At 71.2% G+C, this 111,945-nt stretch carries 109 protein-coding genes, 1 pseudogene and 1 riboswitch (2 of these 111 running past the window's edge); of the genes and pseudogenes, 53 read left to right on the top strand and 57 right to left on the bottom strand.

Annotation, left to right across the window (positions count from 1 at the left end):
* Positions 1–736 carry the 3' portion of a wax ester/triacylglycerol synthase domain-containing protein gene (locus ACZ7NC_RS02965; RefSeq protein ID WP_471484363.1) on the top strand. Its footprint begins 509 nt before the window's first position, so only the last 736 of its 1,245 coding nucleotides appear in the window; the start codon falls outside the window, past its left edge; it ends in the stop codon at positions 734–736.
* A 67-nt stretch (positions 737–803) separates the two neighbouring features.
* Here the strand turns inward: ACZ7NC_RS02965 and ACZ7NC_RS02960 are convergent, their stop codons facing one another.
* From ACZ7NC_RS02960 to ACZ7NC_RS02935, 6 genes are all read right to left on the bottom strand, one after another.
* Entirely contained in the window at positions 804–1,694 is an 891-nt protein-coding gene (locus ACZ7NC_RS02960) for an SAM-dependent methyltransferase (RefSeq protein WP_471484362.1), read from the bottom strand.
* Positions 1,695–1,720: 26 nt separating this feature from the next.
* Entirely contained in the window at positions 1,721–3,286 is a 1,566-nt protein-coding gene (locus tag ACZ7NC_RS02955; protein WP_471484361.1) for an ABC1 kinase family protein, read from the bottom strand.
* A 160-nt stretch (positions 3,287–3,446) separates the two neighbouring features.
* On the bottom strand, positions 3,447–4,043 hold the full coding sequence (locus tag ACZ7NC_RS02950; protein WP_471484360.1) for a hypothetical protein: 597 nt from the start codon (positions 4,041–4,043) through the stop codon (positions 3,447–3,449).
* Between the two features lie 22 nt (positions 4,044–4,065).
* Positions 4,066–4,515 (bottom strand): RNA polymerase sigma factor, encoded by a 450-nt coding sequence (locus ACZ7NC_RS02945; RefSeq protein WP_471484359.1) that lies wholly within the window; start codon positions 4,513–4,515, stop codon positions 4,066–4,068.
* A gap of 233 nt (positions 4,516–4,748) precedes the next feature.
* Positions 4,749–6,509 carry an NAD(P)/FAD-dependent oxidoreductase gene (locus ACZ7NC_RS02940; RefSeq protein ID WP_471484358.1) on the bottom strand — a complete coding sequence of 587 codons (1,761 nt, stop codon included), beginning with the start codon at positions 6,507–6,509 and terminating at the stop codon, positions 4,749–4,751.
* 55 nt (positions 6,510–6,564) lie between these two features.
* Complete coding sequence (locus ACZ7NC_RS02935; protein WP_471484356.1) at positions 6,565–7,197, bottom strand: HD domain-containing protein; 633 nt, start codon at positions 7,195–7,197, stop codon at positions 6,565–6,567.
* Between the two features lie 220 nt (positions 7,198–7,417).
* On the opposite strand from ACZ7NC_RS02935, the gene ACZ7NC_RS02930 reads away from it, so the two are divergent.
* The 3 genes from ACZ7NC_RS02930 to ACZ7NC_RS02920 all read left to right on the top strand — a co-directional run bounded on the left by ACZ7NC_RS02930 (position 7,418) and on the right by ACZ7NC_RS02920 (position 10,391).
* Positions 7,418–8,833, top strand: coding sequence for a cation:proton antiporter domain-containing protein (locus tag ACZ7NC_RS02930; RefSeq protein ID WP_471484355.1), 1,416 nt, complete (start codon positions 7,418–7,420; stop codon positions 8,831–8,833).
* A 105-nt stretch (positions 8,834–8,938) separates the two neighbouring features.
* Positions 8,939–9,475, top strand: a complete 537-nt coding sequence (locus tag ACZ7NC_RS02925) for an SRPBCC family protein (protein WP_471484485.1) — start codon at positions 8,939–8,941, stop codon at positions 9,473–9,475.
* A gap of 46 nt (positions 9,476–9,521) precedes the next feature.
* On the top strand, positions 9,522–10,391 hold the full coding sequence (locus ACZ7NC_RS02920) for an alpha/beta fold hydrolase (protein ID WP_471484353.1): 870 nt from the start codon (positions 9,522–9,524) through the stop codon (positions 10,389–10,391).
* 13 nt (positions 10,392–10,404) lie between these two features.
* Here the strand turns inward: ACZ7NC_RS02920 and ACZ7NC_RS02915 are convergent, their stop codons facing one another.
* Entirely contained in the window at positions 10,405–11,235 is an 831-nt protein-coding gene (locus ACZ7NC_RS02915) for an alpha/beta fold hydrolase (protein WP_471484352.1), read from the bottom strand.
* A 145-nt stretch (positions 11,236–11,380) separates the two neighbouring features.
* Here ACZ7NC_RS02915 and ACZ7NC_RS02910 point away from each other — a divergent pair, with 145 nt between their 5' ends.
* Positions 11,381–12,265, top strand: a complete 885-nt coding sequence (locus ACZ7NC_RS02910; RefSeq protein ID WP_471484351.1) for an RNA polymerase sigma-70 factor — start codon at positions 11,381–11,383, stop codon at positions 12,263–12,265.
* A 248-nt stretch (positions 12,266–12,513) separates the two neighbouring features.
* Positions 12,514–13,275, top strand: a complete 762-nt coding sequence (locus ACZ7NC_RS02905) for a GntR family transcriptional regulator (protein WP_471484350.1) — start codon at positions 12,514–12,516, stop codon at positions 13,273–13,275.
* A gap of 110 nt (positions 13,276–13,385) precedes the next feature.
* Here the strand turns inward: ACZ7NC_RS02905 and ACZ7NC_RS02900 are convergent, their stop codons facing one another.
* Together ACZ7NC_RS02900 and ACZ7NC_RS02895 are read right to left on the bottom strand one after the other, a co-directional pair.
* Positions 13,386–14,543: an ROK family transcriptional regulator gene (locus ACZ7NC_RS02900; protein WP_471484348.1), complete on the bottom strand. Its 1,158-nt coding sequence runs from the start codon at positions 14,541–14,543 to the stop codon at positions 13,386–13,388.
* 143 nt (positions 14,544–14,686) lie between these two features.
* A pseudogene (locus ACZ7NC_RS02895) lies at positions 14,687–14,836 on the bottom strand (response regulator transcription factor); the annotation flags it as partial.
* Positions 14,837–15,223: 387 nt separating this feature from the next.
* Here ACZ7NC_RS02895 and ACZ7NC_RS02890 point away from each other — a divergent pair.
* Positions 15,224–15,637 (top strand): hypothetical protein, encoded by a 414-nt coding sequence (locus tag ACZ7NC_RS02890; RefSeq protein WP_471484347.1) that lies wholly within the window; start codon positions 15,224–15,226, stop codon positions 15,635–15,637.
* Positions 15,638–15,641: 4 nt separating this feature from the next.
* Here the strand turns inward: ACZ7NC_RS02890 and mug are convergent, their stop codons facing one another.
* Together mug and purB are read right to left on the bottom strand one after the other, a co-directional pair.
* Positions 15,642–16,190 carry a G/U mismatch-specific DNA glycosylase gene (gene mug, locus ACZ7NC_RS02885; protein ID WP_471484345.1) on the bottom strand — a complete coding sequence of 183 codons (549 nt, stop codon included), beginning with the start codon at positions 16,188–16,190 and terminating at the stop codon, positions 15,642–15,644.
* A gap of 13 nt (positions 16,191–16,203) precedes the next feature.
* Complete coding sequence (gene purB / locus ACZ7NC_RS02880; protein ID WP_471484344.1) at positions 16,204–17,646, bottom strand: adenylosuccinate lyase; 1,443 nt, start codon at positions 17,644–17,646, stop codon at positions 16,204–16,206.
* A gap of 396 nt (positions 17,647–18,042) precedes the next feature.
* Here purB and ACZ7NC_RS02875 point away from each other — a divergent pair, with 396 nt between their 5' ends.
* A complete protein-coding gene (locus ACZ7NC_RS02875; protein ID WP_471484343.1) occupies positions 18,043–18,681 on the top strand; it encodes an LPXTG cell wall anchor domain-containing protein in 639 nt (212 codons plus the stop codon).
* A gap of 106 nt (positions 18,682–18,787) precedes the next feature.
* Here ACZ7NC_RS02875 and ACZ7NC_RS02870 read toward each other — a convergent pair whose 3' ends face one another.
* From ACZ7NC_RS02870 to ACZ7NC_RS02855, 4 genes are all read right to left on the bottom strand, one after another.
* Positions 18,788–19,570, bottom strand: coding sequence for an SGNH/GDSL hydrolase family protein (locus ACZ7NC_RS02870; RefSeq protein ID WP_471484342.1), 783 nt, complete (start codon positions 19,568–19,570; stop codon positions 18,788–18,790).
* Between the two features lie 61 nt (positions 19,571–19,631).
* The gene (locus tag ACZ7NC_RS02865; protein ID WP_471484340.1) at positions 19,632–20,645 is read right to left on the bottom strand and encodes a hemolysin family protein; all 1,014 of its coding nucleotides are present in this window, start codon (positions 20,643–20,645) and stop codon (positions 19,632–19,634) included.
* Entirely contained in the window at positions 20,642–21,982 is a 1,341-nt protein-coding gene (locus ACZ7NC_RS02860) for a hemolysin family protein (RefSeq protein WP_471484338.1), read from the bottom strand. The genes ACZ7NC_RS02865 and ACZ7NC_RS02860 overlap by 4 nt, the downstream gene beginning before the upstream one ends.
* Before the next feature lie 247 nt (positions 21,983–22,229).
* On the bottom strand, positions 22,230–22,649 hold the full coding sequence (locus ACZ7NC_RS02855; RefSeq protein WP_471484336.1) for a GNAT family N-acetyltransferase: 420 nt from the start codon (positions 22,647–22,649) through the stop codon (positions 22,230–22,232).
* A gap of 208 nt (positions 22,650–22,857) precedes the next feature.
* Between ACZ7NC_RS02855 and ACZ7NC_RS02850 the strand changes: the two genes are divergently transcribed.
* A complete protein-coding gene (locus tag ACZ7NC_RS02850) occupies positions 22,858–23,259 on the top strand; it encodes an NAD(P)H-binding protein (RefSeq protein WP_471484334.1) in 402 nt (133 codons plus the stop codon).
* The gene (locus tag ACZ7NC_RS02845; protein ID WP_471484333.1) at positions 23,256–23,558 is read left to right on the top strand and encodes a hypothetical protein; all 303 of its coding nucleotides are present in this window, start codon (positions 23,256–23,258) and stop codon (positions 23,556–23,558) included. The genes ACZ7NC_RS02850 and ACZ7NC_RS02845 overlap by 4 nt, the downstream gene beginning before the upstream one ends.
* A 7-nt stretch (positions 23,559–23,565) precedes the next feature.
* Here ACZ7NC_RS02845 and ACZ7NC_RS02840 read toward each other — a convergent pair whose 3' ends face one another.
* On the bottom strand, positions 23,566–24,720 hold the full coding sequence (locus ACZ7NC_RS02840; protein WP_471484332.1) for a helix-turn-helix transcriptional regulator: 1,155 nt from the start codon (positions 24,718–24,720) through the stop codon (positions 23,566–23,568).
* Between the two features lie 215 nt (positions 24,721–24,935).
* Between ACZ7NC_RS02840 and ACZ7NC_RS02835 the strand changes: the two genes are divergently transcribed.
* The 12 genes from ACZ7NC_RS02835 to ACZ7NC_RS02780 all read left to right on the top strand — a co-directional run bounded on the left by ACZ7NC_RS02835 (position 24,936) and on the right by ACZ7NC_RS02780 (position 38,138).
* Positions 24,936–25,943: a methyltransferase gene (locus ACZ7NC_RS02835; RefSeq protein WP_471484330.1), complete on the top strand. Its 1,008-nt coding sequence runs from the start codon at positions 24,936–24,938 to the stop codon at positions 25,941–25,943.
* Positions 25,944–26,205: 262 nt separating this feature from the next.
* Positions 26,206–27,411 carry a beta-1,3-glucanase family protein gene (locus ACZ7NC_RS02830; protein ID WP_471484329.1) on the top strand — a complete coding sequence of 402 codons (1,206 nt, stop codon included), beginning with the start codon at positions 26,206–26,208 and terminating at the stop codon, positions 27,409–27,411.
* 83 nt (positions 27,412–27,494) lie between these two features.
* Positions 27,495–27,911: a cysteine/serine endopeptidase inhibitor gene (locus ACZ7NC_RS02825; RefSeq protein WP_471484327.1), complete on the top strand. Its 417-nt coding sequence runs from the start codon at positions 27,495–27,497 to the stop codon at positions 27,909–27,911.
* 86 nt (positions 27,912–27,997) lie between these two features.
* Positions 27,998–28,732 carry a chitinase gene (locus ACZ7NC_RS02820; protein WP_471484484.1) on the top strand — a complete coding sequence of 245 codons (735 nt, stop codon included), beginning with the start codon at positions 27,998–28,000 and terminating at the stop codon, positions 28,730–28,732.
* Positions 28,733–28,858: 126 nt separating this feature from the next.
* Positions 28,859–29,884, top strand: coding sequence for a trypsin-like serine peptidase (locus ACZ7NC_RS02815; protein WP_471484326.1), 1,026 nt, complete (start codon positions 28,859–28,861; stop codon positions 29,882–29,884).
* A gap of 55 nt (positions 29,885–29,939) precedes the next feature.
* The gene (locus tag ACZ7NC_RS02810; RefSeq protein ID WP_471484325.1) at positions 29,940–31,442 is read left to right on the top strand and encodes a sulfatase family protein; all 1,503 of its coding nucleotides are present in this window, start codon (positions 29,940–29,942) and stop codon (positions 31,440–31,442) included.
* A gap of 162 nt (positions 31,443–31,604) precedes the next feature.
* Positions 31,605–33,092: a sensor histidine kinase gene (locus tag ACZ7NC_RS02805; protein WP_471484323.1), complete on the top strand. Its 1,488-nt coding sequence runs from the start codon at positions 31,605–31,607 to the stop codon at positions 33,090–33,092.
* A 144-nt stretch (positions 33,093–33,236) separates the two neighbouring features.
* On the top strand, positions 33,237–34,148 hold the full coding sequence (locus ACZ7NC_RS02800) for a helix-turn-helix domain-containing protein (protein WP_471484322.1): 912 nt from the start codon (positions 33,237–33,239) through the stop codon (positions 34,146–34,148).
* 187 nt (positions 34,149–34,335) lie between these two features.
* Positions 34,336–35,034 carry a response regulator transcription factor gene (locus ACZ7NC_RS02795; RefSeq protein WP_471484320.1) on the top strand — a complete coding sequence of 233 codons (699 nt, stop codon included), beginning with the start codon at positions 34,336–34,338 and terminating at the stop codon, positions 35,032–35,034.
* Between the two features lie 88 nt (positions 35,035–35,122).
* Positions 35,123–36,376, top strand: coding sequence for an ROK family transcriptional regulator (locus ACZ7NC_RS02790; RefSeq protein ID WP_471484319.1), 1,254 nt, complete (start codon positions 35,123–35,125; stop codon positions 36,374–36,376).
* Between the two features lie 200 nt (positions 36,377–36,576).
* Complete coding sequence (locus ACZ7NC_RS02785; protein ID WP_471484317.1) at positions 36,577–37,407, top strand: glycoside hydrolase family protein; 831 nt, start codon at positions 36,577–36,579, stop codon at positions 37,405–37,407.
* A gap of 71 nt (positions 37,408–37,478) precedes the next feature.
* Positions 37,479–38,138 (top strand): hypothetical protein, encoded by a 660-nt coding sequence (locus tag ACZ7NC_RS02780; RefSeq protein WP_471484316.1) that lies wholly within the window; start codon positions 37,479–37,481, stop codon positions 38,136–38,138.
* Positions 38,139–38,262: 124 nt separating this feature from the next.
* On the opposite strand, the gene ACZ7NC_RS02775 is transcribed toward ACZ7NC_RS02780, so the two are convergent.
* From ACZ7NC_RS02775 to ACZ7NC_RS02765, 3 genes are read right to left on the bottom strand one after another with little or no spacing between them, the layout of a single operon-like run.
* Positions 38,263–39,168: an LLM class F420-dependent oxidoreductase gene (locus tag ACZ7NC_RS02775; RefSeq protein WP_471484315.1), complete on the bottom strand. Its 906-nt coding sequence runs from the start codon at positions 39,166–39,168 to the stop codon at positions 38,263–38,265.
* 46 nt (positions 39,169–39,214) lie between these two features.
* Positions 39,215–41,788 carry an ABC transporter permease gene (locus ACZ7NC_RS02770; protein WP_471484314.1) on the bottom strand — a complete coding sequence of 858 codons (2,574 nt, stop codon included), beginning with the start codon at positions 41,786–41,788 and terminating at the stop codon, positions 39,215–39,217.
* A 4-nt stretch (positions 41,789–41,792) separates the two neighbouring features.
* On the bottom strand, positions 41,793–42,641 hold the full coding sequence (locus ACZ7NC_RS02765) for an ABC transporter ATP-binding protein (protein WP_471484313.1): 849 nt from the start codon (positions 42,639–42,641) through the stop codon (positions 41,793–41,795).
* A gap of 210 nt (positions 42,642–42,851) precedes the next feature.
* Between ACZ7NC_RS02765 and ACZ7NC_RS02760 the strand changes: the two genes are divergently transcribed.
* On the top strand, positions 42,852–43,091 hold the full coding sequence (locus ACZ7NC_RS02760) for a toxin-antitoxin system HicB family antitoxin (RefSeq protein WP_471484311.1): 240 nt from the start codon (positions 42,852–42,854) through the stop codon (positions 43,089–43,091).
* A gap of 4 nt (positions 43,092–43,095) precedes the next feature.
* Entirely contained in the window at positions 43,096–43,470 is a 375-nt protein-coding gene (locus ACZ7NC_RS02755; RefSeq protein WP_471484483.1) for a fic family toxin-antitoxin system, toxin component, read from the top strand.
* Positions 43,471–43,746: 276 nt separating this feature from the next.
* Here ACZ7NC_RS02755 and ACZ7NC_RS02750 read toward each other — a convergent pair whose 3' ends face one another.
* Entirely contained in the window at positions 43,747–44,481 is a 735-nt protein-coding gene (locus ACZ7NC_RS02750; protein ID WP_471484310.1) for a class I SAM-dependent methyltransferase, read from the bottom strand.
* Positions 44,482–44,577: 96 nt separating this feature from the next.
* Entirely contained in the window at positions 44,578–45,264 is a 687-nt protein-coding gene (locus ACZ7NC_RS02745; protein WP_471484308.1) for an esterase/lipase family protein, read from the bottom strand.
* A gap of 115 nt (positions 45,265–45,379) precedes the next feature.
* Between ACZ7NC_RS02745 and ACZ7NC_RS02740 the strand changes: the two genes are divergently transcribed.
* On the top strand, positions 45,380–47,776 hold the full coding sequence (locus ACZ7NC_RS02740) for a helix-turn-helix transcriptional regulator (RefSeq protein WP_471484307.1): 2,397 nt from the start codon (positions 45,380–45,382) through the stop codon (positions 47,774–47,776).
* A 42-nt stretch (positions 47,777–47,818) separates the two neighbouring features.
* Here ACZ7NC_RS02740 and ACZ7NC_RS02735 read toward each other — a convergent pair whose 3' ends face one another.
* From ACZ7NC_RS02735 to ACZ7NC_RS02715, 5 genes are all read right to left on the bottom strand, one after another.
* Positions 47,819–48,109 (bottom strand): hypothetical protein, encoded by a 291-nt coding sequence (locus tag ACZ7NC_RS02735; protein ID WP_471484305.1) that lies wholly within the window; start codon positions 48,107–48,109, stop codon positions 47,819–47,821.
* Positions 48,110–48,323: 214 nt separating this feature from the next.
* Positions 48,324–49,862, bottom strand: a complete 1,539-nt coding sequence (locus ACZ7NC_RS02730; RefSeq protein ID WP_471484303.1) for an ABC transporter ATP-binding protein — start codon at positions 49,860–49,862, stop codon at positions 48,324–48,326.
* Positions 49,859–50,707 carry an ABC transporter permease gene (locus tag ACZ7NC_RS02725; protein WP_471484301.1) on the bottom strand — a complete coding sequence of 283 codons (849 nt, stop codon included), beginning with the start codon at positions 50,705–50,707 and terminating at the stop codon, positions 49,859–49,861. The genes ACZ7NC_RS02730 and ACZ7NC_RS02725 overlap by 4 nt, the downstream gene beginning before the upstream one ends.
* On the bottom strand, positions 50,704–51,708 hold the full coding sequence (locus tag ACZ7NC_RS02720) for an ABC transporter permease (RefSeq protein ID WP_471484299.1): 1,005 nt from the start codon (positions 51,706–51,708) through the stop codon (positions 50,704–50,706). Before ACZ7NC_RS02720 ends, ACZ7NC_RS02725 begins: the two co-directional genes overlap by 4 nt.
* The gene (locus ACZ7NC_RS02715; protein ID WP_471484297.1) at positions 51,693–53,240 is read right to left on the bottom strand and encodes an ABC transporter substrate-binding protein; all 1,548 of its coding nucleotides are present in this window, start codon (positions 53,238–53,240) and stop codon (positions 51,693–51,695) included. Before ACZ7NC_RS02715 ends, ACZ7NC_RS02720 begins: the two co-directional genes overlap by 16 nt.
* A gap of 321 nt (positions 53,241–53,561) precedes the next feature.
* Here ACZ7NC_RS02715 and ACZ7NC_RS02710 point away from each other — a divergent pair, with 321 nt between their 5' ends.
* The 5 genes from ACZ7NC_RS02710 to ACZ7NC_RS02690 are packed head-to-tail and all read left to right on the top strand — an operon-like array spanning position 53,562 to position 59,436.
* Entirely contained in the window at positions 53,562–54,554 is a 993-nt protein-coding gene (locus tag ACZ7NC_RS02710) for a TauD/TfdA family dioxygenase (protein WP_471484295.1), read from the top strand.
* Positions 54,555–54,591: 37 nt separating this feature from the next.
* On the top strand, positions 54,592–55,623 hold the full coding sequence (locus tag ACZ7NC_RS02705; protein WP_471484293.1) for an ornithine cyclodeaminase family protein: 1,032 nt from the start codon (positions 54,592–54,594) through the stop codon (positions 55,621–55,623).
* Complete coding sequence (locus ACZ7NC_RS02700) at positions 55,614–56,957, top strand: type III PLP-dependent enzyme domain-containing protein (RefSeq protein ID WP_471484291.1); 1,344 nt, start codon at positions 55,614–55,616, stop codon at positions 56,955–56,957. The genes ACZ7NC_RS02705 and ACZ7NC_RS02700 overlap by 10 nt, the downstream gene beginning before the upstream one ends.
* A 41-nt stretch (positions 56,958–56,998) precedes the next feature.
* Positions 56,999–58,027 (top strand): cysteine synthase family protein, encoded by a 1,029-nt coding sequence (locus ACZ7NC_RS02695; protein WP_471484290.1) that lies wholly within the window; start codon positions 56,999–57,001, stop codon positions 58,025–58,027.
* 5 nt (positions 58,028–58,032) lie between these two features.
* Entirely contained in the window at positions 58,033–59,436 is a 1,404-nt protein-coding gene (locus tag ACZ7NC_RS02690; protein ID WP_471484289.1) for an MATE family efflux transporter, read from the top strand.
* A 149-nt stretch (positions 59,437–59,585) separates the two neighbouring features.
* Here the strand turns inward: ACZ7NC_RS02690 and bioD are convergent, their stop codons facing one another.
* From bioD to bioB, 3 genes are read right to left on the bottom strand one after another with little or no spacing between them, the layout of a single operon-like run.
* Positions 59,586–60,302: a dethiobiotin synthase gene (gene bioD / locus ACZ7NC_RS02685; protein WP_471484287.1), complete on the bottom strand. Its 717-nt coding sequence runs from the start codon at positions 60,300–60,302 to the stop codon at positions 59,586–59,588.
* Between the two features lies 1 nt (position 60,303).
* Positions 60,304–61,584, bottom strand: a complete 1,281-nt coding sequence (locus tag ACZ7NC_RS02680; RefSeq protein ID WP_471484285.1) for an adenosylmethionine--8-amino-7-oxononanoate transaminase — start codon at positions 61,582–61,584, stop codon at positions 60,304–60,306.
* The gene (gene bioB, locus ACZ7NC_RS02675; RefSeq protein WP_471484284.1) at positions 61,577–62,800 is read right to left on the bottom strand and encodes a biotin synthase BioB; all 1,224 of its coding nucleotides are present in this window, start codon (positions 62,798–62,800) and stop codon (positions 61,577–61,579) included. The genes ACZ7NC_RS02680 and bioB overlap by 8 nt, the downstream gene beginning before the upstream one ends.
* Before the next feature lie 173 nt (positions 62,801–62,973).
* Between bioB and ACZ7NC_RS02670 the strand changes: the two genes are divergently transcribed.
* Positions 62,974–64,101 carry an 8-amino-7-oxononanoate synthase gene (locus tag ACZ7NC_RS02670; RefSeq protein ID WP_471484283.1) on the top strand — a complete coding sequence of 376 codons (1,128 nt, stop codon included), beginning with the start codon at positions 62,974–62,976 and terminating at the stop codon, positions 64,099–64,101.
* Positions 64,102–64,172: 71 nt separating this feature from the next.
* On the opposite strand, the gene ACZ7NC_RS02665 is transcribed toward ACZ7NC_RS02670, so the two are convergent.
* Together ACZ7NC_RS02665 and ACZ7NC_RS02660 are read right to left on the bottom strand one after the other, a co-directional pair.
* Positions 64,173–64,400, bottom strand: coding sequence for a DUF397 domain-containing protein (locus ACZ7NC_RS02665; protein ID WP_471484282.1), 228 nt, complete (start codon positions 64,398–64,400; stop codon positions 64,173–64,175).
* A gap of 9 nt (positions 64,401–64,409) precedes the next feature.
* Positions 64,410–65,279: a helix-turn-helix domain-containing protein gene (locus tag ACZ7NC_RS02660; RefSeq protein ID WP_471484281.1), complete on the bottom strand. Its 870-nt coding sequence runs from the start codon at positions 65,277–65,279 to the stop codon at positions 64,410–64,412.
* Positions 65,280–65,492: 213 nt separating this feature from the next.
* On the opposite strand from ACZ7NC_RS02660, the gene ACZ7NC_RS02655 reads away from it, so the two are divergent.
* Positions 65,493–65,951, top strand: coding sequence for an ATP-binding protein (locus tag ACZ7NC_RS02655; protein WP_471484280.1), 459 nt, complete (start codon positions 65,493–65,495; stop codon positions 65,949–65,951).
* A gap of 4 nt (positions 65,952–65,955) precedes the next feature.
* On the opposite strand, the gene ACZ7NC_RS02650 is transcribed toward ACZ7NC_RS02655, so the two are convergent.
* Positions 65,956–66,882, bottom strand: a complete 927-nt coding sequence (locus ACZ7NC_RS02650; RefSeq protein ID WP_471484278.1) for a LysR family transcriptional regulator — start codon at positions 66,880–66,882, stop codon at positions 65,956–65,958.
* A 130-nt stretch (positions 66,883–67,012) separates the two neighbouring features.
* Between ACZ7NC_RS02650 and ACZ7NC_RS02645 the strand changes: the two genes are divergently transcribed.
* Positions 67,013–67,627, top strand: a complete 615-nt coding sequence (locus ACZ7NC_RS02645) for a LysE family translocator (protein WP_471484276.1) — start codon at positions 67,013–67,015, stop codon at positions 67,625–67,627.
* Between the two features lie 53 nt (positions 67,628–67,680).
* Here ACZ7NC_RS02645 and ACZ7NC_RS02640 read toward each other — a convergent pair whose 3' ends face one another.
* From ACZ7NC_RS02640 to ACZ7NC_RS02630, 3 genes are all read right to left on the bottom strand, one after another.
* Positions 67,681–68,154, bottom strand: coding sequence for a C40 family peptidase (locus ACZ7NC_RS02640; protein WP_471484275.1), 474 nt, complete (start codon positions 68,152–68,154; stop codon positions 67,681–67,683).
* Positions 68,155–68,157: 3 nt separating this feature from the next.
* A riboswitch (cyclic di-AMP (ydaO/yuaA leader) is annotated at positions 68,158–68,290 on the bottom strand.
* Positions 68,291–68,709: 419 nt separating this feature from the next.
* A complete protein-coding gene (locus tag ACZ7NC_RS02635; RefSeq protein ID WP_471484274.1) occupies positions 68,710–69,018 on the bottom strand; it encodes a hypothetical protein in 309 nt (102 codons plus the stop codon).
* Positions 69,019–69,025: 7 nt separating this feature from the next.
* Positions 69,026–69,661 (bottom strand): ATP-dependent Clp protease proteolytic subunit, encoded by a 636-nt coding sequence (locus ACZ7NC_RS02630; protein WP_471484273.1) that lies wholly within the window; start codon positions 69,659–69,661, stop codon positions 69,026–69,028.
* A 68-nt stretch (positions 69,662–69,729) separates the two neighbouring features.
* Between ACZ7NC_RS02630 and ACZ7NC_RS02625 the strand changes: the two genes are divergently transcribed.
* Positions 69,730–70,017, top strand: coding sequence for a type II toxin-antitoxin system Phd/YefM family antitoxin (locus ACZ7NC_RS02625; RefSeq protein ID WP_471484271.1), 288 nt, complete (start codon positions 69,730–69,732; stop codon positions 70,015–70,017).
* Positions 70,018–70,258: 241 nt separating this feature from the next.
* Here ACZ7NC_RS02625 and ACZ7NC_RS02620 read toward each other — a convergent pair whose 3' ends face one another.
* Positions 70,259–71,275: an ABC transporter permease gene (locus tag ACZ7NC_RS02620; protein WP_471484269.1), complete on the bottom strand. Its 1,017-nt coding sequence runs from the start codon at positions 71,273–71,275 to the stop codon at positions 70,259–70,261.
* A 119-nt stretch (positions 71,276–71,394) separates the two neighbouring features.
* Between ACZ7NC_RS02620 and ACZ7NC_RS02615 the strand changes: the two genes are divergently transcribed.
* The 7 genes from ACZ7NC_RS02615 (at position 71,395) to ACZ7NC_RS02585 (ending at position 76,757) form a co-directional block, all read left to right on the top strand.
* Positions 71,395–72,042: a TetR/AcrR family transcriptional regulator gene (locus tag ACZ7NC_RS02615; RefSeq protein ID WP_471484268.1), complete on the top strand. Its 648-nt coding sequence runs from the start codon at positions 71,395–71,397 to the stop codon at positions 72,040–72,042.
* A 113-nt stretch (positions 72,043–72,155) separates the two neighbouring features.
* Positions 72,156–72,458, top strand: coding sequence for an urease subunit gamma (locus tag ACZ7NC_RS02610; protein ID WP_471484267.1), 303 nt, complete (start codon positions 72,156–72,158; stop codon positions 72,456–72,458).
* Positions 72,459–72,469: 11 nt separating this feature from the next.
* On the top strand, positions 72,470–72,781 hold the full coding sequence (locus ACZ7NC_RS02605) for an urease subunit beta (protein WP_471484265.1): 312 nt from the start codon (positions 72,470–72,472) through the stop codon (positions 72,779–72,781).
* Positions 72,774–74,495, top strand: coding sequence for an urease subunit alpha (locus ACZ7NC_RS02600; RefSeq protein ID WP_471484264.1), 1,722 nt, complete (start codon positions 72,774–72,776; stop codon positions 74,493–74,495). Before ACZ7NC_RS02605 ends, ACZ7NC_RS02600 begins: the two co-directional genes overlap by 8 nt.
* Before the next feature lie 27 nt (positions 74,496–74,522).
* A complete protein-coding gene (locus ACZ7NC_RS02595; RefSeq protein ID WP_471484263.1) occupies positions 74,523–75,209 on the top strand; it encodes an urease accessory protein UreF in 687 nt (228 codons plus the stop codon).
* A 109-nt stretch (positions 75,210–75,318) separates the two neighbouring features.
* Positions 75,319–75,996 carry an urease accessory protein UreG gene (gene ureG, locus ACZ7NC_RS02590; RefSeq protein ID WP_471484262.1) on the top strand — a complete coding sequence of 226 codons (678 nt, stop codon included), beginning with the start codon at positions 75,319–75,321 and terminating at the stop codon, positions 75,994–75,996.
* A complete protein-coding gene (locus ACZ7NC_RS02585) occupies positions 75,984–76,757 on the top strand; it encodes an urease accessory protein UreD (protein ID WP_471484260.1) in 774 nt (257 codons plus the stop codon). The genes ureG and ACZ7NC_RS02585 overlap by 13 nt, the downstream gene beginning before the upstream one ends.
* Positions 76,758–76,790: 33 nt before the next feature.
* Here ACZ7NC_RS02585 and ACZ7NC_RS02580 read toward each other — a convergent pair whose 3' ends face one another.
* The 6 genes from ACZ7NC_RS02580 to ACZ7NC_RS02555 all read right to left on the bottom strand — a co-directional run bounded on the left by ACZ7NC_RS02580 (position 76,791) and on the right by ACZ7NC_RS02555 (position 85,578).
* Positions 76,791–77,522 carry a lysophospholipid acyltransferase family protein gene (locus ACZ7NC_RS02580; protein ID WP_471484259.1) on the bottom strand — a complete coding sequence of 244 codons (732 nt, stop codon included), beginning with the start codon at positions 77,520–77,522 and terminating at the stop codon, positions 76,791–76,793.
* A 324-nt stretch (positions 77,523–77,846) separates the two neighbouring features.
* Entirely contained in the window at positions 77,847–79,079 is a 1,233-nt protein-coding gene (locus ACZ7NC_RS02575; protein ID WP_471484258.1) for a PP2C family protein-serine/threonine phosphatase, read from the bottom strand.
* Positions 79,080–79,166: 87 nt separating this feature from the next.
* Positions 79,167–81,626 carry a SpoIIE family protein phosphatase gene (locus tag ACZ7NC_RS02570; protein WP_471484256.1) on the bottom strand — a complete coding sequence of 820 codons (2,460 nt, stop codon included), beginning with the start codon at positions 81,624–81,626 and terminating at the stop codon, positions 79,167–79,169.
* Between the two features lie 1,276 nt (positions 81,627–82,902).
* A complete protein-coding gene (gene rocD, locus ACZ7NC_RS02565; protein WP_471484254.1) occupies positions 82,903–84,120 on the bottom strand; it encodes an ornithine--oxo-acid transaminase in 1,218 nt (405 codons plus the stop codon).
* Positions 84,117–84,929, bottom strand: coding sequence for a dimethylargininase (gene ddaH / locus ACZ7NC_RS02560; protein WP_471484252.1), 813 nt, complete (start codon positions 84,927–84,929; stop codon positions 84,117–84,119). Before ddaH ends, rocD begins: the two co-directional genes overlap by 4 nt.
* A gap of 142 nt (positions 84,930–85,071) precedes the next feature.
* The gene (locus ACZ7NC_RS02555; protein ID WP_471484251.1) at positions 85,072–85,578 is read right to left on the bottom strand and encodes an Lrp/AsnC family transcriptional regulator; all 507 of its coding nucleotides are present in this window, start codon (positions 85,576–85,578) and stop codon (positions 85,072–85,074) included.
* An 88-nt stretch (positions 85,579–85,666) separates the two neighbouring features.
* Between ACZ7NC_RS02555 and ACZ7NC_RS02550 the strand changes: the two genes are divergently transcribed.
* The 4 genes from ACZ7NC_RS02550 to ACZ7NC_RS02535 are packed head-to-tail and all read left to right on the top strand — an operon-like array spanning position 85,667 to position 89,714.
* A complete protein-coding gene (locus tag ACZ7NC_RS02550; protein ID WP_471484249.1) occupies positions 85,667–86,416 on the top strand; it encodes a LytR/AlgR family response regulator transcription factor in 750 nt (249 codons plus the stop codon).
* Positions 86,417–86,418: 2 nt separating this feature from the next.
* Entirely contained in the window at positions 86,419–86,778 is a 360-nt protein-coding gene (locus tag ACZ7NC_RS02545) for a hypothetical protein (RefSeq protein WP_471484248.1), read from the top strand.
* 21 nt (positions 86,779–86,799) lie between these two features.
* The gene (locus tag ACZ7NC_RS02540; protein ID WP_471484246.1) at positions 86,800–88,512 is read left to right on the top strand and encodes a sodium/solute symporter; all 1,713 of its coding nucleotides are present in this window, start codon (positions 86,800–86,802) and stop codon (positions 88,510–88,512) included.
* The gene (locus tag ACZ7NC_RS02535) at positions 88,509–89,714 is read left to right on the top strand and encodes a sensor histidine kinase (RefSeq protein WP_471484244.1); all 1,206 of its coding nucleotides are present in this window, start codon (positions 88,509–88,511) and stop codon (positions 89,712–89,714) included. The genes ACZ7NC_RS02540 and ACZ7NC_RS02535 overlap by 4 nt, the downstream gene beginning before the upstream one ends.
* Before the next feature lie 3 nt (positions 89,715–89,717).
* Here ACZ7NC_RS02535 and ACZ7NC_RS02530 read toward each other — a convergent pair whose 3' ends face one another.
* The 7 genes from ACZ7NC_RS02530 to ACZ7NC_RS02500 form a co-directional block, all read right to left on the bottom strand.
* A complete protein-coding gene (locus tag ACZ7NC_RS02530; protein ID WP_190072240.1) occupies positions 89,718–89,888 on the bottom strand; it encodes a hypothetical protein in 171 nt (56 codons plus the stop codon).
* A 12-nt stretch (positions 89,889–89,900) separates the two neighbouring features.
* On the bottom strand, positions 89,901–91,844 hold the full coding sequence (locus tag ACZ7NC_RS02525) for a serine/threonine-protein kinase (RefSeq protein ID WP_471484243.1): 1,944 nt from the start codon (positions 91,842–91,844) through the stop codon (positions 89,901–89,903).
* Between the two features lie 43 nt (positions 91,845–91,887).
* Positions 91,888–93,258, bottom strand: a complete 1,371-nt coding sequence (locus ACZ7NC_RS02520; protein ID WP_471484241.1) for a DUF6777 domain-containing protein — start codon at positions 93,256–93,258, stop codon at positions 91,888–91,890.
* Positions 93,259–93,388: 130 nt separating this feature from the next.
* Complete coding sequence (locus tag ACZ7NC_RS02515; RefSeq protein WP_471484239.1) at positions 93,389–94,339, bottom strand: cytochrome c oxidase assembly protein; 951 nt, start codon at positions 94,337–94,339, stop codon at positions 93,389–93,391.
* Between the two features lie 101 nt (positions 94,340–94,440).
* Positions 94,441–95,466, bottom strand: a complete 1,026-nt coding sequence (locus ACZ7NC_RS02510; protein WP_471484237.1) for a 6-phosphofructokinase — start codon at positions 95,464–95,466, stop codon at positions 94,441–94,443.
* Positions 95,467–95,633: 167 nt separating this feature from the next.
* Positions 95,634–96,362 (bottom strand): type 1 glutamine amidotransferase, encoded by a 729-nt coding sequence (locus ACZ7NC_RS02505; RefSeq protein ID WP_471484236.1) that lies wholly within the window; start codon positions 96,360–96,362, stop codon positions 95,634–95,636.
* A 23-nt stretch (positions 96,363–96,385) separates the two neighbouring features.
* Positions 96,386–97,624: a DUF1727 domain-containing protein gene (locus ACZ7NC_RS02500; protein ID WP_471484234.1), complete on the bottom strand. Its 1,239-nt coding sequence runs from the start codon at positions 97,622–97,624 to the stop codon at positions 96,386–96,388.
* Positions 97,625–97,736: 112 nt separating this feature from the next.
* Here ACZ7NC_RS02500 and def point away from each other — a divergent pair, with 112 nt between their 5' ends.
* On the top strand, positions 97,737–98,291 hold the full coding sequence (gene def / locus ACZ7NC_RS02495) for a peptide deformylase (protein WP_471484233.1): 555 nt from the start codon (positions 97,737–97,739) through the stop codon (positions 98,289–98,291).
* A 7-nt stretch (positions 98,292–98,298) separates the two neighbouring features.
* Here the strand turns inward: def and ACZ7NC_RS02490 are convergent, their stop codons facing one another.
* The gene (locus ACZ7NC_RS02490) at positions 98,299–98,943 is read right to left on the bottom strand and encodes a TetR/AcrR family transcriptional regulator (protein WP_471484232.1); all 645 of its coding nucleotides are present in this window, start codon (positions 98,941–98,943) and stop codon (positions 98,299–98,301) included.
* Positions 98,944–99,113: 170 nt separating this feature from the next.
* Here ACZ7NC_RS02490 and ACZ7NC_RS02485 point away from each other — a divergent pair, with 170 nt between their 5' ends.
* Positions 99,114–100,340 carry an acyl-CoA dehydrogenase family protein gene (locus ACZ7NC_RS02485; protein WP_471484230.1) on the top strand — a complete coding sequence of 409 codons (1,227 nt, stop codon included), beginning with the start codon at positions 99,114–99,116 and terminating at the stop codon, positions 100,338–100,340.
* A 92-nt stretch (positions 100,341–100,432) separates the two neighbouring features.
* Here ACZ7NC_RS02485 and ACZ7NC_RS02480 read toward each other — a convergent pair whose 3' ends face one another.
* The 5 genes from ACZ7NC_RS02480 to ACZ7NC_RS02460 form a co-directional block, all read right to left on the bottom strand.
* Positions 100,433–100,669, bottom strand: coding sequence for a DUF6213 family protein (locus ACZ7NC_RS02480; protein WP_471484229.1), 237 nt, complete (start codon positions 100,667–100,669; stop codon positions 100,433–100,435).
* A gap of 25 nt (positions 100,670–100,694) precedes the next feature.
* Positions 100,695–102,089: an NADP-dependent succinic semialdehyde dehydrogenase gene (locus ACZ7NC_RS02475; protein ID WP_471484227.1), complete on the bottom strand. Its 1,395-nt coding sequence runs from the start codon at positions 102,087–102,089 to the stop codon at positions 100,695–100,697.
* Positions 102,090–102,165: 76 nt separating this feature from the next.
* Positions 102,166–102,639 carry an NUDIX hydrolase gene (locus tag ACZ7NC_RS02470; protein WP_471484225.1) on the bottom strand — a complete coding sequence of 158 codons (474 nt, stop codon included), beginning with the start codon at positions 102,637–102,639 and terminating at the stop codon, positions 102,166–102,168.
* Entirely contained in the window at positions 102,636–104,174 is a 1,539-nt protein-coding gene (locus ACZ7NC_RS02465) for an ATP-dependent DNA ligase (protein ID WP_471484223.1), read from the bottom strand. The genes ACZ7NC_RS02470 and ACZ7NC_RS02465 overlap by 4 nt, the downstream gene beginning before the upstream one ends.
* 126 nt (positions 104,175–104,300) lie before the next feature.
* On the bottom strand, positions 104,301–105,224 hold the full coding sequence (locus ACZ7NC_RS02460; RefSeq protein ID WP_471484221.1) for an NAD(P)/FAD-dependent oxidoreductase: 924 nt from the start codon (positions 105,222–105,224) through the stop codon (positions 104,301–104,303).
* 78 nt (positions 105,225–105,302) lie between these two features.
* Here ACZ7NC_RS02460 and ACZ7NC_RS02455 point away from each other — a divergent pair, with 78 nt between their 5' ends.
* The 6 genes from ACZ7NC_RS02455 (at position 105,303) to ACZ7NC_RS02430 (ending at position 110,572) form a co-directional block, all read left to right on the top strand.
* Positions 105,303–105,890 carry a helix-turn-helix domain-containing protein gene (locus ACZ7NC_RS02455; RefSeq protein WP_471484219.1) on the top strand — a complete coding sequence of 196 codons (588 nt, stop codon included), beginning with the start codon at positions 105,303–105,305 and terminating at the stop codon, positions 105,888–105,890.
* Between the two features lie 82 nt (positions 105,891–105,972).
* A complete protein-coding gene (locus ACZ7NC_RS02450) occupies positions 105,973–106,950 on the top strand; it encodes an NADPH:quinone oxidoreductase family protein (RefSeq protein ID WP_471484217.1) in 978 nt (325 codons plus the stop codon).
* Entirely contained in the window at positions 106,947–108,131 is a 1,185-nt protein-coding gene (locus tag ACZ7NC_RS02445) for an acyl-CoA dehydrogenase family protein (protein ID WP_471484215.1), read from the top strand. Before ACZ7NC_RS02450 ends, ACZ7NC_RS02445 begins: the two co-directional genes overlap by 4 nt.
* The gene (locus ACZ7NC_RS02440; protein WP_471484213.1) at positions 108,128–109,204 is read left to right on the top strand and encodes an acyl-CoA dehydrogenase family protein; all 1,077 of its coding nucleotides are present in this window, start codon (positions 108,128–108,130) and stop codon (positions 109,202–109,204) included. Before ACZ7NC_RS02445 ends, ACZ7NC_RS02440 begins: the two co-directional genes overlap by 4 nt.
* A gap of 184 nt (positions 109,205–109,388) precedes the next feature.
* Entirely contained in the window at positions 109,389–110,252 is an 864-nt protein-coding gene (locus ACZ7NC_RS02435; RefSeq protein WP_471484211.1) for a phosphatidylinositol-specific phospholipase C/glycerophosphodiester phosphodiesterase family protein, read from the top strand.
* A 125-nt stretch (positions 110,253–110,377) separates the two neighbouring features.
* The gene (locus tag ACZ7NC_RS02430; RefSeq protein WP_471484209.1) at positions 110,378–110,572 is read left to right on the top strand and encodes a hypothetical protein; all 195 of its coding nucleotides are present in this window, start codon (positions 110,378–110,380) and stop codon (positions 110,570–110,572) included.
* A 27-nt stretch (positions 110,573–110,599) separates the two neighbouring features.
* Here ACZ7NC_RS02430 and ACZ7NC_RS02425 read toward each other — a convergent pair whose 3' ends face one another.
* Together ACZ7NC_RS02425 and ACZ7NC_RS02420 are read right to left on the bottom strand one after the other, a co-directional pair.
* Complete coding sequence (locus tag ACZ7NC_RS02425) at positions 110,600–111,835, bottom strand: phosphodiester glycosidase family protein (RefSeq protein ID WP_471484207.1); 1,236 nt, start codon at positions 111,833–111,835, stop codon at positions 110,600–110,602.
* 76 nt (positions 111,836–111,911) lie between these two features.
* On the bottom strand, positions 111,912–111,945 hold the 3' portion of the coding sequence (locus ACZ7NC_RS02420) for a DUF779 domain-containing protein (RefSeq protein WP_471484205.1). The gene runs 326 nt beyond the window's last position; only the last 34 of its 360 coding nucleotides appear in the window; its start codon lies beyond the right edge, outside the window; it ends in the stop codon at positions 111,912–111,914.

Here is a 111,945-nt window from a genome sequence, read left to right as displayed (position 1 = left end):
CTGGCCGACCGCCCGAGGTCTGGTCGATGCCCTCGGCGACGCCGTGGGCGGTTTCCGCGCGCCCACCGCCAAACCGGCCTTCGACGGGCCGAGCAGCGGCCGCACCACGCTCTGCCAGGCGCACACCCCGTTGACCAGGCTGCGCACCATCGGCCGCGCGCTCGGCGGCACGGTCAACGACGTCTACCTCGCCGCCCTCACGCACGCCGTCCACACCTGGCACATGAAGACGACCGGAGCGCCCCATCCGCCGCTGCCGGTCGCAGTCCCCATGTCGGTGCGGGCGCCGGGCGAGGAACACGCCCCCGGCAACCGGATGGTCACCGCCCGTGTCCTGCTGCCCTGTGACGAGCCGTCACCGCACCGCGCCCTCGCCGGGGTCATCGCGACCACCACCCGGCTCCGCGCGACCCGGCGCCGCGACGCAGTCCGTCTGCTGCTGGCCGCCACGCCAAGGGCCGTCGGCGCCCGCGTCGGCACGCGGATGGTCAACGGCGACGTCGTCGCCGGACCGGCGAGCAGCGTGAACTTCGGTGACGCCCTGGTCCATCAGGGTGCCGCGTCCCGAAGCGCCGCCGTCTTCGCGGGCCTGGCGGCCGGCATCCGCTGCCTGACCACGCTGACGAGCCAGCACGACACCGCCTGCCTCACGGTCGTGCACGACGAGACACTGGCCACCGCCGACGAACTCCCGGACCTGTGGCTGGCGGCACTGCTGGAACTGGAGCGTCCCTGACCCGCCGTATCGACGCACGAAGGAGGAGCCCCGGCCGGTGCGGCCCGGGGCTCCTCCTTCGTGACGGTCACTTCTTCAGAGTGCCCGTGGTCAGGAACGCACACTTGGCGGCGGCCTCGGTCAGCAGCGGCAGATACGGGGAGAGCCGCTGGATGACGTACGGCAGCGTGAAGAGGTCGGCGACATGGGCCTCCCAGCCGTGCTCCGCCCACCAGGCCGCGGGCTCGGCGAGCTGCCAGTGCCAGGCGATGCCGGTGGCGGACAGGGCCTGGAGGAAGGGAGCCACGAACGCCGATGCGGCGGCCTCGGCGTTCACGCACTCGGCGCCGAACGTGCTGCCGGGCGCGGAGAGTTCCGTCATCGTGCCGACGATCGACTCCACCGCCGCCGGCTCCAGGTGGTAGAGGAGGGTCTCGCACAGCCACGCGGTGGGCCGGCGCGGATCGAAGCCCGCCGCGAGCAGGTCCTCGGCCCAGGACCCGGCCGGATCGGCGCCCACCGTGCTGCGCCGCCCGCACGTGGGAGGGGTCAAGTCCAGTACGCGGTCCTTGAATTCCAGTACGGCGGGGACCTCGACCTCGAAGACGTGCACACCGGTCGGCCAGCGCAACCGGAAGGCGCGGGTGTCGAGACCGGCCCCGAGCAGCACCACCTGACGGCAGCCCGAGCGGGAGGCGTTGAGGAGGTGCTCGTCGAAGAAGCGGGTGCGCACCACGGCCCAGTCGGGCAGCAGCCGTTGCAACGGGCCGTCACCGGGCGGCCCGCCGCTGAACCGGGCGGCGTGCAGGAAGTCCGCGGCCCAGGGGTCGATCACGTACGGTGCGTCCCGGCCGCACTCGGCGGCATGCGCGGCGGCCGTCCAGAGCGCGACGCGCGAGAGGCCGTACGACGGTGCCGCGCCCTCGGCAAGGGGCGCGTCCGGCGTCGACGGGGGCTGCGAGCGTGCGGTCTCGGGCAAGGAGAACCTCCGTGTGGTCGTCGAGGTCAACGGGAGTGGCGGCGGGCGAGCAGGAGTGCCAGCGCGCCCAGGGCGAGGAGGCCGCCGGAGGGGCGGGTGGGGCGCTGGCCGCCCATCGCGGCGGGGGTGCGCGGCTCGTGGACCTGCAACGCGAACTGGCGGTTGGCGATGTCCGCGAGCACCCCGCGCATCTGCTCGGGGCTGGTGACGGCGGCGAGCAGCAGTTCCATCGAGTTGCGGGCGAACTGATGGCGTCCCAGGAACTCGCGGCCCAGCGCGAAGAGGATCTTCGGCACCTCGCCCTGGAACACCTCAGGCAGCGTGATCTCGGGGGCGAGGCAGCGCACCGAGCCGTCGAGGTTGGCGAACGACTTGCCGAGCAGCGAGACCGCCGGAGGTGAGCCGATGCCCCGCTTGGTCGCCTTCGCGAGCACGGTGGTCAGGGACACCCCGAAGTTCATGTCTTCCAGGGACAGATGGGAGACCTTGGGTACGAACGCCGCCATGTCGGCGGCGAACGCGGGCATGTTGGACCACGAGGTCACCCGACCCATCTCGGCCCAGTGGTGCGCGAGCCCGGCCCCGTCGTTCTGCGCCAAGGTCATGAACAGCGGCAGTAGTTGCAGGCTGGTACGGCGGTCCAGGCGGCCGACCATGCCCCAGTCGATCAGCGTCGCGGGTCCGCCGGGCGCCGCGAAGACGTTGCCCGCGTGGGGGTCGGCGTGGAAGACGCGGTGCACGAAGTACCCGTGGTACATGAAGCGCAGCAGGTCCTTGCCGATCTCGATGCGCTCGTCGTCGGTGAAGTGGCCGCGGTCGATGTGCCGCACCGACGTACCCGGGGCCAGCGACTGGACCAGGACCCGGGGGCTCGCGTGCAGCACCCTGGGCACCTCCAGCGTGCGGAAGGGCCGTACGTACTGCCGGGCCTCGTCCATGTTGCGGGCCTCGCCGGTGAAGTCCAGCTCCGGCTCCATCGCGTCGAAGACCGAGCCGAGCATCGCCTCGATGTCGATGACCTCGTTGAACCGGGGTGCCATGCGGGCCACGATCCGGGACGCCCGGCGCATCAGGGCCATGTCCGCGAGTACGCCCTCGCGGATACCGGGTCGCTGGATCTTGACCACGGCCGGCCGGCCGCCGGGCAACGTCACCCGGTAGACCTGGGCGAGCGAGGCGGCACCGAGGGGAGCGGTGGTGTCGATGTCGTCGAACCGCAGCTTCCAGTCGGGGCCGAGGTCTTCGGCCAGCACGTGCTCGAAGGCCGGGAAGGGCTGGACGTCCACCTGGTCGTGCAGGTTCTGCAGTTCGTCCCGGATCGACTGCGGCACCATGTCGGGCCGGGACGACAGAATCTGACCGACCTTCACATAGAAGGGGCCGAGACTCTCCAGGGCGTGCCGCACGGCCTTGGCCCGCCGCTCCTCGGCTCCGGCTGAGGCACCGGCGGAGTCCTCGCCGGCCTCCGCCCGTTCCCCCTCGTGCCGTCTCGTACGTCTCCGCAGCCGCGTGGCCTGCCCGACCTCGTCGACGACGAGGCTCCCCAGCACCTTGACCACCAGCCGCAGCCGATCCCCGACGACAGACGCCATCGTGAGTGATCTCCTCAGGTAGAGCGGGTCGCGAAGACCGGTTCGTGACCGGCCGAGCGGGGAGGGGGGAACGGGTCGGGTGACCGGCGGGCGGATGCGCGTGCCGGCCGGTCACCTGACCGCGCACCGGTCACCCCGAGCGGGTCCGGCGCACCCGCCGTCAGGCCGAGGCAGCCTTGCCGGCCTGGGCTTGCAGCGCCTGGATGAGCTTCGGGATCAGTTCGACGAGCTGGGCGAGCTGGGCGGGCAGCGCGAGCAGGTCGCCCACGCCCTCGGCGGCGTGTCCGAGGCCCCCGGCCAACTGACCCGCGCCGCCAGCGAGTTGCCCGAGCCCACCGATCGCGTTCGCCGCACCGCCCATCGCGGCCAGCGGGTTCCCGGCGCCTCCCGCCGCTTGCGTGAGGGCGGCGAGCGGGTTGACGCCCCCGGCCGCGCCGGCGGCTCCCGCCAGTGCCGCCAGCGGGTTCGCGGCCCCTGCCGCTCCCGCGGCGCCCGTCAGCGCGGCCAGCGGATTGCCCGTCGCCCCCGCCAGCGCCCCCAGCGGGTTCGCGGCCCCCGCGAGCAGCGCGGCCGGGTTGGCGGCGCCGGCCAGGGCCGCCAGGGTGTTCGCGGGCAGCCCGGCCAGGGCCGCGACGGAACCGGCGGCGGACGACGACTGCTCGGGACGGTTGAGAATGTCGTCGAATGCCTCCTTTCCGCTGTCGGCCATATTGCCCATGAGGTCCTTGAGAATGTCCTGCATGTTCTTGTTGGACATGAGCGAGTTTCCCTTCGGTTGATTATTCCGTGGCTTCTTCCATGGCCTTCACACAGGCCGTCCTGAGGCGTGCCCGCCCTCTGGTGAAAGCGGCCTCGGCCGCCTTGAGGGAGATGTTGTGCATACGCGCGAATTCCGCCGTGGAAATTCCCTTGGCCCGGGCGAGTATGACCTCCTGCTCCCGCCCGCGAAGTTGCCTGACCTGATCGAGCAGCCATTTGCCGAAGTGCTCGTCACACACGTCCTCCTCGGTCGTCCCGGGGGCGTCCCGGAAGGCCGTGCGCTGTAAGAGACGTCTGTTTCGCTCGAGGTCACGATAGAAATCGGTGCACAGGCGCAGCGCCACGGAGGTCAGAAAGGGTCCCAGCCTGCTGCCGTCCAGGGCGGCGTGCGCGGCCGCCCGGGCCATCGTCTCCTGTACGCAGTCCTCGGCGTCCTGATGGCTCGGGAGTCGTCGTCGGACCAGCCGCATGAGGCGGTCCCGGTGCTGGGATATGTCATCCCAGGAGCATTGGGCGGGCGAGGGGCAGGTGGAATTTCGCGCCATATGGAGTGCAGCCCGTAGTCTCTCGATCGAGCAGGGGGAATGGTGGCCCAATTCAGATTTTGGGGCCCCAATTTTTTCTACCCGAGGCGCTGGAGCGGCAAACCGTTGATATTGCTCTCGGAGTGCCCGGGAATGGATTTCCCGGGCGCATCCCGCTCCTATTTTCGGGTGGGAATCTCCCGCCGGGCCCAGTCGCGGTTCCAGTTGACCCACATGTCCCGCACGGTCTGCTGCACCAGGGAGCTGCCGCGCCGCACATCGGTGGTGAGGGCCTGCACGGCCTCCTTGCCCACGAGCCGCGCGCCCCCCGTGAAGTACGCTCCCCGCACATGCCGGGGCGAACGGAACTTGCCCCACAGCAGGATCCTCATCAGCGGCCACAGGGTGAACACCCCGGACGGGCAGCGGTCCTCGGGGTCCAGCGTGCCCCACACCGCCGGGCACAACCCGCTCTCCCGCAGCAGGGCGAAGATGCGCTCGACGGCCTGATCCTTCGTCAGATCGCCTGACCCATAGGCCAGTACGGCGTCCCGGGCCTGCTCGAAGAGCTGCCCGACCCAGGGATTGTCGACTCCCTGAAGGCCCCGATAAGGGGCCCTCTCCAATGCGTCGAAGGAAGCCGGATCACGCGTCTTCTCGAATGCCACGGCCGCCTGATTCTGTGCGTTGGTCCCGTACAGCGTCGTGATGGTCCACACCCGGTTCCAGGCGTTCCACAACGCGAAGTCGTCGAACGACAGGTAACTGCACGACACCAGGTCGTCGTAGAACCGGAACATCCGCTTGATCCAGTTTTCCAGATACGCGAACCGCGCGGTGTCGAAATCGTCCTCGCGCACCGCGTCGATGAGCCGGTGACCGAGGGCGTTGAGCGCCATCACGGTGACGGCGAGCCCGCTGGAGAAGAGCGGGTCGATGAAGTCGCTGGCGTGCGGCAGCAGGCACCAACGGTCACCGACCACCGTCCGCGACGAGAACTGCGTACGGTCGGTCGACACATACGGCCGCACCGCCCGCGCCTCCTCGAACTGCCGGGCCACACTGGGGAATCGCCGCACATGGCGCCAGAACTCCTCCTCCGCGGTGACCCCTTCGGGACGTGGATGACGGTCCAGATCGAGATTGACGCCGACGCTGCACAACCCGCTCGTGCTGGACGAGTGGTTGTCGAAGGGGATGACCCAGAACCAGCCGCCCTCGAAGAGATGGTGCAGCGTGCCCTGGCTGAACGGGCTCGGCATGCCGTGCTGTTCGCGCGGGGGCGCGACGGCGTCGAAGGGGCGCACGTTCACCATGTGCGTGAAAAGGGTGCGCGAGCGCGTGCGGTACGGCGGATCCTGTCGCAGCCCCAGCCGTTCGGGCAGAACCGCCCGCATACCGCCGGCGTCGACGACGTACGACGCCTGGAAGGTGCCCTTCTCCCGGGTGACGAGGGTGACCCCGCCTTCGTCGAACTTCACATCGTCCACGACGGTGTGGGTGTGGGCGGTCGCGCCGTACGACACGGCGACGTGGAACATGTACGCGTCGACGTCCTGCCGCAAGTAGTGCGAGTCGGGTCCGAGGGGCGGCCCCCAGGTGGGGTACTGGGTGCACTCGTCGGCGCGGGTGGGCTCTCCCTCGCGGTGGTAGACGAAACTGAAGTTGCGTTTGACGCCGCAGTTCGACGACACATGGCGGCGCAGCGCCCCGTTGGTCGCCAGGTGCTCGATCTCCGGGACGTCGTAGCGGCGGGCCAGAACCCGCAGGCCGAAGGTGGTCTCGGGAACGGTGGACTCTCCGATGGCGAACCGAGGGTGGCCGCTTCCCTCCAGAAGCAGGACCCGTACGCCGTGGCGGGCGAGGATCGCCGCCAGCATCGTCCCGCCGATGCCGCCTCCGACGATGGCGACATCGAACACACGCTGGTCGTCTTGCACGTCTTCGTCCTTTCGCGACGGGAAATGCGCTGTGCCGAGCCGGTGTTCGGCGGCCTCAGACCGCCGGGCCCGGCAGCGCCCGGCGCAGCCCGCAGGCGGCCACCCGGGCGGAGAACGACAGGGCGAACCAGGGAGTGGGCGCCAGTGCGGCCAACCGCCGTCGCTCGCCCGGCAGTTGACGGCCGCCGCGCCCGGTGACGTCCAGCCAGGCTGCGAAGTGCAGCAGCCGCGCCTCCACCCCGGCATGCCGCGCCGGCCAGGGCCGCATGTGCTCGCGCACCGCCCGGGTCAGCGCCCCGCGCCGTGCCTCGTCCACTGAGTGCCCGACCAGGAAGCGGTCGAGCAACGCGGCCGAACAGCCGGGGAATCCGCCCGGCACCCGTGCGCCGCCCGGCGTCAGCCCGGTGTCGTGGAAGGCCGCCGCGACGAACAGCCCCGCCCGGTCGCAGTCGATCCGGCGGGTCCGCGCGAGGGCGTCGGCCAGCAGGAACGTACGCAGCGAGTGCAGTGCCGTGCGCGGCGGCACGAGCCGGCGCAGTTCCAGCAGTGCCGCCTCCACCAGCCGATCCCCGAGGAGCTCCGCCACGGCCGGCTCGGCGAGCAGCGGACGCCATGTCTCCGGCTCCGCACCACGCCGACCGCCCTTGTCGGAACCGGGGCCTCGCACGCCGTGCGGCTTCGCGGACATGAAGTGCTCCTCTCGCATATGCGACGTGCCGGTTATGCCTGTCACTTCTCTTTACGCTCGGGTCCGGCATCCCCCTGCCCCCATCCGACCACCGCCCTGACCTTGGCCGATCTTCGCCCTCTCGCCCTCGAACGCGGATGCGGCAGAGCGCGTCCCTGGCGAGCGGGGGCAGAGATCACCGCACTGACCAGCCGCCACCGCGCTCGACAAGGAGCCGCCCGTGAAGGCCAGTTCGTCTCAGCTGTCCGAACCCGCAGCCACTTTCGCCCCGCGCCGTATGCTCCTGGGCTACGGCGCGTTCGTCGGGATCCCCGTCGGAGTGACGGCGCTGATCCTCGCCTCGGTCGGTTACGCCGGCCCCTTGGGACACGCGCCCGCCGACTCCGCAGCCGTGCCCCTGTACCGGATCCTCGGCGCCCTGGCCCTGGTGACCGCCTGCGCCGCGTGGGCCGGGGCAGTGGCCCGCAGGATCGGACAGCCCCGCGTGGTCGGGGAGATCGCCGTCGCGCTGCTGCTCGGCCCCTCGGTGTTCGGCGCGCTGTTACCCGACGCCCAGCGCGTGCTGCTCCCGCCCGAGGTGTTCCCGTTCCTCAACACATTGGGCCAACTCGGCGTGACACTCTTCATGTTCACCGTGGGACGCGAGCTGTCGCTGACCACGCTGCGTCGCGACGGCCTGTCCGCATCGACACTTATCGGCCATTCCGGTATCGCCATCCCTTTTCTGACCGGCGTGCTCGTCGCCCTGGCCGTCCCGGACGCCTACCGGCCCCCCGGTGTGGGCGCGGTGCCGTTCGTGCTCTTCATGGGACTGAGCCTGAGCGTCACGGCCGTACCCGTGCTGGCCCGGCTGCTGTCCGACGAGGGAAGGCTCAACACCCGGCTCGGCACCCTCGCGATGGCCTCGGCGAGCGTCGCCGACGTCACGGCCTGGTGCCTGCTGGCCCTCGTCCTGGCCATCGCGAGCGGTGGTTCGCCGGCGGCCGCGGCCGTCACGGTCGGCTGGGTCGGGCTGTTCGGCCTTGTCGTGTGGTGCGTGGTACGCCCGTTGCTCGTGCGCCTGCTCGCGCCGGGGCGCCCCGACGGCCCGATGGCCGCGGCCCGCACGGCGTCCATCGTCCTCGTCACCGTCCTGCTGTGCGCGCTCGCCACCGAACAGATCGGGGTGCACGCGCTGTTCGGGGCGGTGGCCGCCGGCCTCGCCATGCCGCGTACGGAGGCGGTGGAGCAGATCGCCTGGCGGGTGGAGGGACTCACCAGCTGGATGCTGCTGCCCTCGTTCTTCATGGCCGTGGGCCTCGGCACCCGCCTCGGCGCGGTGCACGGGGCGACCGGCTGGCTGCTCTGCCTGGCCGTCCTGGCCGCCGCGGCCGTGGCCAAGTTCGTCGGCACGGTGGTGCCCGCCCGTCTGCTGCGCTTCTCCTGGCGGGAGTCGGCGCAGCTCGGCGCGATGATGAACTGCCGGGGCCTGACCGAACTCATCATCCTCAACACCGGACTCGCCGCCGGACTGCTGTCGCCCGCGCTGTTCGCCATGCTGGTGGTCATGGCGCTCGCCACCACCGCCATGACGGGACCGCTGCTGCGGCTCATGGACCGCGAGCCAGAAGGCGGCTCGACGAGCGGCGACCCGTAGGGGACCGACCGGCGCGAGGTACCGCCCGTACGCGCCGGGCGTACGCTCAGGTCCCCTCTTCGAGGGAGTTCCGGGGCCCGGCGGCCCGGGCAGTCAGACACGGTGATCACTGTGCTGAACGTCCATGAACGCGCCCTCCCCGCAGCACAGGAGGCCGTCGGCGCCCTCATCGACCGCCTGGGCGGACCGGACGACCGGCTCTGGCCGCCCGGCTGGCCGCCGGTGCGCTTCGAAGGGCCGCTGGCCGTCGGGGTGTCCGGCGGCCACGGCCCGGTCCGCTATGTCGTGAGCCACTACGTGCCGGGCCACTGGGTGCGCTTCCGGTTCACGGGGCCGCGCGGATTCGAGGGCTTTCACGAGTTCAGCGTCGAGCGCCTCGATCAGGAGCTCACCGTGCTGCGCAACACCCTCGTCGTGCGCCCGCGCGGGGTGCGCTGGCTGGGCTGGCTGCTGTTCTTCCGACCCCTGCACGACGCGGTATTCCAGCAGAGCCTGGACTGCGCCGAGCGCGCGCTGACCGGGCGGGTGGTGTGCCCGGTGAAGTGGGGTTGGTACGTCAGGCTGTTGCGAGCCGCGACCGTCCGCCTGGCGCCCCGGGCGGCCGCCCGACCCGGCTCAGGGGTGGCCGCGCCGGGGCCGTAAGACCGGGAGAACGAAGGAACGTCGCTCACAGAAAGGGCGGATCGCCGTGAGTTTCCCGCATCCGAAGATCCCCGGCATCAACTCGGACGACGCCGCCACGGACGTCACCGAGGCGCCACACCGTGCGGTCGGGCTCGGACAGGCCGCCGTCGCCGGAGCCGTCGCCACCGTCGACGTGGAGGCGGGGGAGGACGACTGGGACCTGCCCCTGACCGAGGAGCGTCCGCGCCCGGTGGTGCTCGTGCACGGCACGTTCGGCAACCGCGGCTACACCTGGACCGAGGCCACCGGGCTATTGCGGAGGGAGGGCCACCGGGTCTTCCGCCTCGACTACGGAGACCACCTGCACCCGGTGCTCTTCGGGCTCGGCGACATCAAGAGGTCGGCCAGGCAACTCGGCGAGTTCGTCGACGAGGTCCTGCACCGCACCGGCGCCCGGCAGGTGGACCTCGTCGGCTTCTCGCAGGGCGGCATGATGCCGCGCTACTACCTCAACGCCCTGGGCGGCGCCCCCAAGGTGCACAACTTCGTCGGCATCGCCCCCAGCAACCACGGCGTCACCGCCCAGGGCCTGACGAACCTCGCGCGACAGATCCCCGGCGCAAGGGAACTCGTCGAGCAGGGCGCCGTCGGCACCGTCGTCCCGGCCTGGCCCCAGCTCCAGCACGACCACCCCTTCCAACGCGAACTCGCCGACCTGGGCGAGACGTCGGAGGGCGTCCGGCACACGGTGATCGCCACCCGGTTCGACGACGTGGTCACCCCGTACACCTCGTGCGCGCTCGCCGCGACCGACGGCCGCCACGTCAGGAACGTCGTCCTGCAGGACCTCGACCCCGACGACCACACCGCGCACGTCGCCATGCCCTACAACCCGACCGTCCTGAAGGTGGTCCTCGAAGCGCTGGCCGAGTGACCCCGCGGCACGCTCAGCGGCTGCCGTCGAGCAGCACCCGCGCGACCAGCGCCGGATCGTCGCTCATCGGCACATGACCGCAGCCGGGCAACCGCACCAGCCGGGCCCGGGGGATGATCCGCTTCGCCCGGACGCCCTGCCGCGGCACGAGGATCCGGTCCTTGCTGCCCCACGCCACCGTCACCGGGATCCCCGATATGTCGTCGGTGAACCGCACCTCTCTGCCCGACCGGAGGGTCTCGAAGAAGCCCTCCGCGCGGGCCAGCCCGACCGTCTCGGCGACCACGGACTCGGGTGAACGGCGCCCCGGGCGGGCGTAGATGGTGCTCGTCAGGGCGGCACGGCCGACCGCCGAGCGGGACAGCCGCTCGACGAGGGGCAGCGGCATGCGCTCGGCGGTCCGCCGCATCCCCGTCAGGACGGTGAAGGCGTACTGCCGCTCCAGCTGCGACCAGAACCCCGCCGGGGACAGGGCGGTGACGGATCGCGCGATCCTCGCCCGGCCGAGGTCGAGGGCCAGCAGTCCGCCCAGCGAGTTGCCCGCCACATGCGGCCGTTCCAGCTCCAGGGCCTCGCACAGGGCGGCGAGCACCATGCTCATTGTCGGCAGGTCGTGCGCCATCCCGTCCGGCATCGCCGGGGACCGGCCGCATCCGGGCAGGTCCACGGCGATCACCTCGCGCTCGGCCGCCAGGACGGGTATCACCGGGTCCCACACCTGGCGGTGGTGGCCGATCCCGTGCAGCAGGAGCAGCGGTTCGCCGGTGCCCACGCGCGCGTAGGAGAGGGTCATGCTCTGCGGGCCGTATGCAGTGGGGACTTTGAAGGAGACGGTGGCGGACATGCTGCTCCTCGTCGAGGGTCATGGGCCGGCGTGGGGTAGACAGCTTGTCAGCAATTGCTACCGGCGGGTAGACCCCTGGCGGGAGCCCGCTCCGGCGTACCGAATTCGCCTGGACAGGGCCGCACACGTGGGCTGGGATGGTTCAGTGACCACCTACACCGAGACCGACGTCTTCGAAGAGCACCGCCCCGTCCTGCTGGGCGTCGCCTACCGCATGCTCGGGCGCGTGGCCGACGCGGAGGACGTGGTGCAGGAGGCATGGCTGCGCTGGTCGGGCGCCGACCGGTCCGAGGTGCGCGAGCCGCGCGCCTATCTGGTGCGCGTCACCACCCGCCTCGCCATCGACCGGCTGCGCCAGGTCAAGGCGCGCGGCGAGACCTATGTCGGCCCCTGGCTGCCGGAGCCGTACGTCACCGACTTCGGGGACACCGTCCAGGACACCGCGGAGCGCGCGGTCCTGGCCGACTCCGTCTCGCTCGCCGTCCTCGTCGTCCTGGAGTCGCTGTCGCCGCTGGAGCGGGCGGTGTTCGTCCTGAGGGAGGCCTTCGGTTACCCGTACGGGGAGATCGCCGTCATGCTCGACCGCGGTGAGGCGGCCGTGCGCCAGCTGGCCGGGCGCGCCCGCAAGCACGTCGAGGAGCGGCGACCGCGCTACGAGGTCGACCCCACGCAGCGACGCGACCTCACCGAGCGGTTCCTGGCCGCCGCCGCGGAGGGCGACCTGGAGGGGCTCATGTCCCTGCTGGCCCCGGACGTCCGGCTCGTCGGCGACAGCGGCGGCAAGGCGAAGGCGCCGCTGCGGGTCCTGGAGACGGCCGACCATGTGGGCCGCTTCATCGTCGGCGCCGCACGCAAGGGTGTCGAGGACCTGTCCTGGCGCTTCCTGGAGATCAACGGCGGCCTCGCGGTGCTGGCCCTGTCCGGGGGCAGGCCCGACGCCGTCTTCCAACTCGATGTGCTCGACGGGCGCGTCCAGGCCGTCTACATCATCCGCAACCCCGAGAAGCTGCGGTCCCTGGCCACCGCCTAGGCCACACCGCCGAGCCGGTCCGGTGAGCCCCGTCGATGCGACGGGGGCTTTGCCGTCACGTAACAAAGGCCGTTCTGTACGAACGTGCCGTGAACGTTCCCGGACGGCACGCGCGCGTGTGGCCGAGGGATGGAGGATTGGTATTGACCAAGGGTGAGGGCCGCCCTATGGTCGCAGATAAGTGCAACAACCTTTAATAAACAAGGGCGCTAAAACGCCGCCGGGCCACGGCGATTGCGGAGGACAGGGTGGGGACCACGCAACTGGAATCGGTGCCGGAACCGAAGTACTGGCATCTGAGGACCGTGCTCAGTGAGGCACTGGACTCGGAGTTCTCCGTGGGCGAGATCCTGCCCAATGAGCGCGATCTGGCGGCCCGCTTCGGCGTCGCCCGGGCCACACTCCGGCAGGCCCTCGAACAACTCGAACTGGAAGGCAGGCTGCAGCGCCGCCGCGGTGTCGGTACGACCGTCGCCCCGCCGCGAGTCGGCGTGGCCGTCGGCACCGAGCAGCACGCCTGGCCGGGTGCGGCCGACGACGTCTGGAAGGCCGCGGACTGCACGCTGGCGGTGGCGCCCGCGTCCGTCGCCGACGCCCTCGAATGCGGCCGGGACGAGCCCGTGCACATCGTGCGCCGCTCGCGCGTGACGCACGGCCAGCCCGTCGCCGCCGAGCTGCTCTACATCCCCCAGTCGTCGGTGCCCGACCTCTCGGGCATCGACGCCCCCTCGGGGTCGGCTCGCGCGCGTGCGGTACTGCGCGAGCTGCACCGCCTGGGGCTGGAGGGCCAGGACAGCGCCGTCGAGCTGGGCTCGGCGCGCGCGGACGACGCCAAGGAGCTGGACCGCCTCCCCGGGGCACCCGTCCTCGTCGTGACCACCCGCTACCTCACCGAGGGCCGTACCGCCGCGCTCTCCGTCGCCACCTACCGCGCGGACACCTGCCGGCTGACCTTCGGCGACTCCGGCGGCGTGGAGATCCACGAGGACCCGGAGCGCCGGGCGTCCTGACCGCCGTATCGACCGACACACGCCTCGCGCCCCGGATCCGGTCCGGGGCGCGAAGCGTTTCACGGGCACGGGCGGCCATCCACCGCTCCACCGCGCTTGACGGAAGACCGTCAGCGCCGTCCCGTCACCGTCCCCTCCACCGCGAACAGCTGCTCCTCCACATGGTCCAGGGCGAGCCGCAGCGCGCCCGTCGCCACGGCTGCCTCGCCGAGGAGCGACAGGGCGACGTTCGGCGGGCGCAGGCAGTAGCGGGCCAGTTCGCGGCGCAGCGGCTCCAGTACGCCGTCCAGGCCGGCCGCCCAGCCGCCGATCACGACCAGCTCCGGGTCGAGGGCGAGGACGAGCGCGGCCACGTCGTGCACGAGGCGCTGGATGAAGCGGTCGACGGCCGCGCGAGCGCGCTGATCGCCCTCGCGGGCCTTGGCGAACACCGCGGCGACGGCGTGCTCGTCCAGGGGGCGCAGCGGCTCGTCCGTGGTGGACAGCAGGGTCTCCGGAGTCGCCTCGCGCCCCAGCATATGCAGCGCGCCGATCTCACCGGCCGCCCCGCCGAACCCCCGGTGCAACTGCCCGCCGATCAGCGAACCGGCACCCGGGCTCAGCCCGGCCAGCACGAACACCACGTCGTCGGACTCGGTGGCGGAACCCTTCCAGTGCTCGGCGACCGCCGCCGCGTTGGCGTCGTTCTCCACCAGCACCGGGCACTTGAAGGACCGGCTCAGCCGCTCACCCAGCCGCAGCCCCGTCCACTCCGGCAGCGCGGCGCCCAGCCGCACCGTGCCGTCCGCCTCCACGATGCCCGGCGTCGCGACTCCGACGGCCCGCAGCGAGCCGCGTGGCACTCCGGCCCGGCGCAGCAGCTCCGCCACCGCCGTCCGCACCCGCTCCAGCCGTTCGTCGGCCGGAGCCGCCTCGTCGACGTCCTTGGTGATCGCGCCGAGGATCCGCCCGTCCAGGTCGGCCAGGAGCGCGGCGACCCGATGCGCGCCGATGTCCACGCCCAGCAGATGGCCCGCCTCGGCCCGGAACCGGAACCGCCGCGCGGGCCGGCCCTGACGCCGCACGACACTCTCGTCCGCCGCCTTCTCGACGACGTACCCCGCCTCGATGAGCCCCTCGACGACGCCCTCGACGGTCGGCCGGGACAGCCCGGTCACCCGGGTGATCTCCGTCAGCGTGGCGGCGTCCGTGGCACGCAGCGCGTGCAGCACCACCGCGGAGTTGATCCTTCGCAGTAGCGAGGGATCCCCGCCGGTCAGCTGCCCCAACGTCCGTCCTTCCAGCTCGTGCGCATGTTGGGCGGATGGTACTCGCCGTGGCGGACCCCGGCGAGTCGCTCCGCCGGAAGCGCCGCCGCACCGTTGCCGTCCTCCACCCGCGGCACCGTCATGGCCGGTCGCGCTCGCGTGCCTCACCCCGGAGCCACGAACCCCGACTCGTACGCCGTGATCACGGCCGGTGTGCGGTCCCGCGCCCCCAACTTCGCGAGGACGGCACTCACATGGGACTTCACCGTCTCCGTCCCGACCACCAGCCGGGCGGCGATCTCCGCGTTGGACAGCAGGAAGCCGTCGGCACCGGCCCGCCGACATGGTGGCCAGGGGAGTGCGGATGCCGCTGCTGGACGAGGATCGAGGGTACGAGGCGCTGACCGGCGCGTACGAGGGGTTCGTCGTCGACGAGGAGAACGGTCACCGGCATCCGGCCAGCGTAGATCAACTCACCGGCAGCTCCACATGCACCTGCCAGTCACCTTCGTCGGGACCGGTCCGCGCGTGTCCGCCCAGCAGGGCGGCGCGCTCGCGTATGCCACGGGTCTCGCGGTCACCGCCCCGTGGACGACCGTCGTGCTGTTAGCGGCGCGTGGAGCGTGCGACGCCGGGATGCCTGAGCCAGGAGGCGACTGATGCCCCGCCAATTGTCAGTGGCGGCGGCAATACTGGATCACATGGACGTCGCGAAGGACCTCGCCCTCACCGACCTGCTGTGCACCCGGGACTTTCCCGCGGAGCACGGCAGGACGGAGTTCGCCCTGGGCGGACCGGGTTACTACATGACCGAGTTAGGGCAGGGCCCATGGCCGAGCACGGACGACCTCTACGCCCATGAGGCCGCCCTTGTACTGCGGTTCGATGAGCGATGGGAGGAGGGGAGGCGCTGGGGGAGCGTGACCCTGCAGGAGCGGAGTCTGCGAGGAGAGGACATACCCGAGCCCTGGGCCATGCTCGGCACCAGGGCTGACGACCTGCACACATGGAGCGCGACCGGCACGGGCCGCTGGGTCACCCTGGCCGTCTCCGACCGGGACCCCGAGGCCGAGCCCGAACTCCTTCTGATGGTCACCGAGATAGAGCCGCCGTGACCCGTCAGACCTCGCGCGCCGCCACCCGCAACCGGCCGAACTCCTCCGCCATCGTCGCGGCCGTCCAATGCGCGTTCAGCCCACTCGGGTTCGGCAGCACCCACACCCGCGTGTCCCCGATCACCCGCTCCTGCGGACCCACCCGCGCCTTGCGGTCGTCGAACGCCGCGCGATAAGCGGTGACCCCGACGACCGCCAGCCAACGCGGCCGTAGCCGGGCCACCTTCGCCGCCAGCAGCCGCCCGCCCTCGCGGTACTCCTCCGCGCTCAGCTCGTCGGCCCGCGCGGTCGCCCGCGCCACGACGTTCGTGATGCCCAGCCCGTAGGACGGCAACTCGCCCTGCTCCGACGGCTTCAGGAGCCTCGGTGTGAAGCCGGACAGATGCAGGACCGGCCAGAAACGATTGCCGGGGCGGGCGAAGTGATGGCCGGTCGCGGCCGTCATCAGACCCGGGTTGATGCCGCAGAACAGCACATCGAGGCCGTCCGCGACGACGTCCGGTACCAGACGGTCGCGGGCGGCCTCCAACTGCTCGGCGGTGAAGCGCGTCATGCCGTGACGGGCCTCAGAGGATCGCCCCGGGCGTGTAACCGGCGGCCTCCGGGCGCTGCTTGACGATCTCCTCGATCCGGCTGACGACGACGCCGACCTGGTCGGCGGCGGCGCCCGTGAAGGACAGCTTGTCGGCCATCAGCGCGTCCAGCGCGCCGCGGTCGAGCGGGATGCGGTCGTCGGCGGCCAGCTTGTCGAGCAGCTCGTTGCGCTCGGCGCCCTGCTCGCGCATCGCCAGCGCGGAGGCGACGGCGTTCTCCTTGATCGCCTCGTGCGCGACCTCACGGCCGACGCCCGCGCGCACCGTGCCCATCAGCACCTTGGTGGTGGCGAGGAACGGCAGGTAGCGGTCCAGCTCGCGGGCCACGACCGCCGGGAACGCGCCGAACTCGTCGAGCACCGTCAGGAACGTCTCCAGCAGGCCGTCCAGCGCGAAGAACGCGTCCGGCAGCGCGACCCGGCGCACCACCGAGCAGGACACATCGCCCTCGTTCCACTGGTCGCCCGCCAGCTCGCCGGTCATCGAGGCGTAGCCGCGCAGGATGACCATCAGGCCGTTGACGCGCTCGCAGGAGCGGGTGTTCATCTTGTGCGGCATCGCCGAGGAGCCGACCTGGCCCGGCTTGAAGCCCTCGGTCACCAGCTCGTGCCCGGCCATCAGCCGGATCGTCTTGGCCAGCGACGACGGCGCGGCCGCCAGCTGCACCAGCGCGGTCACGACCTCGTAGTCCAGCGAGCGCGGGTACACCTGGCCGACCGAGGTGAACGCCTGCGAGAAGCCCAGGTGCTGAGCGATCCGCTGCTCCAGCTCGGCGAGCTTCGAGGCGTCTCCGCCCAGCAGGTCCAGCATGTCCTGCGCCGTGCCCACCGGGCCCTTGATGCCGCGCAGCGGGTAGCGGCCCAGCAGCTCCTCGACGCGACCGTAGGCGACGAGCAGCTCGTCGGCGGCCGTCGCGAACCGCTTGCCCAGCGTCGTGGCCTGCGCGGCGACATTGTGCGAGCGGCCGGCCATGACCAGCTCGCCGTACTCGCCGGCCAGCTTGCCCAGGCGCGCCAGCACGGCCACCGTACGGTCGCGCATCAGCTCCAGGGAGAGCCGGACCTGGAGCTGCTCGACGTTCTCCGTGAGGTCGCGGGACGTCATGCCCTTGTGCACGTGCTCGTGCCCGGCGAGGTCGTTGAACTCCTCGATCCGCGCCTTCACGTCATGCCGCGTGACCTTCTCGCGCTCGGCGATCGAGGACAGGTCGACGGTGTCCAGGACGCGCTCGTAGTCGGCGATCGCCTCGTCCGGCACCTCGATGCCGAGGTCCTTCTGGGCCCGCAGCACGGCGAGCCAGAGCTGCCGCTCCAGCTTCACCTTCTGCTCGGGGGACCAGAGCGTGGCGAGCTCGGTGGAGGCGTAGCGTCCGGCGAGGACGTTCGGGATGCGGGGCTTGGCGGGCGCAGAAGTCACGTGTACGGAGTTTACCCGGCGCCCCGGGGGCCCCTCGGCCATGCCTCGCAGTGCGCCCCAGGTCAGCGGTGCCGGCCGTGGCGGCGGGCGATCGGGTGAATTCCCAGGCTGTCGACGCGTCCCGGTTTCCAGGGGCCTCCACATCTCGTTCATAGTCTGCAAGTCGTGGCGAGTTTGAACGGGCGGCATCACGGCTCCTGCGACAACCTCACGAATTCCGGCAATCGACAAGATCGCGTCAATGACCGACGTCGGCTTCCCCATTCCGATGAGAGAAAGACAACGAGAATGCGACAGGCTCTGACCAGGGGATTGATCGTGGCCGCCGCCGCGACAAGCGCCCTGTCCCTGTACGGCACATGCGCGTCCTCGGCCCCACGTACGCAGGGGGCCGTGGTGAACTCCGCAGCTGCGCTGCCGGGCCGTACGGATCCCTGGGACTCGGACGGGCTGGACCAGCTGGACGAGAAACTTGGCAAGATGCACGAAAAATTCGACGAGGCCCAGGAGACGGTCCAGGAGGTGAATGACAGGCTCGACAAACTCGATCTGCCGCGGCCCGCTTCCGGGAACACCACCTCGGGATATGGCAACTCCGGCTACGGCAGCGAGTCGCCGACCGACCACGGCTACGGCAGCGAGAAGCCGACTGACCACGGCTACGGTGACGAGAAGCCGAGCGGCTACGGCTATGGCTACGGTTCCGACGAGCCGAGCGACGACGGCTACGGCTACGGCTCCGACGAGCCCAGCGACGACGGCTACGGGTACGGGTACGGCCACGATGACGACTGCGGCTACGGGTGCGACTCGCCCACCCCCACCCCCACCCCCACCAAGACCGTCACGCCACCGCCCACCCACGAGCCCACCCCGACGCCCACTCCCTCCAAGACACCGCCCGGGAAGCCGGACCAGCCCCACCTGCCCGAGACCGGCGCCGAGAGCGTCATCGGAGGCATTGCCGCCAGTGGCGCGCTGCTGATCGCCGGAACCGTCCTTTACCGGCGAAGCAGGGCCGCGGCACGCCGCTAGCGCGGAGAATGCCGGGTACGGCACGGCAACGGGCGAGAGACGCCGCGCACCAGCGGTGGCAAAAGGCGTCTCTCGCCCGCACCCCTGCCTCTCGGACCAAGTGGGTCTAGGCCGTCGGCCCCTCGAACGGCAGCAGCTCCGGCCGCTTCGCCGGCAGTCCGTCTCCGGACGACCGCCCCGTCAGCCGTCGGCCTATCCACGGCAGCAGATACTGCCGCGCGAACCGCACGTCCGCGACCCGCCGTGTGACCCACCCCGGCGGCAAGGTGGCCGCCATCGGCGTACGCCACTCGGCGTCCTCGGCGTCGTAGCCGAGCGCCTGCCACACCGCCTCCGCGACCCGGCGATGACCTTCGCCCGTCAGATGCAGCCGGTCGACGTCCCACAGGCGGGGGTCGGCGAGCGACGGAGCCCCGTACAGGTCGACGACGATCGCTCCGTGCCGCTCGGCCAGCTCGTCCACGCAGGCGAACAGCTCCTCCATGCGCGGCCGGAACCGCTCCAGGACCGGCCCCTGCCGACCCGGGCTGCGCATCAGCACCAGCTGCTTGCAGGAGGGGGCGAGCTTCTCCACGGCCTCCTCCAGAAGGCCGCGCACCCGCCCCATGTCGCACTTGGGCCGCAGCGTGTCGTTGAGCCCGCCGACGAGCGTGATCACATCGGCGTCCATCTCGGCGGCCACGTCGACCTGCTCTTCGACGATCTGCCGGATCAGCTTTCCGCGCACCGCGAGGTTGGCGTACCGGAAACCGGGCGTACGGGCGGCCATCCGCCCGGCGAGGAGGTCGGCCCAGCCCCGGTAGGAGCCGTCCGGGAGCAGGTCCGACATGCCCTCGGTGAAGGAGTCGCCGACCGCGACCAGGCTGCTGTATGTGGGGTTCGTCTGCATGGCGACAGAGATGGTATCCCGTGCACATACCCGTCGGTCGGTCGGCCTGCCGCCCCGAACCTCACGCCCGCTGCCCGAACAGCTCCCGCAGCACGTCCTCCATGGTCACCAGGCCGGCCAGCCGCCCGTCGCGGCCCAGCGCGGCCGCGAGATGCGTACGGCTGCCCCGCATCGCCGTGAGCACGTCGTCCAGCGGGGTGCTCTCCCGGACGCGCGCGATGGGCCGCATGTCCGCCACCTGGAACGGCACGTCGGGCGACGGGGCGTCCAGCGCGTCCTTCACATGGAGATAGCCGACGATGTGACGGCCCTCGTCGACGACCGGGAAGCGGGAGAAGCCCGACTCGGCCGACAGCCGCTCCAGCTCCTCAGGTGTGACGCCCACGCGCGCGTAGACGACGCGTTCCAGCGGGAGCACCACGTCACGCACGGGTCGGCGGCCCAGTTCCAGGGCGTCGTGCAGCCGCTCCCGGGCGCGCTCGTCGATGAGGCCGGCCTCGCCGGAGTCCCGCACCAGCCGGGCCAGTTCGGCGTCCGAGAACGTCGCGGTGACCTCGTCCTTGGTCTCCACGCGCAGCAGCTTCAGCAGCGCGTTGGCGAACGCGTTGATCGTGAAGATCACCGGTCGCAGTGCCCGGGCCAGCGTGACCAGCGGCGGACCCAGCAGCAGAGCGCTGCGCACCGGTTCGGCCAGCGCGATGTTCTTCGGCACCATCTCGCCGAGCAGCATGTGCAGGTAGGTGGCCAGCGCCAGCGCGATCACGAAGGAGACCGCGCGCCCGGCGCCCTCCGGCACACCCACCGCGTGGAACACCGGCTCCAGCAGATGCTCGATGGCCGGCTCGGCGACCACACCGAGCACCAGCGTGCACAGCGTGATGCCGAGCTGTGCGGCGGCCATCAGCGCGGACACGTGCTGCAAGCCCCACAGCACGCTCTTGGCGCGCCGGTCGCCCTCGTCGGCGTACGGCTCGATCTGGGAGCGGCGTACGGAGATCAGCGCGAACTCCGCACCCACGAAGAAGGCGTTGACGACCAGCGTCAGAAAGCCGATGAACAGCTGTACGGCGGTCATCGCCCGTCCTCCTTCTCATGCTCCGACGCGTCGTCGAGGGGTGAGTGCAGCAGCACCCGCGCGGCCCTGCGCCCCGAGGCGTCCACCACGTCGAGCCGCCAGCCGGCGACCTCGACGCGATCACCGACGGAGGGGATGCGGCCGAGCTCGGCGGCGACGAACCCGGCCAGGGTCTCGTACGGCCCCTCCGGCACCCTCAGGCCGACGCGCGCGAGGTGGTCCACCCGCGCCGAACCGTCGGCCGAGAACAGCGCCCGGCCGTCGTCGTCGCTGCCCGCCGGGGCGATGTCGGGCGTCTCGTGCGGGTCGTGCTCGTCACGCACCTCGCCGACGACCTCCTCGACGATGTCCTCCAGCGTGGCCACGCCCGCCGTACCGCCGTACTCGTCGATCACCACGGCCATGGTGCGCTTGCCGGACAGCCGGTCGAGGAGCCGGTCGACGGTGAGCGTCTCGGGGACCAGGAGCGGCTCGCGCATCAGCTCCGAGACGGAGACGCGGGGCCGGTGCTCGGCGGGCACCGCGAGGACGTCCTTGATGTGCGCGGTGCCCACGACCGAGTCGAGGCTGCCGCGGTAGACGGGGAACCGGGACAGGCCTGTCGCGCGGGTGGCGTTCGCCACGTCCGCGCAGGTCGCCTGGGCGTCGAGGGCGACGACCTGGACCCGCGGGGTCATGACGTTCTCGGCGGTGAGGTCGGCCAGATTCAGGGTCCGGACGAACAGCTCGGCGGTGTCCGCCTCCAGGGCGCCCTCCCGGGCGGAGTGCCGGGCGAGGGCGGCCAGCTCCTGGGGGCCGCGCGCGGCGGCGAGTTCCTCGGTCGGCTCCACACCGAAGCGGCGCACGACGCGGTTCGCCGTGTTGTTCAGATGGGTGATGAAGGGGCGGAAGATCGCGCTGAACCAGCGTTGCGCGTTCCCGACCCGCTTGGCCACGGCCAGGGGCGAGGAGATCGCCCAGTTCTTGGGCACCAGCTCCCCGACGACCATCAGCACGACGGTCGACAGCGCGGTGCCGATCACCAGCGCGATCGAGCTCGCCGTCGAGCGGGAGACGCCGATCGACTCCAGCGGGCCCGCCAGGAGCGCGGCGATGGAGGGCTCGGCGAGCATGCCGACGACCAGGTTGGTGACGGTGATGCCGAGCTGCGCGCCGGAGAGCTGGAACGTCAGACTCCGTACGGCCTTGAGGGCGCCGGAAGCGCCGCGCTCGCCGCGCTCGACGGCCCGCTCCAGCTCGCTGCGCTCGACCGTGGTCAGCGAGAACTCGGCCGCGACGAAGGCACCGCAGGCGAGCGACAGCAGGATCGCCACCAGCAGGAGGATCACTTCGGTCATCGGGTCACCTCCGTCCCATGGTCGGACAGGGCGGGGAGGATCGCGCGATGTCTGGTACTGGGAGGCTCGCCCATGGGCGGACGCTCACACCTTTCACTGGAGGACCGAAGTGGTCCCCCAATCGTAAAGGATCGGCAAAGCGGTCGTGGGGCTCGGTCGGTTCGGTCGGTGAGGGGCTTCACCCATCGCCGCCGGTGTTTCCTCGGGCGTGTACCCGGCGGCGCGCCAGACATGATGCTGTGTGTGCCTACAGGGGCTTGACCCAGCGTCGCCAGTGGTCTTCGCGATGGTAGCCAGTCGCGGCCCATGTGCGGTGGGCCCGTTCGTTGGCTTCCAGGACCATGGCGTCGACGCGCCGCCCGCCGAGGGCGGCGAAGCGTAGTTCGGCGGCTTCCAGGAGGGCGGTGGCGATGCCTTGCCGGCGGTGGTCGGGGTGTACTGCGAGTCGGTAGGCGGAGCATCGCCATCCGTCGAAGCCGGCTATGACGGTTCCGGTGAGGACGTCGTCGCGCTCCGCGAGGAGCAGGGCTTCGGGGTCACGTGTGATGAGCCGGGCCACTCCGTCGTGGTCGTCGCTGATGCTGGTTCCTTCCGCGGCGTCGCGCCAGAACTGCAGCACGGTGTCGATGTCCGAGTGGGTGGCGTGGCGGATGTGAAGATCGCTCATGGGGGTGAGCCAAGCAGAGTGCTCGCGTGTCCGGCGACCGGTTTCCCCGGTAACAGAACCCGGCGTACAGCCGACTCGTCTGCCTTGGACGCTCCCATCTTGCTGCCAGACATCTCTCTGACCTGCTTACTCTCCTCTGGGGAGTTGCTTCTGTGTACTGCTGGCGGGGCGTTCGAGCCCTCCCAGACCTACGTACCGGGAGTGAGACATGTCGATCGCCGTTACCGGAGCGACCGGGCAGCTCGGCCGGCTCGTTGTGGAGGAGTTGCTGCGGCGCGGAGTGGCGTCGCGGGACATCGTCGCCATGGGGCGGAACACCGACCGGCTGGCCGATGTGGCCGAGCGGGGCGTTCATGTGCGGCGGGCCGACTTCGCCGATTCCGGGAGTCTCGGCCAGGCGTTCCAGGGGGTGCGGAAGGTGCTGATCGTGTCGACGACGACCGTCGGTGAGCGCTACGACGTCCATGTGCGGGCCATCGACGCCGCTAAGGACGCCGGTGCCGGGCTGGTACCTGGAGAACTACACGTCACAGTTCCCGCTCTACCTGGAGACCGGCGTCGTGCCGGGCAGTGCCGGTGGCGGCCGGGTCAGCGCCGCCTCCCGCCGTGACTACGTGGAGGCCGCGGCGGCCGTTCTCGCCGGCGAGGGGCACGCGGGGTCCGTGTACGAACTGGGCGGGGAAAACGCCTTCACGCTCGCCGAGTTGGCCTCCGCACTGTCCGACGCCTCGGGCAGGCGCCGCGCTGCTCGACGCCGGGCTGCCCGCCGAACTCGCCGAAGCCCTCGCCGACTCCGACCTCGGGCTCAAGCGCGGCGAGTTGTTCACCAGCAGTGGGGATCTGCGTCGGTTGATCGGTCGGCCTCCGGCCGGTCTCGCCGATGTGCCCACCGGCGCGATCGAGTCCTGACGCTGCGTCAGTCCGGGTCCGGCAGGTAGTGCTCCCCGAGCAGGCGGGCCACCAGCTGGCCGCGGCTGCGGACACCGACCTTGGAGAAGATCGACTTCAGGTGGTCCTGAACGGTGTTGACGGAGATGTGCAGTTGGGTGGCGATGCCACTCGACGGGGTTCCGGCGATCACCCGCTGGAGCACCTGCCGCTCGCGTCGGGTCAGCGCGTGAGCGAGCATCAGGACCTCGGCGATGTCGGACGCGGGGGCGGCCTCGATGACGACGGCGGTGCCCTTGTCCGGCGTGAGGGCGCCGTCGACCCGTGAGCCGTGCACCGTCAGCCACCGCCCGGACCGGGTCCGTATCCGGGCGTACGCCTCCGGAATCCGGGGGACGGGCGGGCCCGTCGGGTCGGTGTTGTCCCGGTCTGTGTGGTGCGGGCCTGTTTCGTTCGGTTCGACGCCGCGGGCCTGGGCCCTCGCCGCCACCTGGTGGATGGCGTACGGCAGTTCGTCGCCGTCCCGGGCCAGGGCGGGCGTCAGCTCGTCCAGCCACCTGCGGGCGGTGTCATTGATCGTCAGGGTCTCGTTGCGCGGGCCGAGGATCAGGACGCCCGGCCCCGACCTGTCGGCCGTGATGCCGACACCGGCGCCCGGGTGGTAGGCCGTTCGCCGCAGTCCCGCGGCCAGCGGTCCGGACACCGCGCTCAGCAGTGCTGCCTCGGCGGAGGAGAAGTCGGGCTGGTCGCCGTTGCGGAACAGGGCGATCGCGCCCCAGCACTGCCCGTCGGTGACGCAGGCCGCACGGACTTCGTGACGGGCGTCGAACGCCGGCAGAACGGTTCGCAGACGGTGACTGGCCTGCCGTAGCTCGCGCGGTGCCCGGCTCAGGATGCCGACGCCCGCCCCGGACCTGGCCAGCGTCACGAACTTGTGCACGTCGTCGACCAGGTACTCGTTGTGCGCGGCGAGTGCGTAGACGTGCGGCGGGACGCCGAAGGAGACATCGTCGGTGATGAGCAGCGTCCACGGGTCGATCGTGCCGAAGCAGGCCGCGTCCCAGTACACGAGGCGGGACAGCCGAGCGGCGACCCGGCGGCGCAGCTGACGCGAATCGGCCTCCTGCGAGCAGATCGCCTCGACATCGCGGACCGCTTCGCGCTGGGCGGTGGACAGCCTCATCCGGCAGCTCCCCTTCCTCGGCACCCCGGCGATGCTACCGGGCGGTGAGGATCCCAGAAATTGGGGATACACGTGAACGCCTTCCCCTCCGTAGCGTTCTCGCGGCCCGCGCAGGGCGCACCACGAATTCACGTACTGACATGGAAGAACCGCGGTTTGTCGCTCTGCGGAGGCGCTCCTCCTCCGCCGAACAGGAAGACAAGGAAGACATCCTCATGTCCACCGAAGAAGTGCCGAAGCCCGTGCAGATGCTCCAGTTGCTCGCGGGCTTCCAGATATCGCAGGCGCTGTATGTCGTGGCCAGACAGGGCCTGTCCACCGCTCTCGCGGACGGCCCGCTCACGGTCGAGCAGCTCGCCGCCGCGACGGGCACGAACGCCGATGTGCTCCGGCGTATCGTCCGTGCGCTCGCGCCGCTCGGGGTCTTCCGGACCGAGGGCAATCTGGTCGAGGTCACCGAACTCGGCGCGACCCTCGCCGACGGACAGCCCGGCTCGGTCCGTGACCTGGCGCTGTTCTGGATGGAAACCCACTACGCGCCCTTCGGTGCACTCCTGCACACGGCCGTGACCGGTGAGAACGCCGCCGGCCACTACTACGGTGAGCCGTTCTTCGACTGGATCTCCAGGTTCCCGGCCCAGGTCGAGACGCAGAACCGCGCCATGGCCGGCGTCACCAAGGGCCTGCGAGCCGGGATGTTCGACGACTACGCGCTGCCGGACGGGGATGTCGTCGCCGATGTCGGAGGGGCTGACGGGGCCATGATCTGCCAGTTTCTGGCCGGTGAACCGGACCGGCGGGGCATCGTCTTCGACCGGCCCGAGGTGGTGCCCGCGGCGCGGAAGGTGCTGGCCGAACACGGGCTGGCGGACAGGGTGGATGTCGTCGCCGGGGACTTCTTCGAGTCCGTGCCCGAGGCGGACGTGTACGTGCTTTCGTACATCCTCCACGACTGGGACGACGGGTCCTGTCTGCGGATCCTGCGGACGGTCAGGGCGGCGGCCGCTCGTGGCGCGCGTGTCGTGCTCGTCGAGTCCGTGATCCCGCCCGGCGACGCTCCGCACCCCGCCAAGTTCGTCGACCTGACCATGCTGGCCATGCTGACCGGACGGGAGCGCACCGCCGAGGAGTACGAGGCGCTGCTGGACACCGCCGGATTCACCCTGGACCGAATCGTCGCCACCCCCACGCCGTTCTCGTTCATCGAGGCGACCCTGCGCTGAATCCCGGTCCACCCTTTTCACACGCATTTCCCTGGGCTGTGCCTGCCCGACGTTTCGAAGGAAATGTCGGGCAGGCACAGCCCTTTTTGTCGTTCGCGGTCCATCCATCCCTGCAGCAACTGTCCGCGCAACAACTGTCCGTCCCGCAGCAACTTTTGATGACCGTCGCGCGTCACGACTGGCTACGTTTGATCGCGTTCACGCAAGGAGTGTTCGAGAAAGGAAACGGACATGCCCCGTGGTAAAGAAAGGGAATTCCCGCATGATGTCGCTTGATTCACCGGTGTTCTCCCGCCGCAGGGCGCTCACCTCGCTGGCCGGTGCCGCCGTGGCCGGCGCCGCGCTCGCCGCTGGCGCGCGTCCGGCCCTCGCCGCGGACGAGGACGGCCCGGCCCTGTCGGGGGAGCGCGCAGGCGGCCTGCCTCTGGTCATCCACAACAACAGCGGTGAGTTCGCCAACCGCAACGTCCACCTGTACATAGTCGGCAGCCGGGGCGACCGTCAGGTCCGGGTCACACCCCGCGGCACGGTCGAGCCGGTCGAGGTCTCCGACAACAAGGACAACGGCTTCACCGACTACGCCATCCCGCTCGACGCCCGCGGCACCACGCGGATCCGGCTGCCGCACATGTCCGGCCGGATCTACGTCTCCCTGGGCGGCAAGCTCAAGCTCAAGGCCGTCCGGGACGGGGCCGGGCGGCCCGCGCTCCAGCACCCGGCGGGCTGGGTGAAGTCCGACCCCAACTTCCCCGTGCTGCACGACTTCGTGGAGTTCACGCACAACGCGTCCGGCATGTTCTGCAACACCACCATGGTCGACATGTTCAGCGTGCCGCTGATGATCCGGCTGTCCGGGAACCGGGACCAGACCACCGGCAGCATGCGGCAGGGCGGCCGGGCCCGGATCTTCCAGGCCATGCAGAACACTCCCGGCTTCGGCAGGCTGGTCGTCGGCGAACGGCGGGTCATCGCGCCGAGTCACGGACTCGACGCGGGTCGCTTCGGCAAGCACTACTTCGACCCGTACATCGACAAGGTCTGGCAGGCCTACCGGCAGCAGCCGCTCCATGTCCGCACTGTCGCGGGCGCGTTCACCGGCCGGGTCGACAACGGCAAGCTCACCTTCCACGGCCCGGCGACGGTCTCCTTCGCCAAGCCCTCCACCCGCGACGTGCTGTTCTGCGACGGCGCGCTCGCCGCCCCCAACGACGGTGTCACCGGTCCGGTCGCCGCGATCCTGGGCGCCGGCTTCAACCGCTCCACGCTGCTCAGCCATCCCAAGCAGCCCACCACCCGCGCGGCGACCTTCTACAAGCCGGAGATCACCAACCACTACGCGCGGGCCATCCACGCCCAGATGGGCAATGGCAAGGCGTACGGCTTCGCCTTCGACGACGTCGCCGAGTGGGCGTCGTACATCCAGGACACCCAGCCGCAGGCCATGCACCTGACGCTGACCCCGTTCTGACGGGCCGGTACGGCCGCTCTCCTTCTCCGATCTTCTCCGATCTTTTCGATCTCTTCCGTTCGTCCGACGAAAGGCGATCAGTCATGCCCGTTTCCCGTCGTACGCAGTCGGTCCTCGCCATGACGATGGCGGCGGCCGTTCTCGGTGTCGCCCAGGCGTCGCCCGCCTCCGCGGTCCCGATCGGCAAGGTCCGCCAGGGCAAGGCGACTTACTACAACGATGCCGGCACCGGGGCTTGCGGAAAGCCGCTCGACGCCTCGAGCCAGATGCTCGTGGCGGTGTCACCGAAGTGGTGGAAGGTCGCCAATCCCAACCACGACCCGCTCTGCAAGGTCAAGGTCCGGCTGACCTTCCGCGGCAAGACCATCACCGTCCCGGTCAGGGACAAGTGCATGGAATGCGGTCCCAAGCACATCGACCTCAGCCAGCCGGCTTTCGCGAAGCTGGCCAATCCCTCCAAGGGCGTCATTCACAAGGTCAGCTGGAAGTTCGTCCGTTGACCACCCCGTTCCTTCGTCCGCCGACCCGCCGATTCATTCACTCGGTGACCAACCCATTCAATCGAGGAGTTTCCACCATGCCCAAGATGCGTACCGCTCACGCCCTTCTGACCGCCGTGCTGCTGGCGACGACCGGGGCCGGCCTCACCGCGGCGACCGCTTCCGCCGCGCCTGCCGAACTTGCCGCGCCCGCCGCCCAGGGCGACTTCGTCGTCAGCAAGGCGGAGTACAACAGGATGTTCCCCAACCACAAGCCCTTCTACAACTACGAAGCCCTGGTCAAGGCGATGAAGAAGTACCCGGCCTTCGCGGACAAGGGCAATGCCGCGACCAAGAAGCGTGAGGCGGCCGCCTTCCTCGCCAACGTCCACCACGAGACCGGTGGCGGGCGCTACATCGTCGAGCAGAACGAAGCCAACTGGCCGTCGTACTGCGACACCACGCAGCCGTACGGCTGCCCGGCCGGACAAGCCGCGTACCACGGGCGCGGGCCGATCCAGCTCAGCTGGAACTTCAACTACAAGGCCGCCGGTGACGCGCTCGGCATCGACCTGCTCCACAAGCCGGGGCTGGTGCAGAAGAACCCCGTCGTGGCATGGAAGACGGGACTGTGGTTCTGGATGACCCAGTCCGGCGCGGGCACCATGACCCCGCACAGCGCCATGGTCAAGGGCAAGGGCTTCGGCCAGACGATCCGCAGCATCAACGGCGCCATCGAGTGCAACGGCGGCAACCCGGCCCAGGTGCAGAGCCGGGTGAACACGTACAAGAAGTTCACCAAGATCGTCGACGTCAAGCCGGGCAAGCACCTCAGCTGCTGACCCGCTGACCCGCTGACCCGCTGAGCCGGTGAGCCGGTTCCGGACGCCCGTGAACTCCCGGGCGTCCGGCACCCCAATGCGACGCCCATGCCGTAGCACCCCCCAACCTTCTTCGGAGCCGAATCCATGAGACGTACCGCGATGCTGGTCAGCGTCCTCAGCCTTGCCGCACTGGGCGCCACCGTCGGGCCGGCGCAGGCGGGGCCCGCACCCGCCGACAGCGAGACCCGCGCCACCGCCTTCTCCGACCAGGAGCAGGACACCGCCCTGGAGTTCTGGACCGACGCCCGGCTGAGCGCCGCCAAGGAGATGGCCGCGCCCGCCGTCGACTCGGAGGCGCCGGCCGCCACGTCTTCCGTCGTCGATGACGGCGGGCCGCAACTGTCCGTCCCGCCCGTGGTCTTCCCGGATGCGGAGACCACCGCGTCCGCCGCCGACGAGACGCCGGTGTCCACGCTCGCTTCCAAGCCGAAGCCCTGGAAGCGGGGCGGGCTGATCAGCAGGACCGCGGGCAAGGTGTTCTTCGAGAACGCCGCCGGCGGCGTGTTCGCCTGCTCGGCCACCGTCGCCAACAGCAAGAACAAGTCGGTCGTCCTCACCGCCGGGCACTGTGTGGTGGACGCCCGAACCGGCGAGGTCTTCCGCAAGTGGATCTTCATCCCGGGCTACCACAAGGGCAAGCGCCCGCACGGCACCTTCACGGCGAAGAAGCTCTTCCACCTGAAGTCGTACGTGTCCAGCCAGGGCAACGCCAACTGGGATGTCGCGTTCGCCACCCTGCGGGAGCGCGACGGCCGCCCGCTGGCCAAGATCGTGGGTGGCGCGCAGGGCATCAAGTTCAATGCCCCGAACGGGCGTTACGTCCATTCCTTCGGCTACGGCGGTTCGCGCGCCGAGGGCAACGGCGAGCGGCTGAACCACTGCCAGGGCAAGGAACACCGCGACCTCGGTCGCCCCGACTCCACGATGTGGGGCATCGACTGCGTGCAGACCGGCGGATCCAGCGGCGGTGCCTTCCTCGCCGAGTTCAAGGCCGACAAGGGTGTCGGTGTGCTGGTCGGCAACATCGCCGTCGGCACGGACGCCAGTGAGTACCACCCGCGTCTCGGCGACCGCGCCCGCAAGCTCTACACGGCCGCGAGCAGGGCCTGATGCGGCCTGATCCCCGCCTGGTGTTCATAAATCCCCCAGCAGTTATGGATTCGATATGATCCGTATTCGTCAATTACTGACCCTGATAGTCGGCGGAGCGGCACTGGCTCTGGCGGCCCCCAGTGGAATGGCCGGGGCAACGAACAGTCCCGCCGTCACCACCCAGCCGGTCGCGGCCGCGGCGGACAAGCCGAACATTGTCTACGTCCTCACCGACGACATGTCCTCGAACCTCCTGCCGTACATGCCGGAGGTCCGGAAACTCCAGTCGCAGGGCATGACGTTCAGCGACTTCGTGGTCAGCAACTCGCTCTGCTGTCCGTCCCGGGCGTCCATCTTCACCGGCCGGTACCCGCACAACACCGGAGTCCTCAGCAACGAGGGGCCGAACGGCGGGTTCGGCGCCTTCCACCGCGGCGGGGAGGAGCGGGACACCTTCGCCACGGCCCTTCAGGCCAAGGGCTACCGCACCGCCATGATGGGCAAGTACCTGAACGGCTACAGCCCCAGCGACACCGTCGCGGGCCAGAAGCCGTACGTACCGCCGGGCTGGAACCAGTGGGACGTCGTCGGCGGCGGCTACGAGGGCTACGACTACAAGCTCGCCCACAACCACCAGATCGAGTCGCACGGCGACAGGCCCAAGGACTATCTGACCGACGTGCTGAGCAAGAAGGGCACGGCGTTCGTCAGGAAGTCCGCGGCGGCGAACAAGCCGTTCATGCTGGAGATCGCGCTCTTCACGCCGCACGGCCCCTCCACGCCGGCGCCCCGCCACGAGAACGCCTTCCCCGGCCTTGAGGCCCCGCGCAGCCCCGCGTTCGACAAACTGCCGACCAACGCCCCGCCGTGGCTGGACCGGCAGGACCGGCTGACCCAGCGCGAGAAGAACACGATCGACCGGAAGTTCCGCAAGCGCGCCCAGGCGCTCCAGTCGGTCGACGAGATGATCGGGAAGCTGCGGGGCGCCCTGACCAGGGCCGGCGTCGCCGACGACACCTACATCGTCTTCGGCTCCGACAACGGCTTCCACCTGGGCGAGTACCGCCTCAAGGCGGGCAAGCAGACCGCATTCGACACCGACGTCCGGGTACCTCTGGTGATCGCCGGACCCGGTGTCGCGGCCGGCAGGACGAGCGACGCCCAGGTGTCGAACATCGACCTCGCGCCCACCTTCCAGCGGATCGGCGGCGCCCCGGTGTCGTCCCGGGTGGACGGGCACAGCATGCTTCCGCTCCTGGACGGCGGCTCCGACGCCAACTGGCGCACGACCAACCTGATCGAGCACCGCCACGCCGACAAGTCGCCGGGCGACCCCGACAACAACGGCGGGGAAAGCATCAGTCCGCCGAACTACCACGCCCTGCGCACCAACTCCTACACCTACGTCGAGTACGGCAGCGGGGCGAAGGAGTACTACGACCTCCGCACCGACCCCTACCAGCTGCACAACACCGTGGGGCAGCTCAGCGGGGCCCGACTGGACAACTTGCACGACGCGCTGACGCGGCTCAAGAACTGCCGTGGCGACGGCTGTTGGAGCGCCGGGAACCCGTAGATCCTTTTCCCTCCAGACGCCCCCGCCGCGTAGTGTTGGCGGGGGCCGTCCGCATGCACTGGACGGCCCGGGGTCGGCGGAGTGCGGGTGACGAGTGCTGATGGTCGACGGAGGATTCGTCCTGCGTACGGATGCCGGTGAGCGGACGACCGGTGGCGGCCGGTGAGGCTCTCCACCCGGCTCGCCTTCACCGTCGGCGGCGGCGTACCCGTGCTGATCGTGGCCTGCGGATGGCTGCTGCTGAGCCTGATAACCGATGACCTCCGCCAGCAGCAGGACGCCCAACTGCAGGCCCGTGCCACTGTCGTGGCCAAGAACACCAAGAACTACCTGGACGCGGCCGGGACCGACCAGCCGGTCCTCGAGGAGGTCCGCCGGCATCGGCTCATCAAGTCCACCAGCGGCATGGGCGTATGGGTCACCGGACCCACGGGCACGCTGCGAGCCGGTCCCCAACTCCCGCCCGAGCAGCTGCCGTACAGCGCCCCGAAACCGCTGCAGGTGACGGTCGAAGGCCGGGACTGGCTGGTCCTGTCGCTGCCCGTCGCCATCGACCGGACGCGGGACCGGCCCAACCTGTGGCTGTTCTCACCGGACACCGTCGAGGAGGAGCTGACGCTGGTGCGCCGACGTGTCTACGTCGGGGCCGCGCTGGCCCTGCCGCTGGCGGGAGCGGCGGCCTGGGCCATCGCCAACCGGGCGGTACTGCCGCTGCGCCGGCTGCAACGGCGTACCAGCGGACTCGACCCGCGCACCAGCTCCGCCCGGCTGGAGCACCGTCCCACACGCGTCGCCGAGGTCGACGACCTCGCGCTCACCCTGCAGACAGTGCTCAACCGCTACGACGAGCAGGTGGCACGTACCGGGGAGGCGTTGGCCACGGCGCGGTCCTTCGCGGCGGCGGCCTCCCACGAGCTGCGTTCGCCACTGACGAGCATCCGCGCCAACCTGGATGTCCTGGCAGGCCCGTTCGAGCTCGACCCGGCGGAACGGGCGCAGGTCCTGGCCGAGTTGGTGGCAGAGCAGGAGAGGCTGGTCGGCCTGCTCGCGATGCTGCGGACTCTGGCGCAGGGCGATCTGGTCGAGGCGGAGGCGTTCGCGCCGCTGGACCTGGGGGAGTTGGTGCACTCCTGCGTCGCCGGACTGCGCCGCGCCCACCCCGCCACCGAGGTGTCCGTGCGGGCGGCGTCGGGACTGATCGTGCACGGCTGGGCGGAAGGGCTGCGCTCGGCGGTGGACAACCTGCTGACCAACGCCCGGGTGCACGGCAAGGTCGGCGAGCGTGCCGCCACCATCGCGGTGACCCTGCGGCAGTCCGACCGGCCGGACGAGCGGATCGCCGTACTCACCGTGGACGACGACGGTCCCGGCGTCCCGCCCGAACGCCGGGAGAAGATCTTCGAGCGGTTCTGGCACGGTCCGGACAGCCCCGGCTCCGGGCTTGGCCTCACCCTCGTCGCCCAGCAGGTCACCCTGCATCAGGGGCAGGTCTCGATGTCGGACCGCCCGGACGGGCAGCGCGGCACTCGCTGCGAGGTACGGCTGCCGCTGACCGGCGTGCGGGAGTTCGAGCACACACTGCCGTTGCTGCGCCGCGACTGGCTGAGCGGCCCGGCGGAGGCATCCGGAATTAATCCCGGCCGCGGCTGATTCCTGCCGGCTCGAATTCCTGTGCTGAATTAATCCCGCCCGGCGTCGATTATTCCCGCAGGGATTCCTTGAGAACGGCACCTCCTCCTTGTCATGGTTCCGGAGAGAGCTGTCGGACCCGAGGAAGAGAGAGGAACGCCGACGTTGAACGGAACCACTGCGGTGGCTCACACGATGTGGCGTGCGCTGCACGTGTGGAAGCGGACGCTGGGCAAGGGCGTGCACACGCTTCCGGTGCCGCCGTCGACGGGAATCGGGCTGAGTGTGCACGTGAGCGGCATCCTCGCCGTCCACGGGGGCCGAGGGGACACACGGGAGACGATCCTGCTGCCGGAGGACGTCTGCGTCACCCCCGCGGAACCGAACCGGCCGCTGGTCGTGTCCCCGAGAGGGAACAGGCCCGCCGTGATCGCGTCCCTCGCCATTCCCGAGGCCATGGTGCGCCGGCTCGTCGGGGAGGAATTCCGGATGGGGGACCGAATGGCGGAGCGGATGGGGGACCGGATGGGAGAGCGCCAATTCTCGCACCCTTGTCCGGCAGTCACGTCCGACCCTGTGCTCGCCGAAATGGTGAAGGCGGTGGTGGCCGCCAGTGAACTCGGTGCCGACGACCTGTACGCGGACTCGGCGGCGCGTTTCATCCTCGCCCACCTCCGTATTCCGCGGTCGCGCGCCGTCGCCCCGAAGGAGCCGGCGGGCGGTCTCACCCAGCAGCAACTGGAGACCATCACCTCGTACATGAGAGCCAACTTCGCGCGGCCCATCACCCTGGACGATCTCGCCGCCCTGGTCTTCTTCAGCCGCTTCCACTTCCTGCGCTGCTTCAAGAACGCCACGGGCGCCACGCCCTATCGGTATCTCACCGAGTTGAGGATCGCGTCGGCGCGAACGCACCTGGAGAACGGCACCGAGACCGTCGCGGCCATAGGCCAGCGCTGCGGCTTCTCGGGCTCCGAGCACTTCTCCCGGAGCTTCCGCCGAGTCATGGGCTGCACACCGTCGCAGTACCGCGCGATGCGGCCCGAGTCGCGCGCCGCCGGGCACTCTCCGGCGTAGAGTGCCCGTCGCTCCGGAGAGTTCCCTCCCCTGGATACGCTTACCGCGCCTGCGGGACGTGCACGCGAGCTGGTCGATCAGTCATATGAGGGACGTCATGGAGGCGCGGGCGGCCTACGACAGCCGCGGCGATACGGCGTCCCGCCGGTCCGTGAGCTGATGAGTGGCGAGGTGAGAGGAGCGACGCATGGCCGGCAGGGCCGGACGAGTTCTCGTGGCCGACGACGACGTGAGCACGCGGCGTTCGCTGGAACGCGGACTCCGGCTGGGCGGCTTCGAGGTGACGCTGGCCGGTGACGGCCGTTCCGCGATGGAGTCGATGAACAGACTCCGTCCGGACATCTTGGTCCTCGACGTCTGCATGCCCGGCCTGAGCGGCATCGACGTGTGCCGGACACTGCGCGAGAACGGGGACGACGTGCCCGTGCTCATGCTCTCCGGACTGGACGAAGTGGCCGACAGAATCGCCGGGTTGCAGGCCGGCGGCGACGACTACCTGGTCAAGCCCTTCGCGCTCCAGGAACTGACGCTGCGCTTGCACGCCCTCCTGCGGCGCCGCCCTCCCACCGCGACGGACCGGGTCCGGGTCGGCGGCCTGGTCGTGGAACCGTCCGCCCGACAGGCATGGCTGGACGGACAGCTTCTGCACCTGACGCCCCGCGAGTTCCACCTCCTGGAGATGCTGGCCCGCAACGCGGGCCTGGTCCTGACCCGCGATCAGCTGCTCGAACACGTCTGGGGCTACGACGCCCGCGTCCGTACGGACGCCGTGGACACGTTCGTCAGCTATCTGAGGCGCAAGACGGAGGCAGACGGGCGTCCCCGCATCCTGCACACCGTGCGCGGGGTCGGATTCGTGCTGCGCGTGGACAACGGCGCGGCCTGAACGCTCCCGATCACAAAGATTCCACAAGAACGGTCCCTACTTTCCTCGTTGCGGCAGGCCGGGTCTGCCGCAAGGAAGGGGGACAGAAGTGCCGAACGCTACACACAACACCACATGGGTACGGGGACAGCACGGGGACCAGATGCTGCGCCTGCTGCGCCAGTTCGGCCCGCTGACGCGGAGCGAGCTGGGGGAGCTGTCAGGACTGTCGCGCACCACGCTGTACGAGGTCGTCAGCAGGCTCGTGGACAGTGGCCAGGTGATCGCCGCGGTGCCGGACAGCACTCCGCGCAGGCGGGGGCGCCCGGCGGAGAAGCTGGTTCTGAACCCGGAGGCCGGCCGGGTCCTCGGGATCGACTTCGGGCGGCGGGCCGTTCGCGTGGTCGCCGTGGCCGGGGACCGCGACGGCCTGGAGCGCCACGGCCTGGAGCGCCACCGCCTGGACCACCACGGCCTGGAGCGCCACGGCTTGGGGCGCGACGCCATCAGTACGGCGAGTGAAGCGCATTCCCCGACGGCCCAGTGGCCGGACCGTATCGCCGTCGCGCGTAGGCTGGCCGGCACCCTGACCGGTGGACGACTGCGACTCGACGCGCTGAACGGTGTGGGAGTCGCGGTGACGGGCCCGGCAGCAGACTCGCCCGACGCGCTCGACCAGCGGACCCTGGCCGTGATGATGGGCCGCAGCTTCGGCACCCGGGTGCGGCTCGACAACGCCGCACGGCTCGCGGCCCTCGCCGAGACGGTCTGGGGCGCGGCCCAGGGACAGCGAGACGTGCTCTACCTGGAACTCTCGGATCCTGTCGGTGGGGCGCTGGTGAGCGGTGGCGCGCTGCACCGTGGCGCACACGGCCGGTCGGGGGAGTTCGGGCACATCACCGCGGAGCCCGGAGGCGCGCCATGCCCCTGCGGTGGCCAGGGCTGTCTGCAGACCGTCGCCTCGACCACGGCCATGCTGAACGCGTACCGACCCGGGGCGGACTTACCGGACTTGATGGCCGCGTTGGGTTCCGGAGATCCGGCCGCCCACGCGGTGCTACGCCGGGCCGGCACCCACGTGGGAAGGGTGCTGGCCGGTCTGGTCAACGCGCTCGAACCCGGCATCGTCGTCGTGGGCGGTGAACTCGTCACCGTCGGCCCGAACCTGATGGAGTCGGTGCGGCGTGAACTGCTGGCGAACGTCGTGCGGTGTGGCTCGCGGCCGTCACTGCTCGTCCGTCCCGCGGAGTTGGGCGACCACGCCGCCGCCCTCGGGGCCGCGTCACTCCTGCGGCAGCCCGGCAGGACTCCTTCGCATTCCGTCGGAAGCGAATTAAAGGCCAGCAGAACCGGATTAAATTGACCGCATTCCATCTGGAATGGAAGGCTCAAATGAGTCGAAACTCCGACCGGATGGGAACGGAAAGAATGCGCATATCCAGGCACCTCGCCAAGGCCGCCCAGCGGCACTCCGCCGACATGGCCAGGCACAACTTCGTCGGCCACGACGGCTCCAACGGCAGCACGATCGGCGCCGAGTTCTGACACGGGAGCGTGGAAGCCATGCGGAAGCTGCGCTTACTCGTGGTGCTGCTGGCCGTCCTGACCATGCTCGCCTCCACCGGGAGCAACCAGGCCGACGCGAGCGCATCCACCGCCGCGGCGAAGAAGAAGGGCATCAGCGCCTGGAAATTCAACGGGGTCACCGGGGCGATGGCCGACGCGAAGGTCGGCTGGTTCTACACCTGGACCTCGGACAAGCAGAAGATCAAGCCCCCGCAGGGCGTCGAGTTCGTGCCCATGATCTGGGGCCGCGACTTCGTGACCGACGCCCATCTCAAACGGGCCAAGGCACAAGGCAAGAACCTGCTCGGATTCAACGAACCCGACCGGGCGGACCAGGCGAAGATGTCCGTGAAGGAGGCGCTCGACCTGTGGCCCCGGCTGCAGTCGACCGGAATGCGCCTCGGAGCACCCGCGGTGGCCACCGGCGGTGACCTGGCCGGCGGCTGGCTCGACCGCTTCATGAAAGGCGCCGCCGCCCGCGGCTACCGGGTCGACTTCATTCCCCTGCATTGGTACGGCTCCGACTTCAACGCCCAAGCCGCCACCGGTCACTTGAAGAACTACCTCCGTGCCGTGTACCAGCGCTACAAGAAGCCCATCTGGCTCACGGAGTACGCGCTGATCGACTTCTCCACCGGCACACCGCAGTATCCGACCAAGGCACGGCAGGCCGCCTTTGTGAAGAAGTCGACCGCAATGTTGGAGAACCTGCCGTACGTCAAGCGGTATGCGTGGTTCACGCTCTCCACGCAGCGCGGCCATGGCACCGGCCTCTACGACGGCGCGAGGGCCAACCGCGTGGGTGCCGCCTACCGCGCTGCGCGGTAACGAGATTCCCCCTTCAACGAGATTCCCCCTCTTTTCATTCTCCTCTCTTCTCTTCTCAGGAAGGACGCGAAATGCGCGATCGTCAGCTCACGGGGCGTGTCCTGGCGGTAATGGCCGCCACTGCCTCTCTCGCCGTGACGGCGGGCGTCGGCTCGCTGGCCAACGCCGACACCGGGACTTCGGCGGCGGCGGAGATCCCCTGCGCCAAGTACCTCCAGAAGAAGCACACTTATCGGACGGACCCTGCGGGCCCCTCCTGGCAGACCTACAAGACGGACAAGCTGGGCAGGCCCGCCAGCGCCGCCATCCGGGTCGGGGCTGTGGATCGGGACCCGAAGCCCGGCCTGTGCGAGACCATCGTGGGTGACTGGGGCGGTCCCGGGCACGTTGGTGCGCGGATGATTCCGGCCGGCGTCAGAGGTGCGGCGCACCGCGCCAATGTCGTCCCGGTCACCAAGTCGGCCGACAGGATCCTGAAGGCCGTGGAGAGCAAGACGCTGCGGTGCAACGCGAACTACAAGATCGTCAACCTCGGGGTCGGCGCCTACTACAAGAAGAACGACAACGGGGTTGTTCCGTCCAGGTTCAGCCTCTTGCTCGAGGTGAAGAACCGCTCCATCGAGTTCGGCAGGAACTCGTTCCTGGCGTTCGACAACAAGGAGTACACCAAGGCCGGTGAGCGCAAGCTGCTGGACTCCCTGGCCGACCAGGTGAAGTCGATGGGCTGCTAGCACGGCGGCCGTAGTCACACACCCGGACGGCGAATCCGTCGGGGCGCTCAATGGCGGGGCCGGCCTCCCAGCGGGGTCGGCCCTCGCCGTCGCGGTGCGGTAACCGCCGAGCCCTACCGGACGCCTACTTGCCGCGCAGCCGCGCCAGCACCGGGGCGAAGGCCTCCATGCTCGGTTCGAGGACGGTGAGATAGGAGAACCCGTACCGCTCGCGCTGCGCCAGCACCTGAGCGGTCATCTCCTCCACGGTGCCGACCAGACCGATGGGCAGCTCCAGGATCTGCTCCGTGGTGAGGCGCGGGACCCGTTCCATCAGGGGCTGCGCGGCGGCCTCGCGGTCGTCGGTGTCGATCACGAACTGGATGAGCAGGTTCAGCTCCGCCGGCTCCTCCCGGCCCGCCGCCAGCTCGCGGTACAGCGCGACCCGCTCCTCCAGCTCCGCGGCGAGCATCACCTCCAGCGCCCCCGACGAGCTTCCCCGCACCGAACGCGCGCCGGTGAAGGCCGCGATCTCGGCGTGCTCGGCGGTCAGGCGCAGCACGCGGTCGCCGTTGCCGCCGACGAGCAGCGGCACCCTTGGCTTCTGCACCGGCTGCGGTTGATGCGCCTCGGAACCGAGTGACCGGTACAGTTCCTCGATCGTGCGCCGCAGATGGTCCACCCGTTCACCGGCGGAGACCCACGGCAGACCCGCGGTGTCGTGCTCCGCCTTGACGTAGCCGGTGCCGAGCCCGAGTTCCAGCCGCCCGTCCGTCAGGGCGTCGGTGGTCGCCACCTCCCGGGCGAGCAGCGCGGGATTCCAGAAGCCCGCGTTGAGCACGAACGTGCCCAGTCGCGGCCGCTCGGTGGCCTCGGCCGCCGCGACCAGGGCCGGGAACGGCGCGGGCATGCCCAGATGGTCGGGGACCAGGATCACGTCGTAGCCGAGCTCCTCGGCCCGGCGGCACTTGGCCCGCCACTCGTCGGCGGGGGCGGGGACCATCAGATTGACGCCGAAGCGGAACGGCCGCGGGCTCACCGGATGCGACACGAACTCTCCTCACCTTCAGGGGACTTGAGTACTCGCCGCGATTCCATCACTCGTGCGCGATGGCCGCCAGCACATTCATGCGCGATGCACGCAACGCCGGCAGCAGCGCCGCCACGACACCCACGACCGCCGAGCCGATCACCACCGCGACGATCGTGCCCCAGGGGATCGCCAGCGCCGTCATGCCCTGCAGCGCCAGCACCTGCTGGGTGCACACGCCCCACACCAGCCCCAGCGCGAGGCCCAGGACCGCCCCGAACACGGCGATCACCACCGACTCCAGCCGGATCATCCGGCGCAGCTGCCGCCGGGCCAGCCCGATGGCCCGCAGCAGCCCGATCTCCCGGGTGCGCTCCACGACCGACAGCGCGAGGGTGTTGACCACGCCGAGCACCGCGATGATGATCGCGAGCCCGAGCAGGGCGTACACGAGATAGAGCAGTACGGCGATCTGGTCGTGCACCAGGTCCTTGTAGTCGGCGATGTCGCGGACCTGCACCTGCGGATACGGGTCGAGCGTCTTCTCCAGGCCGGCCCGCAGGTCGTCCGCGTCGGTGCCGGAGGCAGCGTTGACGTACACGGCAGCGTCCTGCCCGCCCGGCGCGTACTTCTCCAGCGTGGCGAGGCCGAAGTAGATGCCGCCCTGGGCGCCGAACCCGTCGGCGGACTCCTGGTCGGTGAGGGCGCCCACCGTCAGCTCGGCCCGCCGGCCGCCCTGGAACTCGACGGGGACGGTGCTGCCGACCCGTACCCCGTGGTCCTCGGCGAAGTCCTTGTCCATGGCGAGGCGGCCGTCCGCGAGCGCGGCCGCGCTGTCGCCCTGGGCGTAGGTGATGTTGGCGGCCTTGTCGAGCTCGGGTTCGTAACCCGCCGCGGTCGTCTTCACCCGGTCGCCGTCCGGGAGCCGTACCGCGATCGTCGTGAACTGCGAGCGTACGACGAGCCCCACGCCCTCGGTGTCGCGGATCCGCTCGGTGATCTCCCGTGGGAAGGGGACGAAGTTGCCGTTCTGCACCACGAAGTCGGCGCCCAGCGTCTTGTCGATCTGCTGGTCGAACGACTTGGTCATCGAGGCGCTGGCCACCGACATCCCGCCGACCAGCGCGAGGCCCACCATCAGGGCGGCCGCGGTGGCTCCCGTGCGGCGCGGATTGCGCAGGGCGTTGCGCTGGCTCATCCGGCCGATCGAGCCGAACAGCGCCGGGAAGGTACCGCCGAGCACCCGGATCACGGGGCGTACCAGCAGCGGCCCCGCGATCACGGTCGCGATGAGCGTCAGCAGCACGCCGAGACCCAGCAGGGACGCCGCCGACGAGGTCTTCGACGCCGCCGCGCAGCCCCCGAGCGCCGCCGCACCGGCTGCCCCGACCAGCGAGCCCACCACAGCGCGCAGCCGCAGCGGGCGCCCGATGTCGGCGATCTCCGCGTCCGCGAGGGCCGCCATCGGCGAGACGCCCGCGGCCCGCCGGGCGGGGAGGTACGCCGCGACGAAGGTGACACCCAGGCCGACGACGTACGCGGTCACCGGCGTCCCCCAGCCGATGACCATCTCGGTCGTCCTGATGTTCATGCCCAGCAGACCCATCAGCTCGATGAGTCCGACGGCCAGCCCGATCCCGGCCGCGAGGCCCGCCGTCGAGCCGACCAGGCCGAGCAGCAGCGCCTCGGTGAGCACCGAGCGCCGCACCTGGCGCCGGTCGGCGCCGAGCGCCCGCAGCAGGCCCAGCTCGCGGGTGCGCTGCGCGATCAGCATGGAGAAGGTGTTGACGATCAGGAACACGCCGACGAGGACCGCGACCCCGGCGAAACCGAGCATCACGTACTTGATGATGTCGAGGAATCCGCCCAGCTGCTCGACGTCCGACTCGGCCTGCTCGTTCGCGGTGCGCAGCTCGTAGGTGCCGCTGTCGCCGCCGAGCGCGTCGGCCACGCGCTGCTTGAGCACCGGGTCGCTGACGCCCTCGGCGGCGTCCAGGGAGATGCCGGTGGCGCCCTTCGGGTCACCCAGCAGCTTCGTCCGCGCGGTCGGGGGGTCGAAGAAGACCAGTGCGGCGCCGGGGTTGGTGGTGGTGAAGGTGACGATGCCGACGACCTCGACCCGGAACGAGCCCTGCTGCCCGATCACCGTGAGGCGGTCACCGATCCGTACGTCCTTGTCGTCGGCGGTGTCCGCGTCGATCATGACCTGGCCGTCGCCCTTCGGGGCGTGGCCGGAGGTGAGCTCCACGGGGCTGCGCTCGGTCGGGTCCCAGGCGGTGCCGATCGTGGGGGCGCCCGTGGTCGGGCCCACCGACTCACGGTCCTCGTCGGCGACGGTGATGCCCTCCACGTCCACGTCGGCGCGGGCCGCCTCGACACCGTCGACCCGGGCGAGGCGGTCGGCGAGCGAGGCCGGGAGGGTCAGGATCTGTCCCGAGGGGATCCTCTCGTCGAGGGTCTCCTTGGGGGTGACGGTGACGTCGGCGGCGGTCGACGCGAAGAGCCGGTCGAAGGTGCGGCCGACGGTGTCCGAGAAGATCAGGCTGCCCGCGACGAACGCCACGGAGAGGATCACCGCCAGGGCGGACAGCAGCAGCCGCCCCTTGTGGGCGAGAAAGCTCCGCAGCGTCGCCTTCAGCACGGGGTCAGCTCTCCTCGGACGGCCCGGCGACCTGGTCGTCGAACTGGCCGCGGGTTCCGTCGAAGCCGGGGGTCTGGGGGTTTCCCCCGGCGAAGAGGCGCATCCGTTCCAGGACGGCCTCCGCGGTCGGCCGTTCCATCTCGTCCACGATCCGCCCGTCGCCCAGGAAGAGCACCAGATCGGAGTGGGCGGCGGCGCCCGGGTCGTGGGTGACCATGACGACGGTCTGCCGCAGCTCGTCGACGGCCTCGCGCAGGAAGCCGAGCACCTCCAGGCCCGCCCGTGAGTCGAGGTTGCCGGTCGGTTCGTCGGCGAAGATCAGCTCCGGCCGGGAGACGAGGGCGCGGGCGCAGGCGACCCGCTGCTGCTGACCGCCGGAGAGCTGCGAAGGCCGGTGCTTGAGCCGGTCCCGCAGCCCGAGCGTGTCGATGACCTGGTCCAGCCACTTCTCGTCCGGCTTCTTGCCGGCGATGTCCATGGGCAGGGTGATGTTCTCGGCCGCGTTCAGGGTCGGGATGAGGTTGAACGACTGGAACATGAACCCGATCCGGTCCCGCCGCAGCCGGGTCAGCTCGCGCTCCTTCAGCCCGGTGATCTCGGTGTCGCCCAGCCACACCTGTCCCGCCGAGACATTGTCGAGGCCGGCCAGGCAGTGCATCAGCGTGGACTTCCCCGAGCCCGACGGCCCCATGACCGCCGTGAAGCGGCCGCGCGCGATGTCCACGTCCACCGAGTCGAGGGCCAGCACCGTCGTCTCGCCCGAGCCGTACGCCTTGGTCAGCCCTCGGGCGCGGGCGGCAATCCCGTCGGCCGAGGCCGGCCCCGGGACGTGCTGGGCAGCTGCTGTGGACAAGACCGCCTCCTCACGGACGTAACGACTCTCGTCCCCGCCGAGGGTAATGTGATCCACCCCACAGCTGTATCCCCCCAAGGTCCTGGTCGGTCTCCACCCCAGGTCGGGCCCCTGATATCGGTGTAAGGGGCACCCTCAGCTCCTGGGGTGGCACCGGCTCCTGGGGCGGCGCCCTTGCCGGTGCTAGCACTCCCGCGCTAGCTTTACAGTATGGCGAAGACCCAGCTGAACGTGAGAGTGGACGAGGGCACGGCCCGCGCCGCCCGCGAGCGCGCCCTGGCCCGAGGGATGAGCGTCAACCGCTACATCGAGGAACTGGTCAAGCAGGACACCGGAGAGGTCGGCCATACGTTCGTGGAGGCCGCCGCCGATTTCATGAAGCAGTACGAGTCGGTGTTCGTCGAGGAGTTCGGCGCCGACCGTGAGGGCACGCGCGAAGGTCGCCGCTGATCCGTTGAGCTATCTGAACATCGACCTCGCCTGGCTGCTGATGCTCGCCGAGAAGAGGACGCCGGGGGACCCCCAGGTGACCGACTGGGGAGCCCTCGTCGCCGCCGTCGCACGCCATGAAGCCGAGATCTTCGACGTCCCCGTCTACGACAGCCCGCAGGCCCGAGCCGCCGCCCTGCTCCAACTGCTCCTCCACGTCCCCGCGTTGGAGCGCTCCAACGCCCTGTTCGCCTCCGCGGTCGCCTACGCCTACCTCGTCGCCAGCGGCCTGAAGGTCGTCACGTCGCCCGAGCAGGTGCGCGACCTGGCCCGGCTGGTGAAGAGCGGCGAGGCCACGGTGTCCGACATCGCGCGGGAACTGCGGCAGTGGAGCCTGTGAGGGCGGGCCGGTGCCGTGGCTGCTTGCTGACCGGCGCGTGACCACTCGCTGACCGGCGCCGGTGGGTGCTTGCTGGCCGGGGGCCGGTGGCTGCTTGGTGACCGGTGCCGGTGGCTGCTCGCTGACCGGCGCGTGATTACTCGCCGACTGGTGCCGTGACTATGCGCCGACCGGTCCCGACGGCTGATCGCCGACCGGCGCCGGTGGCTGCTCGCTGATCGGTGCCGGTGGCTGCTCGCTGACCGGCGCGTGATTACTCGCCGACCGGTGCCGTGACTATTCGCCGACCGGTCCCGACGGCTGATCGCCGACCGCTGCCGGTGGCTGATCGCCGACCGGCGGTCGCCACGCCGTACCCAGCACGCAGTACGACGAGGGGAGCGCCGGACCGTTCTCCGGCATCATCAGCCGCCGGACGGGGCCGAGTTCGAAGCCTGCCCCACGCAGCGACCCGAGCGGGTCCCGGGAGACATGGCAGCCGCCGCTCAGCAGCGGCCACACCGTGCGGTCCAGCGCGCGCTGCGTGAGGAGCATCCCGCGCCCGCCGCCCCGGCCGTGCTCGAAGAACCGCACGACACCGCCGGGCCGCAGCACCCGCCGTACCTCGGCGAGCGCCCGCGGCACGTCCCGCACGCTGCACATCACCAGCGACAGCACCACCGCGTCGAAGGCCTCGCTCTTGACCGGCAGCGCCTCCGCCGCGCCCGGCACCACGTCCACGGGCACCTCGGCGCGCCGCGCGGACTCCACCGCCAACTGCCGCAGCAGGCGCTCCGGTTCGATGGCGACGACCTCGGAGACCGCGCTCGGATAGTGGGCGAAGTTCAGGCCGTTTCCGGCGCCGATCTCGATCACCCGACCGGACAGCCCGGCCAGCATCCGGTCGCGGATGCCGGCCATGCCCATCCTGGTCTCGGCGTTGACGCTCATCCGGGCGTAGAAACGGGCGAACAGCGGGTGGTGCACGGCATCCCGTGACACCTTGCCGGAGCCGGCGGACCGCAGGGCCATGGGGACCTCCCGGGCAGGACAGGACTCACCCTGATTGTCCCCCTCGGGAGGCCCGCGCACCCCCGCTGCGGCGTGCCTGTCGTTTTCCGGCCCGGCTCAGCCGATGAAGTCCCGGACCTGCTCGTACACACCGTGATCGTTGTTCATGGCGGTGTGCGAGACACAGCCGACCTCGACGTTCGTCGCGCCGCTCAGGATGGCGGTGGTGTCGGGCGTGAGCGCGTCGTCGCAGTTCGACCAGTAGCTGGCGTACGACACACCGCCCGGGGTCTCGTCGCCGGAGTTCAGGGCGGTCAGGAACGAGCTGCCGGTGTTCATCTCCGCGCAGGAGGTGTACAGCCACGCGCACCACGAGGCGGTGGAGGTGCCGTGATTGACGCCGGCCGTCGAGACGAAGTCGTCCACGTACGAGGTCCCGCCGAGGTCCTTGAGGTAGTAGCGGGAGTTGAGCGCTCCCATGGAGTGGACGACCACGTCGACCTTGGAGGCGCCGGTCCGGGCGAGCACGTTTCTGATCTCGGTCGCGAGCTGCTGGGCGGTCGTGGCGTTCGACTGGGTCCAGTCGTACGACCAGGCGTCCAGCTCGGAGGAGCTGTAGCCGTCGGCCTCGAAGTAGCCGACCCAGTCGTCCCAGCTGCTCGCCGAGCTGCTGAGGCCGTGTACGAAGACGACCGGGTCGTGGCTCGCGGCGTGCGCGGGTGTGGGGGAGAGGGACAGTGACAGAAGGAGCGAGGTCGCCACCGCCGAGACGGCCGTGGCGATGCGACGCGTGGGGCGCTGCATGATGCCTCCTGAAACGGGTGGGGTCGTCAGGAGTGTCGAGCCGGGTCTACGCGCGCCGCATCGGCGAAGTCGCCGGTCTTTACGATTCAAGTAACCCGCCAGTAACGTCATTTGTGTGGTGACTCCGGTGAACCCCCCACCTCTTGACCGCACTTCGCCACCGCCGCGCCAGGAAGCGTGGTCACAGCTGGCCTCCACCCTTCCCGAAGGCGTCCGCGTACGCGTGCTGCGTGCGGTGTACGGCGATCCGCGCGCCGCCGCCGAACTGGTCCCGCGCCTCACCGCCCGCCAAGCGTCGGGCGCCGACCCGCTGCCCACCCAGCCGGCCGAGCTGGCCCCGGCCCTGCTGCGCGAACGCCGGGCGGAGACACGGGAGTTGCCGGACGACACCCGCCTGCTTCTGCTCCTTGCCGCGGCCGACCAGTACCCGGTCCCGACCGACGCCTTCCTGCGCGCCGTCATGGCCGCCCGCCTCGACACCCGGTCCCTGGACGCCGCCGAGGCGGCCGGGGTCGCGCATGCCGGGGCGGGCGGGGTCGTGTTCCGCGACGCGTGGACGCGGATCGCGGCCTACGAGACGGGCTCACCGGCCGACCGCCGCGACGTCCACCGTCTGCTGGCCCGCGTGCTGAGCGGCGAGGGCGAGACACCGTGGCGTTCCTGGCACCGGGGTGCCGGGGCGGTCGGCCCCAGCGGACGGCTGGCCGCGGAACTCGGCGCCGCCGCGGGGAAGGCCGCCGGCGCGGGACGGCTGTCGGTGGCACGGGTCCTGGCGGAACGGGCCGCCGCGCTGTGCCCCGACCCGTCCGGGCAGGCCCGCCTGGTGATCCGTGCGGCTGGGTACGCCTGGCGGTCGGGCGACGGGGATCGGGCGCGGAGGCTGGCGGCGGACGTGGCCGACGACGCGTTGAGCGGGGTGCTGGCCCTGCGGGCGGGGAACGCCACGGAGGCGTTCGACGCGCTGGTGACGGGGGTGGTGCGCGGGGGTTCGCGCCCGACGGTCGGCGGCACGAAGGGGGGTCTGCGGGCGGGAGCAGCTGCCGGTGCCGCGATCGTGAACCCTGGCTGCTCGGCAGCGGACGCGGATACGGAGGAAGCGGATACGGATACGGATACTCGAGCGTGGTCGTCAGAGGCCGCGTCAGTCACCGCCGTCACCACCCCTGCCGCCGCCCTGACGGCCTCGGCCGCCCCCGACGTCGCCACCCATCTCCTCGCCCGCGCCACCGAAGCCGCCATCTACACGGGAGACGTCCGCCGCCTGCGTGAGGCCGCCCGGGTCGCCGATCGGCTGGGTGTCGCGCAGCCCGGCACGCTGAGCGGGCTCGTGGCCGTCTTCGACGGACGGTACGAGGACGCGCGCGAGCTGCTGAAGGCGGCCGCCGGGCGGTGCGGTCCGGGTGGTGATCCCACCGTCCTGATCCACGCCGCCATCGCCGCCCTGCTCCTCGGCGATCACACCCGCGCGGCCACGGCCACCGTCCGCGCCGCGGCCTCCGCCCGGGCGCGGGGCACCCCGGTGACCGTGCCGCAGGCGATGGAGTTCCGCGCGTACGCCGACTTCTGGTCGGGACGTCCACGGGCCGGCGAGGCAGCCGCGAGCGACGCGCTGTGGCAGGCCCACGCCACGGGGCAGGACAACGGCGCCTGCCATCTGCAAGCGGCCCTCGCCATGTTCGCGGCGCTCACCGCGGACGCCGACGTCTGCCGCGAACGCGCCACGACCGCACGGTCGTACGCCCTGGCCCACGGCCTGGGTCTGCCCGCCGCCCTCGCCCAGTGGGCGCTCGCCTTCCTCGATCTGAGCAGCGGCCGTTTCGCCGACGCGGCGGCCCGGCTGCGGGCCCTCGCCGGATTCGGCCCCGGCCACGGCCACCGGGCCATCCGCCATCTGGCCACCCCGCACTACGTCGAGGCCGCAGTCCGCACCGGCGACACCAGGGTCGCCCGAGTGGCACACGCCGACTACGACCGCTGGGCCGACACTGTGCGCAGCCCCGACGACCTGGCCCTGAGCGCCCGCTGCCGCGCCCTGCTCGCCCCCGGCGCGGAAGCCGTGGACCACTACCGCGCGGCACTCGACCTGCACTCCCACGGCACCCGCGACTTCGAACGCGCCCGCACGGAGCTGCTGTTCGGCGGCGCCCTGCGCCGACTGCGCTGCCGTACGGAGGCCCGCGACCGTCTGCACAGCGCCCTGGAGGCATTCGACTCCTTCGGCGCCCCGCACTGCGCGGCCCAGGCCCGCACCGAGCTGCGCGCTCTCGGCGCACCTGCCTCACCGGGCCCCAACGCGGCGAGGTACCCCACGACCCGCCTCACGGCCCAGCAACTCCTGGTCGCCCGTATGGCCGCCGAGGGCGCCACCAACCGCGAGATCGCCGCCCGCCTCGCCCTCAGCCCACGCACCATCGACCACCACCTGCGCGGCGTCTTCACCCGCCTGGGGATCCGCTCCCGCATCGAACTGGTGCGAATCGTCGCCGAGGGCGACGAGAACGAGCCCGTCTAGCGCCGAGAGCCCGATCGACCGCGTCGATCACGTAAGAACCCGTCAGCACCAAGCCGAGGGTCCACTGAGCGATGTCCGGTCCGTGGGCCGGCGCGAGGGTCTGACGGTTCTGACCACGGTTGTGTCGATCGTCGGGATCAGCAACTCGCCCCCGGCCACGCCCATGATCGCCGCGACCACCCCGATGCCGAAGCCGGCCACGACTTCGCAAGGCACCTCAGCCCAGAGCGGCAGCGCGAGCGTCCCCAGCGTGGTGGTGTGCGTGGCCAGCAGCACTGCGGCCATGAGCACCATCAATGCCGCCAGCACCTTGTAGAGGCTGGAGCTGCGCATGCGCACCCCAGGACGCACCTGCCCATGCGCCCGCCAGACTCCCGGCCAGCAGGTTGATCGCGACAGCCCAGTGTGCGGCCACCTCGGAGGCCGGGACCGCTGCCAGGCGGGCGGCAGCGCGACTAGGACCACGACCAGGCTCATCGCCTTGTTAAGGATCACCGCTGAGAGCGCTTGCGCCGGTGGGCGGATCCGATCAGTTCCTGTGGCTCCCTCAGCCACTGAGCGGGATTCCCGTGGCGAGTGCGGTGGTGACGGGGTGGGACGGTGAAGTGAACAGCCGTGCGGTGGGTCCCGACTCGACCACATGCCCCTCGGACATCACGACCAGGTTGTCCGTCCGGTCGGCGACGAGGCGCAGGTCGTGGCTGACCAGGACCAGGGACAGGCCGCGACGGGCGCGGAGCTCGGTGAGCAGGTCCATCACGGCGAGCGCGGTGTCCCCGTCGAGGGCTGAGGTGACCTCGTCGCAGATCAGTACATCGGGGTCGGTTGCCAGAGCGCGGGCTATGGCGACGCGTTGGCGCTGGCCGCCGGACAGTTCGTGGGGGTAGCGGTCGACGAAGGCGGCGGGCAGGCCGACTTGGTCCAGGAGTTCCAGGACGCGGTCGGGGACCTCGGCCCGACCGGCCCGGCGGTGCAGCAGGAGCGGGCGGCGCAGGGTGGCCCCGACGGCGCGGCTGGGGTTGAGGGTGCCCAGCGGATCCTGGGGCACGAGTTGGAGGCGGCGGCGCTGCTCGCGGGAGCGGCCGTGTGCGCTGGGGGCGAGACAGGTGCCGTCCAGGCTGACGGCGCCGGCGGTGGGGCGGTGCAGGCCGACGAGGGTACGCAGCAGCGTCGTCTTGCCCGATCCGGAGGCTCCGACGATGCCGAGGGTGGTTCCGGCGGCGAGGGTGAGGTCGATGCCGTGCAGCACGGGGACGCGGCGGCCACGGTGGAGGTGGGCGGCGTGCAGGCCGGACACCGTAAGCGTGGAAGGGCCGTTGTGCGGTGTGGGCACCGGATCGCCCGGGACGGGTGCTGGGCCGGCCGCCGCCCGCATGCGTGAGCCAGTCAGGTCAACGATGTCGTCGGCGAGCCGGGTGACCAGGTCGGGGTCGTGGCAGGACAGACCGATCGCTATTCGGTGGCTCTCGGCGAGGTGGCGCAGTAGGTCGGCGATCTCGTCGCGCAGCGCCGGGTCGAGTCCTGCCGTGGGCTCGTCGAGGAGGAGGACGGCGGGGCGGCGGGCCAGGGCCCGGGCGAGCGCCACTCGCCGCTGCTGGCCGCCCGACAGCCCACCGATGCGACGGTCCGGCAGACCGCTGTCGGTGGGCAGCCGGACTTCGGCGAGCTGCGCCCGGATTGCCTCGGGGCCCCCGTCGACGGCGACTTCGGCGAGCAGGCGGCGTACCTTCATGCGCGGATTGAGGGCGGAGCCCGGGTCCTGGCCGACGTACGCGAGGCGGTGCCGGCGCAGGGTGCGCAGGGCGGGAGCGGGCAGGGTCAGGGGGTCCTGACCGAGCACAGTGATGCTTCCTGCGGTGCGCTCGGTCCCCAGGGGCAGGGTGCCCGTCACGGCTCGCAGCAGTGTGGTCTTGCCGCAGCCGGAGGGGCCGACGACGGCGGTGATGCGGCCGGGCGCCAGCTCCAGGTCGGCCCCGTCCAGCAGGATGCGGCCGTTCGGAGCGGTGACGGTGAGCCCCGAGATCCGTACCGTGTTCGCCCCCTCCGCCGCGTGGCTGTCGGAGTACCAGTCGGGCATGTGGTTCACAGTGCGGGCACCGCCTTCCGGCCGGTTGCGGGGACGAGGGCGGCGGCCGCCAGATTGACGGTCATGGCGAGCAGGCCGATGGCGATGCTGGGGCCGAGGACGGCCCACGGATTGAGGACGATGCCACCGGAATTCTCCCGGATCATCAACGCCCAGTCGGCGGCGGGAGGTTGAGGGCCGACCTGGAGGAAGCCGGCGGTCGCGACCAGGTAGACGGCGGCGACGAACCGCAGCCCGAACAGCGCGAGCAGCGTGGCCCGCAGGTTGGGCAGCACCTCCCGGACCACGAGGTACCACAGGCGTTCGCCGCCGACGGCCGCTGCCTCCACGTATCCGGAGGCCGCCACGGGCGCGGCCGCGCCGGCGACCAGGCGCACCGCGTACGGGACGCCCAGGACAACGGACGCGGTGACGACGGCGAGCCGTCCGCCGTCCGGCCAGGACAGGGTGACCAGGAGGATGCCGAGCACGGCGGGCAGCAGCATCAGCACGTCGGCGGTGCGTTCGACGATGCGTCCGACGGCGGGGCGCAGGGCACTGACCGCGCCGAGCACGGCGGCCAGCGCCGTGACGAGGACGGCGACGAGCAGCGACGTGACGACGAGTTCGCGCCCTCCGGCGAGTACGCGGCTGAGTACATCCCGGCCCAACTGGTCGCCGCCCAGCGGCGCGTCGCCGCCGGGTTCCGCGTACGGCGCGGCGACCGGGGCGTCGATGGCGTGCGGGGCGAGCCACGGACCGGCCAGGGCGAGCGCGGTGAGCAGCAGGGCGGGCAGCACGCGCAGGGCGACGCGGCGGCGGGCCTGGCGCACGACTGGATCCGGTTTTACGACGGTCGTGGTCATGTCCGGCCTCCCGAGGCCCAGGAGCGTACGAGGTCGGCGAGCAGCAGGACGCCGGTGATGACGGCTCCGGTGACGGCGACGACCCCGGCGATGACCGGGCTGTCCCGGTCGGCGACCGCGCCGGCGAGGACGGAGCCGATGCCGGGGTAGTTGAAGATGGTCTCCACCACGACGGCGCCGCCCAACAGCATGCCGGTGGAGGTGGCGATGCCGGCCGCGATGGTGGGCAGGGCGCCGGGCAGCAGGTGGTGGGTGAGGATCCGGTGCCTTGGCAGTCCGTCGAGGACGGCGGTCTCGATGTGCGGGGCCTTGGCCTCGTCGGCGAGGGCGGCCCGCACGATGCGGGTGTTCCAGCCGATCTGCGGGATGGCCAGGGCGAGGACGGGTAGCACGAGCATCTGCCAGGAGGCGGGGGCGCCGTCGGCGTCGGTGAGAGTGACGGCGGGCAGCCAGTCCGTCCACAGCGCGAAGACCAGGACGAGGGCGACGGCGACGACGAACTCGGGCAGCGCGAGGATGCCGGTGGCGCTCGCCGACACGGCCCGGTCCAGTGGGCCGCCCGGCCTGGCCGCCGCCCAGCAGCCGAGCGCGACCGAGGCGACGAGGGTCACCAGCAGCGCGAGCCCGCCGAGCAGCAGCGTGTTGGGGAACGGGCGGGAGAGCAGGTCTGCGACTGGTTCCCCGCGGGCGGAGGTGCCCAAGTCGCCGGTGGGCAGTCCGGTCATCCACTCCCAGAACCGTTCCGCCACCGGCCGGTCCAGGCCCAGCAGATGGCGTCGCTGGGCGAGATCCGCCGCGCTCTCCCCGCGCTCGGAGGTGGCGTTGGCCGCGTCACCCGGAAGCAGCTCGACGGCGGCGAAGACGGCGGCGAGCAGCACGGCCAGCAGCAGCATCCGGCGGGCGAGCACACCGGCGGCGTACAGCGCCGTACGCATCACAGCCGGAACCGGCCGCGGCCCCAAGGCCGCGGCCGGTTCACCCTGGGTCAGCGAGCCAGCCATGAAGTCTCAAGCTGGACGCGCCCATAGCCGGGCAGGGTGGGCAGGTTGCGCACGGCCGCGCCCGCGAGGTCGATGCCGTCGGCCATGCCCCACAGCAGGTAACCGGACTCGTCGTACTCGATCTGCTGCAGCTCGTGGAGGACCTTGACGCGGGCCGCCGCGTCCTTGGTCGCCATCGCCTTCTTGTACGCGGCGTCGAACTCCTTGTTCTTCCAACCGGCCTCGTTCTGCCCGGAGTCGGACACCATGGTCTTGCTCGCGAAGAACACCACGGAGTCGTTGGTGCCCCAGTAGGTGGTGTACAGGTCGCCCTTGAGCCAGGTCTTCTCCCAGAACGTGGCCGACTCCTGCTTGACCACCTCGACCTTGACCCCGGCCTCACGGACCTGGGAGGCGAACAGCGTCGCCGACTCGGCGAGACCCGCGATGTCCTCGGTGGTCAGCAGCTTGTACGTCTTCGACGTGTCGAAGCCGGCTTCCTTCAGCAGCTGCTTGGCCTTGGCCAGGTCGCGCCCCCGCTGCGGGATGTCCTTGGCAAAGGCGGGGTCGCCGGTGCCGAGGATGTCGTTGGCGACGGTGCCGTAGCCGGACAGCACCTGCTTGACCATGGCCTCACGGTCGACGGCCAGGCGCAGCGCCTCGCGTACCTTCGCGTCCGCGAACGGTCCGTCGGTGGTGCGCATGACGATCGGCATCGCCATGTCGTTGGGGCGGCGCACGACCTGGATGTCCTCGCGCTTCTCGGCCGTACGGGCCGCCACCGCACCGACGTTGGAGGCCACGTCGATCTGCCCGGCGAGCAGCGCGTTGGCCATCGCCTGGGGGCTCTCGAAGATCTTCACCTCGATGGCGTCGAGGTACACCTCCCCGCCGTACCAGTCCTCGTTGCGGACCAGGCGGGCGTTGCCGGAGCGGAACCAGTCCAGCTTGAACGGGCCGGTGCCCGGCGCCTTGCCGAGGTCCTTGTCCGCCGTGTCCTTCTTCAGCACGAACGTCGTCAGGCGCGTCAGCTGCGGCAGTTCGGCGTTGGCGTAGTCGGAGACCAGGACCACGGTGTCGTCGCCCTCGGCCTTGATGTTCTCCGGCTTGATGCCCGGCAGACGGGACGCGCCGGAAGGGGTGTCGCGCAGTCGCTTCAGCGACCAGACGACATCCTCGGCGGTGACCGGCGTGCCGTCGTGGAACTTCGCTCCCTTCGCGAGGGTGAAGCGCCAGGTCTTCAGGTCGTCGGACGCCTGCCAGCTCGCGGCGAGGCGGGGAACGGTGTTCGGCTTGGTGCCGGGGACGGTGAGGGTGTCGTGGACCAGCGAGATGACCAGGTAGTCGCTCTCGTTGGCCTGGGTGCCGTGCGGGTCACGGGTGATGGCCGAAGCCCGGCCCAGCGCACCGACCCGGAGGGTGCCACCGCGCCGGGGCTTCTCGTTCGCCGGTGACTTGGCCGAGGTCTCGTCACCGCCGCCGCAGGCGGCCAGCAGCACGGCCGCACCTATCCCGCCGCCGGCCCACAGCACTTGACGCCTGTTCACGTTCACGTACGACCTCGTTCCAGTCACATGGGACAGATTGCTTAGGTGTGCCTACCCTAAGAAAATCCCTGTGCGCAAGATAAACATGGGCCCTTCCTCTTGATCCGTCGGGGCGTCAATCGGCGCACAGGCGCGCGCATCGGCGCACGTGAGGCGGGCAGTCCACAAGAGAAGCACGCCGATCCAGTAAGGGTTGCCTAACCTAACTGCGGCTGATACGTTTCCGGCGCGATCACCCAGCCGACCCACAGGAAATGCACAGGTCGGCGTTCCGAGCTCCGCCTGCACCCCGCACCCGCACCCGCACCCGAAAGGGATGTCTGCGCCATGCCCACGGGAGCCGCACCCGTACGGCAGCTCGATCCGCACGCCGTCGACGAGCTGACCGACATCGCCCACAAGATCCTTGCCGAGTTCGGCAGTTCGGCCGCGCGGCCCGAGCTGCTCCGCCGGGTGGCGACCGCCGCCACCCGCCTCGATGGAACGATTCTTCAAGCCTGTCGCCCGGTCGACACCGACGACGGCCTCTACGTCCTGCGCGGCCTGTCCGTCGAAGACGACGCAATCGGCCCCACGCCCGGCAGTTGGGCCACCGCCGGAGACCGCGCCGCCGCCTGGGACGTGATCCTGCTGCTGCTCGCCACGGCCATGGGCCACCCGATCGCCTGGGACGGCCAGCAGGAAGGCCGGTTCGTGCACAACATCGTGCCCTCGCCCGGCCACGAGGTGGAGCAGACCGGCGCGAGCAGCACCGTACTGCTCAGCCCGCACACCGAGGACGCCTTCCACCCCGGCCGCGCCCATCTGCTGCTGCTCGCCTGCATGCGCAACCACGACGCCGTCGCCACCACTGCCGCCGGCATCCGCAAGGTCCGCCTCAGCCCGGAGGACGTCGCCCTGCTGTCCCGCCCGGTGCTGCCGATCCTCCCCGACGACGCCTACGCCGAAGCCCAGTCCTTCACGGGCGAGGAGCCGCCGAAGGTCCCCGCCCTGTGGCAGACCGAGAACGGCCCGACGCTGCGCTACGACCCCGCCTACACCCCGCTCGACGAGGCCCCCGCCGACTACCGCGCCGCCTACGACCGGCTGACCGCCGAACTGGAACGCGTCTCGGTCGCCGTCTCCCTCGATCCTGGCGACGTCCTGGTCGTCGACAACGACCTCGTCGTGCACGGCCGGGTGCCGTTCAAGGCCCGCTACGACGGCACCGACCGCTGGCTCAAGCGCGCCTCGGTCCGCGTCCCCGGTCGCCGCAGCCGCCCCCTCGCCGAGGCGGACGAACACGGCTACGGGCAGGCCGCGCTCGTGGCCCTCGTCTGATCTCCCGTCAGTATCCCCTCAATCCGAAGGGAAAGCCGTGACCGGCACTTCCGCACGCACGGACAACGCCCCGGACGACATATCCGCAGACGACAAGACCCTGCGCATCCTCAGCACCAGCGACATCGCCGGCATCGAGATAGCACTCAAAGACGTGGTCGACGTCGTCGAGCAGGCGTACCGCACCCTGGCCGACGGCAAGTCGGCCAACCCGCGCAAGCTCACCGTCAAGCCCGACGACGGCCACTCCGTCTCGTACGCCATGCTCGGCCGCGACGGGGTCCGCGAGGTCGTCGCGATCAAGACGTCGTACAAGCACGGGTTGGACAAGTCCCGCGACGAGCAGCACTACTACACGACCCTCACCGTGTACGACGACGTCACCGGACTACCGGTGGCGATGATGGACTGCGGCCGCATCGGCTCGCTGCGCACCCCGGCCGTCTCGGCACTGCTGGCCCGCGAGTGCGCCGCGCCCGACAGCCGCGGCGCACTCGTCATCGGCACCGGAACGCAAGGCCGTCTCGCGCTGCCCTTCCTGCTCACCACACTGCCGGACCTGGACCGCCTCATGGTCTACGGCACCCACCCCGACGGTCTCGCCGCCGTCCGCGAACGGCTCCACCACTACTTCCCCGACCGGGAGGTGGAGGTGGTGGACGACGTACGGGCCGCCGCGGCGGACGCCGACGTGGTGGTCGCCACCGCCGGACAGCACACGCCCGCCGCCGTCGAGGCCGCCGACCTCAAGCCGGGCGCGCTGTCGATCCTGGTCGGCCACGGGATCGCCCCCTCGACCCTGCACCAAGCGGAACGGGTCATCGCGACCAGCGAGGCGCAGATGAAGGTCACCGGCACCGACATGGCCGACGTGGACGGCAACTTCCCTCCCGTGGACGCGGAGTTCCCCGAGGTTTTGGCGGGCCGAGCCGAGGGCCGGCGCGCGGGGGACGAGCAGATCTTCGCGTACAACAGCGGCCTGGTCGTCACCGACATCGCGCTCGGCCACCGGTTCGCCCAACTCGCCATCGAGCAGGGGCTGGGAACGCGGGTTTCGCTGTGGCAGTGACCGACACAACGGCCGCCCCGCCCGTGCCGGCCCACCCGGATCCACAGCTCGACGCGATCCTGGCCGGCTCGCTTCCGCACGAGCTGTCGTACGCGATCGGCGGCCCCTTCCATCTGCTGCTGCCCGACCGTTTCGACGCCAACGCCGCCGCCTTCACGGCGGTCCTCGACGAGTTCGGCGTCGAGGGGCGCGTGTACTACGCGAAGAAGGCGAACAAGGCCGCCGCATGGATCGAGCGATGCGCACTGTCCGGGACGGGCGTCGACGTGGCCAGCGCCGGCGAGCTGCAGGACGCGCTCGGGCACGGCGTACGGGGCGAGCACATCGTGGTCACCGGGCCCGCCAAGGCGGACGCCCTGCTGCGCGTCGCCGTCCTGCAGGGCTGCCTGATCGCCGTGGACGCCCTAGACGAACTGGACCGGGTCAACGCGGTGGCACGGTCTGTCGGCCGCCCGGCTCGCGTGCTGCTGCGGCGGCTTCCGCCTGCCCAGCCGCACAGCCGATTCGGGCTGGACGACGGAGAGTTGGAGACGGCTCTCGTGCGGTGCCGGGACGCCGGGATCGTGATGGAGGGCTTCTCCTTCCACCTCTCCGGCTATGACCCGGCGATGCGTGCGGAACTGGCTGCCGAACTTGTCGACCTGTGCCTCAAGGCGAGGACGCTGGGCCTGCGCGCCGACCGGATCAGTATCGGCGGCGGGTTCGCCGTCGACTACACGGACGCCGAGCACTGGGAACGCTTCCTGGGCGACCAGCGGCCCGAGCACTATCACGCGGGCAAGTCCTTCGACGCGGCCGACTTCTACCCGTACCACTCGCCGGTGGCCGGCCCCGACGCCCTGCGCGCGGTCCTCGCCACGGACGGTCTCGCCGGGCAACTGTGCGAGGCGGGCGTGACGCTGCTCCTCGAACCCGGCCGTGCGCTGCTGGACCGGGCCGGCTGCACGGTCTTCCGCGTCCAGGGCGTCAAGGACCGCTCCGGCTACGGCATCGTCACCGTGGACGGCAGCAGTCTCAGCCTGTCCGAGCAGTGGTTCAACAGCGAGTACCTGCCGGATCCGGCTCTGTTGCCTGCCCACGAATCTCCGGGTGAGCCGTACGCCGCCTGCGTCGGCGGTGCCAGCTGCCTGGAGTCCGACATGATCACCTGGCGCAAGGTGCGGTTCCCCACCCGCCCGTCCCCCGGTGACCTGCTGGTCTACCCCAACACCGCCGGCTACCAGATGGACTCCAACGAGTCCCCCTTCCACGAGCTTCCGCTTCCCCCGAAGGTCGTCCTCGACACCGCCGGCGGCACGACCCGCTGGCGACTCGACCGCCATCCACTCGCCTGACCCCCTCCCCTCGAACTCCCCTCGCACACAGGAGCCATCCGATGGACAAGGCGCTCTCGCGTCCCCACGTGGTCGGCCGGGTCTCCGACCTCATAGGTCACACCCCGCTCTTCGAGCTGTGCCGCACCGACACCGGAAGCCGACTGCTGCTCAAACTCGAGCAGTTCAACCCGACCGGCACCGCGAAGATCCGCATGGCCCGGCAGATGGTCCTCGACGCCGAGGAACGCGGCCTGCTGCGCCCCGGCGGCCGGATCGTCGAGTCCACCTCCGGCAACACCGGCCTCGGTCTCGCCGTGATCGCGGCCGAGCGCGGCTACACCTTCACCGCGGTCGTCGACCACCATGCCGCCGCTGACAAACTGCGCGGCATGAAGGCGCTCGGCGCCGAACTCATCTACGTCGCCTCGGAGGGCGACGAGGAGCTGGCCACGGCCGCCCGCGAGGAGTTCGCCGAGAAGCTGGCGGCCGAGAGCGACAACGCCTACTTCACCGAGCAGCACAACAACCCGGCCAACGGCGACGGTTACCGGCCCGTGGCACATGAACTCGACGCCGCCCTGGACGGCCGTATCGACATCCTGATAGGCGCCGTGGGAACCGGCGGCGGGCTCTTCGGGACCGGAGGCGAGCTGCGCAGGACCGTGCCGGGGGTGCGGATCGTCGGAGTCGAGCCCAAGGGGTCGATCGCCTTCGGGCCACCCGCCCACGACTACTACCAGTCCGGCACGGGCACCCCCGAGGGCGCCACCATCGGCGCCATGGTCGACTACGACCTGCTGGACGAGGGCGCCAAGGTCGGCGACATCGAGGCGTTCGCCACCGCGCGGGTGCTGGCCCGCCGTATCGGCCTGCTCATCGGCGGCTCCGCGGGCGGGGTGGTGTACGAGGCCCTGACCCGGATGACCTCGCTCGCGCCCGGTACGACTATGGTCGCGCTGATCAACGACGGTGGCGAGAAGTACATGGACACCGTCTTCAACGACGACTGGATGAACGCCCGAAACCTCGTCGCCCCCGACATCGAACGCGAGGTCGACGAGCTGCTGACCAAACTCCGCGAGAACTGACACCGATGCCGACACCGCTCACCACACTGCTCCAGGACAGCCGCGCCCTGGCGACCCTGGCCGTACCGCTCGCCCTGACCCAGCTCGCCCAAGTCGCCCTCACCACCACCGACACGGTGATGATGGGCCTGATGGGCGCCGAGGCGCTGGCCGGCGGCGGCCTGGCGATGGTCATCTTCAACCAGCTGCGCACCATGGGCGTCGGCCTTGTCACCGCCGTCGGCAACCAGGTGTCCGCCGCCTCCGCCCGCGCCGAGGAGGACGAGGAGCTTTCCGAGGAGGCGCGGGAGGAGGTCCGGGACGTGGTCCGTGCTGCACTGGCGCTGGCCACCCTGGCCGGTGTCGTCGGCGCCCTCGTCATCCTGCTGATCGGCCGGGCCGTCGCCTACCTCGGGCAGGACCCGGACGTCGTCGACACGGCCTGGCCGCTGCTGCTCGCGCTCGCTCCCGGACTGATTCCCTGCCTCTGGTTCCAGGCGATACGTCAGTTCACCGTGGGCATGCGCCGCCCGCAGGCCCTGCTCCAGATCACCATCGCCTCGGTGGCCGTCAACGTGGCACTCAACTGGGGCCTGATCCACGGCACCTGGATCCTGCCGGAGCTGGGCCTGCCGGGCATCGGCCTCGCCACGACGCTGGTGTACGCCCTCACCTGCGTGGCCCTGTACGCCTCGGCCCGCCGTGACCCCCGGCTCGCCCCGCTGCTGGACGTCCGGATCTGGAAGGCCCGCCGGCCCACCCTGCGCCGCCTGACCGGTCTGGGCGTGCCGATCGCCGCCACCTACGGCTCCGAAGCGGGCTTCTTCTCCGTGGTCGCCCTGCTGATCGGCACCTTCGGCAGCGCCGCGCTGGCCGCGCACACCGCCGTCAACCAACTGATCTACATCGTCTTCCAGATCGCCGTCGGCCTGTCGCACGCGGCATCCCTCAACGTCAGCCGCGAACTCGCCCTGGACCGGATCGACGCGGCCCGGCGCATCAAGAACACGGCACTGGCGTGCGCGGCGGCGGTGATGGCCGTGGTCGGCGTCGTCTACCTCACCGTCCCCGGCCTGGTGCTGCGCCCGTTCCTCGACCCGACGGCCGCCGACGGGAACAGCGCGACCGATATCGCCACGAACCTCCTGCTGGTCGCAGCCGTCCTGCAGTTCTTCGACTGCACCCAGAACATCGGCGTGGGCCTGCTGCGCGGCTTGGACGACACCAAGAGCGGCTTCCGCATCACCCTGGTCGGCTACTGGCTGATCGGCCTGCCCGCCGCCTGGCTCTTCGGGCACCTCGCCGGCCTGGAGACCGTCGGCGTCTGGCTCGGCCTGCTCACCGGCCTCGCCGCCACCGCCCTGCTCCTGTTGCGCCGCTACGGCCGGGCCCTGTCCCTGCGGGCGCCCGCGCAACCGGCCGTCGCCTGACAGCTCGCCGCTTACTGACCCTGCGGGCTGCTTCCGATCCCAGTCGGGTTCGTAACCTCGCGCCTCGCAGGCGGCGCATCCAGGATCGTTGTGGCAGGGGACGTCTTACCCATGCAGACAGCCCGGCGACGTCACCGGTGTGCCGTGCCTCAGGGCGCCTCCCGCCCCCGGAACCCCTCCGCGTCCCACGCCCCGAACAACCTCGGTGCCAGCCAGCCCCGCGCCGCGGCACGGAAGTCGGCCGGCGTCAGCGCCCCTGCCCCCGCCGGCACCGCGCCCAGCAGCGGTGCCCCCGCCACCTCCGGCAGGTCCGCCACATTGCAGCGCGACGCCAGATCCGGTGCCTCGGGCCAGCTGCCGATCACCACGCCCAGCAGGTCCAGCCGCCGGCCGCGCAGTTCACGCGCCGTCAGCTCCGTCGTGTTCAGCGTGCCGAGGCCCGCCGACGCCACCACCAGCACCGGCGCCGCCATCAGCTCGGCCGCGTCCGCCAGCGTGCCGCCCGTCTCGTCGAAGCGGACGAGTAGACCGCCCGCCCCCTCCACCAGCACCAGGTCGTGCTCGGTGGCAAGCTTGGCGGCGGCGTCCGCGATCCCATGCGGACGGACCGGCGTCAGATCGGCCCGGCGCGCCGCCGTCGCCGGGGCCAACGGGTCGGGATAGCGGGCGAGTTCGGCCGTCGTCACCGAGCCGGCGAGCCGCGCGACCTCCTGCGCGTCCCCGCTCTCGTCCGGCCCCACGCCCGTCTGCGCGGCCTTCAGCACGGCCACCGACCGGCCCGCCGCCACCGCCGCCGCGGCGACCGCGGCGGTCGTGACCGTCTTGCCGACCTCCGTGCCCGTGCCCGTGATCACCAGTACCGGCATGTCAGCCCTCCCGTGCCGCCGCGCACACCGCGCGGGCGATCCGGGCCACGTCCGCGTCGCCCGTGACGTACGGCGGCATCGTGTAGATGAGGTCGCGGAAGGGCCGTAGCCATACGCCCTCGCGTACGGCGGCTGCGGTCGCCGCCCGCATGTCCACGGCGTGGTCCAGCTGGACCACGCCGATCGCGCCGAGGACCCGTACGTCCCGTACGCCAGGAATGTCCGACGCCGGGGCCAGCCCCTCCCGCAACCCCGCCTCGATCCGCTTGACCTCGGCCAGCCAGTCCTGGCCCAGCAGCAGCTCGATCGAGGCACAGGCGACGGCGGCGGCCAGCGGGTTGCCCATGAAGGTCGGGCCGTGGGCGAGCACCGGTACCTCGCCCCGGGAGATGCCGTCGGCCACGCGAGCGGTGCACAAGGTGGCGGCCATCGTCATATAGCCGCCGGTCAGCGCCTTGCCCACGCACATCACATCCGGCGTCACCGCGGCGTGCTCCGCCGCGAACAGCGCGCCCGTGCGTCCGAATCCGGTCGCGATCTCGTCGAACACCAGCAGCACGTCGTGCGCGTCGCAGGCCTCGCGCAGCACCCGCAGATACGCGGGGGAGTGGAACCGCATCCCGCCCGCGCCCTGGACGACCGGCTCGACGATCACCGCCGCCAGTTCGTGCGCGTGCCGCTCGATCAGGGAGCGCAGCCGGTCGGCGTACGCCTCCTCGTACTCGGCAGGCGGCGGGTCCGCGAACACCTGGCGCTGGAGCACCCCGGTCCACAGCTCGTGCATCCCGCCCTCGGGGTCGCACACCGACATCGGCTGCCAGGTGTCGCCGTGGTAGCCGCCGCGCCAGGTCAGCAGCCGCTGCTTCTCGGGGCGGCCGAGCGAACGCCAGTACTGCAGGCACATCTTGACCGCGACCTCGACCGACACCGACCCGGAGTCGGCGAGGAACACATGCTCCAGGCCGTCGGGCGACATGTCGACAAGGAGCTTCGCCAGCCGTACGGCGGGCTCGTGCGTGAGCCCGCCGAACATCACATGGCTCATGCGCGCCAGCTGCTCGCGCGCGGCCTCGTTGAGCACCGGGTGGTTGTAGCCGTGGATGGCCGACCACCAGGACGACATGCCGTCGACCAACTCGCCGACATCATCCGCGAGCTGCAGCCGTACTCCGCTCGCCGACTCCACCACGAGCGGCTCCGCCAGGCCCGGCATGGGCCCGTACGGATGCCACACGTGCCGCCGGTCGAGCTCCAGCAGTTCGGGCACGCTCAGGTCAGGCATTGGGCGCGAGGTCCGTTCCGGCGCCCCGGCGGCGTACGGCGACCAGGTCGGTGCGCGGCTCGTTGGCCGGCGCGGCGGCAGCGGCCGTACCGCACACGCCGCCCCCCTCGTGCGACCCGCAGCCCGCGCTCTCGTGCGACCCGCACCCGGCGCTCTCCTGGGATCCGCAGCCCGCGCTCTCGTGCGAGCCGCAGCCGCCCCCGGCCGTCGCCGCCCGGTGCTCCGGCAGTGTCACCTCGTCGGTGCCCTCCACCTCGAAGCCGGCGTCGGCGATCATCTCCAGGTCGGCCTTGCCGGCCTGGCCCTCGCTGGTGAGGTAGTCGCCGAGGAAGATCGAGTTGGCCAGGTGCAGGGCGAGCGGCTGCATCGTGCGCAGATGGACCTCACGGCCGCCCGCGATGCGCACCTCGACGTCCGGGCACACGAACCGCACCATCGCCAGGATGCGCAGGCACCGCTGCGGGGTGAGGTTCCACTCCTTGCCCAGCGGGGTTCCCTCGAACGGGATCAGGAAGTTCACCGGCACGGAGTCGGGGTCCAGCTCGCGCAGCGAGTACACGACGTCGACCAGGTCCTCGTCGCTCTCGCCCATGCCCGCGATGAGGCCGGAGCAGGCGGAGAGGCCGGCCGCGTGCGCCTTCTGCACGGTGTCGACACGGTCGGCGTAGGTGTGCGTGGTCGTGATGTCCGAGTAGGTGCCCTCGGAGGTGTTGAGGTTGTGGTTGTACGCGTCCGCGCCGGCCTCGCGCAGCCGCTCGGCCTGGCCGTCGGACAGCAGACCGAGACAGGCGCATACCTCGACGCCCTCGTTCCGGTCCTTGATCGCCTTGATGGTGTCGGAGACCCGGTCCACGTCACGGTCGGTCGGGCCGCGCCCGGACGCCACCAGACACACCCGCTTGGCGCCACCCGCCAATCCGGCGGCCGCGGCCTCGGAGGCCTCGTCCGGCTTCAGCCAGGTGTACTTCAGGATGCCGGCGGTGGAGCCGAGCCGCTGCGAACAGTAGGAACAGTCCTCCGGGCACAGGCCCGACTTGAGGTTGACGAGATAGTTGAGTTTCACCCGTCGGCCGAACCAGTGGCGGCGTACCTTTCCGGCCGCGGCCACCACATCGAGCAGGTCGTCGTCGGAAGTGGCGAGGACGGCCAGCGCCTCCTCGCGGGTCGGCAGCTCGCGCCGAAGCCCCTTGTCCACCAGCGTGTTCAGCAGGTCCATGGAAGCTGATCCTGACGTACGGAGGGCCCCCGAGCCAAGGTGAGTTTGCACAACCCTGTCACTTCGATGTGTGGGTATTGCCACACCGTGGGCGGGCGGCTGTCCGGCTAGGGTCTGTGCACTGCCTACAAACGCGACGTCTGGCGCGCTGCCCACCAAAGCCCGGAGGAACCATGGCGTTCGGCTGGATCGACGAGCAGGCGGAGCAGCGCCGGCGCGCCGGACTCGTGCGGACGCTGCGCCCCCGACCCGCCGACTCGCCGCTCCTGGACCTCGCGAGCAACGACTATCTGGGCCTGGCCAGCCACCCCGAGATCACCGAGGGAGCGGGGCGGGCCGCCCGGACCTGGGGCGGCGGTGCGACCGGTTCCCGGCTCGTGACGGGCACGACGGAGCTGCACGCCGAGCTGGAGCGCGAGCTGGCCGACTTCTGCGGCTTCGAGGCGGCGCTGGTCTTCTCCTCCGGCTACGCGGCCAACCTCGCCGCGGTCACCGCGCTGGCGCCGCACGGCTCGCTGATCGTCTCGGACGCCGGGAACCACGCCTCGCTGATCGACGGCTGCCGGCTGGCGCGCGGCACCACACAGGTCGTCGCGCACTCCGCCCCGGACGCCGTGCGCAAGGCGCTCCAGACGCACGACGGCCCCGCCGTGGTCGTGTCCGACACCGTCTTCTCGGTCGACGGCGACGCCGCGCCGCTGGGCGGGTTCGCCGCGGCGTGCCGGGACCACGGCGCCGGGCTGGTGGTCGACGACGCCCACGGTCTCGGCGTGCTGGGCGACGGCGGCCGCGGCGCCCCGTACGCGGCGGGGCTCGCGGGCGCCGGTGACGTCGTCGTGACGGTCACGCTGTCCAAGTCGCTCGGCAGCCAGGGCGGTGCCGTCCTCGGCCCCGCCCGGGTGATCGACCACCTGGTCAACGCGGCCCGGACGTTCATCTTCGACACGGGCCTCGCCCCGGCGTCGGCGGGCGCGGCCCTGGCGGCACTGCGGTTGCTGCGGCGGGAGCCCGAGCGGGCGGAACGGGCGCGGACGGTGGCACGCGAACTCCACGCACGTCTGACCGCCGCGGGGCTGGAAGCGGTACGACCGGACGCCGCGGTCGTCTCGGTGCGGGCGCCGTCCCCGGAGGGGGCCGTCGGCTGGGCGGCCGACTGCCGGGCGGCGGGCCTCGCCGTGGGCTGTTTCCGACCTCCCTCCGTCCCCGACGGCATCTCACGGCTGAGGCTGACCGCCCGCGCGGACCTCTCCGAGGGGCAGATCGAACGCGCTGTACGAGTGATCGGCGAGACACGACCATGAGTCGGCGTGACACGGCCCTGTTCTCGCGTCTGGTGAAACCGATCAGATTCGGTCAGAGGTGATCGGGATCGTCAGGACTGGAAAGCGGCCGTGAAGCCCGCCCAGCTCTCGGGGGAGAAGAGCAGCGCGGGTCCGGCAGGGGCCTTGGAGTCGCGCACGGCGAGCAGTCCGGTCCAGGGACCGGTGTTCGGCCGTGCCGTCTCGACACAGTTGTTCGCGCCCGTGCTGTAGCTGCTGCGCAGCCAGCGCACACCGGGCAGTTCTGCACCTGAGGGCATGTTCCGAGGCCTTGCGGTCATGGTGCCTCCTTACGCGCCGCCACCTAGCGCGGCGATGTAATCCAGCGATTCCTGGGGTGAAAGGGCGTGGATCCGAAGGGCGTTGAAGGCCTCCGTGTAGGCCTGGAGGTCTTCTTTCCGTTCGAGATAGAGGCTACTCGTCAAGTGGTCGAGAACAACCACATCCAGATCAGAAGTGCTCGAAAATGAGAAGATAACGAAAGGCCCGGTGATGCCGATATGCTCACCGGCCTTGAACGGCAGGACCTGGAGGCTGACTTGGGGCAGCCGCGCCGCCTCCATCAGCCGCCTCAACTGCCGCGTCATCACCTCGGGCCCGCCGATCTCCCGGTGCAGCACCGCCTCGTCGAGCACCGCGCTCAGCGCCAGCGGCGGATCCGCCCGCAGCACGTCCTGCCTGGCCAGCCGCACGGCGACCAGCGCGTCGAGACGGTCGTCGGCATCCGGGTCGAGCCCGCCCACCGCGGCCCGGGTCACCGCGCGGGCGTACTCGGGCGTCTGCAACAGCCCCGGCACCACGGACGTCTCCAGCGTGCGCATCGCGCTCGCCTGGGACTCCAGGCTGATGAAGTCCCGATACGTCGGCGGCAGTACTCCGCGGTACGCGTGCCACCAGTGATGCCGGCCGTCCCCGTCGTCGGACCCCGCCAACATCAGCAGCATCTCGCGCAGTTGGGCATCCCGTACGCCGTAGACGTCGAGCAGTAACCGCACATCGGCCGGTTTCACCCCGCTGGCGCCGGTCTCGATCCGGCTCACCTTGGACTGGTGCCAGCCCACCAGCCGGGCCGCCTCACCGCTGGTGAGCCCCGCCCCGGTGCGCAACGCACGCAGTTCTGCGCCCAGTTTTCGGCGGCGCACCGCGGGACCGTGCTGCATGGGCAACTCCTTACTCCAACCGAGCCGCCCAAATTGGGTCTGCCGTCGCAGAGTTCACCGCTTCGAGCGACAGATATATGCACATCTTGGTGGATCGCCACCCGTGACGGGCGCGGTAATGGCAGTCTGGCGACGAAGCACCAGTCCGGGACCGTACTCGAACCATCCGCTCCGTGTCGGACTGCGGTCCCGTGGGAAAGGGACGACGTCGCCATGGCAGATCACCTGGAAGCATCCGTCACTCTGCCGAGCGATCCCGCCTCGGTCTCCGCGGCCCGGGGCTATGTGCTCACCACCCTCGCGGAATGGGGTCTGCCACCGGATACGGAAGTGGCCGACACCATCCGCCTGATCGTCTCCGAACTCACCACCAACGCCGTACAGCACACCCTCGGACAGTCACCCACCTTCACGGTGGACCTCGTGCTCGACCGTGACGAACACCTGCGCATCGGCGTCACCGACAGCCATCCGCGCTTCCCCAAGCGGCTACCGGCCGCCGTGCAGCAGGACAACGGACGGGGCATGGTGATCATCCGCTGGCTGACCGCGGAGTGCGGCGGCAAGATGAGAGTGCGCCCGACCCGCGAGGGCGGCAAGACCGTCTCCATCGAACTTCCCTGGACGGTGCCCGCCGCACCGGTCGGCGCCGCGGGACCGCAGGAGCCGTAACCCCTCAGGCCTGCTGCGGCTGCCCGGAGGACCGGCCGAACGTGCCGCGCAGCAGGGCCCGGAAGGCGTCCACGGCGGGTGCCGCCTCCCCGCTACGGAAGGCGACCGAGACCGTACGGCGCAACCGCCCGCCTTCCAGCGCGCGCACCCCGACCGGAGTGACCGACGTGCGCGCCACCATCTCCGGCACCACCGCGACCCCGAGTCCCGCACTCGCCAGCGCGCAGACCAGCAGATACCCCGGCGTCGGGACCAGCACCGACGCGGTCGCCCCGGCACGGGTCAGCGCCGCCTCCACGCCCCGCCGGGCAGGAGCGTCCGGTGCCATGCTGATCAGGGGCTGCCCGGCGAGCTCGCCCAGCGGAAGCCGTGCGGCGCCACTGGTGAGGACATGACCCGGAGCGGACACCAGGACCAGTTCCTCGACCAGGATCGGCTCGATGCCGACGGACGCGGGCAGCGGCATCGGTTCCCCCGGCTCATAGGCGTGTGTCAGCGCCAGGTCGACCTCGCCCGCCGCCACCGCGGCGACACCGGCCGAGGGCTCGTAGTCGGCGACCGTCAGCTCCACGTCCGGATGGGCCCGGCGAAAGGCGCTGAGCGCCGGCGGCAGCAGATGGATGCCCGCGGTCTGGAAGGTGCCGAGCCGCAGCGTGCCGCCCGTCAGCCCGGTCAGCCGGGCCAGTTCGTGCCGGGCCCGGTCGAGCTCGTCCAGCACCCGCCGCGCCCGCGCCACCAGCAGTTCGCCCGCACCCGTCAGTCGCGCCCCGCGGTGGTGCCGTACCAGCAGGGCGGTGCCCGCCTCGCGCTCCAGCTTGGCCAGCTGCTGGGAGAGCGCCGGCGTGGTGTAGCCGATCCGCTCCGCCGCCCGGGTGATGGAACCCGCCTCCGCGACCGCCACCAGTGCGGCGAGCCGGGTCGGGTCGTACATGCGGTCCCCGATCTGCCTGAATCATCCGCCTGAAGCATCCGCCTGAACCATGTGCCTTAAGCGATGCTTTAGGGCTTCCCAGGATATTCGAAATACCTGCTGAAGGCATCCGCGCGGCAGTCTGGACCCCATGGACGCTCAGCTCATCGCCTTCACCGGGGTCTCCGCCGGCCTGGTCGCCATGCCCGGGGCCGATTTCACCGTCGTCGTACGCAACGCCCTGGTCTCCCGTCGGGCCGGCATCGCCTGCGCGCTCGGGATCGGGGCCGGGCTGCTGGTCCATGTGACGCTGGCCGTGGTGGGAGTGGCCGCGGTGCTGGCCGCCGTACCGGCGCTGTTCCGGGCCCTCCAAGTGGTCGGCGGCGGCTATGTGCTGTACCTGGGCGTCCAGACGCTGCGCCACCGTCACACCGAAGTGGCGGACGAGCGCGAGGACTTCACCGCGCGGCCCCTGCGGCAGGGCTTCGTCACCAACGCCCTCAACCCGAAGGCGTCCCTGACCTTCCTCAGCGTGCTGCCGCAGTTCGTGCCCGCGGGCTCTCCGGCACTGCCCAGGACGCTGCTGCTCGCCCTGATCGTGCTCGCCATCGCGCTGGTGTGGTTCCAGGTCGTCGCCCTGCTGGTGGACCGGCTCGGCAGATGGCTGCGCCGGCCGCGCGCCGCCCGGGCGGTCACGCTCGTCACCGGCGCCGCACTGACCGCCTTCGGCGTGGCGCTCCTCGCCACGCCGCTGTCGGCCCTCTGAGACCCCGGGGCCGGTGACGGCGCATCAGATCGCCGCCACCGCCCCCGGGAAGGTCACTTGACCCGGCCGTACCAGACGCTTCTGGTCCAGATCTTCTGCAGCTTCACGACGTCCCCGGTCTTCGGGGAGTGCCAGATCTTTCCCTTCCCGGCGTAGATGCCGACGTGGTAGACGTTCGACCCCGAGTGGAAGAACACCAGGTCCCCGGCCTTGCGGCTCCTGGCGGAGATGTGGCGCGTCTTGTTGTACTGCTGGGCTGCCGTACGGGGCAGCTTCTTGCCCGCCTTCTTGTACGAGAACAGCGTGAGCCCGGAGCAGTCGAACCGGTGCGGCCCGGTGGCGCCCCACCTGTACGGGGAGCCCTTCTTGGAGGCCGCGACCTGAAGTGCCTTCGACGCCGGCGTGGCAGCCTCCGCCTCCGAGGTGAAGCCGGGTGCCACTATCGAGCCGCCCACTGCGGCGATGGTGAGGGCCGAGGCCGTACCGGCGCGGACCATGAGCGACGGGACACGATTGAGCGCAGTCATGCGCAACCCTTCGTCAGCCGCCTGTGAAGGATGACCTGTCGGATTCGGGCTGGCGAAGTTGCCCGGCCGCGTTGCCGCGGCTTCACCCCAAGGGTTGCTCGGTTCGAACGAACGTCCGCTCCGGCGACCCGTCTTGCTCGGGTCCTCCACTCCTGCCGATCCACTCCTGTCGACCGGTCATCCGGGCGGCGGCAGGACTCGGCGTCCGCCCGGACCGCCCCGCCGCTGTGGCGGGGGCTTGTCGTCAGTCAGGGATCTTGACGCACGGATGAGCGAAATACCCAACGGAATCGGGGATTTGTGGGGTTACTCACCACTCACCCGTTCGGGTGGGTACTCCTGTGTTCGAGTGAGTGTCCAGGCGCCCGAGGAGTCCCGGACCAGGGATGGAACGCCTAATTCCGTCTTGGCGTCATGCCCGTTGCGCAACCCTGACGGCCGCGCAAAAGGAGAGCCCGCTACGCCGAAAGGGGGTACGCCATTTGGTCCGTTTCGGCTCGGCTCCGGACGCCTCGTCGGGGGGGCGGGGAGTCCGGAATCCGGCGGTACTCGTCGTCAACTGTCGGAGCACGGCGGAACCGTGACGCGAGCCGTGCGGCGCTCTCCGTCCAGCACGCGCAACGCACGCGCCAGCGTGGGCGCGTGCAGCTCCGTCTCACCGCGCTGATGCATCAGCGCCAGCGCGTCCCGCAGCTCGGCCGCCCTGCTCACGAGCGCCTGGGCGGCACGCAGTCCGCGGTAGGTGTCGCCGTGCTGCGCCGGGTTGATCCGGCCGAGCAGGTCCACCACATCGAGGTAACGGTCGATCAACTCACCCTCCGCGCGGGTCAGCGCGGGCAGCGGCGGCAGCTCAGGTGGCAGCACCGGCCGGTCACCGCCCCGTGGGCGGCGCGAGCGTGGCCCTGCGGCTGGGGATGATGCGGTCCACCAGCCCGTACCCCAGCGCCTCTTCGGCGGTCAGGACCTTGTCCCGCTCGATGTCCTCGGCCACCTGCGCGCGGCTGCGCCCGGTGTGCTCGGCGAGCGTCTCCTCCAGGCGGGCCCGAACGCGCGTCAGTTCCTCGGCCTGGATGGCCAGATCGCTCGCCTGACCCTCGATCGGCTCGGGCAGCGCCGGCTGATGGATCACCACTCGGGCCCCCGGCAGCGCGAACCGCTTGCCCGGCGTGCCCGCGGCCAGCAGCACGGCGGCGGCCGAGCCGGCCTGGCCCAGGCAGATCGTCTCCATGTCACAGGCGACGTACCGCATCGTGTCGTAGATCGCCGACATCGCGCTGAACGAGCCGCCCGGCGAATTGATGTACAGCGAGATGTCCTGGTCGGGGCCCTTGTGCTCCAGGTACATGAGCTGCGCCATCACATCGTTCGCCGAGGTGTCGTCGACCGGTGTGCCGAGAAAGACGATCCGCTCCTCCAGCAGCTTCGAGTACGGATCCTGCGTCCTGATGCCTGAACTCGTGCGCTCGGTGAACTCGGGCAGTACATAGCGGGCGGACGGTCGGGTCATGGCTCACGCTCCCTTGCCGGTGTGTACGTAAAAAATGTACAGGACGTACATGACGTAATGTGGGGAGCATGGCCTACGAGATTCCGGTGACGCAAGCCAGGGCTGAGCTCGCCGACCTCATCAACCGAGTGGTGTACGGCGGTGAACGCGTCGTCGTGACGCGGCACGGAAAGCCCCTGGTCGCCCTTGTCTCCGCCGCTGACCTGGAGCGACTCGACGCCCTCGACGCCCTTGACGCCCCTGGCGAGGAGCAGGTGATCAGCGCGGTCTCCCGGGTCCGCGAGGTCGCTTCCGCTCCCCGCGAACGTCAGCGCTTCGGCATCGCCGCGGAGCACCGCGGGCCGAACCCCTCCTAGTACGGCCGATACCGCCCAGGTGGGCTGGATCGTGGCGGCGGGAGGGTGAGGGAGGCGGTGCGAGGGTCGGCACGCCGGCGGTGATCGCCATGGGGATGAGTACGCGGTAGGCCCATCGGGCGCCGGTCGACGGGTCGTTCATCATGCGGTCGACGCTGATTGCGTCTTGGGGACACGACAAGACCGTGCACCCCCGTCCGCTACAGCGGGGGTGCACGGTCGGTCCGGTGTGCCCGGACGGTCAGCCGACGGGGGCCGGTTCCCGCTCGGTCGCGGGTTCGGTGCTCGTCCTGCGCGCCTTGAGCGCGTTACCCAGCAGCACGGCGCCCAGTCCCAGCGCGGCCCACCAGGTCAGCGTCAGGGCCGGGCCGGTGGCCGCGGCGCCGTCGAAGAAGGACACCGAGCGCAGCAGTGTCGTGCCCGCGCCCGGCGGCAGCCACTGGCCGATCACCCCGACCGGCTCGGGCAGCATCTGCGGCGCGGAGGCGGCACCGGAGAAGGGGTTGCCGAACAGCATCACCGTGCCGGCCATGATCCCGACTCCGGCGGTGCCGACGAGAGCGGCGAGCCCCGCCACGCCGGCGCTCACGGCCAGTGTCGCCAGGGCCAGCACCCCCGCCTCCGCCCACCAGTCGCCGGTCAGCACGCCCAGCCAGCTGTGCGCGATCGACACCGCGACCACGCCGATCAGCGCGGCGGCACCGACCAGGGCGCTCACGGCGCGGATGCCGCGCAGCCCGAGCAAGGTCACCGCGGCGCCCGCCGCGATGCCGGCCAGGGCGAGCGGCAGGACGCTGGCGTTCAGCGCCGCGCCGCGCGGGTCGTTCTCGGGCGCCGGGACCACGTCGACGGTCTTGACCCGGGTGCCCTCGGCGGCGGCCTGCTGGGCCACCGCCTGCTGGAGCAGCTGGGCGACGACCGGGCTCGCGGCCGACGCGGTCAGCAGCTCAGGGCCCTTGGGGGTCACGACGACGGCGCCGTATACGGTCCGGTCCTCGATGGCCTCCCGGGCGGCGGCCTCGTCGGCGTAGCGGTGGATGTCGAAAGCGCCCTCGTGTCGGCCGAGTTGCCGCTCGACCTGGGCCGTGGCGGCGGCCGGTCCCGCCACGCCGAGCGGCAGGTCGCGCGGGGCCGTGCGGGCGGCGGGCCAGGCGAACGCCCACAGCGCGAGCGCGGCGAGGACGGGGACGAGTACGACGACCGCGATCAGACGCCGGGGTGCCGGGTTCCTGGGCGGTGTAGCGGAGAGGGCGGGCATGGAATCTCCCTGCTCTGAAAGAAGGATCTAAAAGAAGGATCGTTCGTTTTGCTGGTGCTCCCACCTCCTTCGGAAGCCCGCTCCTTGTCAAGAAGGAATGTTCGTTTTACTTTGGAGGCATGGCCCGTGTATCCCAGGAACACCTCGACGCCCGCCGCCGGCAGATCCTCGACGGCGCCGCGATCTGCTTCGCCCGCAACGGCTTCCACGCCACATCCATGCAGGACGTGCTGAAGGAGGTCGACCTGTCGGCGGGTGCGGTGTACCGCTACTTCAGCGGCAAGGAGGAGCTGATCGGCGCGATCGTCGCCGAGGTCCTCGGCTCCGTTCGTGCGGCCTTCGAGGAGGCGGCACGACAGAGCCCGCCCTCGCCGCCGGACGAGCTCGTCGCCTCCGTCCTCGGCAGGACACTCGCCGCCCGCGAGTCCCTGGTCGTCGACGGCCGGCCCGCGTTTCCGCGGCTCGTCGTCCAGGTGTGGACGGAGACGCTGCGCAACGAGGACCTGGCGGCCATCCTCCGGGAGGGCTACCTGTCCGTGCGCGCGGCCTGGGGGCAGATCGTCGAGGGATACCAGAAGGCCGGGATGATGCGGGCCGATGTGGCGCCCGACGATGTGGCGCGCACGATGATCGCCGCCGTGCTGGGCTTCATCGCACAGCAGTCGCTCTTCGGGCCCGTTCCGGTCGAGGTCCTGCGGGACGGTCTGCGGGCGCTGATGAGCATGCGGGACGACGGCGCCGTAACCGATGGATCACAGCTTGGTTAACTTGCCCGAAACGCGGTCCAACTAGCCTGCCCATCCACGCCACCAGGCACTTTGCCCCGTGGCCGCGGCAACCGGACCCCGCACGGTCCGGAGCGAGGACTGTGAGGTGGGACGTGCAACTGACCCCGCACGAGCAAGAGAGGCTGCTCATCCATGTGGCGGCCGACGTCGCCGAGAAGCGCCGGGCCCGCGGGCTGAAGCTGAACCACCCCGAGGCGGTCGCCCTCATCACGTCGCACATCCTCGAGGGCGCCAGGGACGGCCGTACGGTCGCCGAGCTGATGTCCTCCGGACGCAAGCTGCTCACCCGCGACGACGTCATGGAGGGCATCCCCGAGATGATCCACGACGTCCAGGTCGAGGCGACCTTCCCGGACGGCACCAAGCTCGTCACCGTCCACGACCCGATCGCGTGAGAGGGGCCTCGATGATTCCCGGAGAGATCCTGTTCGCCGACGGCCCGATTGCCTACAACCACGGCCGTGAGGTCACCCGGCTCACGGTTCTCAACGCCGCCGACCGGCCCGTCCAGGTCGGCTCCCACTACCACTTCGCCGAGGCCAACCCCGGTCTGGACTTCGACCGTGACGCCGCCCGCGGCAAGCGGCTGAACATCGCCGCCGGCACCGCCGTGCGCTTCGAGCCCGGGATCCCCGTCGACGTCGAACTCGTCCCGCTCGCCGGCGCCCGTGTGGTGCCCGGACTGCGCGGCGAGACCGGAGGTGCCCTCGATGCCTGAGATCTCCCGCGCCGCGTACGCCGACCTGTTCGGGCCGACGACCGGTGACCGCATCCGGCTCGCCGACACCGATCTGCTGGTCGAGATCGAGGAGGATCGTTCCGGCGGTCCCGGACTCGCCGGGGACGAGGCCGTGTTCGGCGGCGGCAAGGTCATCCGCGAGTCCATGGGCCAGTCGCGGGCCACGCGCGCGGACGGCACCCCGGACACGGTCATCACGGGTGTCGTGATCATCGACCACTGGGGCATCGTCAAGGCCGACCTCGGCATCCGCGACGGCCGGATCACCGGCATCGGCAAGGCGGGCAACCCCGACACGATGGACGGAGTGCACCCGGACCTCGTCATCGGCCCCGAGACCGAGATCATCGCGGGCAACGGCCGGATCCTCACGGCCGGCGCCATCGACGCGCACGTCCACTTCATCTGCCCCCAGATCGCCGACGAGGCGCTCGCCTCCGGCATCACCACGCTCGTCGGCGGCGGCACCGGACCCGCCGAGGGCTCCAAGGCGACCACGGTCACGCCCGGCCCCTGGCATCTGGCCCGGATGCTGGAGGCGATGGAGGGCCACCCCGTCAACTTCGGACTGCTGGGCAAGGGCAACACCGTCTCCCACGAGGCGATGCTCTCCCAGATCCGCGGCGGCGCGCTCGGCCTGAAGCTGCACGAGGACTGGGGCTCCACCCCGGCCGTCATCGACGCCTCGCTCACCGTCGCCGACCGGACCGGCATCCAGATCGCCATCCACACGGACACGCTGAACGAGGCCGGCTTCGTCGGCGACACGCTGGCCGCCATCGCGGGCCGGGGCATCCACGCCTACCACACCGAGGGCGCGGGCGGCGGGCACGCGCCGGACATCATGTCCGTCGTATCCGAGCCGCATGTGCTGCCCAGCTCGACCAACCCGACGCGGCCGTTCACCGTCAACACCGCCGAGGAACACCTCGACATGCTGATGGTGTGCCACCACCTCAACGCGGCGGTGCCCGAGGACCTCGCCTTCGCCGAGTCCCGGATCCGGCCGTCGACCATCGGGGCCGAGGACATACTGCACGACCTCGGCGCGATCTCGATCATCTCGTCGGACTCGCAGGCCATGGGACGCGTGGGCGAGGTCGTCATGCGGACCTGGCAGACCGCGCATGTGATGAAGCGACGGCGCGGGGCGCTGCCGGGGGACGGGCGGGCCGACAACCTGCGGGTGCGGCGGTACGTCGCCAAGTACACGATCAACCCCGCGCTCGCGCAGGGCCTCGGCCGCGAGATCGGCTCCGTGGAGAGCGGCAAGCTCGCCGACCTGGTGCTGTGGGAACCGGCGTTCTTCGGGGTCAAGCCACAACTCGTCATCAAGGGCGGGCAGATCGCCTACGCGCAGATGGGCGACGCCAACGCCTCCATCCCGACCCCGCAGCCGATCCTGCCCCGGCCGATGTTCGGCGCGATCGGGCGCGCCCCGGCATCGAACTCGGTCAACTTCGTGGCACCGCTCGCCATCGAGGACGGGCTTCCGGAGCGGCTCCAGCTCGGGAAGCGGTTCGTGGCCATCGAGTCGACGCGCGGGGTCACCAAGGCCGACATGCGGGAGAACGACGCGCGCCCCGACGTGCGGATCGATCCCGACAGCTTCGCCGTGCACATCGACGGGGAGCTGGTGGAGGCCACGCCCGCCGCCGAACTGCCCATGGCACAGCGGTACTTCCTGTTCTGAGGGTCGGTTCCTGATGATCGGTTTCTGATGACACGAGCAGCACTTCTCGTTCTGGCCGACGGCCGCTTTCCCGCCGGGGGCCATGCGCACTCCGGTGGGGCGGAGGCGGCCGTCAAGGCGGGACGGATCACCGGGGCCGCGAGCCTGGAGGACTTCTGCCGGGGGAGGTTGCACACGGCGGGGCTGGTCGCTGCCTCGCTCGCGGCGGCGGCCGCGCTCGGGGGCGACGCGGTGGCTTTGGACGCGGCGGCCGATGCCCGTACGCCGTCGCCCGCGTTGCGGCTGGCCGGGCGGAAACTGGGGCGGCAGTTGATGCGGGCGGCTCGGGCCACCTGGCCTGCGGCGGAGCTCGACTCTCTGGCGGGTCGGTTTCCCAAGGGGGCCCATCAGCCGGTGGTGCTGGGAGTCGTGGCTCGGGTGGCGGGGTTGGGGGCGGTCGAAGCGGCGTACTGCGCGGCCTACGAGAGTGTGAGTGGGCCGGCGAGCGCGACGGTGCGGTTGCTGAGCCTCGATCCCTTCGAGGCCACGGCTGTGCTGGCTCGGTTGGCGCCGGAGGTGGACCGGGTGGTGGACCGAGCCGTGGAGGCGGGGCGGCGGGTGCTCGATGATGCGGCCGGCGGTGGGGTCGACGCATTGCCTGCGGCGTCGGGGGCCTTGCTGGAGATCGGGGCGGAGGTGCATGCGGCCTGGGCTGTGCGGCTGTTCGCGTCGTAGGGGTTGTTCGCCCCCCCCCGGCCACCCATTCCCATTCCCAGGGGCGCTGCCCCTTCGACCCCGCTGGGGGCGCCGCCCCCGGACCACCCACGTACCAAAGGAGCCGCCCATGCATCTCGACCACTCCCACGACGGCCCCTCCGCCGTCAGCGCCGATGCTCACCGTGCCGATGGATCGCGGCGTGCGCTGCGCATCGGGCTCGGTGGGCCCGTCGGGTCCGGTAAGACCGCGACCGTCGCCGCGCTGTGCCGGGCTCTGCGGGACGAGCTGTCCCTGGCCGTTGTCACGAACGACATCTACACGCGTGAGGACGCCGAGTTCCTGTTGCGGGAGGCGGTGCTGCCGCCCGAGCGGATCACGGCCGTGGAGACGGGGGCCTGTCCGCACACGGCGATCCGGGACGACATCTCCGCGAACCTCGAAGCTGTAGAGGATCTGGAGGACGAGGTCGGGCCGCTCGATCTCATCCTCGTCGAGTCCGGCGGCGACAATCTCACCGCCACCTTCTCCAAAGGGCTCGTCGACGCGCAGATCTTCGTGATCGACGTGGCCGGTGGGGACGACATCCCCCGCAAGGGCGGCCCCGGCGTCACCACCGCCGACCTGCTGGTCGTCAACAAGACCGACCTCGCGCCGTACGTCGGCTCCGACCTGGCGCGGATGGCGGCGGACGCCAAGGCGCAGCGCGCCGAACTGCCGGTCGTCTTCCAGTCGTTGAGGAGCGAGCCGGGTGTGACGGACGTCGCCGAGTGGGTGCGGGCGCGGCTCGTGGCGTGGACGGCGTGACGACCTCGGCCGGCGGCGTACGGGCGCTCGCGCGGATCGTCGCCCGGGACGACGGACGGGGCGGTACGTCGCTGCCCGTGCTCGACGGCGGCGGACCGCTGGCGCTGCGGCGGACCCGGGGGAGCGGCACCGAGGCGCGGGTCGTGCTGGTCGGCGCGATGAGCGGGCCGCTCGGCGGAGATCACTTCACCGTGGAAGCCGACGTGGAGAACGGCGCCCGGCTGCGCGTCGGATCGGCGGCGGCCACCATCGCGCTGCCGGGGCAGGCCAAGGGCGAGGCCCGCTACGACGTACGGCTGTCCGTGGCCGACGGGGGCGAACTGCACTGGCTGCCCGAGCAGTTGATCTCCGCGCGGGGCAGCGATCTGTACGTCACCACCCGCGTCGACGTCGGTGCTGCCGGGCGGCTCGTCCTGCGGGAGGAGCAGGTGCTCGGGCGGGTGGGGGAGGAGCCCGGGCGGCTCAGCAGCCGGATCCGGGTGCGGGTCGCGGGGCGGGTGGTCCTTGATCAGGAGCTGGCCTGCGGGCCCGGTGCTCCGGGGGGCTGGGACGGTCCCGCCGGGCTCGGCGGATACCGAGCCGTCGGGCAACTCGTCGTCGTAAGGCCGGAGTTCGCGCGAGCCCCGGTGGCGGCCAGGGTGCTGGGGGACGGTGCCGCCGTCATGCCGCTCGCCGGGCCCGCCGCTCTGGTGAGCGCCGTGGCGGCCGACGCGCTGCGGCTGCGCGGGCTGCTCGACGAGGCCCTGGCGTCCCTGGACTGAGCGCCGCCGACCGGCCCGGCCGACGGCACCGCGTCAACGGATGGGCAGCCGCAGGAACCTGCGCTCCTTCTCGGCCGTGGCCTTGGCGGCGGTCTCCTCGGCCTTGGCGACGGCCGCGTACTGGTCGACGTACTCCTGCTCGGACAGCGACAGGATCGCGTACATGATCTCGTCGGTCACGGCGCGCAGGATCGCCTTCTCGTTCTCCATGCCGGCGTAGCGGGAGAAGTCGAGGGGCTTGCCGAAGCGGATCTTCACGGGGTGGATGTTGGGGATGACCTTGCCCGGCGGCTGTGCCTCGAACGTGCCGATCATCGCGCACGGGATGACCGGGACCCGCGCCTTCAGGGCCATCACGGCGACGCCGACCTTGCCCTTGTAGAGGCGGCCGTCGTGCGAGCGGGTGCCCTCGGGATAGATGCCGAGGAGTTCGTCCTTGCTCAGGACCCCCAGTCCCTCGCGGATCGCGGCCTGCCCCGCCTCCTTGCCGGTGCGGTCGACCGGGATCTGACCGGCGCTGCGGAAGAAGGCGGCGGTCAGGCGGCCCTTGATGCCGGGGCCGGTGAAGTACTCCTTCTTGGCGAGGAAGGTGATGCGCCGCTTCAGTATCGCCGGCATCAGGAAGTGGTCGGAGAACGAGAGGTGGTTGCCGGCGACGATGGCCGCGCCCGTGGCCGGTACGTGCTCCAGGCCATCGATCCGAGGTCGGAAGACCAGTCTCAGCAGCGGTCCCAACAGCACGTATTTCAGTACGTAGTAGAACAAGGGGGGCGCTCCTCACTCAGGGGGATCAGCTCGAGCCGCCGTGTTCTGGCAGGTCAACCAGCGTGCCGTGGGGCTGTCAGTGTAGGCGCAGGGTTGAGCGGCCGGAACCGGGTCGGTACGGACGGATGCCGACCCGTGCCGATGTGCCTGACTGGCTGTCAGATGAGCGGCGGGCGGGCGTCGTTCGCGGATGGGGAGGACCGCCGGACCAGCCTGGTGTTCCGGACCCGTGCGCGGCAACCCGATGGCGCGGTTTGGCGTGATCGTGATCGCCGGGTGGCAGGTGGTCCGCCCTTGCGGGGAGCCGGTGCGTCTGCTCATCCGTCACAGCCGCACGATGATCAGCGCGGTGTCGTCCGTCGCGCCGCCCGGCGGCAGCAACTCCAGCAGAACGGCGTCGGCGAGGGCCTCGGGGTGGGCCGTGCGATGGCGGACGAGGGAGTCGGCGAGACGGGCCAGTCCGGTGTCGATGTCCTCGCGGCGGCGTTCGACCAGTCCGTCCGTGTACAGCGCGAGCGTGGCGCCGCTGGTGTAGGTGGTGAGGGCCTGGGGTCTGGGCTTCGGGTCGGGGCGGGCGTCCAGCGGAGGGTCGGTGGCCTGATCGAGGAACTCCACACGGCCGTCGGGGTGGACCAGCGCGGGCGGCAGATGGCCGGCGCTGCTGTAGGTGATGGTGTGGGCGTCGAAGTCGATGAACGTCGTGACCGCGGTGGCCGATTCGGCGCCGTCCACGACATGCGCGTACCGCCCCAGCACATCGAGCGCCTGGCCCGGGCCGTCGGCGACGCGCGAGGCGGCGCTGAGCGCGCTGCGCAGCTGTCCCATGACGCCGGCCGCTTTCAGGCCGTGCCCGACCACGTCGCCGACGGCGACACCGATGCGGTTGCCGCCGACCAGGTCGACCAGGTCGTACCAGTCGCCGCACACGTTGAGCGCGCCGACCGCGGGCCGGTAGCGCACCGCGGCCCGGTGGTTGCCGACCTGCCGGCGGGCGGGCAGCATCGCCTCCTGCAGGGCCAGGGCCACCTCGCGCTCGCGGGCGTGGGACTGCCGCAGCCGCTCGTTGAGCTCCTGGAGCTCCCGGGCCCGGGAGTACAGCTCGGCCTCCAGCACTCGTGCCCGGCTGTCACCGGGTGCGCCGCCGCGCAGCCGGATGAGCTCGGTGACCTCCTCCACCCGGTGCAGCACGAAGGACACCTGCCCGGCGGGGCCGCGGACGGGCGCGTTGATCGGGCTCCAGTAGCGCTCCTCCCAGTGGCCGGGGAGGATCGGGTCCTCGACGTCGTAGCGTTGCAGTGCCATCGTGTCGCGCTCGCCGGTGGCCACCACGCGCAGCATCGACGCCCGGACATCGCGCATGCCCGTCGCCGTGGGGTCGTTGGGGTTGTCGGGGAAGACGTCGAAGATGTACCGGCCCAGCAGCTCTTCGCGGGTGCGCCCGGTCAGGCGCTGGAAGTCCTCGTTGGCGTCGGCGTAGACCAGCTCCGGGGTCAGCAGCGCGACCATTCCGGGCAGGGCCTGGAAGACCGCCTCGTAGTCGATCGCCGTCTCGTTCATGGCTCCCGCCTCACCACCGGGATCTGTCCGGTTCCCGCACTGCACGGCGTATGTATGGATGTACTACATACGCACCGATTTGTCAGGTCAGGGCAACGGATCCGCCAGGGACTGCTCGGCCCAGATGATCTTCCCCTCGGGGACGAAACGCGTGCCCCACTGCTGGGTGAACTGGGAGACCAGCAGCAACCCGCGCCCGCCCTCGTCCGTAGTGCGGGGATGGCGCAGGTGGGGGGCGGTGGCGCCGCCGTCGTAGACCTCGCAGAACAGCGCGCGCTCCCTGATCAGGCGCAGCCGGATGGGGCCGGTGGCGTACCGGATGGCGTTGGTGACCAGCTCGCTGACGACCAGTTCCGTCGTGAACGCCAGCTCCTCCAGTCCCCAGTCCGTCAGCTGTCGGGCCGCCGTCTTACGGGCGTCGGCCACGGCTGCCGGGTCGGCGGGCAGGTCCCAGTCGGCGACCTGTTCGGCGCCCAGGAGCCGGGTGCGGGCCATCAGCAGGGCCACGTCGTCGTAGGGGCGGGTCGGGACGAGGGCGTCGACCACGGTCCGGCAGTGCAGGTCGAGCGAGGCCGGGGGATTCTCCAGGACCTGCCGCAGCCGGTCCCGGCCGGCGTCCAGGGCCCAGTCGTCCCCGCCGGCCAGCAGCCCGTCGGTGTGCAGGGCGAGCGTGCTGCCGGCCGCCAGGGCCAGCTCCACCGACTCGAACGGCGGGCCGCTCACGCCGAGCGGCGAGCCCTGCGGAAGGTCGACGAAGGCGACGCTGCCGTCGGGCATGACGACGGCGGGCGCCGGATGGCCCGCGGCCGCCATGGTGCACGACCCGTCGACCGGGTCGTAGACGACGTACACGCACCCGGACCCCACGGACTGGGCGACGGCGGCCTCGTCCCCGTCCGTCTCGACGCCCTCCTCGCGGGCCGACCGCGCGACCAGGTCGTCGAGGTGGGCCAGCACCTCCTCGGGCGGCAGATCCAGCGCGGCGAGGGTCCGTACGGCGGTCCGCAGCCGCCCCATGGCCGCGGCGGCGGCGATGCCGTGCCCGGGCACCTCGCCCACGACCAGGGCGACACGGGCGCCCGACAGGGGGATGACGTCGTACCAGTCGCCGCCCAGGCCGGTCAGCTCGTCGGCCGGCCGGTAGCAGGCGGACACCTCCATCGCCTCCTGCTCCGGCAGCCGGTGCGGCAGCAGACTGCGCTGCAGGACGAGCGCCGCGTCACGCTCGCGCGTGTAGCGCCGGGCGTTGTCGACACAGACGGCGGCGCGGGAGACGAGGTCCTCGGCCAGGTTCAGGTCGTCCTGCTCGAAGGGCTCCTGGCGATGGCGCCGGAAGAAGGTGGTCAGGCCCAGGGTGACGCCCCGCGCGCGGATGGGCACGATCATCACGCTGTGCAGCCCCAGTTCGAGGAAGATGGCGGCCTGTCCGCCGCGCGCGTGCTCGGCCCACGCCTCGGCGAGCGGATCCAGCTTCTCCTCGCGCCAGGACCTGGCCGTACGCAGGGAACGGATCGGAGGCGACCCCGCCGGATACGTCACCGGCTCGCCGATGGCGATGACCGCCTGCGGCACGCTCTCCGGTACCGATCGCTGCCCCGCACGCCGCAGCGGCATCGGATCGGTGTCCCGCAGCGGCCCGGCCGCGGGCTCCCCGCCCCGCAGCACCGACTCCAGCAGGTCCACGATGACGAGGTCGGCGAGTCCCGGTACGGCCACGTCCGCCAGCTCCTGCGCGGTGCGTGTGACGTCGAGCGTGCGGCCGATGTGCTCGCCGGCCCGGTCGAGCAGGGCGAGGCGCTGCCGGGCGCGGTGCCGGTCGGTGATGTCCTCCACCGTGTAGTACACGCCGGTGGGGTGGCCATGGCCGTCGTCGAGCCGGGTGAACGACATCATGTGCGCGGTCTCGCGCAGTGGGGCGGAGCGGGCGTGGCCGACGTGCTCGTAGCCGACGATCGCCTCGCCGGTCGCCAGCACCTGGCGCATCTGCGCCTCGATGGACTCGGAGTCCAGACCGGGCTGGATGTCCGCGAGCCGCAGACCGAGCCGGTGGGAGGGCGGGCCGCCGCCGTACCGGGCGAGGGCCGCGTTCGACCAGACGTAGCGCAAGTCCGTGTCGACGATCGCTATGCCGACGGGGGAGCGGGCGACCATCTGCACCAGGGTGTCGCGGCTCATGTCCCAGCCGGGGGCGTCCGCGAGCTCCGACAGCAGCACGAGCCAGCACGAGGGGCCCTGGGCGTCGAGGGCCGATGTGATCCGCACGTTGAGTCTGACGGGAGCCCCGTCACTGCGCCGGGCGGTGAGCAGCCCTGCCCAGCCGCCCTCCCGGCGGCACCGCGCGATCAGCTCCGGCACGCGCGCCGCGTCCGCCGAGCTCAGCAGCTCGGCGACGCTCTTGCCCACCGCCTCGGAGGCCGCGTACGCCAGCAGCCGCTCCGCGCCCCGGGTCCACCCCGTCACCAGACCCCGCGCGTCGAGCAGCAGAGGCGCGGCGTCCGCCACGTCGAACCCCTGCCTGGCAACGCCCTGCTCCTCGTGTGTACCCACGGCCGACCTCTCTGTCGCTGAGAGCGGTCTACCACCTCTTGTCCCCATCTTCACCCTTCCGGTCACCACTGCCTCTTTGTGGGGGCCGGGCGTGTGCTGGGGAGGGATGGGCGGGGTGGTACTCCCAGGTACCCCCCAGGGGAGGCGGGGGATCGGGCGGCCGCCGGGATGGTGCCGGGCGCGCCTCGATCGGCACATGCGGGAGCCGGGGAAAGGGGGGTGGCCGGTTCAGGCGTCGGCCGTGGGGCAGCGGTGTGCGGGAGCACGGGCCGGGGGAACGCGCTGCACCTCGCTCCCGGCCGTCCGGGGAGTCGGGCGGCGGTGTGGGCTTGCCCGGGTCGGGGGGCGATGTGGGCTCGCCCGGATCAAGCGGGCGATGTGCGCTTGCCCGGATCGGGCGTCGCTCGTCCGCGTGGCCGCGAGCTTGCCGCCGCTGGCCGCACTGCGCCTTGGGGGCGGCCGCTCCGGCGGGGTCCTGTCCCGGCATCCGACAGCCCGAGCCGGCGAATCCCCGCTCCGGACGCGACCGTGCGGCCCGGAGGCCCTGCTCCGGACGCGACCGTGCGCCGGGGGCACCGCTCCGGACGCGACTGTGCGGCCCGGAGGCCCTGCTCCGGACGCGACCGTGCGCCGGGGGCACCGCTCCGGACGCGACAGCGCGGCCGGGAGCCCCCACTCCGTACGCGACCATGCGGCCTGGGGCCCCTGCTCCGGACCCGGCAGTGCAATCGGGAGCCCCCGCTCGGCACCCGACAGCCCGAGCGGGCGAGGCCGCCCCGGACGCGACGGTGCGGCCCGGGGCCCCACTCCGTACACGACCATGTGGCCTGGGGCCCCTGCTCCGGACGCGACAGTGCGCCCGGGAGCCCCCACTCCGGACCCGACAGCCGAGCCGACGTGCCCCGCTCCGGACGCGACCGTGCGGCGACGGGACCCCCACTCCGGACCGAGGGTGAGGCCGGGGCCCTCACTCCGGACCCGGCAGTGCGCTCGGGCGCCCCCGTTCGGCACCCGACAGCCCGAGCGGGCGAGGCCGCCCCCGGACGCGACCGTGCGGCCCGGGGCCCTGCTCCGGACGCGACCGTGCGGCCCGGGGCCCCGCTCCGGACCCAACAGTGCGCCCGGGGCCCCGCTCCGGACGCGACCGAGCGGCCCGAGAGCCCCCGCGTCGGAGTCCCCGACACCCCGCCCCACCGAACCCGCATGCCGCACCCCCGACAGCCCGGCCCCCAACCCACGGGAGCCAGACCGCCAGGCCCGGCCGCCGGTGGCCCGTCTAGTCGAGCACCTTCTCCAGCGCCCCCAGCGCCCCCGTCAACTCCTCCGCAGTGATCGTCAGCGGAGGGGCCAGGCGGATCGTGGAGCCGTGGGTGTCCTTTACCAGGACGCCCTCGCGGAGCAGGCGTTCGCTGATCTCGCGGCCCGTGCCGACCGCGGGGTCGATGTCGACGCCCGCCCACAGGCCCCGTGCGCGGAAGCCGACGACGCCCTTGCCGAGCAGTGCCGACAGACCGCCCCGCAGGACCACGCCCAGCTCGGCGGCCCGGCGCTGGAACTCGCCCGTCTCCAGCAGCTCGACCACCGCCGTGCCGACCGCGGCGGCCAGCGGGTTGCCGCCGAACGTCGAGCCGTGCTCGCCCGGCCCCAGGACACCGAGCACCTCCCGGCGGGCCACCACCGCCGACACCGGCACGATGCCGCCGCCCAGTGCCTTGCCGAGCAGCAGCACGTCCGGGACGACCGACTCGTGCTCGACGGCGAGCGTACGGCCCGTGCGACCGAGGCCCGACTGGATCTCGTCCGCGATGAACAGGCAGCCCTTGCGGCTGGTCAGCTCGCGAACACCGGCCAGATAGCCCTGGTCGGGGATCAGTACACCCGCCTCGCCCTGAATGGGTTCCAGCAGCACCGCCGCCGTCGTCTCGTCGACCGCCGCCTCCAGCGCCGGCAGGTCGTTGTACGGCACGATCCGGAAGCCCGGTGTGAAGGGGCCGAAGCCCTGCCGCGCGGTCTCGTCCGTGGAGAACGACACGATCGTCGTCGTACGGCCGTGGAAGTTGTCGGCCGCCACCACGATCGTCGCCTGATCGGCCGGGACGCCCTTCACGTCGTACGCCCACTTGCGGGCCACCTTGATGCCGCTCTCCACGGCCTCGGCGCCCGTGTTCATCGGCAGCACCATGTCCAGGCCGGTCAGCGCCGCCAGCCGCTCGGCGAACTCGGCGAGCCTGTCGTTGTGGAAGGCCCGGGACGTCAGGGTCAGCCGGTCGAGCTGGGCGTGCGCCGCCTCGACCAGCGCCGGATGGCGGTGGCCGAAGTTCAGCGCCGAGTAACCCGCCAGCATGTCGAGGTAGCGGCGGCCCTCCACGTCCTCCACCCAGGTGCCCTCGGCCCGGGAGACGACCACCGGCAGCGGATGGTAGTTGTGCGCCAGGACCGGCTCCTCGGCGCGGATCAGATCGGCGGACGAACGGGTCTGCGCGGGCGCGGTCATGAGCGGATCTCCTGGGTGCAGCACTTGATGCCACCGCCGGCCTTGCGGAACTCCGACAGGTCGACGGGGACGGGGACATAGCCGCGCTCGTCCAGCCCGGCGGCGAGGGCCTCGGCCTGGGGCGCGATGAAGACGTGGCGGCCGTCGGACACGGAGTTCAGACCGAAGGCGGACGCGTCGTCGCGGGTCGCGAGCACCGCGTCCGGGTACAGCCGCGCGAGCACCTCACGGCTGCCCGGCGAGAACGCCTCCGGGTAGTAGGCGATGTTGTCGTCGTCGAGCACGAACAGCGCCGTGTCCAGGTGGTAGAAGTACGGATCCACCAGCGTCAGGCTGATCACCGGGTGGCCGAAGAACTCCTGCACCTCGCGGTGCGCCTCGCGGGTGGTGCGAAAGCCGGTGCCGGCGAGCACATAGCGGCCCGTCCACACCAGGTCGCCCTCGCCCTCGCACACGGACTCGGGCCGGTACACGTCGAAGCCCGCCGTCTTGAACCACGTGTCGTAGTGCGTGGACTCGGGACGGCGCTCGGCCGCGTGGAACAGGGAACCGAAGACGCGGCCGCCGACGACGACCGCCGAGTTCGCGGCGAAGACCATGTCGGGAAGACCGGCGACCGGCTCCACGACGTCGACCGCGTGGCCGTGGGAACGATAGGCACGGATCAGCGACTGCCACTGCTCCTGGGCCAGATCGACGTCCACCCGGATGTCGGGTTGCATCCAGGGGTTGATCGCGTACTGCACGGCGAAGTGTCTGGGTTCGCAGACCAGGAAGCGCCGCCGGCGCGGCACACGGGTTTCGGGCACAGAGGGGTTCCTCCGCTTCCTACGGTGTTGATGAGGATTGACTCCAAGGTAGAAAGGGAGGCCGACGAGCGACAAGAAACAAGAAGTGCGTGTTCACGCAGGAATGCTGCGTCTTCGGCCCACTCGGCGCACGACCGATGCGTCACCCCCACGACCCCGAGTCCTCCTCCTGGATGGCTTGGGTGGCACCCGCCTCCGGACTCTCCGGGATGAGATGGGACAGCACCATGACGCTGATCGTCTTGCGGATGAACGGCTCGACCCGGATCCGCTCCAGCACCTCCTCGAAATGCTCCACGTCCCGCGCCCGCACATGCAGCAGCGCGTCCGCGCCCCCGGTCACCGTCATCGCCGCGGTGATCTCGGGATGGTTGCGGACCACCTCCGCCAGCCGCCGCGGCGGGGCCGCACCCTCGCAGTACACCTCGACGTACGCCTCCGTACGCCAGCCCAGGGCCGACGGCTTGACCGTGGCCGTGAACCCGGTGATCACCCCCGTGTCCCGCAGCCGGTCCACGCGCCGCTTCACCGCGGTCGCCGACAGCCCGACGCTCGAGCCGATCTCGGCGAAACTGGTCCGGGCGTTCGCCATCAGGGCCGTGATGATCTTCCGGTCGAGTTCGTCGAAGGAGGCCGCGCCGCTGTTCATGAGGGCACTGTAAGCGGCACGACACCTGGCGCAGACGTCCACGCAGACCACATGTCCAGGCGCACGCATTGCTCTTACACTCCCGTTCATGCTGCGCGCCCTGGCTGTCGACGACGAACGCCCCTCGCTGGAGGAACTGCTCTACCTGCTGAACGCGGACCCGCGCATCGGCAGCGCGGAGGGCGCCGGCGACGCGACCGAGGCGCTGCGCCGGATCAACCGAGCCCTGGAGTCGGGACCGTACGGCCCGGAGTCGATCGACGTCGTCTTCCTCGACATCAACATGCCCGGCCTTGACGGCCTGGACCTGGCCCGGCTGCTCACCGGCCTCGCCAAGCCGCCGCTGGTCGTGTTCGTCACCGCCCACGAGGACTTCGCCGTCCAGGCCTTCGACCTCAAGGCCGTCGACTACGTTCTCAAGCCCGTGCGCAAGGAACGCCTCGCGGAAGCCATCCGCCGTGCCGCCGAGCTCAGGGACACCGGGCCCCGAATACCCGTGAGCGAACCCGACCCCGACCACATCCCCGTCGAACTCGGCGGAGTGACCCGATTCGTCGCCGTCGAGGACATCACGCACGTCGAGGCCCAGGGCGACTACGCCCGTCTGCACACCGAAAAGGGCAGCCACCTCGTCCGCATCCCCCTGTCCACACTGGAGGAGCGCTGGCGCTCGCGCGGCTTCGTCCGCATCCACCGCCGCCACCTCGTCGCCCTGCGCCACATCGGCGAGCTCCGCCTGGACGCGGGCACCGTCAGCGTCATGGTCGGCGCCGAGGAACTCCAGGTCAGCCGCCGGCACGCACGCGAGCTGCGAGACCTGCTCATGAGGAGGCCATGACGATGCCGCAGAGCCCCACCGAACGCCGTGTCGTCGTCACCGGCCCACCCCGGCAGACCCGCCGCGTCTCCGGCTACTACCGCCCGCGCACCGAGATCGACGAGCAGACCACCCTCGGCCACACCTACGTCCGCTCCCTGATGCGCACCCAACTGCGCGCCGGCCTCACCGTGTTCGCGGTCCTGGGCCTGCTCATCGGCCCCCTGCCGCTGCTCTTCGCGGCCATGCCGGACGCCCGCGGCCTGGAGTTGCTGGTCCTCGGCTTCTGCCTCTACGCCCCCATGGTCCTCCTCGCTCGCTGGTACGTGCGGCGCGCCGAACGCAACGAGCGGGACTTCGTGCGCCTCGTCGAAGACCGCTGAGCCCGAGGAACCGATGCGCCCGTGAACTCCAGCTACGCCGTCCCCGCCGTCGCCCTCGTCGTCCTCGCGACCGTCCTCGTCGGCGCCTTCGGCCTGCGCATCTCCCGCACCACCTCCGACTTCTACGTCGCCTCCCGCACCGTCGGCCCCCGCCTCAACGCGGCCGCGATCAGCGGCGAGTACCTCTCCGCCGCCTCCTTCCTCGGCATCGCCGGCCTCCTCCTCGTCCAGGGCCCCGACATGCTCTGGTACCCGGTCGGCTACACCGCCGGATACCTGGTCCTGCTGCTGTTCGTCGCCGCCCCGCTGCGCCGCTCCGGTGCCTACACACTTCCCGACTTCGCCGAGGCCCGGCTGTCCTCCCAGGCCGTACGCCGGCTCGCGGGCGCCTTCGTCGTCGGCACCGGCTGGCTGTATCTGCTGCCCCAACTCCAGGGCGCCGGACTGACGCTGACCGTGCTGACGGGCGCGCCCGACTCGCTCGGCGGACTGATCGTCGCCGTCGTCGTGGTCGCCATCGTCGCCGCCGGCGGCATGCGCAGCATCACCTTCGTGCAGGCCTTCCAGTACTGGCTGAAACTCACCGCCCTGCTCGTCCCCGCCCTCTTCCTGATCCTCGCCTGGCAGAGCGACGGCGCCCCCCGCCACGCCTTCGACGAACCGGCGACCTTCCGTGAACAGAGCGTCGTCCGCGTCGACGACAGCATCAAGCTGAGACTCGACCGGCCGCTGTCCGTCACGGTCAACGGCACCATCGACGGCCGCACCCACGACGACCACAAGCTGGAACTCCCCGCCGGCACCCACCACATCGAGGCCGGCACCCGTCTGACCTTCGCCAAGGGCGCAGAGATACCCGAACGCGACCGCAGCGCGGGCGGCGGCCTGTCCCCGTCGCAGGCCGAGACCCGCGGCGAACGCCCCCTGTACGCCACGTACGGCCTGATCCTCGCCACGTTCCTCGGCACCATGGGACTGCCGCATGTCGTCGTGCGCTTCTACACCAGCCCGCACGGCGTCGCCGCCCGCCGCACCACCGTCGCCGTGCTCGGCCTGATCGGCGCCTTCTACCTGCTGCCCCCGGTCTACGGCGCCCTCGGCCGTATCTACGCCCCCGAACTCACCCTCACCGGCGACGCGGACGCCGCCGCGCTCCTCCTGCCCGACCGCATGATCGGCGGCCTCGGCGGTGACCTGCTCGGCGCGCTGGTCGCGGGCGGCGCGTTCGCCGCGTTCCTGTCCACGGCGTCCGGCCTGACCATGGCCGTCGCGGGCGTGCTCACCCAGGACGTCCTGCCGGCCCGCGGCGTACGGCACTTCCGGCTCGGCACGGTCCTCGCCATGGCCGTGCCGCTCGCCGCGAGCGCCCTGGTCGGCGGGCTGCCGGTGGCCGACGCGGTGGGCCTCGCCTTCGCCGTGTCGGCGTCGTCCTTCTGCCCGCTGCTTGTTCTCGGCATCTGGTGGCGCCGCCTCACCCCGCCCGGCGCCGCCGCCGGGATGCTGGTGGGCGGCGGCTCGGCACTGCTCGCCGTCGCCGCGACCATGGCGGGCTTCCCGGGCTCCGGCGCGCTGCACGCGCTGCTCGCCTGGCCCGCGGTCTGGTCGGTGCCGCTGGGCTTCCTCACCATGGTGCTGGTGTCCCTGGCGACCCCGGGCCGGGTGCCGCCCGGGACGGCGGCGATCCTGGCGCGCTTCCATCTGCCGGAGGAACTGCGGGCGGAGGCGAAGGCATGAGCGGATTCATCGCGGGCCTGTGCGTGGCGATCCTCCCGCTGCTCGCCGCGGGCTTCTGGCTCGGCCGCCGCACCGCCCGCCCCGAGAACCTCGGCGACCTGGGCACCCCCGTCGAGCACGCCACCTTCGAGACGCTGCACACCGCCTCCCTCGCCGCGCCCCCGCTGCGCGCCGGACTCACCGAGGAGACCGCCCGCAAGTCGGCACGCAGGCTCCGCTCACTCCTCGGCACCGACGCGCTGTGCCTGACGGACCAGAAGGAGGTCCTGGTGTGGGACGGGGTGGGCGGCCATCACCGTACGGAGATCATGGAACTCCTCGCCGGCCCCCTGGAGTCCGGTCGCGGCGAGGCCCTCCCGCTCACCTGCGACACCCCCGACTGCCCGGTGCGCTGGGCGGTCGTCGCCCCGCTGACCGTCGACGACCGCGTCCACGGCGCCCTCGTCGCCTGCGCGCCCCGCGAGTCGGCGGTGCTCGTGCGCGCGGCGGGCGAAGTGGCCCGCTGGGTGTCCGTACAACTGGAGCTGGCCGACCTCGACCAGTCCCGTACCCGGCTGATCGAGGCCGAGATCAAGGCACTGCGGGCGCAGATCTCCCCGCACTTCATCTTCAACTCGCTCGCGGTGATCGCCAGCTTCGTCCGCACCGACCCCGAGCGCGCCCGCGAACTGCTCCTGGAATTCGCCGACTTCACCCGCTACTCGTTCCGCAGACATGGCGACTTCACCACCCTCGCCGACGAACTCCACGCCATCGACCACTACTTGGCGCTGGTGCGGGCACGCTTCGGCGACCGCCTCTCCGTCACCCTCCAGATCGCCCCGGAGGTACTGCCGGTCGCCCTGCCCTTCCTGTGCCTGCAGCCGCTCGTCGAGAACGCCGTCAAGCACGGCCTGGAGGGGGCCGCCGACAAGTGCCGCATCCAGATCACCGCGCAGGACGCCGGCGCCGAGGCCCTCGTCGTGATCGAGGACGACGGCGCCGGAATGGACCCCGTCCTGCTGCGCCGCATCCTCGCGGGCGAGGTCAGCCCCTCGGGGGGCATCGGGCTGTCGAACGTCGACGACCGGCTACGGCAGGTGTACGGCGACGACTACGGCCTCGTCATCGAGACCGCCCTGGGCGCGGGCATGAAGGTGACCGCCCGGCTGCCGAAGTACCAGCCGGGCGTGCACTCGGCGGGGCGACTCGCCCGGGAGTGAGGCTCAGGTGGGGCGGCTGACGACCATCCCCAGCGTGATGAGCCCCAGCACCACCCACCCGAACCACAGCCAGCCATTGCTCCCGAGCGCCACCGTGTAGGCCGTGACCACGACGAGTCCGCCTACGGTGAGCACCCCCATCGCCTTCGTAGAACCGTCCGTAGAACCGGGCATCGCAACACCCTCCTAGGGTTCGTCCCCCTCCATGGTGCCCCCGTTCTGCTTCCGGACGGTGCACACGACGAAATGGGTGCCGTTCTTCCAGGCCCCCTCGCTGGTCCAGGAGCCCGCCGTGTACACGGAGGGATCGAATCCGTAGTCGCGCGGCGGCACCTCCCGGGCGCACGCCGTGTCCGACTCGGTACGGGCCTCGCTCAGCGTGACGTCGGCGCCCAGCCGGGCGAAACCGAGCACCTGCTCGTCGTGCGGCCCCGCGCAGGACACCAGCCGGGCGTCCCGGTGCGAGCGCACGTCCAGACAGTCCCGCCGCTGCATCGTCGCCGTGTCCGCGAAGGCCGACCCCGCCTCGCGGTGCTCGCCCAGCGGCCCGTACACCGGCCCGTGCCCGCCCAGCACCAGACAGGCGGTACGCCGCCCCGCCGCCTCGAAACCCGCCTCGCTCGGCACCACGGCGAAGCTGCGGACGTCCGCCAGCCCCTCCCGGAACTCCTCCGTCCGCTCCTCGCACGCCGCCGGCCCCTCCTGGCGGGCCTCGGCGGCCGACGCGGCCGCCACGAACGCCATCACCTGACCGTCGGGCGCCTGCTCCCCGCAACCGGGATCCAGACTCAGCCGGGGCGTGCCCTGGAAGGCGGCCCCGCCGGGCCAGTCGGCGAGCACACAGTCGCCGCCCTTCAGCGGCCCGCCGAGCCCGACGGCATCGCCGTACGGCCGCTCGGTCCCGCCGGTCTGCGACCGCTGGGACATGGCGTACCAGACGCCGGTCCCCGCGAGCGCCAGCCCGAGCAGACCGGCGAGGACCGCGTGGCGGACGCGGGGGCGGGTCCGGCCCGGCTCACCCGATCCGAAGCCGCGCGGCCCACCGGGAGGCTCGGGCAACCAATCGCCGGGCTGCCCGGGCGCGGAGCCCTGCGATCCGTCGACACGTCCGGACGGGGGACGGAAGCCCTGCGCGGCGCCCGGCCGCTCGGACCCGGGCAGGGACCCGAACCCTCCCGCGTCGGGCACGGCCCTCGCGGGCGGCGACCCGCCCCAGTGCGGCTGCGAGCCGAGGTCGGTCTGGGTCCGCGCGTACGCGTCGGCCTCCGGAACGACGATCCGCGACAGCGCCGCCTCAGCCTCCGCGGCCGACATCCGCCGCGCCGGATCCTTTTCCAGCAACGCCCGCAGGACCGGCTCCAGCGCCCCGGCCCGCCCGGCCGCCCGGGGCTCCTCCATGACCACCGCGGTGAGTTCCGCCAGATGCGACTCACGGTCGAAGGGACCTCGGCCCTCGGCGGCGTAGTACAGCGTGCAGCCCAGTGAGAACAGGTCGGCGGCCGGCGTGGGCGCCCCGCCCGTGACCCGCTCCGGCGCCAGATAGCCCGCCGTGCCCACCAGCACCGACGCCAGCGTGTACCGCGTCTCACCGGCGTCCGGCTGCACCGAGATGCCATAGTCGGTGAGCAGTACGCGCCCGTACGGCGCCCCGGTGCGGTCCGGTGCCAGCAGGATGTTCGCCGGCTTCACGTCCCGGTGCATGATGCCCCGCCGGTGTCCGGCGGTCAGCGCGTCGAGCACGGCGAGCCCGACGCGGGCGCACTCCGCGGGCGCCAGGGGGCCCTGCTGATCGACCAGGTCACGCAGGTTGACGGCACCTTCCACGTACTCCATGACGATCCACGGCAGCCCGTCGTGCTCCAGCACGTCGTGCACGGTCACCACATGCGGATGCCCTCGCAGCCCCGCCGCGTGCCGGGCCTCCGCGCGGGCCCGGGCCACCCGGGCCTCGCGCTCGTCGGCCTCGGCCGGGTCCCGGAACACGATCTCCTTGAGCGCGACCTCACAGGCGAGTCTCCGGTCGTGGGCGAGCCAGACATGGCCCATACCGCCGCTGCCGAGCCGGTTCAGCAGCAGATAACGGCCGGCGATGACCCGGCCCACTCCCGACGTCGGTGTTCCTGAAGGCATCCGGTGACTCCCGGGTTCTGCGGGTGCGCTGGCCGCGTGGTCGTTAGGCGGACGTGCTCGCGGTGGGCCCGTCGGTGGACGGCCTGCCCGTCGCGGGTTCGGACGTGGCGGGGGCGGTGGTCACGGGCGGTGGTGCGCTGCTGGTGACCGGGGCGCTGGTCGGGGGCGAGCCGGTGGTCTCCGGTGGCGCGCTGGTGACGGCCGGGGGTGGTGAGCTCGACGCGCTCGGGGGTGGTGAGCTGGAGGCCGTGGGGGCCTTGGTCGACGGGGACGGGGGCGGGGGCGGGGGCGCGGAGGGCGGTGCGGAGGACGGCGGGGCCGAGGACGGGGGCCCGCTGGTGGGGCCGGGGCCTCCGGGCTCGGAGCTGCCGGGAGCCGAGCTGCCGGGGCCGGAACTGCCGGGCCCCGAGGACGGGGTCGACGGAGTCGGGGCCGAGGGATCCCCGGGCGGCCGGGAGGTGTCCGAGCGCGGCGGAGTGGACGTCGTACCGTCGGACGGCCCGCTGGAGCCGGAGCTCCCGCCGGCCACGCTCAACATCACGTACTCCCCGAACCGCAGCTCGGTCCCGGCCGGCGGATCCGACGCCGTCACCCTGGCGTCGTCGGGCGGCAGCCCCCCGCCGTCGAAGCCGACCGCGAGCCCCTTGCCTGCCAGCCGCCGGCTCGCCTGTCCGAACGTCGCCCCGGCGAGGTCGGGCACCGCACGCCGCTCGCGCGTGTCGAACGCGGTGTCGTCCTCGCCCGTGGTGCCGACGGGACGGTCGATGCCCCGGTCGGGCTCGTCCACGTCGACCAGCGCGAGCCGCTCCACTTTCCGCGTGGCGGGCCGCACGGCCACCACGGACGACTTCTCGTATCCCTTCCACTCCTCGTTCCGGTCGTCGAACTCGACCTTTATCCGAGTCGTGTCCCCCTCGAAGGGACGCAGCGGATTTCCGCATGAGCACTTCACGGCGGGAAGCCCGTCCGCATCGACAAGAATCGCGATTCCCGCCTGAAGTAGCGCATTGAAGGGGACGGCCTTTCCCTTCTTGTAGTCGTGATTCCGCACGAGAGTGTCGTGACGCAGGAGAACAGGTGTGAGGCGATCGATATAAACCGGAATCTCGTCCGTGGTGATGGAGAGCGCCGCTGCCCACGCCTGTGCCTTACGGTCATTGACGGGATCGGTGAGAAACTCCTTCAGCCGTTCGACATCGCAGATCGTCGGCTCCTTGGAACCCCCGTACAGACCTGGCGTATCGCCCTGCTGCAGACCGCCGTGCGCCGTCTGCGCCCTGACCTGCGCGTCCCGCCCCAGCCCCTGGTTCTCGTCGAAGAAGGGCGCGAGGGAAGGAACTCCCGCGGCCACGGCCTTCACCAGGAACAAGGGCGCGTCCCGGTCGCACGCGCTGAGCGCCAGAACGAGGGCCAACAGGACGGCGATCCTCCGAACCACCGCTTTCCCGGACCTGTGTACGAAAACATGAAACGCCATTACCGCTCCCCCCGGCGGTTCCCCCGACGCGCTTCATGCTACTGAAAGGCGAAGCCTTTCGGTTTCCTCAGTTTCCGCGTGCGTTCAATGAGGCCAAATAGGCGTTGTACGCCTCGAGTTCCTTGTCGCCGTCGCGATCGGCGGCCCGGTCCTTGCGCTTGGCCTGCCGCTGCTCCGAGCCGTACCACTGGAACAGCAGCGCGATCAGCACCAGCACGGACGGAACCTCACTGAACGCCCAGGCGATACCGCCGGCGGCGTTCTGGTCGGAGAGCGCGTCGATACCGAGCGAGGCGGGCGGGTTCTTGAACGTCTCGACCATCGGCGACGACGCCATCATCAACGCGATACCGAAGAACGCGTGGAACGGCATACCGGCGAACAGCTCCAGCATCCGCATCAGATACCCCGGCCGATGCGGTCCGGGATCCACGCCGATGATCGGCCAGAAGAACACCACGCCCACGGCGAGGAAGTGCACCATCATCGCGATGTGCCCCGTCCTGGAGCCCATCAGGAAGTCGAAGAGCGGCGTGAAGTACAGCGCGTAGAGGCTGGCGATGAACAGCGGGATCGTGAACGCCGGATGTGTGATGATCCGCATGTACCGGCTGTGCAGCAGGGCCAGCAGCAACTCCCGCGGCCCCTTGCGCCCCCGTCCGGCGGGCGGCAGGGCCCGCAGCGCCAGCGTGACGGGCGCACCCAGCAGAAGCAGGATCGGCGACAGCATGCTGATCACCATGTGCTGCACCATGTGCACGCTGAACATGACCATCCCGTAGTCATTCAGCCCGGTACACATGACGAGCATCACGGACAGCACACCGAAGACGTACGAGACGGTCCGCCCCACCGGCCACTTGTCCCCACGCCGCCGCAGCCGCACGACGCCCCACGCATAGAGCGCGAGCCCCACAAGACAGGCGACGAGGAAGAACGGGTCCGCGGACCACGCAAGCCCCCGCCCCAGCGTGAACGGCGGCAGATCCATCATCATGCCGTGCCCGCCGTGATCCATCCTGCGGCTCCTGTTTCGTGGGGGTTGTGCGCTGTCTGTCCCCCACAGACTAGAACTGCCCCCGGCCGAGCCATCGACCGGGGGCAACTACGGCGAAGCCCCTAAAGCACGCACTCAGCCTCTTCGTAACGGTCCTCGGGAACCGTCTTCAACGTCTCCACGGCCTCAGCGAGCGGCACCATCACGATGTCCGTCCCCTGCAGCGCCGTCATATGACCGAACTCCCCCCGGTGCACGGCCTCCACCGCGTGCCACCCGAACCGGGTCGCCAGCACCCGGTCGTACGCGGTGGGCGTACCACCACGCTGCACATGCCCGAGAATGACCGGCCGGGCTTCCTTCCCGAGCCGCTCCTCCAGCTCGATGGACAGCTGACGGGCGATCCCGGCGAACCGCTCATGCCCGTAGATGTCCTTGCCGCCCTCGTCGAAGCGCATCGTGCCGGGCCGCGGCTTGGCACCCTCCGCCGCCACGACGATCGCGAAGCGCTTCCCCGCCTCGAACCGCTCACCGACGACCCGGCTCAACTCCTCGATGTCGAAGGGCCGTTCCGGTACGACGACGGCGTGCGCGCCGGCCGCCATGCCGGAGTGCAGCGCGATCCAGCCGGTGTGCCGTCCCATGACCTCGACCACCAGGACCCGCTGATGGGACTCGGCGGTGGTCTTGAGCCGGTCCAGGGCCTCGGTGGCCACGGTCACCGCCGTGTCGAAGCCGAAGGTGACGTCGGTGACCGCGATGTCGTTGTCGATGGTCTTCGGCACGCCCACGACGGGCAGGCCGCTGTCCGACATCAGCCGGGCCGCCTTGAGCGTGCCCTCACCGCCGATGGGGATGATCGCGTCGAGGCCGAGTTCCTCGACATGGCCCTTGGCCCGCTCCACGCCGTCCCGCAGATGGGAGGGCTGGACCCGGGAGGAACCGAGGATCGTGCCGCCGCGGGCGAGGATGCCGCCCACCGCGTCGAGGTCGAGCTTGAGGTAGTCGCACTCCAGGAGACCTTTCCAGCCGTCCCGGAAGCCGATGACCTCGTCGCCGTGGTCGACGACGGCGCGGTGCACGACGGACCGGATGACGGCGTTCAGGCCGGGGCAGTCGCCGCCGGACGTGAGGACACCAATGCGCATAGCCCGAAAACCTTCTCGACGTGGGCCGGAACCGGACCACGCTGTCCGGCTCGAATCCCCGCCACCCTAGCGGCACAGGGGGGCGGGACCGAACCAAGCGTCCGCCTGCTGGACGACCCCGCTCACCTGTGCGGACGCACGGTCAGACGGGCTGCCGAGCGATCGTTTTACGCGGGCTGCTGCGCGGACGCGATGCGCTCGTTGCGCAGCGCCTCGTACCAGCGGTCGTCCGTCGGAGGCAGCGCGTTCACATCGAGCGCCAGCTTCAGCAGCAGGTCGGCGATCAGCGGGTTCCGGGCGAGCACCGGGCCGTGCATGTACGTACCGAAGACGGTCTCGTTGTACGCGCCCTCCGTGCCGTCACCCGTGCCGTTGCCGTTGCCGAGGCGGACCTGGGCGAAGGGGCGGGCGGTCGGGCCGAGGTGGGTGACGCCCTGGTGGTTCTCGAAGCCGGTCAGCGGGGGCAGACCGAGGCGCGGGTCGATGTCGCCGAGCACGTCACCCACGCACCGCTCGCCCTCGCCGCGCACGGACACCACGTCGATCAGACCGAGGCCGGGCTCGCGCTGCCCGAGGTCGTTGATGAACTCGTGGCCGAGGATCTGGTACCCGGCGCACACCGAGAACACGATGGCGCCGTTCTCGACGGCCCGGTGCAGACCGCCGTCCCGGCGCAGCCGCTCCGCGGCCAGCCGCTGCGGGCGGTCCTCGCCGCCGCCGATGAGGTAGATGTCGCCGGAGGTCGGGATCGGCTGGTCGCTGCGCACGTCGAGCCGGGCCACGTCGAGACCGCGCTGCCGGGCCCGCCGTTCCACGACGAGGACGTTGCCCTGGTCGCCGTAGGTGCTGAGCAGGTCCGGGTAGATCCAGACGACCCGCAGTTGGTTGTCGCTCACTTAAGTCCCCTGAAGTCTGGTGGTCAGTTGCCGACCCGGCGGCGCAAGTCCTGGAACGCGGTGTAGTTGGCGATGACCTCGATCCGGCCCGGCGGGCACATCTGCACGGCATGGTCGAGGTTCTCGCAGACCTGGAACTGCTGGTTCGCGACCTCCAGCCGCACCGCCAGGTCGAGTTTGCGGTCGCCGAGGACACAGATCGGGTGCCCGGACAGCCGCGTGTAGTCGACGTCCCACAGCCAGGAGGTGTCGGTGCCGTCGGCGCCGCGCGCGTTCACCGAGAGGATCACCGGGGTCGGCGGCGGGTCGATGAGGGAGAACGTCTCCAGCCAGCCCGCGGGGTTCTTGGCGAGCAGCAGCCGCAGATCCCGCCCCTCGAACTGCACGACGTCATAGCGCCCGGCGACGGCCTGCACCTGGTACATCCGCTCCAGGGCGACCTGCGGCGGTACGCCGAACACGGCGGCGACGGCGGCCGAGGACGTGGCGTTGGCCTTGTTCGCGCGGCCGGGCAGCTGGAGATGGATGGGCCAGGCGGAGCCGTGCGGGTCGAGGACATGGTCACCGGACAGCGCCCAGCTGGGCGTCGGACGCCGGAAGCCGCACTCGCCGCAGAACCAGTCGTCGCCCGGCCGCTGCATCACACCGCCGCAGGACGGGCAGGACCAGGCGTCGTCCTTCCACATCTGACCGGCGGCGACCCAGATCACATTGGGGGAGGAGGACGCGGCCCATACGACCAGCGGATCGTCGGCGTTGGCGACGATCACCGCCTTCGAACCCGTGAGCCCCTCGCGCCAGTTCTCGGCGAGCATCCGGGTCTCGGCGGCCCGGTCCAGCTGGTCGCGGGAGAGGTTGAGCAGCGCGATGCACTTCGGGTCCGTGTCCCGGGCGACCCCGGCGAGGTACTTCTCGTCGACCTCGATGACGCCGTACCGCGCCTCCGAGCCGCCCGCCAGCGCCGAGGTGATGCCCGCGGGCATGTTGGCGCCGAGGGCGTTGGAGACGACCGGCCCGGCGGCCCGCAGGGCCTCGGCGATGAGCCGGGTCGTCGTGGTCTTGCCGTTGGTCGCCGAGACGAGGACCACGTCCAGGTTCTGGGCGAGCCGGGCGAGGAGGTCGGGGTCGAGTTTGAGCGCCACCCGGCCGCCGATCACCGAACCGCTGCCGCGCCCTGCGGCGCGAGATGCCGCCGCGACCGCCTTGCCCGCGGTCACGGCGATCTTGGCCCGCGGCGTGAGCGGGTCCGAGTTGCCTGCCATCAGTTCTCGATCCTCCTTGCGTACGCGCCGCGCCTGAAGCCCTACGGCAACGTGGTGGTGGTCAGCCTATCGAGATCCATTCGCACTCCCGAATCGCCGTACCCTTGCCGCCATGCGCAACGGCTCCATTCCGGGCACTCACGGACGTGTTCGGCCCCTCACTCTGCTCGGAAGCCCGGTGCTCCAGGCACCCTGCGAGCAGGTCACCGACTTCGGCCCGGAACTGGCGAGGCTCGTGGACGACCTGTTCGCGACGATGTACGCCGCGCAGGGCGTGGGTCTTGCCGCGAACCAGGTGGGGGAGTCGCTGCGGGTCTTCGTGTACGACTGCCCCGACGACGAGGACGTACGACACCTCGGCCATGTGGTGAACCCACGGCTCGTGGAGGCGGACGGTGTGGTGATCCGGGGCCCTGAGGGCTGTCTGTCCCTGCCGGGCCTGGAGGCGGGGACGGAGCGGTACGACCACGCGGTGGTCGAGGGCTTCACGGTGACGGGGGAGCCGGTGACGATCCACGGCACGGGGTTCTTCGCACGGTGTCTCCAGCATGAGTGCGACCACTTGGAAGGGAAGGTGTACGCGGACCGCGTGACGGGGTGGCGCCGCAGACGCCTGCTGCGCCAAGCGGCCCGAGCCTCTTGGCGCCGGGTGGGGTCGCCCGCCTAGGGGACCGTCAGAACCCGGGACCGCCGATCTTGTCCCCCGCCGCGGCGAGCCGACCCCACAACAGGTCGGCCAGACTGCGCACCAACTCCGCCCGCGAACACGGCCGTTCTCCCAGCCACCAGTCCCCGGCGGCATGCATCATCCCGACGATGCCATGCCCCCAGACCCGAGCCAGCTGCTGACTCCCGGGCCCGAGATCCAACCGCTCCTCGATCACGGTGGCCAGCTCCTCGCCCATCGTGCGGAGCAACGGCATCGAGTGCTTACCGACGTCGAACCCCTGATCCGCCGTCTGAGCCCCCTCGGTCGGATGCATCAGAAACCGATACACCTGAGGCCGGGCCTCGATCGCCGCGAGGTATGTGTCCAACGTGGACTCGACCCGCTCACGCCGGTCCGCGGGAGCGTCCAGCGCGGCCCGCAACGAGTCCAGCAGCGCATCCGTGTGCCGCTTGGCCAACGCCGCGTAAAGTCCGCCTTTGTCGCCGAAGTGCCGGTACAGAATCGGCTTCGTGATACCCGCCTCCGCGGCGATGGCGTTCATCGAGGCGTGCGGGCCGTCGCGCAGCACCACCCGGTCGGCGGCCTCCAGCAGCTCGCGCCGACGGCGGTCGGCGGATCGTTGCTGATCGGTCCGCTGCGTGGTGTCCATTCGCTCTCCCCACCCGTGCTCAATCGATGACGCCTGCGCAAACTAACACTCAACATGCTGCATCCATCGAATGGGCTCTCGATGAGTCATCCGGAGTTGACTTTACCTACCAGCCAGTAACAAACTAGGGTTACCGCTAGTAACACGCACGTACCGCCGCTGGAGGGGCTATGGCCGAGTTCACCATGGAACTCAACGACGAACAGAAGGAGGTCCGCGACTGGCTCCACGGCTTCGCCGCCGATGTGATCCGCCCCGCGGCCGCCGAATGGGACGAGCGTGAGGAGACCCCCTGGCCGGTCATCCAGGAGGCCGCCAAGGTCGGCATCTACTCACTCGACTTCTACGCCCAGCAGTACTTCGACCCGACCGGCCTCGGCATCCCCACGGCGATGGAGGAGCTGTTCTGGGGTGACGCGGGCATCGCCCTGTCGATCGTGGGCACCGGGCTCGCCGCCGTCGGCGTCCTGGCCAACGGCACCGAGGAGCAGATCGGCACCTGGGTGCCCCAGATGTACGGCGACGCCAACGATGTCAAGCTCGCCGCCTTCTGCTCCTCCGAGCCCGACGCCGGTTCCGACGTGGCCTCGATGCGTACGCGCGCCGTGTACGACGAGGCCAAGGACGAGTGGGTGATCAACGGTACGAAGACCTGGGCGACCAACGGCGGTATCGCCAACGTCCATGTGGTGGTCGCCGTCGTCGACGCGGACCTCGGCTCCAAGGGCCACGCGTCCTTCATCATCCCGCCGAACACGCCGGGCCTGTCGCAGGGCCAGAAGTTCAAGAAGCACGGGATCCGCGCCTCGCACACAGCCGAGGTCATCCTGGACAACGTGCGGGTGCCGGGCTCCTGCCTGCTCGGCGGCAAGGAGAAGCTGGACGAGCGGCTGGCGCGGGCCCGTGAGCGGGCCAGGACGGGCGGCGAGCGTGTGAAGAACGCGGCGATGGCCACGTTCGAGGCGTCGCGGCCGGCCGTCGGCGCGATGGCCGTCGGTACGGCCCGCGCCGCTTACGAGGTCGCCCTCGACTACGCGATGACGCGTGAGCAGTTCGGGCGGCCGATCATCGACAACCAGGGTGTCGCCTTCCAGCTGGCCGAGATGCGGACGCAGATCGACGCGGCGCGGCTGCTGGTGTGGCGGGCCTCCTGGATGGCGGTCAACGGGAAGCCGTTCACGGCGGCCGAGGGTTCGATGTCGAAGCTGTTCGCGAGTGAGACGGCGAAGAAGGTGACGGCTCAGGCGATACAGATCCTGGGCGGCAACGGCTACACGCGGGAGTACCCGGTGGAGCGTATGCACCGGGATTCCGCGATCTACACGATCTTCGAGGGGACGAGCGAGATCCAGCGGCTGGTGATCGCCCGTACGTTGTCGGGTATGCCGATCCGGTAGGCGCCGTAGGGGTTGCTGCGCGATGCGGTCCGTGGGTGCGCGGGGGCCGGTCGCGCAGTTCCCCGCAGGGGGCCGGCAACGAAATGCGCCCCCTACGGCGTGGTCCCGCTGCTGTGCGCGATGCACGCCACGTCGATCCGATCCGCGAGCTTCGCCAGCTCGATCGTCAACGCGGCCACCGTGTCCTCGTCGAGCCCTTCCTCCCCTGCCTCGACGAGGTGCAGCCACCGACCGCCCACCGTACGCAGCAGCTTGCTCACATCGGCGGCAGACACCTGCAAGGTCCCGCGGTCATCGACGATCAGCGGCAGAGTAACTTCGCGGTTCACACCCGGGATCGTAACCGCGCGGCGCTCACGCACCCTGCCAAACCGTAGTGATGTTGCAGAACTCCCGGATTCCGTGCCCCGACAGCTCACGCCCGATCCCGGACCGCTTCACTCCGCCGAACGGGAACGCCGGATGGGAGGCCGTCATCCCGTTGACGTACACGCTTCCGGCCTCCAGATCCCGTACGAAGCGGTCGACCTCGGCCTCGTCGCGTGTCCACACATTCGAACTCAGTCCGAACGGCGAGTCGTTGGCGATCAGTACCGCCTCGTCCAGATCGGCCGCCCGATACAGCGTCGCGACCGGGCCGAACGCCTCCTCCCGGTGGATCCGCATCTCCCGGGTGATGCCGGCGAGGACCGTGGGCGGGTAGTACCAGCCGGGCAGTTCCGGCCGGCGGAGCTGGTGGCCGCCGCACAGTACGGTCGCTCCGCTGCGCTTGGCGTCGTCGACGAGTTCTGCGAGGTCCGTCCGGCCCTGCTCGCTCGACAGCGGGCCGACCTCCGTCTCCTCCCGCATCGGGTCGCCGACCACCAGCGCCTTCATGCCCTCGACGAAGCGGTCGGCGAAGGCGTCGTAGATGTCCGTGTGCACGATGAACCGCTTGGCGGCGATACAGGACTGCCCGTTGTTCTGCACCCGCGCGGTCACCGCGATCTTCGCGGCCCGGTCCACGTCGGCCGACGGCATGACGACGTACGGGTCGCTGCCGCCCAGTTCCAGCACCGTCTTCTTGATCATCTCCCCGGAGGTGGAGGCGACGGCCCGGCCCGCGGGCTCGCTGCCGGTCAGTGTCGCCGCCTTGACGCGCTCGTCGCGCAGGATCTCGTCGACCTGGCCGGAGCCGATGAGCAGGGTCTGGAAGCAGCCCTCGGGGTAGCCCGCCCGGTGGAAGAGGTCCTCGAGGTACAGGGCGGTCTGGGGCACGTTCGAGGCGTGCTTCAGGAGACCGACGTTGCCCGCCATCAGCGCCGGCGCCGCGAAGCGGATCACCTGCCAGAGCGGGAAGTTCCACGGCATCACCGCGAGGACCGGTCCGAGGGGGCGATACCGCACCCGCACGCGCGAGGCGCCCGAGTCCTTCACGTCGGAGTCGGCCGGCTCCTCGTCGGCGAGCAGCTCCTCGGCGCGCTCGGCGTACCAGCGCATCGCCTTGGCACATTTGGCGGCCTCCGCGCGGGCCTGCTTGATGGGCTTGCCCATCTCGGTGGTCATCACCCGGGCGATGTCCTCCTGGTCCGCGTCCAGATGGTTCGCGGCCTGGAGCATCAGGCGTGAGCGGTCGACGAAGTTCGTCGTCCGGTACGTACGGAACGTGGCCTCGGCGAGCTGAAGCCTGCGCTCGATCTCCTCGGCACCCATGGCCTCGTACGTCTTGAGCGTCTCGCCGTTCGCCGGGTTCACCGTCGCGATGGGCATGACCGACCTCCTGGGAGCGGACTGTTGCTTCGACCTTCCCGCGCGGCGGTGGCTACCGCAACGCGTGCACGGCTGCTCAGACCGAGTGCTCCGCCAGCCGGTCGAGAAACGCGGCCTGAGCCTTGACGACGACCTCACGCGCCCGGTCCAGGTCGAGCCACTCGACCCGGTCCAGCTCCGGGAACTCCTGGGTCCGGCCCGAGTGCGGTGGCCACTCCATCGTGAACGTGCCGGGGACGACCGCCGCCGGGTCGAGGTCGGCCTCGATCGCCCACACCGTCACGATCTTGCCGCCGGACTGCCTGACCTCGCCGAGCGGTACGGCCTCCCCGTCGGGCGGCGCCAGCCCCAGCTCCTCCTCGAACTCGCGGCGGGCCGCGTCCCAGGAGGGCTCGTCGGGTTCGTACTCGCCCTTGGGGACCGTCCACGCCCCGGCGTCGCGCTTCGCGAAGAACGGGCCGCCCATATGGCCGAGCAACACCTCCAGACCGTCATCGGTGTGGCGGAAGAGCAGCAGGCCGGCACTGCGCTTCTCGCGGGACGGGGTCACGGCTTCACCTCCGGATGGGCGGCGAGCAGCATCTCGACCGTGTCGGCCTCCTCCGGTCGCTTGTCCTCGCGGTAGCGCACCACGCGGGCGAAGCGCAGGGTTACGCCGGCTGGGTAGCGGGTGGACCGCTGCAAGCCGTCGTAGGCGATCTCGACGACCAGTTCGGGACGCACGGTCACCATCCAGTCGTCGCTCTCCACCGCGAGCTGCTGGAGCCGCTCCGTCTGCCAGGTCAGCATCGCGTCGGTCATGCCCTTGAAGGTCTTGCCGAGCATGGCGAAGCCGCCGTCCGCCGTGCGCGCCCCGAGATGCAGGTTGGACAGCTTGCCGGTCCTGCGGCCGTGGCCCCATTCGGCGGCCAGGACCACCAGGTCGAGGGTGTGGACGGGCTTGACCTTCAGCCAGGAGGCGCCGCGCCGGCCCGCGCTGTAGGGGGCGTCGAGTGCCTTGGCGACCACGCCCTCATGGCCGCGTTCCAGGGTCTCGGCGAGGAAGTCCTCGGCCCGCGGGAGGTCCTCGGGACCGGACACCAGCGCGCGGCGCACCCGCATCGGCTCGGGGACCAGCCGGGCCAGTTCCGCGTGCCGCTCGGCGAACGGCAGGTCCAGCAGGTCGCGGCCGTCGACGGACAGGGCGTCGAAGAAGACGGGGGAGACGGGGACCTCCCTGGCCGCCGTCGTCACGTCCACCCGCGAGCCCACGCGGCCCGCGGTCTCCTGGAAGGAGCGGGGGCGGCCCGCTTCGTCGAAGGCGATGACCTCGCCGTCCAGGATGAAGCGGTCCCCCCTCAGTTCCAGGGCGGCGGCGGTCAGTTCGGGCAGGCGGTCGGTGATGTCGTCGAGGGTGCGGGTGTAGAGCCGTACCGTGTCGCCCTCGCGGTGGACCTGGACGCGGATGCCGTCCAGCTTCTCCTCGACCGCGCAGACGCCCAGCTTGTCGACCGCCTCGGACACCGAGGAGGCGGAGTGCGCCAGCATCGGCAGGACCGGACGGCCGACGGTGAGCCGGAAGCGGTCGAGGGCGGCGGGGCCGTCGGACAGCAGGGCCTCGGCCACCGTCTGGAGCGACCCGGCCAGCATCACCGCCCGGCGTACGTCCGCCGCCGGCGCCCCGGTCGCCTGGGCCAGCCCCTCCACCGCCACCGCGTCCAGCGCGCCCTGCCGGACCTCCCCGGTGATCAGGCCGAACAGGAACCGCTGCTCGTCCTCCGTGGCCGCACCCATCAACTCACCCACCAGCCGCGCCCGTTCGGCCTGCGAGCCGGTGCCGGACACCTTGCCGAGCTCACTGAGCCGGGCGTCCACCTCGCGCACGGTGAGGGTCGGCTCGGCGGCCGGCGGCACCGGACGGCTCAGCACCTTCCAGCCGATGCCGAGCCTCCCCTGCGGCAGCCGGCCCGCCAGATACGGGATGACGATCGGTACGTCGTCCGCCTCGGCGTCCCGGAACAGCTCCGCCAGCAGAGCGATCTTCCGGGACCGCGCAGAGGTCGCGGCGACCTCCTGGGACACCTGGGCCAGCCGGGTCAGCAGCATGCAGCCATGGTGCGATGCGCTCCGCTGGTTTACACGCCGACGAACGGGTTGTTTTTCGTCTGCGGGCGCGTTGGGGCTGGTCACCCCCACGCGGCGGAGCCGCACATCGATACAGCCCCGCGCCCCTTACGGCGTCGCGTCGAGGTCCGAAAAGAGCAGCTCCCCGTTGATGGTGGCGCCCGCCCGGTAGCCGCCCGCCGCCGCGTTCACGACCTGCTCGGCGAAGGCCATCGCGTTGCCGACCGCCCAGACACCCGGCACGGACGTGAGCCCGGTCGGGTCGACCACCGGGTACGAGCCGAAGGGGGTCTCCTGGAGATCGGCGCCGAGCTTCTCCAGCAGACCGGTCCGCGGCACCGCGCGCGGTGCGACGAACAGCACCTCGCGCGCGTGCACCGTGCCGTCCGCCAGGCGCACGCCGGTGAGCCGGTCGTCCTCGATGACCAGCCCGGCCACCGCACCGGGCACCACCTTCACCCCGGCCGCCGCGAGCCTGCGCAGGTCGTCGTCCGAGAGGTCCGGCTCGGCGACCTCGTGCAGGAAGAAGGTCACGTCCTTCGACCACTGGGACACCATGAGCGCCTGGTGCACGCTCGGCGCGGTCGTCGCCAGCACGCCGAAGGCCTGGTCACGGACCTCCCAGCCATGGCAGTAGGGGCAGTGCAGCACATCCTTGCCGAAGCGCTCGGTGATGCCGGGGACCTGCGGCAGCTCGTCCTTGAGGCCGGTGGCGACCACGAGCCGCCGGGCCCGGACGCGCCGGCCCCCGGCGAGTACGACCGTGAAGTCCTCCTCGCGCGTGACGTCCACCGCCCGGTCCTGGACCAGCTCGACGCCGTACCGCGCGATCTCCTCCCGTCCGACGGCCAGGAACTCGGCCGGCGCCATGCCGTCCCGGGACAGATAGCCCTGCATATGGGCGGCGGGCGCGTTGCGCGGTTCGCCGGCGTCGATCACCAGCGTGCGGCGCCGGGCGCGGCCCAGGACGAGGGCGGCGGACAGGCCGGCCGCGCCGCCGCCGATGACGATCACTTCGTACGTTTCGGTCATGGGTGACCACCTCCACCACGACCGTGCCGCGGCGGATACGGGATTGACAAACAAGTTTGCCGAAACTGCAATGTCCGTATGAGTACCGACGACGTTCTCGCGGGCGTGGGCCCCAGGCTGCGGCAGATGCGCAAGGAGCGGGAAGTGACCCTCACCTCGCTGTCCGAGGCGACCGGCATCTCGGTGAGCACGCTCTCCCGGCTGGAGTCCGGTCTGCGCAAACCCAGTCTCGAACTGCTGCTGCCGATCGCGCGCGCCCATCAGGTGCCGCTGGACGAACTGGTCGGCAACCCCGCCGTCGGTGATCCGAGGGTGCGCGCCACCGAGCCGATCGAGCAGTACGGCCGCAAGCACTGGCCGCTCACCCGCCAGCCCGGCGGCCTCCAGGCCTTCAAGGTGCTCGAACCGCAGCGCACGCTCGAACCGGAACCGCGCACGCACGAGGGCTACGAGTGGCTGTACGTCCTCTCGGGCAGGCTGCGGCTCGTGCTGGGTGAGCACGACGTGGTGCTCACGGCGGGCGAGGCCGCCGAGTTCGACACGCGGGTGCCGCACTGGTTCGGCTCGACGGGGGAAGGGCCGGTGGAGTTCCTCAGTCTGTTCGGGCCGCAGGGGGAGCGGATGCATGTGCGGGCACGGCCGAAGCGCCGTGGTGAAGTCGACTGACGTCAGCTGTTCCCTCATGGCAAGCGACCGCTTAGTATGCGAACCGACCCCGGTCAGACGAAGCAGTCCGTGGAGGCCCCGCATGCAGGCATGGCAAGTGCACGAGAACGGCGAGCCGAGCGAGGTGATGCGGCTCGAGGACGTCGAGACGCCCACGCCCGGTGACGGCCAGGTCCTGCTGAAGGTGCGCGCCGCGAACATCAACTTCCCGGACGCGCTGCTGTGCCGGGGTCAGTACCAGGTCCGGCCGCCGCTGCCGTTCACGCCGGGCGTGGAGATCTGCGGCGAGACCGAGGACGGGCGCCGCGTCCTCGCCAACCCCGCGCTGCCGTACGGCGGTTTCGCCGAGTACGCCGTCGCGGACGCCGCCGCCGTCCTGCCCGCGCCCGAGGCGCTGGACGACGCCGAAGCCGCCGCCCTGCACATCGGCTACCAGACCGGCTGGTTCGGCCTGCACCGCCGGGCCGGGCTGGAAGCCGGTGAGACGCTGCTGGTCCACGCTGCCGCTGGAGGGGTCGGCAGCGCGGCCGTGCAGCTCGGCAAGGCGGCCGGGGCGCGGGTCATCGGTGTCGTGGGCGGCGCCGACAAGGCTGCCGTCGCCCGGGAGCTGGGCTGTGACGTCGTCATCGACCGACGGGCCGAGGACGTCATCGGCGCCGTCAAGGAGGCCACCGGCGGCCGGGGCGCCGACGTCATCTACGACCCCGTCGGCGGCGAGGCCTACGCCCAGTCCGCCAAGGTCGTCGCCTTCGAGGGCCGGATCGTGGTCGTCGGCTTCGCGAGCGGGTCGATCCCCAGCCCGGCGCTCAACCACGCCCTGGTGAAGAACTACTCGATCCTCGGCCTGCACTGGGGTCTGTACAACACCAAGAACCCGAAGCTGATCCAGCACTGCCACGAGCAGCTCACCGAACTGGCCGCCCGGGGCGCCATCAAGCCGCTGGTGAGCGAGCGCGTACCGATGGGCGGGGCGGCAGCCGCCGTGCAGCGGGTCGCCGACGGCGTCACCACGGGGCGCGTCGCCGTGATCCCCGGACTCACCGAAGGAGGAGCGGCATGACGACGGACGCCGCCGAACTGCGCCGCCGTACGGCGGAGTTGCTGGCCGCCCACCCGCCGGCCACCACCGAGCGCCTGGACTTCCTGCGCGCCCGCTTCGACGCCGGTCTGGCCTGGGTGCACTACCCCGAGGGCCTCGGCGGACTCGGCGCGCCCCGCTCCCTCCAGGTCGTCGTGGACGCCGAGCTGGAGGCCGCGGGCGCCCCCGACAACGACCCCCGGCGCATCGGCATCGGCCTCGGCATGGCCGCGCCGACGATCCTCAAGTACGGCACCGAGGAGCAGAAGCAGCGGTTCCTGCGGCCCCTGTGGACCGGTGAGGAGGTCTGGTGCCAGCTCTTCAGCGAGCCCGGCGCCGGATCGGACCTGGCCGCGCTCGGCACACGGGCGGTCAAGGAAGGCGACGGCTGGGTCGTCAACGGGCAGAAGGTGTGGACGTCCAGCGCGCACGTCGCCCGTTGGGCCATCCTCATCGCCCGCACCGACCCGGGCGTGCCCAAGCACGCGGGCATCACGTACTTCCTCTGCGACATGACCGACCCCGGCGTCGAGGTCCGGCCGCTGCGCCAGATCACCGGCGAGGCCGAGTTCAACGAGGTCTTCCTGACCGACGTCCGCATCCCGGACGCGCGGCGCCTCGGTGAGATCGGCGACGGCTGGAAGGTCGCGCAGACCACGCTGAACAACGAACGCGTCGCCATCGGCGGCATGCGGCTGCCCCGTGAGGGCGGCATGATCGGCCCGGTCGCCAAGACCTGGCGCGAACGGCCCGAGCTGCGCACCCACGACCTCCACCAGCGCCTGCTCAAGTTGTGGGTGGACGCCGAGGTCTCCCGTCTCACCGCCGAGCGCCTGCGTCAGCAGCTCGTCGCGGGCCAGCCCGGCCCCGAGGGCGCCGGCATGAAGCTCGCCTTCGCCCGCCTCAACCAGGAGATCAGCGGCCTGGAGGTGGAACTGCGCGGCGAGGAGGGCCTGTTGTACGACGACTGGACCATGCGGCGCCCGGAGCTCGTGGACTTCACCGGCCGTGACGCCGGCTACCGCTATCTGCGCTCCAAGGGCAACAGCATCGAGGGCGGGACCAGCGAGGTCCTGCTGAACATCGTCGCCGAGCGCGTCCTGGGACTTCCGTCCGAGCCGCGCACCGACAAGGACGTCGCGTGGAAGGACCTCGCCCGATGACTGACCTGCTGTACTCGGAGGAGGAAGAGGCGCTGCGGGCCGCCGTACGGGACCTGCTCGCCGACCACTGCGACGCGCCCGGCGTCATCGCCCGCACCGAGTCGGACACCCCGCACAACCGGGAAGCCTGGAAGGCGCTCGCCGACGGCATGGGTCTGGCGGGGCTCCTGGTCCCGGAGGACAAGGGCGGCCAGGGCGCCACCCACCGCGAAGTCGCCGTCGTGCTGGAGGAGTTGGGGCGCGCTGTCGCTCCCGTTCCGTATCTGACGAGCGCCGTCGTGGCCACCGAGGCACTCCTCGGCTGCGAGACCGACGGGGGCCTGCTCGCCGAGCTGGCGTCCGGGCGGCGGATCGGCGCCCTCGCCGTCGCGCTGAACGTCGTTCCCGGCGGCGCCTACAAGGTCGTACGGCATGAAGACGGTGCCCTGCACGGGGAGTTGACCGGGATCGCGGACGCGGCCGCCGCCGATGTGCTGCTGGTGCCCGCTGACGACGGCGGTCTGTACGCGGTGGAGGCCGACGCCGTGACCGTCACCCCGCAGACGTCCCTGGACCTGACCCGGCCCCTGGCCAAGGTCACCCTGGACGGGGCGCCCGGCCGGCTGCTGGGGGACGCCGAGCCCGCCGTACGACGCGCCCTGCGGGCCGGCGCCGGACTGCTGGCCTCCGAGCAACTCGGGCTCGCCGACTGGACGTTGACCGAGACGGTCCGCTATCTGAAGGACCGCAAGCAGTTCAACCGTCCCGTCGGCGGCTTCCAGGCCCTCAAGCACCGGCTCGCCCAGCTGTGGCTGGAGGTGGTCAACCTGCGCGCGGCCGCCCGGGGCGCCGCCGACGCGCTCGCGACGGGCGAGGACGTCGAGGTGGCGGTCGCCGTCGCCCAGGCCTACGCGGCGCCCGTCGCCGTGCACGCCGCCGAGGAGGCCCTGCAACTGCACGGCGGTCTCGGGATGACCTGGGAGCACCCGGTGCATCTGTATCTGAAGCGGGCCAAGGCCGACTCGATCGCCTACGGAACCGCGGGCGCCCACCGTGAGGCCCTGGCCGAACTCGTCGACCTCCGGGCTCCCTGACGTACACCTGAGCGAACCACACGAAAAGCCCGCCCCATCTGGGGCGGGCTTTTCGTGTGCGCCGCACGGAGGAAGTGAACGAGGGACGGCGGTCCGGCCAACTCACCGCTCAGGCACTGCTGTTCGGGGCCTTCGGAATCGCATACTCGAGCGGTTCCATCCGGCCCTATCAGGGAGGCAGAGCATGGCCCTCACCACCCGTCGCAGAGCCCTCACCACCCTCGGCGCAGCCCTCGCGGGCACGGTCGCCCTGCCCGCCGCCGGTGCGCTGGCCGGCGAACAGAAGCACCGTCCGCGCCCGTTGTGGCGGGCGCACGCCCACAACGACTACGAGCACCCGCGGCCCCTCCTCGACGCCCTCGACCACCGCTTCGGCAGCCTCGAAGCCGACATCTACCTGGTCGGCGACCAACTCCTCGTCGCCCACGACCCCGAGGACCTCGACCCCCGGCGCACCCTGGAGTCCCTCTACCTCGACCCGCTGGCCGCGCGGGTCCGGGCCAACCACGGCTGCGTCTACCGCGGTTACCGGGCATCGCTTCAACTGCTCATCGACATCAAGACCGAGGGCTCCTCGACCTACCTCGAACTCGACAAGCACCTGCGGCGCTACAAGCACCTGTTCACGACATACGCCCACGGCCGGGTGCTCCCGGGCCCCGTCACCGCCGTGATCTCCGGCGACCGCGCCGCGCGTACGCCGATGCAGGCCCAGACCGTCCGCCACGCCTTCTACGACGGCCGCCTCAGCGACCTCGGCACCTCCGCGCCCGCCTCCTTCGTCCCGCTCATCAGCGACAACTGGACACTGAACTTCACCTGGCTCGGCGTGGGCGCCTTCCCGGACGCCGAGCGGCAGAAGCTGCGCGGCATCGTCCAGGCGGCGCACTCCCGTGGGCAGAAGGTGCGGTTCTGGGCCACCCCCGACGTCGCGGGTCCCGCCCGGGACGCCCTGTGGGGCGAGCTGCTCGCCGCCGACGTCGACTACCTCAACACCGACGACCTCGCCGGTCTTGAGGCCTTCCTCGACGCCCGCCGGACGGTCTAGCCGCACCACGCGGGACACCACTCGTTCGGAGTACAGGTCAGCCGCCCGGACGAACCCTCCGCTACGCCACACTTACGGCCGAACGCCGTGAACCGGGCAAGGCGGCGTGGCGGAGGAGATTGACGATGGCCATTTCCATCTCTGTGGTGCTGCTGTTGTTCGTCCTGGCGGTGATCTTCGTGCGCAACGGCGGGCTGAAGATCAGCCACGCGCTGGTGTGTCTGCTGCTCGGCTTCTATCTGGCCAGCACGAGCATGGCGCCCACCATCAACAGCGGGCTGACGGCCACGGCCGACATCGTGAGCAGCCTCAGACCGTGACCGTCGGGGTCGACGCAAGGACGTCCGTCACGGGGCCGAGAAGACCCCGATGCCGTTGGGGACGGGGCGTTCCCGCCCGTCGGACGGATGGTTCCGCACGGACACCGTCGCCGCGCCCGGCTCACGGGCGACCAGCGTCGACGAGCCGCCGCCGTCCAGGCTGAAGGCGTCGACCGCCCCCAGCTCGCGCATCACGGAGGCCACCTCCGCGATGGTCAGGCCGGTGCGGTACTCGGGCGCGCCGTCCAGTGCGAGCAGCACCAGGCGCCGGCCGCGGTCCGCGATGCCGACGGCGGTGCGCACGGCCGAGGCCCGGTCGTCCAGCCCGGGCAGCGGCTGACCGTCGTCGAGCACCGGGTAGCCGCCGAGCGCGAAGCGGTACGGGATCCGCGACGACGAAGCCACCAGCCGGTGCCGCACCGACACCGGCTCACCCGCGTAGAACTTCCGCAGCCGCTGCGCGCCCGCCTCGCGGCCCACGAGGACGGTGGTGCCCGGGGCGATCGGGCCGCTGCCGGGGGTGTCCGCGCTCGACACGACCCGGCCGTCGCGGACCGTCACCTCATAGGTGTCGGCGCTGCAGGGAGCCGCCCGGTCGGTGTCCGTACCGCAGGTCGCGCGCACCCGGGAGACGCTGCCCCACTTGGACGTGAACGCCCCGACGGAGCCCACGGGCAGCGCGTACTGGTTGAGCCCGCCCAGCGGCAGCCGGCCTTCCGGCGTACGGATCGAGCCGTCCAGGCTCAGGCCGTCCAGCCGGGCCCGGCGGTCGACGCCCACACCGAACACGTCCTCGGTGCTCGTGCCCGGCGGCAGCGCGGGGCCGAAGCGCTGGCCGTTGGGCACCGCCGCCTTCACGGCCCGGCCGCCCGCGATCACCGGTCCCACGCTCGCGCCGGTGGCCTCGACGCCGGGGTGCTGGGTCTCGCTGATGTTGAAGAAGTCGCCGTTCACCCCCGCCACGGCGCCCTGCGCGGTGGCCTGCTGGGAAACGGTGGCCCGCGCCGCCACCGCACCCGGGTACAGCAGATCGATACGTACGCGCGGATCGCGCAGGTCGACGGTGAGGACATGGGCGTGTGCCGTGCCCTTCGCCGCCGGGATGTCGAACTCGTCGTAGGCGACACCCGGCGCGACCGGAGTGCCCTGCGCGGCGCCGGCCGGTGCCGCCCCCGCCAGGGCGGCGCCGGCCAGCGCGCCGAATGCCGTGAGCAGCGTGACCGCCGCTCTCGCTGCCGCGAACCGTTTCTGACGAACAGTCACGTATTCCCCCTGAGGTCTCGTCAAATGTCCCAGGACTCAGGGGAAGTCCACCAGACGGCGATGACCAGCGGGGTTTCTAGGCGCCGACGACGCGAGAACGGATGAGGAAA

Source organism: Streptomyces sp. NPDC111802 (assembly GCF_055634335.1).
This window is presented reverse-complemented; position numbering and strand designations above follow the sequence as displayed.

Bases quoted from the DNA above. Each gene is read 5' to 3' on its own strand.
- ACZ7NC_RS02780 (WP_471484316.1), top strand. From the start codon at position 37,479: ATGCGCGATCGTCAGCTCACGGGGCGTGTCCTGGCGGTAATGGCCGCC.
- rocD (WP_471484254.1), bottom strand. From the start codon at position 84,120: ATGACCGCGCCCGCGCAGACCCGTTCGTCCGCCGATCTGATCCGCGCC.
- ACZ7NC_RS02550 (WP_471484249.1), top strand. From the start codon at position 85,667: ATGCTGCGCGCCCTGGCTGTCGACGACGAACGCCCCTCGCTGGAGGAA.
- ACZ7NC_RS02655 (WP_471484280.1), top strand. From the start codon at position 65,493: ATGGCAGATCACCTGGAAGCATCCGTCACTCTGCCGAGCGATCCCGCC.
- ACZ7NC_RS02835 (WP_471484330.1), top strand. From the start codon at position 24,936: ATGTCCACCGAAGAAGTGCCGAAGCCCGTGCAGATGCTCCAGTTGCTC.
- ACZ7NC_RS02575 (WP_471484258.1), bottom strand. From the start codon at position 79,079: ATGAACGAGACGGCGATCGACTACGAGGCGGTCTTCCAGGCCCTGCCC.
- def (WP_471484233.1), top strand. From the start codon at position 97,737: ATGCGCAACGGCTCCATTCCGGGCACTCACGGACGTGTTCGGCCCCTC.
- ACZ7NC_RS02725 (WP_471484301.1), bottom strand. From the start codon at position 50,707: ATGACCACGACCGTCGTAAAACCGGATCCAGTCGTGCGCCAGGCCCGC.
- ACZ7NC_RS02455 (WP_471484219.1), top strand. From the start codon at position 105,303: ATGAGTACCGACGACGTTCTCGCGGGCGTGGGCCCCAGGCTGCGGCAG.
- ACZ7NC_RS02850 (WP_471484334.1), top strand. From the start codon at position 22,858: ATGTCGATCGCCGTTACCGGAGCGACCGGGCAGCTCGGCCGGCTCGTT.
- ACZ7NC_RS02855 (WP_471484336.1), bottom strand. From the start codon at position 22,649: ATGAGCGATCTTCACATCCGCCACGCCACCCACTCGGACATCGACACC.
- ACZ7NC_RS02475 (WP_471484227.1), bottom strand. From the start codon at position 102,089: ATGCCCATCGCGACGGTGAACCCGGCGAACGGCGAGACGCTCAAGACG.
- ACZ7NC_RS02640 (WP_471484275.1), bottom strand. From the start codon at position 68,154: ATGACTGCGCTCAATCGTGTCCCGTCGCTCATGGTCCGCGCCGGTACG.
- ACZ7NC_RS02815 (WP_471484326.1), top strand. From the start codon at position 28,859: ATGAGACGTACCGCGATGCTGGTCAGCGTCCTCAGCCTTGCCGCACTG.
- ACZ7NC_RS02515 (WP_471484239.1), bottom strand. From the start codon at position 94,339: ATGGATCACGGCGGGCACGGCATGATGATGGATCTGCCGCCGTTCACG.
- ACZ7NC_RS02710 (WP_471484295.1), top strand. From the start codon at position 53,562: ATGCCCACGGGAGCCGCACCCGTACGGCAGCTCGATCCGCACGCCGTC.
- ACZ7NC_RS02630 (WP_471484273.1), bottom strand. From the start codon at position 69,661: ATGACCCGACCGTCCGCCCGCTATGTACTGCCCGAGTTCACCGAGCGC.
- ACZ7NC_RS02670 (WP_471484283.1), top strand. From the start codon at position 62,974: ATGGCGTTCGGCTGGATCGACGAGCAGGCGGAGCAGCGCCGGCGCGCC.
- ACZ7NC_RS02955 (WP_471484361.1), bottom strand. From the start codon at position 3,286: ATGGCGTCTGTCGTCGGGGATCGGCTGCGGCTGGTGGTCAAGGTGCTG.
- ACZ7NC_RS02890 (WP_471484347.1), top strand. From the start codon at position 15,224: ATGGACGTCGCGAAGGACCTCGCCCTCACCGACCTGCTGTGCACCCGG.
- bioD (WP_471484287.1), bottom strand. From the start codon at position 60,302: ATGCCGGTACTGGTGATCACGGGCACGGGCACGGAGGTCGGCAAGACG.
- ACZ7NC_RS02645 (WP_471484276.1), top strand. From the start codon at position 67,013: ATGGACGCTCAGCTCATCGCCTTCACCGGGGTCTCCGCCGGCCTGGTC.
- ACZ7NC_RS02745 (WP_471484308.1), bottom strand. From the start codon at position 45,264: ATGCAGCGCCCCACGCGTCGCATCGCCACGGCCGTCTCGGCGGTGGCG.
- ACZ7NC_RS02860 (WP_471484338.1), bottom strand. From the start codon at position 21,982: ATGACCGAAGTGATCCTCCTGCTGGTGGCGATCCTGCTGTCGCTCGCC.
- ACZ7NC_RS02555 (WP_471484251.1), bottom strand. From the start codon at position 85,578: ATGAACAGCGGCGCGGCCTCCTTCGACGAACTCGACCGGAAGATCATC.
- ACZ7NC_RS02445 (WP_471484215.1), top strand. From the start codon at position 106,947: ATGACGACGGACGCCGCCGAACTGCGCCGCCGTACGGCGGAGTTGCTG.
- ACZ7NC_RS02510 (WP_471484237.1), bottom strand. From the start codon at position 95,466: ATGCGCATTGGTGTCCTCACGTCCGGCGGCGACTGCCCCGGCCTGAAC.
- ACZ7NC_RS02825 (WP_471484327.1), top strand. From the start codon at position 27,495: ATGCCCGTTTCCCGTCGTACGCAGTCGGTCCTCGCCATGACGATGGCG.
- ACZ7NC_RS02690 (WP_471484289.1), top strand. From the start codon at position 58,033: ATGCCGACACCGCTCACCACACTGCTCCAGGACAGCCGCGCCCTGGCG.
- ACZ7NC_RS02795 (WP_471484320.1), top strand. From the start codon at position 34,336: ATGGCCGGCAGGGCCGGACGAGTTCTCGTGGCCGACGACGACGTGAGC.
- ACZ7NC_RS02945 (WP_471484359.1), bottom strand. From the start codon at position 4,515: ATGCGGCTGGTCCGACGACGACTCCCGAGCCATCAGGACGCCGAGGAC.
- ACZ7NC_RS02485 (WP_471484230.1), top strand. From the start codon at position 99,114: ATGGCCGAGTTCACCATGGAACTCAACGACGAACAGAAGGAGGTCCGC.
- ACZ7NC_RS02680 (WP_471484285.1), bottom strand. From the start codon at position 61,584: ATGCCTGACCTGAGCGTGCCCGAACTGCTGGAGCTCGACCGGCGGCAC.
- ACZ7NC_RS02950 (WP_471484360.1), bottom strand. From the start codon at position 4,043: ATGTCCAACAAGAACATGCAGGACATTCTCAAGGACCTCATGGGCAAT.
- ACZ7NC_RS02500 (WP_471484234.1), bottom strand. From the start codon at position 97,624: ATGGCAGGCAACTCGGACCCGCTCACGCCGCGGGCCAAGATCGCCGTG.
- ACZ7NC_RS02650 (WP_471484278.1), bottom strand. From the start codon at position 66,882: ATGTACGACCCGACCCGGCTCGCCGCACTGGTGGCGGTCGCGGAGGCG.
- ACZ7NC_RS02785 (WP_471484317.1), top strand. From the start codon at position 36,577: ATGCGGAAGCTGCGCTTACTCGTGGTGCTGCTGGCCGTCCTGACCATG.
- ACZ7NC_RS02525 (WP_471484243.1), bottom strand. From the start codon at position 91,844: ATGCCTTCAGGAACACCGACGTCGGGAGTGGGCCGGGTCATCGCCGGC.
- ACZ7NC_RS02620 (WP_471484269.1), bottom strand. From the start codon at position 71,275: ATGCCCGCCCTCTCCGCTACACCGCCCAGGAACCCGGCACCCCGGCGT.
- bioB (WP_471484284.1), bottom strand. From the start codon at position 62,800: ATGGACCTGCTGAACACGCTGGTGGACAAGGGGCTTCGGCGCGAGCTG.
- ACZ7NC_RS02915 (WP_471484352.1), bottom strand. From the start codon at position 11,235: ATGTCCGCCACCGTCTCCTTCAAAGTCCCCACTGCATACGGCCCGCAG.
- ACZ7NC_RS02545 (WP_471484248.1), top strand. From the start codon at position 86,419: ATGCCGCAGAGCCCCACCGAACGCCGTGTCGTCGTCACCGGCCCACCC.
- ACZ7NC_RS02605 (WP_471484265.1), top strand. From the start codon at position 72,470: ATGATTCCCGGAGAGATCCTGTTCGCCGACGGCCCGATTGCCTACAAC.
- ACZ7NC_RS02625 (WP_471484271.1), top strand. From the start codon at position 69,730: ATGGCCTACGAGATTCCGGTGACGCAAGCCAGGGCTGAGCTCGCCGAC.
- ACZ7NC_RS02760 (WP_471484311.1), top strand. From the start codon at position 42,852: ATGGCGAAGACCCAGCTGAACGTGAGAGTGGACGAGGGCACGGCCCGC.
- ureG (WP_471484262.1), top strand. From the start codon at position 75,319: ATGCATCTCGACCACTCCCACGACGGCCCCTCCGCCGTCAGCGCCGAT.
- ACZ7NC_RS02735 (WP_471484305.1), bottom strand. From the start codon at position 48,109: ATGCGCAGCTCCAGCCTCTACAAGGTGCTGGCGGCATTGATGGTGCTC.
- ACZ7NC_RS02870 (WP_471484342.1), bottom strand. From the start codon at position 19,570: ATGCAGACGAACCCCACATACAGCAGCCTGGTCGCGGTCGGCGACTCC.
- ACZ7NC_RS02720 (WP_471484299.1), bottom strand. From the start codon at position 51,708: ATGGCTGGCTCGCTGACCCAGGGTGAACCGGCCGCGGCCTTGGGGCCG.
- ACZ7NC_RS02935 (WP_471484356.1), bottom strand. From the start codon at position 7,197: ATGTCCGCGAAGCCGCACGGCGTGCGAGGCCCCGGTTCCGACAAGGGC.
- ACZ7NC_RS02600 (WP_471484264.1), top strand. From the start codon at position 72,774: ATGCCTGAGATCTCCCGCGCCGCGTACGCCGACCTGTTCGGGCCGACG.
- ACZ7NC_RS02810 (WP_471484325.1), top strand. From the start codon at position 29,940: ATGATCCGTATTCGTCAATTACTGACCCTGATAGTCGGCGGAGCGGCA.
- ACZ7NC_RS02465 (WP_471484223.1), bottom strand. From the start codon at position 104,174: ATGCTGCTGACCCGGCTGGCCCAGGTGTCCCAGGAGGTCGCCGCGACC.
- ACZ7NC_RS02535 (WP_471484244.1), top strand. From the start codon at position 88,509: ATGAGCGGATTCATCGCGGGCCTGTGCGTGGCGATCCTCCCGCTGCTC.
- ACZ7NC_RS02695 (WP_471484290.1), top strand. From the start codon at position 56,999: ATGGACAAGGCGCTCTCGCGTCCCCACGTGGTCGGCCGGGTCTCCGAC.
- ACZ7NC_RS02595 (WP_471484263.1), top strand. From the start codon at position 74,523: ATGACACGAGCAGCACTTCTCGTTCTGGCCGACGGCCGCTTTCCCGCC.
- ACZ7NC_RS02530 (WP_190072240.1), bottom strand. From the start codon at position 89,888: ATGCCCGGTTCTACGGACGGTTCTACGAAGGCGATGGGGGTGCTCACC.
- ACZ7NC_RS02830 (WP_471484329.1), top strand. From the start codon at position 26,206: ATGATGTCGCTTGATTCACCGGTGTTCTCCCGCCGCAGGGCGCTCACC.
- ACZ7NC_RS02615 (WP_471484268.1), top strand. From the start codon at position 71,395: ATGGCCCGTGTATCCCAGGAACACCTCGACGCCCGCCGCCGGCAGATC.
- ACZ7NC_RS02750 (WP_471484310.1), bottom strand. From the start codon at position 44,481: ATGGCCCTGCGGTCCGCCGGCTCCGGCAAGGTGTCACGGGATGCCGTG.
- ACZ7NC_RS02490 (WP_471484232.1), bottom strand. From the start codon at position 98,943: ATGGACACCACGCAGCGGACCGATCAGCAACGATCCGCCGACCGCCGT.
- mug (WP_471484345.1), bottom strand. From the start codon at position 16,190: ATGACGCGCTTCACCGCCGAGCAGTTGGAGGCCGCCCGCGACCGTCTG.
- ACZ7NC_RS02460 (WP_471484221.1), bottom strand. From the start codon at position 105,224: ATGACCGAAACGTACGAAGTGATCGTCATCGGCGGCGGCGCGGCCGGC.
- ACZ7NC_RS02440 (WP_471484213.1), top strand. From the start codon at position 108,128: ATGACTGACCTGCTGTACTCGGAGGAGGAAGAGGCGCTGCGGGCCGCC.
- ACZ7NC_RS02865 (WP_471484340.1), bottom strand. From the start codon at position 20,645: ATGACCGCCGTACAGCTGTTCATCGGCTTTCTGACGCTGGTCGTCAAC.
- ACZ7NC_RS02660 (WP_471484281.1), bottom strand. From the start codon at position 65,279: ATGCAGCACGGTCCCGCGGTGCGCCGCCGAAAACTGGGCGCAGAACTG.
- ACZ7NC_RS02820 (WP_471484484.1), top strand. From the start codon at position 27,998: ATGCGTACCGCTCACGCCCTTCTGACCGCCGTGCTGCTGGCGACGACC.
- ACZ7NC_RS02435 (WP_471484211.1), top strand. From the start codon at position 109,389: ATGGCCCTCACCACCCGTCGCAGAGCCCTCACCACCCTCGGCGCAGCC.
- ACZ7NC_RS02430 (WP_471484209.1), top strand. From the start codon at position 110,378: ATGGCCATTTCCATCTCTGTGGTGCTGCTGTTGTTCGTCCTGGCGGTG.
- ACZ7NC_RS02840 (WP_471484332.1), bottom strand. From the start codon at position 24,720: ATGAGGCTGTCCACCGCCCAGCGCGAAGCGGTCCGCGATGTCGAGGCG.
- ACZ7NC_RS02450 (WP_471484217.1), top strand. From the start codon at position 105,973: ATGCAGGCATGGCAAGTGCACGAGAACGGCGAGCCGAGCGAGGTGATG.
- ACZ7NC_RS02665 (WP_471484282.1), bottom strand. From the start codon at position 64,400: ATGACCGCAAGGCCTCGGAACATGCCCTCAGGTGCAGAACTGCCCGGT.